114 protein-coding genes and 2 pseudogenes (2 of these 116 only partly in view) are annotated in these 110,109 nt (G+C 63.4%); 46 read left to right on the top strand and 70 right to left on the bottom strand.

Annotation, left to right across the window (positions count from 1 at the left end; all coding sequences use genetic code 11):
* The 4 genes from AC04SF_RS29265 to AC04SF_RS29250 all read right to left on the bottom strand — a co-directional run.
* Window positions 1-250 carry the 5' portion of an ArsR/SmtB family transcription factor gene (locus AC04SF_RS29265; RefSeq protein WP_027047319.1) on the bottom strand. 95 nt of this gene lie to the left of the window's left edge, so only the first 250 of its 345 coding nucleotides appear in the window; the start codon lies at window positions 248-250; its stop codon lies off the left edge, out of view.
* Between the two features lie 155 nt (window positions 251-405).
* A complete protein-coding gene (locus tag AC04SF_RS29260) occupies window positions 406-1,188 on the bottom strand; it encodes a HugZ family pyridoxamine 5'-phosphate oxidase (protein ID WP_488480597.1) in 783 nt (260 codons plus the stop codon).
* A gap of 131 nt (window positions 1,189-1,319) precedes the next feature.
* Window positions 1,320-2,081, bottom strand: coding sequence for a 3-hydroxyacyl-CoA dehydrogenase (locus tag AC04SF_RS29255; protein WP_488480596.1), 762 nt, complete (start codon window positions 2,079-2,081; stop codon window positions 1,320-1,322).
* Between the two features lie 129 nt (window positions 2,082-2,210).
* The gene (locus AC04SF_RS29250; protein WP_488480595.1) at window positions 2,211-2,735 is read right to left on the bottom strand and encodes a GNAT family N-acetyltransferase; all 525 of its coding nucleotides are present in this window, start codon (window positions 2,733-2,735) and stop codon (window positions 2,211-2,213) included.
* A 273-nt stretch (window positions 2,736-3,008) separates the two neighbouring features.
* Between AC04SF_RS29250 and AC04SF_RS29245 the strand changes: the two genes are divergently transcribed.
* Complete coding sequence (locus AC04SF_RS29245) at window positions 3,009-3,992, top strand: glutathione S-transferase family protein (RefSeq protein ID WP_488480594.1); 984 nt, start codon at window positions 3,009-3,011, stop codon at window positions 3,990-3,992.
* A gap of 30 nt (window positions 3,993-4,022) precedes the next feature.
* Here the strand turns inward: AC04SF_RS29245 and AC04SF_RS29240 are convergent, their stop codons facing one another.
* Together AC04SF_RS29240 and AC04SF_RS29235 are read right to left on the bottom strand one after the other, a co-directional pair.
* Complete coding sequence (locus AC04SF_RS29240; protein WP_488480593.1) at window positions 4,023-4,502, bottom strand: ABZJ_00895 family protein; 480 nt, start codon at window positions 4,500-4,502, stop codon at window positions 4,023-4,025.
* 66 nt (window positions 4,503-4,568) lie between these two features.
* Complete coding sequence (locus AC04SF_RS29235) at window positions 4,569-5,066, bottom strand: NUDIX domain-containing protein (protein WP_488480592.1); 498 nt, start codon at window positions 5,064-5,066, stop codon at window positions 4,569-4,571.
* Between the two features lie 71 nt (window positions 5,067-5,137).
* On the opposite strand from AC04SF_RS29235, the gene AC04SF_RS29230 reads away from it, so the two are divergent.
* A complete protein-coding gene (locus tag AC04SF_RS29230; protein ID WP_488480591.1) occupies window positions 5,138-6,067 on the top strand; it encodes a metallophosphoesterase family protein in 930 nt (309 codons plus the stop codon).
* Here the strand turns inward: AC04SF_RS29230 and AC04SF_RS29225 are convergent.
* The 4 genes from AC04SF_RS29225 to leuA form a co-directional block, all read right to left on the bottom strand.
* On the bottom strand, window positions 6,051-6,665 hold the full coding sequence (locus tag AC04SF_RS29225; RefSeq protein ID WP_488480590.1) for a hypothetical protein: 615 nt from the start codon (window positions 6,663-6,665) through the stop codon (window positions 6,051-6,053). The genes AC04SF_RS29230 and AC04SF_RS29225 overlap by 17 nt on opposite strands.
* Window positions 6,666-6,860: 195 nt before the next feature.
* Window positions 6,861-7,664, bottom strand: a complete 804-nt coding sequence (locus AC04SF_RS29220; protein WP_488480589.1) for an alpha/beta fold hydrolase — start codon at window positions 7,662-7,664, stop codon at window positions 6,861-6,863.
* Window positions 7,665-7,903: 239 nt separating this feature from the next.
* The gene (locus AC04SF_RS29215) at window positions 7,904-9,670 is read right to left on the bottom strand and encodes a tetratricopeptide repeat protein (RefSeq protein WP_488480588.1); all 1,767 of its coding nucleotides are present in this window, start codon (window positions 9,668-9,670) and stop codon (window positions 7,904-7,906) included.
* Between the two features lie 254 nt (window positions 9,671-9,924).
* The gene (leuA, locus tag AC04SF_RS29210) at window positions 9,925-11,670 is read right to left on the bottom strand and encodes a 2-isopropylmalate synthase (RefSeq protein WP_488480587.1); all 1,746 of its coding nucleotides are present in this window, start codon (window positions 11,668-11,670) and stop codon (window positions 9,925-9,927) included.
* A gap of 428 nt (window positions 11,671-12,098) precedes the next feature.
* Between leuA and AC04SF_RS29205 the strand changes: the two genes are divergently transcribed.
* The 3 genes from AC04SF_RS29205 to AC04SF_RS29195 are packed head-to-tail and all read left to right on the top strand — an operon-like array spanning window position 12,099 to window position 14,360.
* Window positions 12,099-13,265 (top strand): ATP-grasp domain-containing protein, encoded by a 1,167-nt coding sequence (locus tag AC04SF_RS29205; protein WP_488480586.1) that lies wholly within the window; start codon window positions 12,099-12,101, stop codon window positions 13,263-13,265.
* 4 nt (window positions 13,266-13,269) lie between these two features.
* Window positions 13,270-14,046, top strand: a complete 777-nt coding sequence (locus AC04SF_RS29200) for an esterase family protein (RefSeq protein WP_488480585.1) — start codon at window positions 13,270-13,272, stop codon at window positions 14,044-14,046.
* Window positions 14,046-14,360, top strand: coding sequence for a nuclear transport factor 2 family protein (locus AC04SF_RS29195; protein ID WP_488480584.1), 315 nt, complete (start codon window positions 14,046-14,048; stop codon window positions 14,358-14,360). Before AC04SF_RS29200 ends, AC04SF_RS29195 begins: the two co-directional genes overlap by 1 nt.
* A gap of 10 nt (window positions 14,361-14,370) precedes the next feature.
* Here the strand turns inward: AC04SF_RS29195 and AC04SF_RS29190 are convergent, their stop codons facing one another.
* Window positions 14,371-15,903, bottom strand: a complete 1,533-nt coding sequence (locus AC04SF_RS29190; protein WP_488480583.1) for an MFS transporter — start codon at window positions 15,901-15,903, stop codon at window positions 14,371-14,373.
* 147 nt (window positions 15,904-16,050) lie between these two features.
* On the opposite strand from AC04SF_RS29190, the gene AC04SF_RS29185 reads away from it, so the two are divergent.
* From AC04SF_RS29185 to AC04SF_RS29160, 6 genes are all read left to right on the top strand, one after another.
* On the top strand, window positions 16,051-16,938 hold the full coding sequence (locus AC04SF_RS29185; RefSeq protein ID WP_096449467.1) for a LysR family transcriptional regulator: 888 nt from the start codon (window positions 16,051-16,053) through the stop codon (window positions 16,936-16,938).
* 178 nt (window positions 16,939-17,116) lie between these two features.
* Window positions 17,117-17,530: a MarR family winged helix-turn-helix transcriptional regulator gene (locus tag AC04SF_RS29180; RefSeq protein ID WP_488480582.1), complete on the top strand. Its 414-nt coding sequence runs from the start codon at window positions 17,117-17,119 to the stop codon at window positions 17,528-17,530.
* 54 nt (window positions 17,531-17,584) lie between these two features.
* Window positions 17,585-18,148, top strand: a complete 564-nt coding sequence (locus AC04SF_RS29175) for a cysteine hydrolase family protein (protein WP_488480581.1) — start codon at window positions 17,585-17,587, stop codon at window positions 18,146-18,148.
* Between the two features lies 1 nt (window position 18,149).
* Window positions 18,150-18,479, top strand: a complete 330-nt coding sequence (locus AC04SF_RS29170; protein ID WP_488480580.1) for a hypothetical protein — start codon at window positions 18,150-18,152, stop codon at window positions 18,477-18,479.
* Complete coding sequence (locus AC04SF_RS29165; protein ID WP_488480579.1) at window positions 18,476-19,756, top strand: MFS transporter; 1,281 nt, start codon at window positions 18,476-18,478, stop codon at window positions 19,754-19,756. Before AC04SF_RS29170 ends, AC04SF_RS29165 begins: the two co-directional genes overlap by 4 nt.
* Before the next feature lie 154 nt (window positions 19,757-19,910).
* Window positions 19,911-20,990 (top strand): siderophore-interacting protein, encoded by a 1,080-nt coding sequence (locus AC04SF_RS29160; RefSeq protein WP_488480578.1) that lies wholly within the window; start codon window positions 19,911-19,913, stop codon window positions 20,988-20,990.
* Window positions 20,991-21,013: 23 nt separating this feature from the next.
* Here AC04SF_RS29160 and AC04SF_RS29155 read toward each other — a convergent pair whose 3' ends face one another.
* The 4 genes from AC04SF_RS29155 to AC04SF_RS29140 all read right to left on the bottom strand — a co-directional run bounded on the left by AC04SF_RS29155 (window position 21,014) and on the right by AC04SF_RS29140 (window position 23,840).
* The gene (locus AC04SF_RS29155; RefSeq protein WP_488480577.1) at window positions 21,014-22,117 is read right to left on the bottom strand and encodes an AbrB family transcriptional regulator; all 1,104 of its coding nucleotides are present in this window, start codon (window positions 22,115-22,117) and stop codon (window positions 21,014-21,016) included.
* 67 nt (window positions 22,118-22,184) lie between these two features.
* Window positions 22,185-22,493: a putative quinol monooxygenase gene (locus AC04SF_RS29150; RefSeq protein WP_488480576.1), complete on the bottom strand. Its 309-nt coding sequence runs from the start codon at window positions 22,491-22,493 to the stop codon at window positions 22,185-22,187.
* A gap of 64 nt (window positions 22,494-22,557) precedes the next feature.
* Complete coding sequence (locus AC04SF_RS29145) at window positions 22,558-23,340, bottom strand: SDR family NAD(P)-dependent oxidoreductase (protein ID WP_488480575.1); 783 nt, start codon at window positions 23,338-23,340, stop codon at window positions 22,558-22,560.
* Window positions 23,341-23,402: 62 nt separating this feature from the next.
* On the bottom strand, window positions 23,403-23,840 hold the full coding sequence (locus AC04SF_RS29140; RefSeq protein ID WP_488480574.1) for a DsrE family protein: 438 nt from the start codon (window positions 23,838-23,840) through the stop codon (window positions 23,403-23,405).
* 94 nt (window positions 23,841-23,934) lie between these two features.
* Here AC04SF_RS29140 and AC04SF_RS29135 point away from each other — a divergent pair, with 94 nt between their 5' ends.
* From AC04SF_RS29135 to AC04SF_RS29125, 3 genes are all read left to right on the top strand, one after another.
* Complete coding sequence (locus AC04SF_RS29135) at window positions 23,935-25,038, top strand: hypothetical protein (RefSeq protein ID WP_488480573.1); 1,104 nt, start codon at window positions 23,935-23,937, stop codon at window positions 25,036-25,038.
* A 66-nt stretch (window positions 25,039-25,104) separates the two neighbouring features.
* Window positions 25,105-25,350: an antitoxin gene (locus AC04SF_RS29130; RefSeq protein ID WP_488480623.1), complete on the top strand. Its 246-nt coding sequence runs from the start codon at window positions 25,105-25,107 to the stop codon at window positions 25,348-25,350.
* Complete coding sequence (locus AC04SF_RS29125) at window positions 25,347-25,733, top strand: PIN domain-containing protein (RefSeq protein WP_488480572.1); 387 nt, start codon at window positions 25,347-25,349, stop codon at window positions 25,731-25,733. The genes AC04SF_RS29130 and AC04SF_RS29125 overlap by 4 nt, the downstream gene beginning before the upstream one ends.
* 5 nt (window positions 25,734-25,738) lie before the next feature.
* Here AC04SF_RS29125 and AC04SF_RS29120 read toward each other — a convergent pair whose 3' ends face one another.
* The 3 genes from AC04SF_RS29120 to AC04SF_RS29110 form a co-directional block, all read right to left on the bottom strand.
* A complete protein-coding gene (locus tag AC04SF_RS29120; RefSeq protein ID WP_488480571.1) occupies window positions 25,739-26,686 on the bottom strand; it encodes a cation diffusion facilitator family transporter in 948 nt (315 codons plus the stop codon).
* Between the two features lie 5 nt (window positions 26,687-26,691).
* On the bottom strand, window positions 26,692-28,881 hold the full coding sequence (locus AC04SF_RS29115) for an anthranilate synthase (RefSeq protein ID WP_488480570.1): 2,190 nt from the start codon (window positions 28,879-28,881) through the stop codon (window positions 26,692-26,694).
* Between the two features lie 95 nt (window positions 28,882-28,976).
* Window positions 28,977-29,132, bottom strand: coding sequence for a hypothetical protein (locus AC04SF_RS29110; RefSeq protein WP_488480569.1), 156 nt, complete (start codon window positions 29,130-29,132; stop codon window positions 28,977-28,979).
* A gap of 69 nt (window positions 29,133-29,201) precedes the next feature.
* Here AC04SF_RS29110 and AC04SF_RS29105 point away from each other — a divergent pair, with 69 nt between their 5' ends.
* The gene (locus AC04SF_RS29105; protein WP_488480568.1) at window positions 29,202-29,972 is read left to right on the top strand and encodes an isocitrate lyase/PEP mutase family protein; all 771 of its coding nucleotides are present in this window, start codon (window positions 29,202-29,204) and stop codon (window positions 29,970-29,972) included.
* A 1-nt stretch (window position 29,973) separates the two neighbouring features.
* On the opposite strand, the gene AC04SF_RS29100 is transcribed toward AC04SF_RS29105, so the two are convergent.
* The 4 genes from AC04SF_RS29100 to AC04SF_RS29085 form a co-directional block, all read right to left on the bottom strand.
* Window positions 29,974-31,029 carry a peptidase M14 gene (locus AC04SF_RS29100; protein WP_488480567.1) on the bottom strand — a complete coding sequence of 352 codons (1,056 nt, stop codon included), beginning with the start codon at window positions 31,027-31,029 and terminating at the stop codon, window positions 29,974-29,976.
* Between the two features lie 177 nt (window positions 31,030-31,206).
* Window positions 31,207-32,382, bottom strand: a complete 1,176-nt coding sequence (locus AC04SF_RS29095; protein ID WP_488480566.1) for an MFS transporter — start codon at window positions 32,380-32,382, stop codon at window positions 31,207-31,209.
* Between the two features lie 111 nt (window positions 32,383-32,493).
* Window positions 32,494-33,870, bottom strand: a complete 1,377-nt coding sequence (locus AC04SF_RS29090) for an FAD-containing oxidoreductase (protein ID WP_488480565.1) — start codon at window positions 33,868-33,870, stop codon at window positions 32,494-32,496.
* Window positions 33,867-34,328, bottom strand: coding sequence for a DUF4126 domain-containing protein (locus AC04SF_RS29085; protein WP_488480564.1), 462 nt, complete (start codon window positions 34,326-34,328; stop codon window positions 33,867-33,869). The genes AC04SF_RS29090 and AC04SF_RS29085 overlap by 4 nt, the downstream gene beginning before the upstream one ends.
* Before the next feature lie 140 nt (window positions 34,329-34,468).
* Between AC04SF_RS29085 and AC04SF_RS29080 the strand changes: the two genes are divergently transcribed.
* Window positions 34,469-35,026: a sugar O-acetyltransferase gene (locus AC04SF_RS29080; protein WP_488480563.1), complete on the top strand. Its 558-nt coding sequence runs from the start codon at window positions 34,469-34,471 to the stop codon at window positions 35,024-35,026.
* Between the two features lie 17 nt (window positions 35,027-35,043).
* On the opposite strand, the gene AC04SF_RS29075 is transcribed toward AC04SF_RS29080, so the two are convergent.
* A complete protein-coding gene (locus AC04SF_RS29075; protein WP_488480562.1) occupies window positions 35,044-36,024 on the bottom strand; it encodes a GlxA family transcriptional regulator in 981 nt (326 codons plus the stop codon).
* 128 nt (window positions 36,025-36,152) lie between these two features.
* Here AC04SF_RS29075 and AC04SF_RS29070 point away from each other — a divergent pair, with 128 nt between their 5' ends.
* A complete protein-coding gene (locus AC04SF_RS29070; protein ID WP_488480561.1) occupies window positions 36,153-36,791 on the top strand; it encodes a cysteine hydrolase family protein in 639 nt (212 codons plus the stop codon).
* A gap of 276 nt (window positions 36,792-37,067) precedes the next feature.
* Window positions 37,068-39,221 (top strand): pentapeptide repeat-containing protein, encoded by a 2,154-nt coding sequence (locus AC04SF_RS29065; RefSeq protein WP_488480560.1) that lies wholly within the window; start codon window positions 37,068-37,070, stop codon window positions 39,219-39,221.
* Window positions 39,222-39,242: 21 nt separating this feature from the next.
* Here AC04SF_RS29065 and AC04SF_RS29060 read toward each other — a convergent pair whose 3' ends face one another.
* From AC04SF_RS29060 to AC04SF_RS29025, 8 genes are all read right to left on the bottom strand, one after another.
* A complete protein-coding gene (locus tag AC04SF_RS29060) occupies window positions 39,243-40,922 on the bottom strand; it encodes a formate--tetrahydrofolate ligase (RefSeq protein ID WP_096449418.1) in 1,680 nt (559 codons plus the stop codon).
* Between the two features lie 395 nt (window positions 40,923-41,317).
* Window positions 41,318-42,442 carry a DUF2333 family protein gene (locus tag AC04SF_RS29055; RefSeq protein WP_096449414.1) on the bottom strand — a complete coding sequence of 375 codons (1,125 nt, stop codon included), beginning with the start codon at window positions 42,440-42,442 and terminating at the stop codon, window positions 41,318-41,320.
* Between the two features lie 104 nt (window positions 42,443-42,546).
* Window positions 42,547-43,845, bottom strand: a complete 1,299-nt coding sequence (locus AC04SF_RS29050; RefSeq protein WP_488480559.1) for a DUF6638 family protein — start codon at window positions 43,843-43,845, stop codon at window positions 42,547-42,549.
* Window positions 43,846-44,067: 222 nt separating this feature from the next.
* A complete protein-coding gene (locus AC04SF_RS29045; protein ID WP_488480558.1) occupies window positions 44,068-45,978 on the bottom strand; it encodes an AAA family ATPase in 1,911 nt (636 codons plus the stop codon).
* A 24-nt stretch (window positions 45,979-46,002) separates the two neighbouring features.
* Window positions 46,003-47,148: a hypothetical protein gene (locus tag AC04SF_RS29040; RefSeq protein ID WP_488480557.1), complete on the bottom strand. Its 1,146-nt coding sequence runs from the start codon at window positions 47,146-47,148 to the stop codon at window positions 46,003-46,005.
* A gap of 40 nt (window positions 47,149-47,188) precedes the next feature.
* Entirely contained in the window at window positions 47,189-48,277 is a 1,089-nt protein-coding gene (locus AC04SF_RS29035) for a hypothetical protein (protein ID WP_202352902.1), read from the bottom strand.
* A 309-nt stretch (window positions 48,278-48,586) separates the two neighbouring features.
* Window positions 48,587-48,976 carry a c-type cytochrome gene (locus tag AC04SF_RS29030; RefSeq protein ID WP_488480556.1) on the bottom strand — a complete coding sequence of 130 codons (390 nt, stop codon included), beginning with the start codon at window positions 48,974-48,976 and terminating at the stop codon, window positions 48,587-48,589.
* Window positions 48,977-49,095: 119 nt separating this feature from the next.
* Window positions 49,096-49,953, bottom strand: coding sequence for a LysR substrate-binding domain-containing protein (locus AC04SF_RS29025; RefSeq protein ID WP_488480555.1), 858 nt, complete (start codon window positions 49,951-49,953; stop codon window positions 49,096-49,098).
* A gap of 99 nt (window positions 49,954-50,052) precedes the next feature.
* Here AC04SF_RS29025 and AC04SF_RS29020 point away from each other — a divergent pair, with 99 nt between their 5' ends.
* Complete coding sequence (locus AC04SF_RS29020; RefSeq protein ID WP_488480554.1) at window positions 50,053-50,949, top strand: DMT family transporter; 897 nt, start codon at window positions 50,053-50,055, stop codon at window positions 50,947-50,949.
* Window positions 50,950-50,971: 22 nt separating this feature from the next.
* Here AC04SF_RS29020 and AC04SF_RS29015 read toward each other — a convergent pair whose 3' ends face one another.
* On the bottom strand, window positions 50,972-51,583 hold the full coding sequence (locus AC04SF_RS29015; protein WP_488480553.1) for a thymidine kinase: 612 nt from the start codon (window positions 51,581-51,583) through the stop codon (window positions 50,972-50,974).
* A gap of 257 nt (window positions 51,584-51,840) precedes the next feature.
* Here AC04SF_RS29015 and AC04SF_RS29010 point away from each other — a divergent pair, with 257 nt between their 5' ends.
* The 3 genes from AC04SF_RS29010 to choV all read left to right on the top strand — a co-directional run bounded on the left by AC04SF_RS29010 (window position 51,841) and on the right by choV (window position 54,941).
* Window positions 51,841-52,776 carry a choline ABC transporter substrate-binding protein gene (locus AC04SF_RS29010; protein ID WP_202352906.1) on the top strand — a complete coding sequence of 312 codons (936 nt, stop codon included), beginning with the start codon at window positions 51,841-51,843 and terminating at the stop codon, window positions 52,774-52,776.
* Window positions 52,777-52,908: 132 nt separating this feature from the next.
* Entirely contained in the window at window positions 52,909-53,763 is an 855-nt protein-coding gene (gene choW / locus AC04SF_RS29005) for a choline ABC transporter permease subunit (RefSeq protein ID WP_183462502.1), read from the top strand.
* On the top strand, window positions 53,760-54,941 hold the full coding sequence (gene choV / locus AC04SF_RS29000) for a choline ABC transporter ATP-binding protein (protein WP_096449396.1): 1,182 nt from the start codon (window positions 53,760-53,762) through the stop codon (window positions 54,939-54,941). Before choW ends, choV begins: the two co-directional genes overlap by 4 nt.
* A gap of 36 nt (window positions 54,942-54,977) precedes the next feature.
* Here choV and AC04SF_RS28995 read toward each other — a convergent pair whose 3' ends face one another.
* Entirely contained in the window at window positions 54,978-56,384 is a 1,407-nt protein-coding gene (locus AC04SF_RS28995; RefSeq protein WP_202352909.1) for an ATP-binding protein, read from the bottom strand.
* A complete protein-coding gene (locus AC04SF_RS28990; RefSeq protein WP_096457777.1) occupies window positions 56,381-57,097 on the bottom strand; it encodes a response regulator in 717 nt (238 codons plus the stop codon). Before AC04SF_RS28990 ends, AC04SF_RS28995 begins: the two co-directional genes overlap by 4 nt.
* 344 nt (window positions 57,098-57,441) lie before the next feature.
* On the opposite strand from AC04SF_RS28990, the gene AC04SF_RS28985 reads away from it, so the two are divergent.
* The 4 genes from AC04SF_RS28985 (at window position 57,442) to clpS (ending at window position 58,992) form a co-directional block, all read left to right on the top strand.
* The gene (locus AC04SF_RS28985) at window positions 57,442-57,741 is read left to right on the top strand and encodes a hypothetical protein (RefSeq protein WP_019860700.1); all 300 of its coding nucleotides are present in this window, start codon (window positions 57,442-57,444) and stop codon (window positions 57,739-57,741) included.
* A 39-nt stretch (window positions 57,742-57,780) separates the two neighbouring features.
* A complete protein-coding gene (locus tag AC04SF_RS28980) occupies window positions 57,781-58,071 on the top strand; it encodes a hypothetical protein (protein ID WP_488480552.1) in 291 nt (96 codons plus the stop codon).
* Window positions 58,072-58,232: 161 nt separating this feature from the next.
* Entirely contained in the window at window positions 58,233-58,547 is a 315-nt protein-coding gene (locus tag AC04SF_RS28975) for a hypothetical protein (RefSeq protein WP_488480551.1), read from the top strand.
* A gap of 139 nt (window positions 58,548-58,686) precedes the next feature.
* Entirely contained in the window at window positions 58,687-58,992 is a 306-nt protein-coding gene (gene clpS / locus AC04SF_RS28970) for an ATP-dependent Clp protease adapter ClpS (protein WP_488480550.1), read from the top strand.
* Window positions 58,993-59,168: 176 nt separating this feature from the next.
* Here the strand turns inward: clpS and AC04SF_RS28965 are convergent, their stop codons facing one another.
* Genes AC04SF_RS28965 through AC04SF_RS28950 form a run of 4 tightly spaced genes read right to left on the bottom strand, consistent with a single transcriptional unit; the run spans window position 59,169 to window position 66,008 of the window.
* Entirely contained in the window at window positions 59,169-61,247 is a 2,079-nt protein-coding gene (locus tag AC04SF_RS28965) for a hypothetical protein (RefSeq protein WP_488480549.1), read from the bottom strand.
* Window positions 61,248-61,252: 5 nt separating this feature from the next.
* On the bottom strand, window positions 61,253-64,075 hold the full coding sequence (locus tag AC04SF_RS28960; protein ID WP_488480548.1) for a DUF4159 domain-containing protein: 2,823 nt from the start codon (window positions 64,073-64,075) through the stop codon (window positions 61,253-61,255).
* Window positions 64,072-65,004 carry a DUF58 domain-containing protein gene (locus AC04SF_RS28955; RefSeq protein ID WP_488480547.1) on the bottom strand — a complete coding sequence of 311 codons (933 nt, stop codon included), beginning with the start codon at window positions 65,002-65,004 and terminating at the stop codon, window positions 64,072-64,074. The genes AC04SF_RS28960 and AC04SF_RS28955 overlap by 4 nt, the downstream gene beginning before the upstream one ends.
* Entirely contained in the window at window positions 65,004-66,008 is a 1,005-nt protein-coding gene (locus AC04SF_RS28950; protein ID WP_488480546.1) for an AAA family ATPase, read from the bottom strand. Before AC04SF_RS28950 ends, AC04SF_RS28955 begins: the two co-directional genes overlap by 1 nt.
* Before the next feature lie 141 nt (window positions 66,009-66,149).
* Between AC04SF_RS28950 and AC04SF_RS28945 the strand changes: the two genes are divergently transcribed.
* From AC04SF_RS28945 to AC04SF_RS28935, 3 genes are read left to right on the top strand one after another with little or no spacing between them, the layout of a single operon-like run.
* The gene (locus AC04SF_RS28945) at window positions 66,150-66,779 is read left to right on the top strand and encodes a DUF1285 domain-containing protein (protein ID WP_488480622.1); all 630 of its coding nucleotides are present in this window, start codon (window positions 66,150-66,152) and stop codon (window positions 66,777-66,779) included.
* Window positions 66,779-67,411, top strand: a complete 633-nt coding sequence (locus AC04SF_RS28940; protein WP_488480621.1) for a CoA pyrophosphatase — start codon at window positions 66,779-66,781, stop codon at window positions 67,409-67,411. The genes AC04SF_RS28945 and AC04SF_RS28940 overlap by 1 nt, the downstream gene beginning before the upstream one ends.
* On the top strand, window positions 67,408-68,670 hold the full coding sequence (locus AC04SF_RS28935; RefSeq protein WP_488480545.1) for a CCA tRNA nucleotidyltransferase: 1,263 nt from the start codon (window positions 67,408-67,410) through the stop codon (window positions 68,668-68,670). Before AC04SF_RS28940 ends, AC04SF_RS28935 begins: the two co-directional genes overlap by 4 nt.
* 51 nt (window positions 68,671-68,721) lie before the next feature.
* On the opposite strand, the gene AC04SF_RS28930 is transcribed toward AC04SF_RS28935, so the two are convergent.
* From AC04SF_RS28930 to hemF, 4 genes are all read right to left on the bottom strand, one after another.
* Window positions 68,722-69,699, bottom strand: coding sequence for a S8 family serine peptidase (locus AC04SF_RS28930; protein WP_488480544.1), 978 nt, complete (start codon window positions 69,697-69,699; stop codon window positions 68,722-68,724).
* An 80-nt stretch (window positions 69,700-69,779) separates the two neighbouring features.
* Window positions 69,780-70,358 (bottom strand): hypothetical protein, encoded by a 579-nt coding sequence (locus tag AC04SF_RS28925; RefSeq protein WP_096449372.1) that lies wholly within the window; start codon window positions 70,356-70,358, stop codon window positions 69,780-69,782.
* 300 nt (window positions 70,359-70,658) lie between these two features.
* Window positions 70,659-70,844, bottom strand: coding sequence for a DUF1059 domain-containing protein (locus tag AC04SF_RS28920; RefSeq protein WP_202352913.1), 186 nt, complete (start codon window positions 70,842-70,844; stop codon window positions 70,659-70,661).
* 185 nt (window positions 70,845-71,029) lie between these two features.
* The gene (gene hemF, locus AC04SF_RS28915) at window positions 71,030-71,944 is read right to left on the bottom strand and encodes an oxygen-dependent coproporphyrinogen oxidase (RefSeq protein WP_488480543.1); all 915 of its coding nucleotides are present in this window, start codon (window positions 71,942-71,944) and stop codon (window positions 71,030-71,032) included.
* Window positions 71,945-72,109: 165 nt separating this feature from the next.
* On the opposite strand from hemF, the gene AC04SF_RS28910 reads away from it, so the two are divergent.
* The gene (locus tag AC04SF_RS28910; protein WP_023770299.1) at window positions 72,110-72,367 is read left to right on the top strand and encodes a hypothetical protein; all 258 of its coding nucleotides are present in this window, start codon (window positions 72,110-72,112) and stop codon (window positions 72,365-72,367) included.
* 81 nt (window positions 72,368-72,448) lie between these two features.
* Here the strand turns inward: AC04SF_RS28910 and soxR are convergent.
* Window positions 72,449-72,772, bottom strand: a pseudogene (gene soxR, locus AC04SF_RS28905) (redox-sensitive transcriptional activator SoxR); the annotation flags it as partial.
* Between the two features lie 202 nt (window positions 72,773-72,974).
* Window positions 72,975-73,429 (bottom strand): annotated as a pseudogene (locus AC04SF_RS28900) (tRNA (cytidine(34)-2'-O)-methyltransferase).
* A gap of 443 nt (window positions 73,430-73,872) precedes the next feature.
* Here AC04SF_RS28900 and AC04SF_RS28895 point away from each other — a divergent pair.
* From AC04SF_RS28895 to AC04SF_RS28875, 5 genes are read left to right on the top strand one after another with little or no spacing between them, the layout of a single operon-like run.
* Window positions 73,873-74,268, top strand: a complete 396-nt coding sequence (locus AC04SF_RS28895) for a hypothetical protein (RefSeq protein WP_096457771.1) — start codon at window positions 73,873-73,875, stop codon at window positions 74,266-74,268.
* A 29-nt stretch (window positions 74,269-74,297) separates the two neighbouring features.
* Window positions 74,298-76,199, top strand: a complete 1,902-nt coding sequence (locus AC04SF_RS28890; RefSeq protein ID WP_488480542.1) for an ABC transporter ATP-binding protein — start codon at window positions 74,298-74,300, stop codon at window positions 76,197-76,199.
* 10 nt (window positions 76,200-76,209) lie between these two features.
* Window positions 76,210-78,093 carry an ABC transporter ATP-binding protein gene (locus AC04SF_RS28885; RefSeq protein WP_488480541.1) on the top strand — a complete coding sequence of 628 codons (1,884 nt, stop codon included), beginning with the start codon at window positions 76,210-76,212 and terminating at the stop codon, window positions 78,091-78,093.
* 4 nt (window positions 78,094-78,097) lie between these two features.
* Entirely contained in the window at window positions 78,098-78,565 is a 468-nt protein-coding gene (locus AC04SF_RS28880; RefSeq protein ID WP_488480540.1) for a GNAT family N-acetyltransferase, read from the top strand.
* A gap of 1 nt (window position 78,566) precedes the next feature.
* The gene (locus AC04SF_RS28875; RefSeq protein WP_488480539.1) at window positions 78,567-78,878 is read left to right on the top strand and encodes a DUF6665 family protein; all 312 of its coding nucleotides are present in this window, start codon (window positions 78,567-78,569) and stop codon (window positions 78,876-78,878) included.
* Window positions 78,879-78,881: 3 nt separating this feature from the next.
* On the opposite strand, the gene AC04SF_RS28870 is transcribed toward AC04SF_RS28875, so the two are convergent.
* Window positions 78,882-79,226, bottom strand: a complete 345-nt coding sequence (locus tag AC04SF_RS28870; RefSeq protein WP_095201909.1) for a cupin domain-containing protein — start codon at window positions 79,224-79,226, stop codon at window positions 78,882-78,884.
* Window positions 79,227-79,540: 314 nt separating this feature from the next.
* On the opposite strand from AC04SF_RS28870, the gene petA reads away from it, so the two are divergent.
* From petA to AC04SF_RS28850, 4 genes are all read left to right on the top strand, one after another.
* The gene (gene petA, locus AC04SF_RS28865; RefSeq protein WP_096449354.1) at window positions 79,541-80,101 is read left to right on the top strand and encodes a ubiquinol-cytochrome c reductase iron-sulfur subunit; all 561 of its coding nucleotides are present in this window, start codon (window positions 79,541-79,543) and stop codon (window positions 80,099-80,101) included.
* A 17-nt stretch (window positions 80,102-80,118) separates the two neighbouring features.
* Window positions 80,119-81,420 carry a cytochrome b gene (locus tag AC04SF_RS28860; RefSeq protein WP_488480538.1) on the top strand — a complete coding sequence of 434 codons (1,302 nt, stop codon included), beginning with the start codon at window positions 80,119-80,121 and terminating at the stop codon, window positions 81,418-81,420.
* A 27-nt stretch (window positions 81,421-81,447) separates the two neighbouring features.
* Window positions 81,448-82,314, top strand: a complete 867-nt coding sequence (locus AC04SF_RS28855; RefSeq protein ID WP_096449350.1) for a cytochrome c1 — start codon at window positions 81,448-81,450, stop codon at window positions 82,312-82,314.
* A gap of 133 nt (window positions 82,315-82,447) precedes the next feature.
* The gene (locus tag AC04SF_RS28850) at window positions 82,448-83,143 is read left to right on the top strand and encodes an acid phosphatase (RefSeq protein ID WP_488480537.1); all 696 of its coding nucleotides are present in this window, start codon (window positions 82,448-82,450) and stop codon (window positions 83,141-83,143) included.
* 129 nt (window positions 83,144-83,272) lie between these two features.
* Here AC04SF_RS28850 and AC04SF_RS28845 read toward each other — a convergent pair whose 3' ends face one another.
* Window positions 83,273-83,770 (bottom strand): hypothetical protein, encoded by a 498-nt coding sequence (locus tag AC04SF_RS28845; RefSeq protein WP_488480536.1) that lies wholly within the window; start codon window positions 83,768-83,770, stop codon window positions 83,273-83,275.
* A 104-nt stretch (window positions 83,771-83,874) separates the two neighbouring features.
* Here AC04SF_RS28845 and AC04SF_RS28840 point away from each other — a divergent pair, with 104 nt between their 5' ends.
* Complete coding sequence (locus tag AC04SF_RS28840; RefSeq protein ID WP_488480535.1) at window positions 83,875-84,435, top strand: nuclear transport factor 2 family protein; 561 nt, start codon at window positions 83,875-83,877, stop codon at window positions 84,433-84,435.
* 73 nt (window positions 84,436-84,508) lie between these two features.
* Window positions 84,509-85,054, top strand: coding sequence for an adenine phosphoribosyltransferase (locus AC04SF_RS28835; protein WP_096449344.1), 546 nt, complete (start codon window positions 84,509-84,511; stop codon window positions 85,052-85,054).
* Between the two features lie 175 nt (window positions 85,055-85,229).
* On the opposite strand, the gene AC04SF_RS28830 is transcribed toward AC04SF_RS28835, so the two are convergent.
* From AC04SF_RS28830 to AC04SF_RS28780, 11 genes are all read right to left on the bottom strand, one after another.
* A complete protein-coding gene (locus AC04SF_RS28830; protein WP_488480534.1) occupies window positions 85,230-85,700 on the bottom strand; it encodes a MaoC family dehydratase in 471 nt (156 codons plus the stop codon).
* A complete protein-coding gene (locus AC04SF_RS28825) occupies window positions 85,697-86,167 on the bottom strand; it encodes a MaoC family dehydratase (RefSeq protein ID WP_488480533.1) in 471 nt (156 codons plus the stop codon). Before AC04SF_RS28825 ends, AC04SF_RS28830 begins: the two co-directional genes overlap by 4 nt.
* A gap of 114 nt (window positions 86,168-86,281) precedes the next feature.
* Window positions 86,282-87,256 (bottom strand): magnesium/cobalt transporter CorA, encoded by a 975-nt coding sequence (gene corA / locus AC04SF_RS28820; RefSeq protein ID WP_488480532.1) that lies wholly within the window; start codon window positions 87,254-87,256, stop codon window positions 86,282-86,284.
* A gap of 151 nt (window positions 87,257-87,407) precedes the next feature.
* Complete coding sequence (locus AC04SF_RS28815) at window positions 87,408-88,199, bottom strand: APH(3')-II family aminoglycoside O-phosphotransferase (RefSeq protein ID WP_488480531.1); 792 nt, start codon at window positions 88,197-88,199, stop codon at window positions 87,408-87,410.
* A gap of 18 nt (window positions 88,200-88,217) precedes the next feature.
* Window positions 88,218-89,321, bottom strand: coding sequence for a redox-regulated ATPase YchF (gene ychF / locus AC04SF_RS28810; protein ID WP_096449332.1), 1,104 nt, complete (start codon window positions 89,319-89,321; stop codon window positions 88,218-88,220).
* A 118-nt stretch (window positions 89,322-89,439) separates the two neighbouring features.
* A complete protein-coding gene (locus AC04SF_RS28805) occupies window positions 89,440-90,192 on the bottom strand; it encodes a tetratricopeptide repeat protein (RefSeq protein WP_488480530.1) in 753 nt (250 codons plus the stop codon).
* A gap of 102 nt (window positions 90,193-90,294) precedes the next feature.
* A complete protein-coding gene (locus tag AC04SF_RS28800; RefSeq protein WP_488480529.1) occupies window positions 90,295-90,486 on the bottom strand; it encodes a hypothetical protein in 192 nt (63 codons plus the stop codon).
* A gap of 86 nt (window positions 90,487-90,572) precedes the next feature.
* Window positions 90,573-91,292: an aminoacyl-tRNA hydrolase gene (pth, locus tag AC04SF_RS28795; RefSeq protein WP_488480528.1), complete on the bottom strand. Its 720-nt coding sequence runs from the start codon at window positions 91,290-91,292 to the stop codon at window positions 90,573-90,575.
* A 23-nt stretch (window positions 91,293-91,315) separates the two neighbouring features.
* On the bottom strand, window positions 91,316-91,957 hold the full coding sequence (locus AC04SF_RS28790) for a 50S ribosomal protein L25/general stress protein Ctc (RefSeq protein ID WP_096449327.1): 642 nt from the start codon (window positions 91,955-91,957) through the stop codon (window positions 91,316-91,318).
* Between the two features lie 353 nt (window positions 91,958-92,310).
* Complete coding sequence (locus tag AC04SF_RS28785) at window positions 92,311-93,102, bottom strand: alpha/beta fold hydrolase (protein WP_488480620.1); 792 nt, start codon at window positions 93,100-93,102, stop codon at window positions 92,311-92,313.
* Between the two features lie 257 nt (window positions 93,103-93,359).
* Window positions 93,360-93,788, bottom strand: a complete 429-nt coding sequence (locus tag AC04SF_RS28780) for a MarR family winged helix-turn-helix transcriptional regulator (protein WP_488480527.1) — start codon at window positions 93,786-93,788, stop codon at window positions 93,360-93,362.
* A 147-nt stretch (window positions 93,789-93,935) separates the two neighbouring features.
* Between AC04SF_RS28780 and AC04SF_RS28775 the strand changes: the two genes are divergently transcribed.
* Window positions 93,936-94,793, top strand: a complete 858-nt coding sequence (locus AC04SF_RS28775) for an alpha/beta fold hydrolase (RefSeq protein WP_488480526.1) — start codon at window positions 93,936-93,938, stop codon at window positions 94,791-94,793.
* Window positions 94,794-94,866: 73 nt separating this feature from the next.
* Here AC04SF_RS28775 and AC04SF_RS28770 read toward each other — a convergent pair whose 3' ends face one another.
* Complete coding sequence (locus AC04SF_RS28770) at window positions 94,867-96,105, bottom strand: MFS transporter (protein WP_488480525.1); 1,239 nt, start codon at window positions 96,103-96,105, stop codon at window positions 94,867-94,869.
* 145 nt (window positions 96,106-96,250) lie between these two features.
* Between AC04SF_RS28770 and AC04SF_RS28765 the strand changes: the two genes are divergently transcribed.
* Window positions 96,251-97,135, top strand: a complete 885-nt coding sequence (locus AC04SF_RS28765) for an AraC family transcriptional regulator (protein ID WP_488480524.1) — start codon at window positions 96,251-96,253, stop codon at window positions 97,133-97,135.
* Between the two features lies 1 nt (window position 97,136).
* On the opposite strand, the gene AC04SF_RS28760 is transcribed toward AC04SF_RS28765, so the two are convergent.
* The 8 genes from AC04SF_RS28760 to AC04SF_RS28725 all read right to left on the bottom strand — a co-directional run bounded on the left by AC04SF_RS28760 (window position 97,137) and on the right by AC04SF_RS28725 (window position 103,558).
* Window positions 97,137-98,072: a ribose-phosphate pyrophosphokinase gene (locus AC04SF_RS28760; RefSeq protein ID WP_019860650.1), complete on the bottom strand. Its 936-nt coding sequence runs from the start codon at window positions 98,070-98,072 to the stop codon at window positions 97,137-97,139.
* 154 nt (window positions 98,073-98,226) lie between these two features.
* Window positions 98,227-98,856, bottom strand: a complete 630-nt coding sequence (locus AC04SF_RS28755) for a hypothetical protein (protein WP_488480523.1) — start codon at window positions 98,854-98,856, stop codon at window positions 98,227-98,229.
* 43 nt (window positions 98,857-98,899) lie between these two features.
* Complete coding sequence (locus AC04SF_RS28750; protein WP_096449315.1) at window positions 98,900-100,051, bottom strand: M24 family metallopeptidase; 1,152 nt, start codon at window positions 100,049-100,051, stop codon at window positions 98,900-98,902.
* Window positions 100,051-100,845, bottom strand: a complete 795-nt coding sequence (gene pgeF, locus AC04SF_RS28745) for a peptidoglycan editing factor PgeF (RefSeq protein WP_488480522.1) — start codon at window positions 100,843-100,845, stop codon at window positions 100,051-100,053. Before pgeF ends, AC04SF_RS28750 begins: the two co-directional genes overlap by 1 nt.
* Window positions 100,846-100,960: 115 nt before the next feature.
* Window positions 100,961-102,049, bottom strand: a complete 1,089-nt coding sequence (locus AC04SF_RS28740) for a class I SAM-dependent methyltransferase (protein WP_488480521.1) — start codon at window positions 102,047-102,049, stop codon at window positions 100,961-100,963.
* Window positions 102,046-102,906, bottom strand: a complete 861-nt coding sequence (gene lgt / locus AC04SF_RS28735) for a prolipoprotein diacylglyceryl transferase (protein WP_488480520.1) — start codon at window positions 102,904-102,906, stop codon at window positions 102,046-102,048. The genes AC04SF_RS28740 and lgt overlap by 4 nt, the downstream gene beginning before the upstream one ends.
* A gap of 134 nt (window positions 102,907-103,040) precedes the next feature.
* Window positions 103,041-103,274 (bottom strand): BrnA antitoxin family protein, encoded by a 234-nt coding sequence (locus tag AC04SF_RS28730; RefSeq protein WP_488480519.1) that lies wholly within the window; start codon window positions 103,272-103,274, stop codon window positions 103,041-103,043.
* A gap of 122 nt (window positions 103,275-103,396) precedes the next feature.
* Window positions 103,397-103,558 carry a hypothetical protein gene (locus AC04SF_RS28725; protein WP_488480518.1) on the bottom strand — a complete coding sequence of 54 codons (162 nt, stop codon included), beginning with the start codon at window positions 103,556-103,558 and terminating at the stop codon, window positions 103,397-103,399.
* Window positions 103,559-103,716: 158 nt separating this feature from the next.
* Here AC04SF_RS28725 and AC04SF_RS28720 point away from each other — a divergent pair, with 158 nt between their 5' ends.
* The 3 genes from AC04SF_RS28720 to AC04SF_RS28710 all read left to right on the top strand — a co-directional run bounded on the left by AC04SF_RS28720 (window position 103,717) and on the right by AC04SF_RS28710 (window position 105,207).
* Window positions 103,717-104,019 carry an accessory factor UbiK family protein gene (locus AC04SF_RS28720; protein ID WP_096457761.1) on the top strand — a complete coding sequence of 101 codons (303 nt, stop codon included), beginning with the start codon at window positions 103,717-103,719 and terminating at the stop codon, window positions 104,017-104,019.
* A 317-nt stretch (window positions 104,020-104,336) separates the two neighbouring features.
* Window positions 104,337-104,837: a type III secretion system chaperone family protein gene (locus tag AC04SF_RS28715; RefSeq protein WP_027030631.1), complete on the top strand. Its 501-nt coding sequence runs from the start codon at window positions 104,337-104,339 to the stop codon at window positions 104,835-104,837.
* A gap of 10 nt (window positions 104,838-104,847) precedes the next feature.
* Window positions 104,848-105,207 (top strand): tRNA-binding protein, encoded by a 360-nt coding sequence (locus AC04SF_RS28710; protein WP_488480517.1) that lies wholly within the window; start codon window positions 104,848-104,850, stop codon window positions 105,205-105,207.
* Window positions 105,208-105,328: 121 nt separating this feature from the next.
* Here the strand turns inward: AC04SF_RS28710 and AC04SF_RS28705 are convergent, their stop codons facing one another.
* The 4 genes from AC04SF_RS28705 to AC04SF_RS28690 form a co-directional block, all read right to left on the bottom strand.
* Entirely contained in the window at window positions 105,329-106,216 is an 888-nt protein-coding gene (locus AC04SF_RS28705; RefSeq protein WP_488480516.1) for a hypothetical protein, read from the bottom strand.
* A 286-nt stretch (window positions 106,217-106,502) separates the two neighbouring features.
* Window positions 106,503-107,525 (bottom strand): glycosyltransferase family 4 protein, encoded by a 1,023-nt coding sequence (locus tag AC04SF_RS28700; RefSeq protein ID WP_488480515.1) that lies wholly within the window; start codon window positions 107,523-107,525, stop codon window positions 106,503-106,505.
* Window positions 107,526-107,849: 324 nt separating this feature from the next.
* Window positions 107,850-109,265: an ATP-binding protein gene (locus tag AC04SF_RS28695; protein WP_096449301.1), complete on the bottom strand. Its 1,416-nt coding sequence runs from the start codon at window positions 109,263-109,265 to the stop codon at window positions 107,850-107,852.
* A gap of 148 nt (window positions 109,266-109,413) precedes the next feature.
* Window positions 109,414-110,109, bottom strand: the 3' portion of a protein-coding gene (locus AC04SF_RS28690; RefSeq protein ID WP_096449299.1) for a response regulator. It continues 24 nt past the right edge of the window; only the last 696 of its 720 coding nucleotides appear in the window; its start codon lies beyond the right edge, outside the window — the gene reads right to left on this strand; it ends in the stop codon at window positions 109,414-109,416.

The following is a 110,109-nucleotide window of genomic DNA, read 5'->3' as shown; positions in this document are numbered from 1 at the left end:
CCGCGTCGGATTTGCAGGAATAGTAGATCATCTGACGGTCGCGGCGGGTTTCCACGAGGTCAAGTGCCCGCAGCTTGGCCAGATGCTGGGAGAGCGCGGATTGGCTAAGCATCACCTTGTCGGCGATGGCACCGACCGACATTTCACCGTCGATCAGATAGCTCATAATCAAGAGCCGCTTTTCGTTGCCCATGAGCATCAAAAATTCGGCAGCAGATTCGGCGTTGGCGATTAGCTTTGTCGAGACCATGAATGCCCCATGCTGTTTGCTCATCGAGGCGCCATGGGGGCAATGGTGCCTGAATCCATAAATTCACTCGCGAAAGGCCGCCGACGAGTCAGCGCCTTCTCTGAAGGGTAGAACATTTCTTTCAAATCTCAAGTGTTGCTTTTGATCAAATGCAATTAAGTTTCATTATTTGCCTGCCCGGCCGCCCGGCCGCGCCTGGCCATATCGACCAGGACGGGTCTCAACTCCCGTTCTGAAACCAGGGGTTGTGGAAAGAATACCCGGCAAACATTGTCTCTCGACACCAAATCCATGCCGTCTGCGTCCAAACCGGCGATGCTCCAGCCGTCGCCGTATGCCCCAGCAAAATGATGCGCGTAGACGGCGATCGCGTCAAGATGATCTGCGTTCATGTGTTCGACGGCTGATTGTTCGCTCGCCGCGAGCTCTTCGACGATGGGTCCGCCGGTGACGAAATCGGCGCGATCGAGCAGATAGGCCTTGCCGAAGCCGCCATTGAGGCTGGCGCGTTGCGGCTCGAGGCGAAAGATCGAGAAGTCGCCGAGCCCGGCATAGAGGCTCGCCTTGGGATTGCGGTTGAGATAGCGGCGCTCGGCACGGGCATGCGCGTCCGAGCCTCGCTCGAGCAGCAATGCCTGGCAGATCAGCGTCAGGCGTGGATGCGCCAGCGGGTCGCCCTTGCCCGGTTCGCCAAGCAGCAGGGAACAGCGCGGATCGGCAAGCATGGCAGGCGTGTGCGCCGAGAGCATCGAGACCAGGATCAGCGGCGCGCCGTCGATGTCGGTGGCGACGCCCACCCGGCTTGCCAGCGGCGACCCGGTCCGCGGCTCCAGCACCGCTAGTGCGCCGAAGCGGGCGCTGCGCAGAAGCGTTTTCGCCAACCGGATCGCCTCCGCGTCGGTCTCGCGGATCACGTCCTTATCTGGATCTTGTTGCATCAAAACGCTCGCCACAATTTCTATCGCTTATCGGCGCCGCAGGTCGGATTTGGCAAGGTCGCCTGATCCGCTTCCTTCCTCACCTTGGCCCTGCAGGCGGATCGGTCCTTCCGACAGCAGGTCGGCCAGCGCTATTTCGGCGCCATGCGGATGGCGCCGTCGAGGCGGATGGTTTCGCCGTTCAGCATCTGGTTTTCGACGATGTGCAGGGCAAGTGCGGCATATTCGGATGGCTCGCCGAGGCGGGACGGGAAGGGCACCGCGGCGCCCAGCGAATCCTGTACGTCTTGCGGCATGCCGGCCATCATCGGTGTCTTGAAGATGCCGGGTGCAATGGTGCAGACGCGGATGCCGGAACGGGCAAGATCACGCGCCACCGGCAGCGTCATGCCGACGACGCCGCCCTTGGAGGCGGAATAGGCGGCCTGGCCGATCTGGCCGTCATAGGCGGCGACCGAAGCGGTGTTGACGATGACGCCACGTTCGCCACCCTGCAGCGGCTCGAGCCTGGCGGCGCGGTCGGCGACGAGGCGGATCATGTTGAAGGTGCCGACCAGATTGACCTCGATCACCTTGCGGTATTGATCGAGCGGATGGGGGCCATCCTTGCCGATGGTCTTCACGCCAATGGCGATGCCGGCGCAATTGACCAGGATGCGCGGTTCGCCCAGCTTGCTCGCCGTCTCGGCGACGGCTGCGGCGCCGCTGTCGGCGCTGCTGACGTCGCATTGCACGGCGATGCCGCCGATCTCGGCCGCGACCTTGGCGGCGCGGTCGATGCCGACATCGAAAATGGCGACGCGGGCACCCTTGGCGGCAAGCGCACGCGCCGTTGCCTCGCCAAGGCCGGAGCCGCCGCCGGTGACGATTGCGATCTGGCCGTTCGGGTTCATGGCGTCATCCTCTCCCGGAGCAATTCATTATTTCACGAAAGCGCCGAACCGTTTCACATCTTCCTGGAATTGCTCCAAGAAAATAGGGACGGATCAGGCCCGGATCGGCGGGCAAGGTCAAGCCATGGCCTAGATGTGCTCGGCGACCCTGGCCTGGCTGGCATGGCCGACCTCGCCGGTGAGCCTGGCAACCGCGCCCGTTGTGATCTCGTGCGACAAAAGGCGGTCGAGATCGACAGGGCGCGGCATGGAGATCTGGCCGCGCGGGATCCGCTTGAAGCCGAGCGGTCCGTAATAGGGCTCGTCACCGACCAGTATGACGGCTGGTGCGCCGGCCTTTGCCGCCGCTTCGAGCGCGATCGCCACCAGCCGGCGGCCGATACCCAGGTTCTTGAAGGCCGGCCGCACGGCGAGCGGTCCGAGCATCAGCGCGCGGCCGGCGCCGGCGGCGATGCGCGTCATGCGCACCGAGGCGACGACGATATCGCCGTCGACCGCGACAAAGGACAGCGCCCGCTCGTGGCCGCCGGCTTCGCGGATCTTGTAGGCGGCCAGCACGAAACGGCCAGGCCCGAAGGCCTCGTCGTTGATGGCTTCGATTTCAGGGTCGTGCGCCGGAGTTTCCGGCAGGTATTTCACGTCGGCAAGGCTCATGGTCTTTGCGTTCCGGTAAAGGAGGAAAGGTTTGCTGCAAACGGCAGCATTCGCCAGTCAGCGCTTCATCAAGCGCGGGCGCTCTTTCGTCGTCGGTCAAACCGGATCAAAGCAAAGTCGAACATGCGGAGTGTCCGCTAGCATCAATTTTCGGTCGCTGCAATTGGCCTGATATGTCCGCCGTCTCCGTCAAGTGACGGTCTGTTCAGCACCTGACGTCTTCGGCAGGACAACCTTGCGCCTACATTGGGGTGAGGACGCAAGGAGATTTGCATGGGATTGCTGGTCGAAGGCAGGTGGCAGGATCGCTGGTATGATACGGCGGACAGCGGCGGCAGGTTCGTGAGGACGCAGTCGCAATGGCGCGACTGGATCACCGTTGACGGGGCGCCGGCCGAGGGCCGGACGCGCGGCTTCAAGGCCGAGCCCGGGCGCTATCACCTCTATGTCTCGCTTGCCTGTCCGTGGGCGCACCGAACGCTGATTTTTCGCGCGCTGAAGAAGCTGGAAGACATCATCTCCGTCTCGGTCGTGCACCATTTCATGGGCGCCAATGGCTGGACATTCCTGGCTGAGGACGGCGCCACGGGCGACGCGCTTTATGGCCTCGATTTCCTGCATCAGATCTATGCCAAGGCCGATCCCGCCTATTCCGGTCGGGTGACGGTGCCGGTGCTGTGGGACAAGAAGGAGCAGACGAACGTCTCCAACGAGTCTTCCGAGATCATCCGGATGCTCAATTCGGCGTTCGACGCATGGGGCGATGCTAGCCTCGACTTCTATCCGCAGGACCTGCGCGGTGAGATCGACCGCGTCAATGCGCTGGTCTATCCCGCGGTCAACAACGGCGTCTACCGTGCCGGCTTTGCCACCACGCAGCGTGCCTATGAGGAGGCGTTCGGCGAATTGTTCGCGGCGCTGGACACGCTGGAGGAGCGGCTGTCAAAACAGCGCTATCTCGTCAGTGACCGCATCACCGAGGCCGACTGGCGGCTGTTCACCACGCTGGTGCGCTTCGATCCGGTCTATGTCGGCCATTTCAAATGCAATCTGCGCCGCATCGCCGACTATCCGAACCTGTCGAACTATTTGCGCGACCTCTATCAGGTGCCTGGTGTCGCCGCGACCGTGAACCTGCATCACATCAAGGCGCATTATTACGCCAGCCACGAAACGATCAATCCGACGCGGATCGTGCCGGTAGGCCCGGAACTCGACTATGGCGCGCCGCATGACCGGGCAAGGTTCGCGATCTGAAATCGCCTATGGCTGCAAAACGCCGAGACCTCACTGGAAGGTCTCGGCGTTGATGCGCGCCTGTCTGGCAAGCTCCGCTTTCAAGAAATTCTTGCACATGCGGCTGGAATAGCCCCAGGCGTTGATGCCGAAAACCACAAGCCCGGCAAACAGCAGGATGAAAACCCAGCCGAGAGCAGGGATGGTATCGCTTCCCGGCATGGCTCCGCCCGCAACAGCAAGGCCCAGGAACACCAGTGAAAGCAGGCACGAGGCCAAAGACGAAAAAAGCGTTATCTTCCAATATTCGCTTCGATTGAAAAGCCGAAGGTTCCTCTTGACGAATTTGTAAGAGGCGAAAGAGGTCGATCCGAACGTGATCGCGAAGCCACTTGCATGGCCGAAGCTGTCGGGGAGCGACGGAAACATCATCGCGATGCCGATAAACACGGCGGTCAAGCCGACCATCATAAGACAATAAAAGCCGACATAGGGCCAAACGCTTACCGATTTTACTTGTTCGACGTCCATGGATTCGCCCCTCGTGTATTTTCTTGATCAATACGGCCCGGAACTTTTTTAACAGCTAATGCAAGCTTACCAATAGGGCGACGCGGCTTCGTCCTCAAAAACCTCGGCGATCCGCCGCAGTGTCGCTGGCGTCGTGTCCCTGGGCAAACGATCGAGCGGGAAGAAACCGGCCTCGGCGATCTCGTGGTCCGGCTGCTTCGGCGCTGTCTGGCTGAAATGCTCAATGACGTAGAAGCCGACATGGTCGCGCCGGCTGGAACGGCGGTTGAAATGCATCGATTTCAACAGCGGCGGTGCCGCCAGCGCGATGTTGCCTTCCTCGGCGAGTTCCCGCGCCAGCGCTTCGGCCAGCGTCTCGCCGACTTCGACGCCACCGCCGGGAAGCTGCCAGCCCGGCACATAGGTGTGGCGGATTAGAAAGAGGGAATTGGTCGCCGTGTCGTGGACGAGGCCGCGCACGCCGAGCGTCATCGGCCGCCGCAGCACGAAATAGAGGTGAAACAATCTGGCCCGCAACCCCGGCCAGCCGATCTGGCGGAAAGCGGTTTCGGGATCGTTTGTCATCGTTGGCGAAACCGTGGGTGGAAAGCCAAGCTTTTGTGGCAAGGAGGACGCGCGTCGCCTATGAAAGAAACATGTTCAGGCTCGCGCATATTTCCGATGTCCATCTGGGGCCGCTCCCCGATGTATCCTATCGCGATCTCGCCTCCAAGCGTGTGCTCGGCTACGTCAACTGGCAGCGCAACCGCCGCCGCCACATGCATGACGCCGTCATAGATGCCATCACCGCCGACATCAAGGCGCAGGACCCCGACCATCTCGCCGTCACCGGCGATCTGGTCAATCTGGCGCTCGACGGTGAGATCGAGATGGCCAAGCACTGGCTGGAGACGCTGGGATCGCCGCACGACGTTTCCGTCGTTCCGGGAAACCACGACGCCTATGTGCCAGGCGCCTTCGACAAGGTCTGCCGGTCATGGGCGGCCTGGATGAGCGGCGACGGTGTCAACACGCCGGTCGACCGCAACGCATTTCCCTATCTGCGCGTGCGCGGCAATGTAGCGCTGATCGGCGTCTCGACGGCGCGCGCCACGGCACCCTTCATGGCCAATGGTTTCTTCATGGAGGGGCAGGCGGAGCGGCTTGGCAAGATCCTGCGAGACACCGGCGGGCAAGGCCTGTTTCGCGCGATCATGATCCACCATCCGCCGGTGCGCGGCGCCGTCTCGCAGCACAAGCGGCTGTTCGGCATCTCACGCTTCCACAAGGTCATTCGCAAGAACGGTGCGGAACTCGTCCTGCACGGTCATTCGCATCTGCCGTCGCTGTTCCAGATCGGGCTGCGCGGCACCAAGGTTCCGGTGGTCGGTGTCGCCGCCGCCGGCCAGGCGCCGGGCGGCAAGCATCCGGCGGCACAGTACAATCTGTTCGACATCGATGGCGAAAAGGGCAATTGGCGCATCCGCTTGACGCGGCGCGGCCTGACCGGGCCGGCGATTCCGCCTGCCGACCTGCAGACGCTGGAGATCGGCGCGGAGGCGCCAGCCACTATGGCCGCAGGCTGAGCCCCATCGCCACGATACGGTCCCAGAACAGGGCGGCCGACACCGCCAGGCCGACCAGGGCGCCGGCGGCGATCACGCCAAGGCCCGACAGGAAGGCCGACCAGCCCTTGCTGCGCGCCATCGAGCGCAGCGGCGGTTCGGCTTCCGCTACTTCGGCACGCTTCATGCCGGCGACGGCCGGCTCGACCCCGCCTTCCATCATCCTCTGGCGTTCGACAATGCGCTCGGCGACATAGCGGGTCACGGAATCGGCAATCGGCTTCATCTCGGTCGATTCGGCAAGCACCACGCGGCCGATGCGGGTGTCCTTGAGGAAGCGGTAGGTGCGGCGGTCGCGCCCCATCGCGACATGACTGACGGCATCGATCCACAGGCGTGGCTGCAGCCCAGCGGACACGACGAAGTCGAAATTGTCCATGTCGGCGGGCACGTCGGCAAAGATGGGTGCAAGCTCGGCGGCCAGGAGATCGAGGCGCATGCGATGCGCCTCGCGCATGTCGACGACAACATCGTCGCGGTCGGCGAAGGCATTCTTCACACCACGGATGGCATCGGACAGTTTCCTTGACGGATCGATCTTTTCGCCTGCGTCCTTCATCGGCGTCTGCCTCGCGGGGTTGGTTAACATGGGGTTAACACAGCCGCCGGCAAAATGCACTGGCGAGATAGACGGACCAAGGCGCTGGGTATCGTGCCTGAAGCGCTTCATGCGACGCGCTTCAGGTCTTTGTTTTTATGCATGTCGTTCTCCCAAAACCGAGGTTACTTTTGGGCGACAAGCATTAGAGGGAACTCAGCCGGTCGCGGCGGCGAGTTTCGCGCGAACAGCCCTGGCGCGACGGTTCATATTGCGCTGGATGATGCTGGCCATCAGATCGGGCGCTTCCTCGATCAGCATATGGCCGGCCTCCAGCACGTGATGCACATGAAAGCGTGCGGGCAGGTCATCCGCATGGGTGAAGGGCAGCACCGTGTCATCACTGCCCCACACCACCATCACCGGCATGGTCAGCCTGTCCAGCAGGTCGCGCGGGATGACGCCTTGCCGGTCGTCCCTGGTCATGGCGGCGGCGATCTCGACGAGTTTTTCGACTTGCCCGGGCCGCTTGCGCATTTGGAACAGCACATCGGCGACGCGTGGCGAAGGCGTGCTGGCGGGCCCTGACATCGCGCCAAGGCAGGCACGCACCTCGGCAAGATCCCGTGCCCCGGCATAGCGGCGCAGCAAGGGGCCGTTGATCTCCGGGCCAAAACCGCCAGGCGCCAGCAAGGTCAGCGAAGCCACTCTCTCAGGCTCGGCCAGAGCCATCAAGGTCGCCACCGCTCCGCCCATCGAATGGCCAACGAGATGGATGCGTTTGACCCGGCGGGCCTCAAGGTCGGCAAGAACGGCTCTTGCCGCGACCTTAGCAGGCCCGGCACCGGGAAAGTCGAGCGACATGCCATGTCCCGGCAAGTCGTATGCAAGGGTGCGCGCGGAAGCGGCGAGCGAGGCGGTCACCTCGCGCCAGACATCGGAGCAGCCGCCGAAACCATGCAGCAGAACGATGGTCTTCGAACCAACACCTTGTTCGGCGGCATAGAGCGATGAAATCATGAAAGCGGGGGGCTTATTGCAGGACTGAGAAAAGCGCGGGACCGGGCACCAAATGTGGCTGGATTGCTCTTCGTCCAGCGCCATAGCCAGTAAAATTTTCGCGATTATTCGCGAGCGCAAGCATGGAATTCAACGGATTCGTCTGGCAAAGCCGGCAAATCAGCCCGATTGGTGCTTTGTTCTCCGCGCGCGAACGCCCAACAATTCCATTGGTCCAAATGGTCGGAGGCTGTTGAGCTTCAGCTGGCGTTGCCGAGTCCGGCGGCGCGCAAGGCGCCGACCAGCCGCTCGGTCAGATCGGCCGGGTATTTTCGCTCGACGAAGGTCGCGCGCGGATCGGCGGCAAATTTGGGGAACTTGGTGTTCAGCTCGTCCAGCAGCGTGGTCACCAGTTGGTTCTGTCCGGCGGCCTTGGCGCCGATCAGACGCGCTGCCAGATAATGCGATTTCGTTGCCGTCGTTCGCAATGCCATGCTGGCCGCTATGGCCTTGTTCATGTCGCCCAGCATGAAATCACCGACGAACAGTCCGTAGTCCCACCATGTCGAATGGCCGCTGAAGGTCTCGGCCGCATGGGCAAGGATCGGCGTTCCCTCCGCGTATCGGCCAGCGAAGATCAGCCCATAGCCGTAAGCCGCGGCCATGCCGAGATCATAGGGATTGAGTTCATAGGCCTTGCGCATCCAGCGGATCGCTTCGTCCGTATTGCCGAGGCGCGAGCTGACATAGCCATAGGCGCGATGCGCATAAGGACTGGTCGGTCCCATCTGCACGCCGCGGTGAGCAAACTCGACGGCCTTTTCGATCGTCGCATTGGGCGGGTAGACATAGTGATCGGAGACCGCCTCGACTTGTAGAGAAGCAAGTTCCGAATAGACGAGTGAGGATTTTGCCCCTGAGTTGGCCAACGTCTCGAGGCAGCGATAAGCGGCCTCATGGGTTCTGGCATTCTGGTCGAGATAATATTTGTCGTTGAGCAGCAAACATTGAGTCAGGCCGTTTGGCGTGCCGGTCTGCTCGATATAGTTGTAGATCGTGCCCGAGGCGGGAAGTGCCGAGCTCAGCATGTCGGCAACACGGTCTTCGACAGCAGCAGGGGCGCTGTCGGCCGGCGTGAGATTGCGTGAAAGAAGCACTCGTCCGGACGCCACGCTTTGCAGTTCGATCGTGATATCGCCCGCGTTCGGACCAGGTAGAATGTCGAATATGAAGCTGGTGGCGTCGTTGGCGGGGTCGTGCCTGTCGATGGTGTCGCGACCGATGAAGTCGATCGTATCGAAGCCGCTCAGACCGGCGCGCAGGGACGCGGCGACGCGGCTGGCATCGGCACCGTCGGCCTTGATGTCGATGTAGACGAGCGGCAGGGCTTCTGCCATCGCCGATAGCGCGATGTTGCTGGTCAGGCCGGCGGTCTCGAGTGTGGCCGGCATGTCGCCGCCGGCCAGCAACGCGCCGCCGCCTTGACGCAGGATCAGGACACCGAGCATGGCGATGACCAGCGCGATCGCCATCCAGAAGAACCTGAGGTGGCGCGTTACGGAAGACGACGGCGCGGCCGCCGGCGCCAGCAACGCAGCGGCCGCAATGGCTCCGTCGGCGGACTCGGATGGAGCCGCTGTCGCTTGCGTCTGTTCCGCGGGTTTGGCTGCTTCCGGCAAGCGGATCGCGTTGAGCTCGTAGGCCGGGACGTAGCCGCCGCGTGGAATGGCGATGCGGACAGGCTCGGCGATGCCTTCATTGGCGAAATACTGCTGCAGCAGCTCGCGCAGCCTGCCTGCCTGGACCCGTACCACGGCATCGGTCGACGGATCGAAATCGCCGTCCTTGCCGAAGACGTCCATGGCGATGGAAAAGCCCTTGAGCCTGTCGGCTTCGCCGGCTTGTTCGCGTTCGACGAGATAACGGATGAGTTTGCGCGCGCGCTCGGACCGTCCGAACGTTTCGCTGGCAAGCAGTCGCTCCAGTGTCTCGCGCACTGCGGGGGCGGCAGGCGTGGCATGCTGCAAGTGTCGATCCTCTCGAAGTCGGCACAGGTTGAGATGCGATCATATAGGGCTCGCACCACCAGACAAGTATACACCCACTATGCGATCGCGTACCCAACCGGATAATTTTCCGGTGGTTAATGGCGCGATCGATGTCGGCTACAGAATGAGCACGCCGCCGCCGGTGTCAGCCATTCGAGGCCAAGACCTTGTTTCGGCCTAAAAAAATGAATGGCGCGAGAGTTGTTTCGATCCCTCGCGCCAGTCGGCAAACGCTACCGCGCCTTGCGGCCGACGATACGGTTGGCGGCCGAAGTCACTGCTTCCAGCGAGGCGGCGACGATGTTGGTGTTGATGCCTGCGCCGAACAGCTTGCCACCGGGATATTCCATTTCGACATAGGAAATGGCCGAGGCATTCGAGCCTCGCTGCATCGAGTGCTCGGAATAATCGAGCACCGACATCTCGACGCCGACATGGCGCGACAGCGCGTCGACGAAACCGTCGATCGGGCCCGTGCCGGTGCCTGAGATGGTCACTTCCTTGCCGTTGTCGAGGATGACCGCCTCGACCACGCGCCGGCCCTTGACCACGGTATCGGGATAGGTGTGGTGGTCGAGGAATTTCAGGCGCGCGCCCGGCTGGTCGACATAAGTTTCGAGGAAGCGCTCATAGATGCGCTTGGCCGGCACTTCCTTGCCTTCGGCGTCGGTGATCGCCTGGATCGCCTGGCTGAACTCGATCTGCAGATTGCGCGGCAGATTGAGGCCGTAGTCGGCCTGCAGCACATAGGCGATGCCGCCCTTGCCGGACTGCGAGTTGATGCGGATGATCGCCTCGTAGCTGCGGCCGACGTCGGCTGGGTCGATCGGCAGGTAGGGCACTTCCCACAGGCCGGTGTTGGCCTTTTTCAGCGCCTTCATGCCCTTGTTGATGGCGTCCTGGTGCGAGCCGGAAAAGGCGGTGTAGACGAGCTCGCCGACATAGGGGTGGCGCTCGGGGATCTTCAGCTGGTTCGAGTACTCGTAGACATCCTTCATCCGGTTGATGTCGGAGCAATCGATGCCCGGATCGACGCCTTGCGTGTACATGTTGAGCGCCAGCGTGACGATGTCGACATTGCCGGTGCGTTCGCCATTGCCGAACAGCGTGCCTTCGACACGGTCGGCGCCGGCCATCAGGCCGAGTTCGGTGGTGGCGATGCCGGTGCCGCGGTCATTGTGCGGATGCAGCGAGATGATCAGGTTTTCGCGGTCGTCGAGATTGCGGCACATCCACTCGATGCGATCGGCATAGATGTTGGGCGTCGACATCTCGACCGTCGACGGCAGGTTGATGATCAGCTTGTTGTCCGAAGTCGGCCTGACGATCTCGGTGACGGCGTTGCAGATCTCCAGCGCGACTTCGAGTTCGGTGCCGGTAAAGCTCTCCGGCGAATATTCGAAGCGATAGCCGCCGCCGGCCTTGGCCGCCATGTCGGTGATCATCTTGGCCGCATCGGTGGCGATCCGCTTGATGCCGCCGACATCCTTTTCGAAGACGACGCGGCGCTGCAATTCGCTGGTCGAATTATAGAAATGCACGATCGGGTTGGTGGCGCCCTTCAGCGCCTCGAAGGTGCGAGTGATCAGCTCGGGCCGGCACTGCACCAGCACCTGCAGCGACACGTCGGCGGGGACGTTGCCTTCCTCGATGCACCAGCGGGCGAAGTCGAAATCGGTCTGCGAGGCCGAGGGGAAGCCGATCTCGATCTCCTTGAAGCCCATATCGAGCAGCAGGCCGAACATGCGCGCCTTGCGCTCGTGGCCCATCGGATCGATCAGCGCCTGGTTGCCGTCGCGCAGGTCGACCGAACACCAGATCGGCGCCTTGTCGATGACCTTGTTGGGCCAGGTGCGGTCGGTGAGGCCGACGGTCGGATAGGGTTGGTATTTGCGGGCTGCCTCTCGCATGCCGCGGGTTGGTTCCGCGTCCTTGCCGGGGCCTCCGGCATCAGGGCGGATTTGTTCTCGTGCGTTCATCGTCTTGTTCTCCCGGCGGCCCTCGGATCCGTCTTCACACGGATTGCTGGCGAGTGGCGCCTTTACCAGATTTTCGTTCGCTTGATGTGACTGCCAATTTTGAGACTGGCCAAGGAGCATGCGCTTGCGCGGCGGTTCGACCGCCGGGCGCTCCTTCAGCGAACCCGGCGATCGCCGATAAGGCCGAGAAGAAGCAGGGTCGAGGCAAGCGCACGCACGGTCTCGCCGGCAAAGCCGGTCTGACGAGAAGCGGTGGTGGCGCGCGTGTTCATGCCGGTTCTCATACAGGAGCGGCCTGTGGGAGGCAAGCGGGTGCTGAATCTGTTGAACATTATCCCTGACGCGGAAGCTCTTCCCCGCGCGCCGCAAATGCGCCAGACTTGGATGCCGGTGGGGCTGCGGTGCGCCGCCGCCATGAGGGGGTGTCGATGAATTTCGTGTTCTTCTCGCCGCATTTTCCGACCAACGGCGCTGATTTCTGCGACCGGCTGAAGAAGGCCGGCGCCACCGTGCTCGGCATTGGCGATGCGCCCTATGACGCGCTGAACAGCAAGCTGAAGAGTGCGCTTTCGGAATATTATCGCGTCGCCGACATGGAGGACTACGATCCGGTGTTCCGCGCGATGGGCCATTTCATCCACAAATGGGGCCGCATCGACCGCTTCGAATCGCTCAACGAGCACTGGCTGGAGCTGGAAGCCAACATCCGCACCGACTTCAACATCTACGGCACCAAGCTCGATTTCGTGAAGAATTTGAAGCGCAAGAGCCGCATGCGCGCCTTCTTCCGCAAGAGCGGCGTCGAGACGATCGCGCAGCGCAAATGCTCCGACCGCGCCGGCGCCATGACCTTCATCCGCCGCGTCGGCTATCCCGTGGTGGTGAAGCCGGATTCGGGCTCCGGCGCTTCCAATACCTTCAAAATCTCCAACGCCAAGGAGCTCGACCAGTTTTTCCGGGACAAGCCCGAGGACGTGACCTTCGTGATGGAGCAGTTCATCGAGGGGCTGGTTGTGACCTATGACGGGCTGGTCAACCGCGACGGCGAAGTGGTGCTGGCGGCCAGCCACCGCTACGACCAGAGCGTCATGGAGGTGGTCAACAAGGACCGCCACATGAGCTACACCTGCTTTCCCCATATCCGACCTGCGGTCGAGGAGGCCGGCCGCAAGATCCTGAAGGCGTTCGACGTGCGCGAGCGCTTCTTCCACATCGAGCTGTTCGAGACCAGGGACGACCGGATCATCGCGCTGGAAGTCAATATGCGGCCGCCCGGCGCCTGGATGACCGACGCCATCAATTACACGTTCGACATCGACGTCTACGCGGCGTGGGCCAATATGGTGGTCAAGGACGCCGCCGGCGGACCCTATGAGGGCAAGTATTTCACCGCCTATGCCAGCCGCAAGCGCCACCTCCACTATTTGCACAGCCATGAGGACGTGCTAGCGGCGCACCGCGACAAGATCGTCCACCATCAGCCGATAGAAGAGGTTTTCAGCCGCGCCATGGGAAATTACGCCTACCAGATGCGCTCGAAGGATCAGGCAGCTTTGCGCGAGGCGGTCGCCTATATCCACGCGGAAAAGGCCTGAGGCGATGGACATTTCCTATCACAAGCATTTCTCGGGCAAGCTCGGCCGCGACATGGGATACAAGCGCTACGGCTATGCCGGCCGGCCGGTGGTGGTGTTCCCGACCTCGCAGGGACGGTTCTACCAGTTCGAGGATTCCGGTGGCGTGGGTGCGCTTGGCGAGTTTATCGACACCGGCCGTATCCAGCTGTTCACGGTGGACGGCATCGATTCGGAATCCTTCTTCGACAAGCATGCCGATGCGGCGCATCGCATCGGCCGCCACGAGGCCTATTTCCGCTACGTGCGCGAGGAGGCGCTGCCGGAAATCCTGTCCACCGCATCGGCCGCCAATGGCGGACGTAAACTGAAGCCGCTGTTTTCAGGCTGTTCGATGGGCGGCTACCATTCCTCGAATTTCGTCTTCCGCTTTCCCGAACTCGCCAGCGGCGTCATTGCGCTGTCGGGCGTCTATTCGGCCCGCGATTTCTTCGGCAAGGCGCTGGAGGGCGACATCTTCTACAACTCGCCGCTCGACTATCTGCCCGGCATCGTCGACCCCAAGCTTTTGGCCCGGCTCAAGGCGCTGCGGCTGATCTTCTGCTGCGGGCAGGGCGCCTGGGAAGAGCGCATGCTGGTCGAAACGCGCCAGCTGGAACAGATCCTGCGCGACAAATCCATTCCGGCCTGGGTCGACTATTGGGGCGGCGACGTCAGCCATGACTGGCCGTGGTGGCACAAGCAGCTGGTCTATTTCTTCGGCCGTTGGCTGGATGATGATTTGATGCACCGATTGGACTGATGACGACACCCGAGCCCATCCGCCGCTTCGTCGAGGCCACCAATGAAGGCGACACCGAAGCCTTCCTTGGTACCTTTACCGACGACGCGTTCTTGAGCGACTGGGGACGGGACTTCCATGGCCGCGAGCAGATCGCGCGCTGGAACCAGTCGGACAATATCGGCGTGAAGTCGCATCTCATCATCGTCAGCATCACGCCGGCGGAAGCCACTTATCGCGTCCGCATCGCCGTCGAGGGCAAGGGCTTCAACGGCGAGGGCGACATGACCTTCACGCTGGATGGCGACCGCATAGCGAGCCTCGTCATCACCTGACACCCGTAGCCTATCCTTCCTGGCATACCGGCAGAGAAACGGGCTCGCGTTCCGCCGCCGATCCGCGACGCAGGCCGAGGAAGACGACGAGGGCGGTGACGATGGTGATTGCCGCCAGAACGATCAGCAGCCTGTCGAACGCTGTCTCATAGGCCTGGACCAGAGCGACGGCGCGGGCCGCCGGCAGATGCCGCGCCGTTTCACCGACATTGCCGGTCACCAACAACTGCGCCGCGGCGGCAGCATCCCTGGAAGAGGCTCCTTGGGCCGCGAGCTGTGCCGCGGTGAAACCCGACAGAGTCGCCAGGACGATCGCCACCGCTACGCCCTCGCAGGCGACACGCGTGGTGTTGAAGATGCCGACCGCCATGCCGGCGCGTTCCCGGGGCACGACGCTGACGGCAAGTCCGTCCATCAGCCCCCAGGGCAAAGCGATACCGATACCGATTAGCACCAGCGGCGCCACCAGCGAAATGGCAACCGGCGGTGTCAGGCTCAGCCAGACGAGACCGGCGGCGGCGATGAGCAGGCCGGCGCCGCAGATCGTGGCCGGCGCGATCCAGCGCGCCAGCTGGCCGGCCAGCAGCGGCAGGATCAACAGCGGCCCCGAGAGGCAGATCATCAATTGCCCGGCCTTGATCTCGCTCATCCCTTCGATGCCGATGAAGCGGATCGGCAAGAGCACGAGCAGGACGACGAAGCCATAGGCGGGCGCCGCCGCCAGGAACTGAACGCCGACAAAACGGGGAAAGCGAAACAGTGTGAGGTCGAGCATCGGCCGCCGCACGCGCCGTTCGACGACAACGAAGGCGGCGAAGAAGAGGGCTGCCGCGGCGAGCAAAGCGATGACGACGGGATCGGTCCAACCGCTCTGCGGCGCCTGCAGGACACCATAGGTCAGCGAAGCCAGCGCTGTGGTGAAAGTGCCGGCTCCCGCCCAGTCAAGACCGGTCGCATCCGGGTCGCGCGATTCCTTGAGGGTGCGCAGGCCCAGCACTGCCGAGGCGATCGCCAGCACTGCCACCAGGACAAAGATCGACCGCCAGCCGAATGCGGAGATGAGCAGGCCCGACGCGATCGGGCCGAAGGCGAGACCGATGCCGAAACTGGTGCCGAGGAAGGAGAAGGCGCGCAGCCGCAGCGGTCCCTCGAATTCCTGGGCAAGTGCGGAGGCGCCGCCGGCGAAGGCCAAGGCACTGCCGATGCCTTGCGCGGCCCTGAACATGTCGAACCAAATGCTGCCGGGCGCCAGCATCGCGCCGAGCGACGCCAGGACATAGAGGCAGAGACCGACGAGGAAGATGCGCTTGCGCCCCTGGTTGTCGGCCAGCGCGCCAGCCGCCATCAGGCTGGCGCCGAAGGTCAGCATGAAGGCGTTCGTCACCCAGTTGAGCGCGATCGGGCTGCCGCCGAGATCGGCGGCGATGCGGGAGAGCGCGACGGCCGGGCCGGTGAAAGTCAGAGGCATCGTCATCGCGGCAAGGCATACCGACAAGAGCACGAGCCATCGCTCGGCCGGGCCGGATGGGGTCTTCGAGGTCATGGATTTTCCTATCTGAAGCAGCATCCGCCGGCATGCCACGTGGGTCGTGCGCCGGTCGTAGCGACAAGATAGGTCGACGGCCTTTCAGGAAAAATGGTATTATATCTCCTGATATACCGGACTAAAACGCTCGAATAGAGGACTGCGATGGATCGTCTCAGTGGCTTGTTGGCCTTCGCCCGCACCGCCGAACTCGGCAGTTTCATCGCTGCCGGCCGGGCGCTCGGCATTTCGGCCTCCGCGGTCGGCAAGAGCGTCGCGCGGCTCGAACAGGAGCTCGGCGTGCGGCTCCTGCAGCGCAGCACGCGGCGCATCGGCCTGACGGAGGAGGGCAGGTTGTTCAACGAGCGGGTGCGCCGCATCCTCGACGACATCGACGATGCCGAGGCGATGCTGTCGCGGACGCGGGAAACGCCGCACGGACGGCTGCGCGTCTCGACCCCGATCGTCACCTATCATCTGCTTTTGCCGGTGCTGTCGGAGTTCATGGCTCGCTATCCCGAGATCGAACTCGACATCGATTTCAACGACCGCATCGTCGACATCATCGAGGAAGGCATCGACGTTGCCATCCGCAGCGGCCAGTTGCCGGACTCACGATTGGTGTCGAGACCCGTTGCGCCCTTTCGCATGCTTCTGTGCGCGGCGCCCTCCTATCTCGAGCGCCATGGCACACCCGGCGAGCCGGCGGATCTCATCAGGCATTTCGGCATAAACTTCCGCTTTCTCAACAGCGGCAGGCTGCTGGAGTGGCCATTCATCACCGGAAGTGCTGAACCGCAGATCCGCTCTATGCTGACCTGCAACAACATGGAAGCCCTGAAGGGCGCCACGCTCGCTGGACTGGGTATCGCCTGCATGCCGGATTTCCTGGTTTGCGAGGCGCTGCGCGACGGCAGGCTGCTCAGCGTGCTGGACGATCATGTCGACGGCCGTGGCCAGTTCCGGATGCTGTGGCCCTCCAATCGCCATCTCTCGCCAAAGGTGCGCGTTTTCGTCGATTTCCTTCCTGACCGGCTTGCGGCGCCGCGATAGCCGGCCAGACGGTACGGTCTTTGGCCGGCCAGACGGCACGGCCTTCGGCCGGCCTGAGGTCACGGTCTTGTGATGCCAAGATATGAAGCTAAACTTTGAAGTTTACCTTCATATCTGCTACGAAGCGGCCATGAAAGATCAAGTGTCTCTGCAAGACGACCCGGAGACTGTGCGTGCGATGGCTTTAGCAGCCGAGCTTCGGGTTGTCGCCGGCCGGCTGATCCGGCGCCTGCGCGAACAGGCAGGCGACGGCGATCTGACCTCGTCGCAGAAGTCGGTGGTGCTGCATCTGGATCGAGAGGGTCCGGCGACGGTCACGACGCTGGCGCGCGCTCAGCATATGCGTCCGCAATCGATGGGCGCCATTGTGTCGGCGCTGCAAGTGGCCGGACTGGTGGAAGGCGCGCCGGATCCGGCCGATGGCCGACAGACCCTCCTGTCGCTCACGCCGGCCTGCCGGGACATGATCGCGACCGGGCGGGCGGCAAGGCAGGATTGGCTGTTCCGCGCCATCCAGTCGAAGCTTGGCCACGACGAGCAGGAGCAACTCGCAGGTGTCGTCGAACTGCTCGGGCGTCTCGCCGACTTCTGACCAATCGTCCGGGTCCAGCGCGCCGCTGTTTCAATCATCTGAAGGACAACACGGATGGCAATCACCACGCTTGACCAGAAGACGGCATTCGTCGTCGTCGACCTGCAGAAGGGCATCGTCTCCTTGCCCGCTGCCCATCCGATGGCAGAGGTCGTTCAGCGGGCCAGCACGCTCGCCGAAGCGTTCCGACGCCACGGCCTGCCGGTCGTGCTCGTCAACGTTGCCGGCGCGCCTCCAGGCCGGACGGAGCAGGTGCCTCGCATGCGGGAATTTCCCGCAGACTGGGCTGATCTTATCCCCGAATTGCAGCAGCGGCCGGCGGACCACATCGTGACCAAACGCACGGCGGGCGCCTTCGTCAACACTGATCTCGAAGCCTGGCTGAAGGGCGAGGGCGTCACCCAGGTGGTGATCGTCGGCGTTTCCACCAGCATGGGTGTCGAGGCGACAGCCCGCCATGCCCGCGATCTCGGGTTCAACGTCACGCTGGCGCTGGACGCGATGACCGACATGAGCCTCGATGCCCACGCCAACAGCATCGTGCATATTTTCCCGAGGTTGGGCGAAACCGGCACGACACGGGACATCCTTGATCTGCTCGCGAGGAGGAATGCCTGATATGCAATGGATCGACTGTGTGTCCTATTTCTTCGGTGGCGCCGTGCTGACGAATGCCGTGCCGCATTTCGTCAGCGGCGTGATGGGGCGGCCTTTTCAAAGCCCCTTCGCCAAGCCGCGCGGCCAAGGGCATTCCTCCTCGACCGTCAACGTGCTGTGGGGGGTCCTGAACCTGGCGATCGGTTATCTCCTGGTGGTCCGTGTTGGAGATTTCGACCTGCGATCCACGGCTGACGTCCTCGCGCTGGGGCTGGGCACCCTCCTCATTGGCGTGATGACGGCACGCATGTTCGGCCGCTTCAACGGCGGCAATTCCCCGGTCGACGGATGAGCGCCCCGGCAAAAGGCACGTTCCGTTCGCTGGCTAATTTCAACTACCGGATCTGGGCCGGCGGCGCGATCGTGTCCAATGTGGGAACCTGGATGCAGCGCACCGCCCAGGACTGGCTGGTGCTGACGCAACTGACCCACAACAACGCGACCGCCATGGGCGTTGTGATGGCGCTGCAGTTCGCACCGCAGATCCTGCTGTTGCCATGGACGGGCTTTGCCGCCGATCATCTCGACCTGCGCAAGCTGCTGCTCACCACGCAAGCCGCCATGGGCCTGCTCGCGCTCGGTCTTGGCCTGCTCACCGTCGCCGGGCTGGTTCAATTGTGGCATGTCTATGTATTCGCCTTCCTGCTCGGCTGCACGACGGCGTTCGACGCGCCGGCGCGCCAGACATTCGTATCCGATCTGGTTGGCGAGACAGACCTGTCGAATGCCGTGGCGCTCAACTCCACCTCGTTCAACGTGGCGCGGATGATCGGGCCCGCCGTCGCCGGAAGCTTGATAGCTTCCGTCGGCTCCGGCTGGGTTTTTCTGATCAACGCGGCATCGTTTGCCGCCGTCCTTGCCTCGCTCGGCCTGCTGCGTCTCAGTGAGCTTCACCTGAAGGACAAGGCTCAGCGCAGCCGCGGCGGCCTTGCCCAGGGCTTTGCCTATGTGTGGAAGCGCCCTGACCTCAAAGCCATCCTTCTGATGCTTTTGCTGATCGGCACATTCGGGCTCAACTTTCCGATCTTCATCTCGACCATGTCAGTCTCCGTCTTTCACGCAGGAGCCGGCCAATACGGGCTGTTGACGTCGACCATGGCGATCGGATCGGTCAGCGGCGCATTACTGGCCGCGCGGCGCGAGCATCCCCGCCTGGTGCTTCTTCTGGCGGGTGCCGCTATTTTCGGCATTGGCTTCAGCCTGGCCGCGATCATGCCCAACTACTGGCTGTTCGGGCTCGCGCTCGTTGTCATCGGCGTCTCGGCACAAACGATGACCACCTCGACGATCGGCCTGGTGCAACTCTCGACCGACCCTGCCATGCGGGGGCGCGTGATGGCGATCCTGTTGGCCACAACCTTGGGCGGCACCGCTCTCGGCGCGCCCGTGGTCGGCTGGGTGGCCGATGATGTCGGTCCGCGCTGGGCGCTTGGCGTGGCCGCTGTAGCCGGCTTTGCGGCTGTGATCGTCGGGGTTCGCTATCTCGTGACGTATCGCCACCTGCGCGTGCTGATCGAGGCCGGACGTCTGCGCTTCGACCTCGATGACGGTAAAGCCGAGCCGACATAGGTGAATGAGCCTTCCCCGGCACTTCGATAAAAATATGATTACTTTGGTCAAGTTTTGTCTGGAAACCCTGGCGGTGCTGTGGCATGCCCGACGATGGCGACGAGGCCAGATCTTTCGGCGGCTTCGTTTGAACCGCTATCGAAGGATTTCAGCGATGGACCAGTTGAGCGCGCAGGCCCGCATCAGCGACGAGGCAATCAGGTCGGCGATCGAGCGTCTGCGCGCCGAACACGGTGAATACGAGATCGAAACCGGTGCTGCCGACCGCTGGGAGCTTCGCCTGTATTACGGGTCGTTGAGCGCCACGCTCGAGAATGACGCCATGCTGGTCCGTGTCGCAGCGATCGACGAGACCTGCCTCTCCTACATGAAGATGACGGTTGCCGGCCACGTCGCCCAGCATCTCGGCACCGCCAGCGGATTGCGCTGGCAAGGCGACGGCAGCGATGCCGGCACGCCGGTCTTCTTCCGCGAGATCACCGTGATGTCGTCGACACGGATCTCGCCGCACATGCAGCGCCTGCGCTTCGCCGGCACGAACCTCGGCCGCTTCACCCATGGCGGCCTGCACATGCGGCTGCTGTTGCCGCCGCGTGGCCGGCGGCCGGTCTGGCCCTCGGTAGGCCCTGACGGCCTGCTTGTCTGGCCCGCGGGCGAGGATGCGCTCACCGTGCGGGTTTACACGATCCGGGCGATCGATGCGGCAAGCGGCTGGCTCGATGTCGATTTCGTGCTGCACCCCGGCCAGGACACGCCGGCCGCCGCCTTCGCGCAGAACGCCCAGGCGGGAGACATAATCGGCATGATCGGGCCCGGCGGCGGCGAGGCGCCGGAGGGACGGACCCTGCTTCTCGTCGGCGATGACACCGCGCTGCCCGCCATCGGCAGGATCCTCGAGCACTTGCCGCCGTCAACGCGGGCCGAGGCGCTCATTGAGGTCGATGGTCCCGATGACCGGATCGCGCTGCCGCAAGGGGATAATATCGACATCGCCTGGCTCTACCGGTGGGACCGCGAAGCCGGCGCCGCCGGCCTGCTGCCGGCCGCGCTCAGGGAGCGCAGCCACGCCGCGCTTGTCGACGGCCTCTTCGTATGGGCGGGATGCGAATTCACAGACTTCCGTGAGATCCGCAAGATCGTGCGCAAGGAATGGGGCCTGGCACGCGACCGGCATCTGGTCACCGCCTATTGGCGCCGCGGCGCGCAGGGCGAAAACGGGGACGGCGAAGAATAAGGCGCCGACGGCGCTGAGGCAGGTCAGTCCCGTATGCTTCTGGCCACCACCCGCGCGACGCTCGGGCCGACGAGCAGCACGATCAGGAAGCGCGCCGATTGCAGCGCCATGACGAAGGAGATGTCAACGTTCTGCGCCGCGGCAGCAATGATGGCCACACTGTCCATGCCGCCCGGGCTGGTCGCCAGATAGGCGGTCAGCGGATCGATGCCGAGGAGGTGGCTGATCAGGAAGGCGAGCCCGCCGCAAAAGGCGATCAACGCCACGATCGAGGCGATGATCTGCGGCAGAGCGCGCGTCGCATGGCGCAGGATCGGCCTGGTGAAGTTCAGCCCGATCGACCAGCCGACCATGGCGTAGCTGACCGCCAGAAGCCAGGGCGGCAATTGCATCTCCACGCCAAGGCCGAGATGGATGATGGCGCCGAAGATGAAGGTGCCGAGGAAGAAGGGCGAGGGCAGCCGGCAAAGCTTGCCCGCTAGGCCGCCTATGACTGCGATGCCGATGGTCGCGGCGAAGGCCTGGGCATCGATCGGCGGGAACCAGATGATGGGTGGGATTTCGATACCCGACGTGTCGACCCACATCTTGGCGACGATGGCGGCCGTCATCGAAACGAAAATGACGCGCAGATACTGCATGAAGGCGACAAGCCGCTGGTCGGCGCCAAAAGCGCCGGCCATCAGCACCATGGCGGTGGCAGCTCCAGGTGAGGAACCCCAGACGGCGGTGGTGCCGGGCAGGATGCGCCAGCGGCTGATCAGCCAGCCAAGCAGGCTGGAGGCCGCGACCGTGGCGATCACCACGCCGAGGAACAGCGGCCATTCCTGGTAAAAGACGGGAAAGATATCGGCCGAGATCGACGCGGCGACGAGGCAGCCGACAATGGCCTGGGCGGAGCCGAACAGCAGGCGCGGCACCCGCACCGTGGCGCCATTGGTGCCGGCGACGATCGCCGCCAGCATCGGTCCGATCAGCAGCGCCGCCGGCAAGGCAGCGCGTTCGAGCGCGCCGGCAAACAGGGCCGAGATGGTGAGCAGGACCAGCCATTGCCAAGGCTTGCCCATCCGCGCCATGTGCTCGGTGGCGGGCTGGTCAGGGGATGGCTGCTGCGCCGAGGAGTCCATTTTCTGGTCTTAGACCTGGAGCGGAGTGATGCGAACCCCGCCGTGCTGAAAAAGCTCCTCGCAGGTCTCAGCCCGTCTTGCCGTCAGGCAACCCGAAGCCGCCGACGGGGTGGGTCTCCACCTGGAACTCGAAGCCGGCGATGAAGGGGCGCGCCTTGGCGATGGCCGCCTGGACTTCCGGAAGCTGCAGCGAGGCCTTGTGGCTTGCCTGATCCGTCCACACCTCGGTCACCCAGATCGCGTCGGCATCGGCCGGGTCGGTGGCGATGATGTAGCTCAGGCAGCCAGGCAGGGCGCCGGTGCTGGCGCGCAGGACGTCCATGACAGCGTCGCGCTGGCCGCGCGCCGCCCGCATCTTGCCGATCAGTCCGTACATTCCGTTGTCTCCCCTTCAAAGTCTCCGACAAGAGTGTGCGGGCCTTCAGTATGCAGGCAGCCGGTCACGGCATCAACTGGCCGCCATTCACCTCGATCACCTGGCCGGTGATGTAACCGCTCAGCAGGTCCGACGAGAGGAACAGATAGGCGCCGACGCAGTCTTCAGCCGTGCCGGCACGTCCTTGCGGAATGGTGGCGACCATGCCCCTTATCTGCTCGTCGGTCGAATAGCGCTCATGGAAGGGTGTGAGTATGACGCCCGGCGCCACGGCGTTGACGCGGATGCCGAAGCCGATCAGTTCCTTGGCCATGCCGCGCGTGACATTGGAGACGAACGCCTTGGCCGAACCATACAGCCCGGCGCCGCCGGCGGCGCCGTTGCGGGCGGCGATCGAGGAGGTGTTGACGATGAAGCCGCCCTGTTTCTTCAGCCATGGCATTGCCTTGCGTGAGGCGGTCAGCACCGAGCGCGCATTCAGGTCCATCACCGCATCGTAATGCGCCTCGGTCTGATCAGCATAGGGCACGCGGCCGAGCATGCCGCCGGCATTGTTGACCAGCCCGTCGAGGCGGCCGAAATGCTGGGCGCTATCCTCGACGACGCGCTCGACATCGGTAGGGATGGAGAAATCGCCTTGGACGAGGAACACCTCGCCGCCATTGTCGGTAATCGTCTTGCCGAGCTTCTCGGCGGCGTCGCGGCTCGAATTGTAGTGCAGCGCCACCCTGGATTTCTGCGCGGCATAGGCCAGCGCCAGTGCCGCGCCGATGCCGGTCGAGGCACCGGTGACCAGCACCGCCTTGCCGGCGAGATCGGGGATGCTGAGTGTATTGGTGGCTGGCACTGTCGTTCCTCCGGGATGTTTGCCCGCTCTTCGTAGGCCTTTGCCACCCCGGTGTTCAAGCCTCACGGGCGCAGATACGCATAGCCCTGGCTTTGCAGTTCCGCGAGCTTGACGACGCCGCCCTTGTCGGCGGCGTGGAAACCGGCGAGCAGGTCGGTGAGCGAAATGTCCATGCCCCGCATGGTGTTGCCGCAGGCCTGCGGCTCGAGCCCCTGCTGCACCAGGCCGGCGAAGCGGCCGGAGACCGCGGCCGATATGCCCTTCGACTTGAAGGCGGCCAAGGCCGGGCCATGCACGACCAGCACGATGTCGACATTGCCGCCGGTGCCCTCATAGTGGTTCTTGATGTTGCCCAGCACGAAGTTGACCTTGTCCACATCGCTCAGGTGATAGGCCACTTTCGGCCTGGCAGGCTCCGTGGCAGCGGCCTGCACCGCCCGCAGGCCAAGAAACGTTCCGGTCCCGGCAAGAACCGCGCGGAACATGTCACGTCGGCGCATGGCATCCTCCCTGGATTCACTGCAACTTGCGTGGCTCCGGTCGCAATACTAGCATAAATTGACGTTACGTCCTGTCGGTGCGAGGAGAGGTCACATGACGTTCAGGGCAGGGGAATGGAAGACAGTTGCGGGCGCCGGATTTGCCGTTGCGCTGGTTGGTTTGCTGATCGGCACGGCTGTCGCCGACGACGCGCTTAAACTTAGGGAACTCAGCCCGAACGGGGCGGACGCCTGTTTCGGCCGGGTCTATGACGCGGCGCATCTCAAGGCGCATCCGAAGCAGAAAGTGGCGCGGATCTTCTTCTACTACGGCCATGACCCGGTCAGCCGGCCGAACGAGGAACCGGCCGCGAATTCCGACACCTCCTACAATGGCTTCGTCACCACCACGGTGCGTGGCGCCAAGGCGCCGCAATGGGCGAGCGGCTGGTGCAATCACGAATCCGAGGACGGCACATCAGGCCCGATCCGCTGCGGCATGGATTGCGACCGCACGCTGGCATCGCTGAAGGTCGACGACAAGGGCCGGGTGCTGCTGTCCGACCTGTCGCCCGATATCTACCTCGATCCGGACTCGGAGGAGCAACTCGGCAAGGCGGAGTACGACAGGCAGGCGCTCGGCTCGGAGGACGACAATTTCCGCCTCGACCCGATGCCGGCCGCGACCTGCAAGGCGGAGTTCGCGCGCATCGATCCGATCGATCCGGCACTTGGGGCGCCGCTGCGCGAGCGGCTGAAGCCCGACCAGCCCTTCTGCTATGGCCGCGATTACGATGCGGCGCATATGAGCTCACACCCCAACCAGCTGACGCAGTCGATCCGGGTTTTCCGCGGGCCGGTGGAACTCGCTTCCTACGCCTCTGGCGGTGAGGTCGCCAACTGGCCCGATGGCGCCGACATTGCCGTCTCGGTAACGACGCGGCTGAAGTCGGGCAAGGTCACGCAGACCTATTCCTGCCAGGGCGAAGCCGACCAGTGGCGTTGTGCGGCAAGCTCGAAGATGAGCGATTTTGCCTGCGACATCGCGCAAAAGGAGATCTTCCTCAAGCGCGGCGCCAACGGCATGATGATGCTCGCCAATCCCAACAGCAGCCTGGCGATCGTCGATCTCTGCTCGAAGGCCGCCGACGGCAAGACGAAGTCGGACGACAAGGTCTACCGGCTGGAGCCGATGCCGCAATCGGCCTGCGCACCTTGAGCGGGGACTTGTCCGTGCTAGCGAGAGGGGATATATCTTTGCTATATCTCATTTGAGGGTGGCATGATGGACAAAGCAAAAGTGTTCTGGTCGGGTCGGTCGCAAGCCGTGCGATTGCCTAAGGAGTTTCGTTTCGAAACAGACGAGGTTTCGATCCGCCGCCATGGGCAAACTGTTATATTGGAACCACTTGCGCAGGATTGGGCATGGCTCGACCAGGTGATCGGACCAATTGACAACGATTTCGCCGAGGCAGCGCTGGAACGTCAGGATGGGCAGGATCGCCCTGCCTTGGATGACGTCTTCAAGTGATCTATCTGCTCGACACCAATGCCGTTATCGCAGTCATCAAGGGTGATGACGGTCTGTTGGCTCTCCTCAAACAGCATACGCCGCAGGACTTTGCCCTCTCGGCGATCGTTGTGCACGAACTGTACTATGGTGCTGCGAAGAGCCAGCGAAAAGCCGAGAATTCAGCGCGCGTCAATGCTCTGCAGTTCCCGGTGCTCGAATTCGATCGGGAAGACGCCAGACATGCCGGAGAGATTCGGGCAACGCTTGCGACGTTGGGGACTCCGATTGGCCCCTATGATGCGTTGATTGGCGGGCAGGCGCGTGCTCGGAACCTTGTGCTGATGACTCGTAACGTCCGGGAATTCGAACGGATCAAAGGTCTCGCTATCGAGACGTGGTGAACCGCTCAAGCAAACGGCACCGCCGTCGTGCCTTTGGGCAGTTTCGCCTCATCATCCGGCTCGACATGGATGGTGACGCGCACCGAGGGGATTTCGGCTTTCAGGGCGTCCTCGATGCGGTCGCAGATCACGTGGCTGGCGCCGACCGACATGTCGGCGTCGACGACCAGATGGAACTCGATGAAGGTGGCGCGGCCGGCGATGCGGGTTTTGAGGTCATGCACCTCCAGCGCGCCTTTGCAATTGGCCGAGATGACGTCGCGGATGTGCATATGCTCCTGCGTGTCGACGGCGCGGTCCATCAGGCCGTTCATCGATGAGCCGATGACATGCCAGCCCTGCCACAGGATGTTGAGCGCGACGATGACGGCGAGCGCCGGATCGAGGATCTGCCAGCCGGTCAGGATCGCTCCGACCAGGCCGCCGAAGACGCCGATCGAGGTCACCACGTCGGTCAAGATGTGATTGCCGTCGGCGACCAGCGCCGGCGACTTTTCGGCCCGGCCGGCGCGGATCAGCGTCCAGGCCCAGAAGGCATTGATGACGGTGGCGATACCGTTGACGGCAAGACCGTTCCAGGGCTTTTCCAGCGGCGCCGGCGCTTGCCAGGAGCGCCAGACCTCGTTGAGGATCAACAGCGCGGCGAGCACAATCAGCACGCCTTCCAGCACCGCCGAGAAATACTCGGCCTTGTGGTGGCCAAAGGGGTGATCCTGATCGGCCGGCTTGTAGCTGACCTGGATCGCCCAGAACGCGGCGACAGAAGCGATGACGTTGACGATCGATTCCAACGCATCGGAATAGAGCGCGACCGAGCCGGTGACGTACCAAGCGACGAGCTTCAGGCCGAACACGACAAAGGCGATCACGATCGACCAGAAGGCAAGGTTGGCAACCTTGCGCTTCGCGGCCGCCTTGGCTGCGATCGCCATCGTGCTCTCGGCTTCGGCCATCGCGGTCAGGCTGCCTTTTCCTTGGCCTTGCGCGGCAAATGAGCGACGATGTTCTCGATGATGCGCATGCCGGCATTGTGGCCGAGCGTCATGATCGATTCCGGATGGAACTGCACGGCGGCGATAGGCTCCTTGCGGTGCTCGAAGGCCATGATGATGCCGTCCTCCGTCTCGGCCGTGACGATGAAGTCGTCGGGCAGCCGCACCGGATCGGCGAAGATCGAGTGGTAGCGGCCGACAGTGACTTCCTTGGGCAGGCCGGAGAAGATGATGCCAGGCTTTGAGACGCGGATGCGCGAGGGCTTGCCGTGCATGGGAATGTGCAGCTGGCGCAACTCGCCGCCATAGGCCTCGGCCAGCGCCTGCAGGCCAAGGCAGACGCCGAAGATCGGCAGGTCGCGGGCGCGCGCCTTCTTTATGGTCGCCGCGCAATCGAAATCCTTCGGGGTGCCCGGTCCGGGCGACAGCACGACGAGATCGGGCTTGAGCCGCTCGAACACTTCCTCCGGCACCGGCGTGCGCACTGTCGAGACATTGGCGCCGGTCTGGCGGAAATAGTTGGCCAGCGTGTGGACGAAGGAGTCCTCGTGGTCGACGAGCAGGATGTTGACGCCGTCGCCGACGCGCGCGGTGGTGCGCTCGGTGCTGGCGGAATTGCCCGTCTTGGCGTCGCGGATGGCGGAGAGCATGGCGGATGCCTTCAGTTCGGTTTCGGCTTCTTCTTCCTCAGGGATGCTGTCGAAGAGCAATGTGGCGCCGGCGCGCACCTCGGCGATGCCATCCTTGATGCGGATGGTGCGCAAGGTGAGGCCGGTGTTCATGTCGCCGTTGAAATTGACCATGCCGATCGCCCCGCCATACCAGGCGCGCGGGCTCTTCTCGTTCTGCTCGATGAAGCGCATGGCCCACAGTTTCGGCGCGCCGGTGACGGTGACCGCCCAGGCGTGCGACAGGAAGGCGTCGAAGGCATCCATGCCTTCGCGCAGGCGGCCCTCGATGTGATCCACCGTGTGGATCAGGCGCGAATACATCTCGATCTGGCGGCGGCCGATGACACGCACCGAGCCCGGTTCACACACTCGCGACTTGTCGTTGCGGTCGACGTCCGAGCACATGGTCAACTCGGACTCGTCCTTCTTCGAGTTGAGCAGTTTCAGGATCTGCTCGCTGTCGGAGATGGCGTCGTCGCCGCGCTTGATGGTGCCGGAGATCGGGCACGTCTCGACGCGGCGGCCATTGACGCGCACGAACATTTCCGGCGAGGCACCGATCAGGTATTCGCCTTCGCCGAGATTGATGAAGAACGAATAGGGCGAGGGGTTGATCGACTTCAGCTTGCGCGAAATTTCAGACGGCTGCGTCTCGCAGCGCTCGTAGAACATCTGGCCGGGCACGACCTCGAACAGGTCGCCGCGCTTGAAGCTATCCATCGCCTTGCGCACCAGATTGGCGTATTCGCCCGGCTCATGGTCACCGCGCGGCGGGATGCGGTCGGCGGTCTTGAACGGCTCGGCGATTTCGTCGCGCGACAGGCCTTCGGTCGAAAAACCCTCGCCTGAATAGTCGTAGCGGTCGGTCCACGCCTTGGCCGAATAATGGTCGACGACCAGGATCTCGTCGGGCAGGAACAGCACGAGGTCGCGCTGGCTCGGCTTGCGCTCGAGCTTGTAGTCGACCGGGTCGAACTGGAAGGCGAGGTCGTAACCGAACGCGCCATAGAGGCCGAGATTGGCGTCTTCCTCGGTCTTGAACAGGGCCGTGATGGCGCGCAGCACGGTGAAGACCGAAGGCACGCGGCTGCGTTCCTCCTCGGTGAAGACCCGGCCGGGCTTGGCGACGTCGAGGCGGATCAGCGTCTTCGTCGTCTCGGCGATGGTGATGTCGGCAAGGCCACCCAGCGTCTTGCCGATGACCGGCAGCAGCGCCTCGCCACGACCATTCAGCGCCTCGATGCGCATGGCGCGGCCACGCGCCGAGATGACCAGCGGCGGATCGATGATGGCGGTGTCCCAGCGCGTGTAGCGGCCGGGATATTCGTAATTGGAGGAAAACACCGCGCCGCGGCGCGAATTCAAGCCGTCGACGTAAGCGTCGATCGCGCCTGCATAGGGCCGGTCGTGGCGCTCGCGGGTGATGGTGATGCCACCCGCCGTCACGAAGCTTTCAGCGCCGTTTTCCAGAACCTTCATCGTCATTGCCGTCTCCATTTGGCTTGTTGGGCAACGGACCCGGACTGGCTTGGAAAAAACAAATGGCCGCCCGGACTTTCCGTTGCGGCCACCCTCTCTTTTCACGCACGCGCGTTCGAACAGGCCGCTGTCAGCAGGCCCACCACCAAATGGTCTTGGTCGAACGCATGTTCATGGGCGAAATCCATAGCGGCGAAAAACCGGATGCGCAACTGGTTTGAAAAGTCTGTTCGGTGGCCGCCGCTTCTCAGGCTCATGGCACATCGCCAGAGCCGGCGGCCCCGGCTAGGCTGGGCTTCCAACAAAACCAAGACGGGAAAACACCAATGACCGAACAGGCCGAGCGCGCGCGGACGTTCCATTCCCTTCACGTCAAGGGTAACCCGATCGTCCTCTACAATGCCTGGGACCCGGGCTCGGCCAAGATCATCGAGAAAGCCGGCGCCAAGGCGATCGCGACGGGAAGCTGGCCGGTCGCGGCCGCCTTTGGCTACGCCGATGGCGAGAAGATTCCGCTGGAGCTGGCACTCGACAACATCAAGGGCATCGTGGCAGCGGTCGACCTGCCGGTGACCATGGACCTCGAGGGCGGCTACGGGGTCGATCCGGAATTCGTTGCCCGCACGGTGACGTTGGCGTTGCGTGCCGGTGCCATCGGTTTCAATTTCGAAGACCAGATTGTCGGCGGCAGCGGCCTGCACGACATTGACGTCCAGGTGACACGTATCGAAGCCGCCGCCGCTGCCGTGAAGGCTTCCGGCATCCCGGCGTTTATCAACGCCCGCACTGACATTTTCCTCAAGGCGAAGCCGGATGCGCATGACGACGAGTTGCTCGACCAGGCCATCGAGCGGGCGCGTGCCTATGAAAAGGCCGGAGCGAACGGCTTTTTCGCGCCGGGTCTTGGTGACGAGGGTCTGATCGAGACGCTCTGCAAGGCCACGGCGCTGCCGGTCAACATCATCGCGCTGGCGCATGTGCCGCCGCGCCAGCGGCTGGCCGAACTCGGCGTCGCCCGCATCAGCCACGGCCCGGTGCCGTACCGGCAGATGGCCGAATGGCTTGAGGCCAAGGCGCGGCTGGCGATCTCGGGTTAGGTCAGTCCTCCAGCGTGCCTGACCTGGCATCAGCGCTCTTCCTGTCGCCGACCAGTTTCAAAAGATCCTCGCCGGCGCGGATGATGCGGCGCGAGCGGCGGGTCAGGATGATGCCGTCCTGGGGTGCGAACACTTCGGCGCGGCCATCGGTCTCGCCTGGCGCATGGACGATGGTGGCGAGACGATCGCCCCTGGCGACGCGGTCGCCGGGCTTCACGTCATAGAGGACAGCGCCGGCCCGGGGCGCCGGCATCATGTCGATGTTTTCCAAGGGGGCGACGACGCCCTTGAATGGACCGGGTGCGGGGAGCGCGCTATCGGTGACCACGCCGCGCGCCACCAGCAGGCGGTAGAGGCCTTCGGCGTCGGCGGTGGCCAGCGCGCCATCGACATCGAGGATGCCGCGATATTCGACCGTGGTGGCGACACGGCGGTCGAACTTCGCCACGTCGGCGGGAACGCTCTGATAGGGCATGATAGAGGCACCCTCGAAGGTGCCGTCAGTGTCCTCGCTCCACAGCACGACCGCATCGACGCCCATGGCGGCGGCGCAATCGGCCATGGCCGGCCACAGGCTGGTGTGGACGTAGAGATAGGCAAGGCCTTCGTCGTCGCAGTGCAGGTCGAGCACGATGTCGTGGCCGAGCGACAGTTGCACCAGACGCGACTTCAGCCGCTGGTCGGCGCCGCCAAAGCCGGTGTCGGGCAAAAGCTTGGCGTCGGGCGCGGCAAGCAGCGGAAAGGCGCGGTTGAAATTGGTGCGGGTGCCCAGGTGAAAGCGGCCCTGGTGCTCGCCGAAATGGTATTGCGCGCGGCCGATCGGGTTGGCCCAGGGCACGATGGTGATGTTGCCGTTGATGCGGCCTTCGGCCTCGGCCTTGCTCAGCGCCGGCATCAGCGCGTCGATGGCGACGACGCCCGGCAGTTCGCCGGCATGGAGGGCGGCCTGCAGATAGGCCGAAGGCGCCGCCTTATCGCTGCCTGTGAAGCGGAACACCGGGAATTCGTAGGAAACGCCCTCGCTGTCACCGGCGATGCGTTCGATCGATTTCTGCATGACGTCCTCCCTAAACAGCCACGAGACATGCCCATTTGGGGCTATCGATGTCGATTGGTCCAGCCGGCCGCGCTATGGGCGCAAGAGCAGCCTTTTTTCCGTGCTGCATGTCGTTGTCCCAAAACCGCTGCGCACCCTCGGGTCAAGCCCGTGGGCATGCTTTTGGGCGACACGCAGCTACTCCGCAGCAGCCTGAAGCGGGACCGGCGCGCGCCGGTCCAAGGCTTGCGACAGCACCGCGACGGTGACCGCGAGCAAGGCGAGCACCGCGCCTACCAGCGGCAGATCCGCGTAGGAAACGCCGGCCGAGAGGGCCACGCCGCCGATCCAGGCACCGCTGGCATTGCCGACATTGAAGGCGCCCTGATTCAGCGTGGCGGCAAGGTTCGGCCCTTCCGACGCTGCCTCGACGACGCGGATCTGCAGCGGCGGCACGACGACGAAGATGAGCAGGCCCCAGAGGAAGACGATGCCGATGGCGACACTGGCAATTGCGCCGAACTGCATGAAGCCGACAAACAGCACCGCCATCAACAGCAGCGTGCCGATCACCGTCGGCATCAGCTTCCAGTCGGCCAGCCGGCCGCCGATGATGTTGCCGATGGTCATGCCGGCGCCGAACAGCAGCAGCACCCAGGTGACCGCTGATGTGGACAGGCCGGACACATCGGTCAGATAGGGCTTGATGTAGGTGAAAACGGCAAACAGGCTGGCCGAGGCCAGCGAGGCGATCAGCATCGCCAGCCAGACCTGCAGCTTGCCCAGCACGCGCAGCTCGCCACGCAGGCCGCCGCCGCTCGGTTCAGCGACGTCTGACGGCACCAGCCAGGCGATGGCAGCGACCGAGATCAGGCCGATGCCGACCACGGCGAAGAATGTGGAGCGCCAGCCGAAAGCTTCGCCAAGTGCCGTGCCGGCGGGAACGCCTAGAATGTTGGAAAGCGTCAGGCCGGCAAACATCAGCGCCATGGCGCTGGCGCGCTTGTTGCGCGGCACCAGGCTGGCGGCAACGACCGAGCCGATGCCGAAGAAGGCGCCATGGCCAAAAGCGGTGAAGACACGCGCGGCCATCAGCGTCCAATAATCAGGCGCGATGGCACAGAGCAGATTGCCGACGACGAATGACGCTGTCAGCCCGACCAGCACTGGCTTGCGCGGCAGATGCGCGGTGGCCATGGCGACGATCGGCGCGCCGAAGACGACGCCCAGCGCATAGCCGGTGACCAGCAGGCCGGCCGAAGGGATCGACACGCGAAGGTCGGCGGCGACCTCCGGCAGCAGGCCCATGATGACGAATTCGGTGGTGCCGATGCAGAAGGACGCAATGGCAAGCGCAAGGATCGGCAAAGGCATGGGGCGTCCAGACTGAATCGGTTCAATTTGAAGATTGAACGACGAGCCAAGCCATGCGCAATGCACATTGCTGCAATGCACCAATGCAGAAAGTCCAGAGCTCGAAATGTCTCAGACCAGCGGCCTCAGCTCCTGGGCAATGGTGGGCAGCAGTTCCGAGACAGTGGGGTGGATGTGCATCGCGCGCGCCAGAGTGTCGACGGGTGCCTTGGCATACATCAAATCGAGCACGCAGTGCACCGCTTCGTCGCCACCGGGGCCGAGCACCGAGCAACCGAGAATCTCGCGCGTGTCGGCATCGACGAGTATCTTCATGAAGCCTTGCGTCTCGCCCTTTTCGACGGCGCGGCCGACACGGGTCATCGGCCGCTGGCCGACCAGCGCGCGGCGTCCGGATTTCTTCACCGCCGCCTCGGTCATACCGCAGCGGCCGAGCGGCGGGTCGATGTAGAGCGCATAGGCCTCGATGCGGTCACTGACCTTGCGCGGGTCGTTGTCGAGCAGATTGGCGGCGACGATCTCGTAGTCATTGTAGGAGGTGTGGGTGAAGGCGCCCTTGCCATTGCAGTCGCCCATCGCCCAGATGCCTGGGACGCTGGTACGCAGCTGGTCGTCCACGATAACGGCACCACGCTTGTCGACGGCGACGCCGGCTCTGTCGAGGCCGAGATCGTCGGTGTTGAGTGTTCGGCCGAGCGCCAGCAGCACATGTGAGCCGACCGCCGGTGGCTTGCCGGCCGAGAAGGTCACGGCGATATCGCTGCCCTGTTTGGCGAAGCCGATGTCATCAGCGCCGACATGGACCGCGATGCCTTCATTTTCGAGGATGGACAGGATGGTGGCCGAGACGTCCTCGTCCTCGCGTCCGGTCAGGCGCGGGCTCTTCTCGATGACGGTGACTTCGCTGCCGAATCGGCGGAACATCTGCGCGAATTCGAGCGAGATGTAGCTGCCGCCGACGACGATAAGATGGCGCGGCAAGACGTCGAGATCCATCATCGAGGAGTTGGTCAGGTAGTCGATGTCGTGGATGCCGGGAAGGTCGGGCACAGAGGCGCGGCCGCCAGTGTTGAGGAAGATCTTGCCGGCGGTCAGAAGGTCATCGCCGACGCGCACCGTGTTGGCGGATTCGAAGCGCGCATGGCCACGATAGAGCGTGCATTTGTCCATGCCGGCGATCCAGCTTTCCAGCCCGGTGCGGGAGGCGCCCGAAACCTTGTCCTTGCGCGCCTTGATCGCCTTATAGTCGACGCCGACAGGGCCACTGAGCGTCACGCCATAATCGGCGGCGCGCCGCGCCAGATGCGCGGCATAGGCGCTCGCCACCATCGTCTTGGTCGGGATGCAACCGGTGTTGACGCAGGTGCCGCCGACCAGCTTGCGTTCGATCAGCGCCACGCTCATGCCGGCTGCGTTCAGCCTGCCAGCGAGCGGTGTGCCGGCCTGGCCGGCGCCAATGATGATGGCGTCGAAGGTTTTTGCCGTCATGCCACCGCCGCCACGATCAGCAGGCCGCCGATGATCGCCACCGCGTCCTCGATGAAGGCGGCGGGCGGATCCTTGCCGAAAGCGGCCGCCAGCCGGCCGCGCGCTTCGGCCCCGCCATACGTGCCGATGACCGCGCCGATGGCGCCGGAGATCAGGCCGCCTATGGTGGAACCACCTGTCGCACCGATCACCGCGCCGGTGAAGGCGCCCATGATGATGCGGGCGCCGAACTGCTGCGGCACTTTACGGCTCGGCGTCGACGGCAACTGGTCGGTGACCAGCTCGACGATGGCGAGGATGGTGAAGATGCCGACAGCGGCCCAATGGCTCATGAAGCTCGCCCAGGTGCCGGCAACCGGCAGCCAGCCGAGATATGCGCCCCAGGCGACCGCCGCCGGCGCGGTCATGGCGCGCAGACCGGCAATGACGCCGATCAGAAGTGCAAGAAGATAGAGCATGTTGATCCCCTCGATCACCCGGCCAGAACGGCCTTCAGATGGCAGGCTACCATAGGTCCGATATTTGACCAGTACTTGGATTGGCGCTTTTCTGCTGGACGCAACTATGCTTTGCAACGACGTCAATTGGAGACCCCGTCATGGCTGGAAGCGAGCGCGCGAAAATGGCGGCCGGCGAATGGTACACTTGCCTCGATGACGTGCTGGAAACGCTGCGCGTGACGGCGCGCGACGCGGTCTTCGAGCACAATTCGCTGCCGCCAAGGCAGCGCGGAAATCTCGGACCGGGCCTTAAGGCATTGCTCGGCGGCGTGGGCGAGGGTGCCCGCATCGAGGCGCCGTTCCACTGCGCCTATGGCTTCAACATCGTTCTCGGCGACGGCGCCTTTCTCAATGCCGGCTGCACCATCCTCGACACGGCAAGCGTGCGCATCGGCAAGGGAACGCTGCTTGGCCCCAATGTGCAGATCTACTGCGCCGAGCACCACAAGGAGGCTGCCGGCCGGCAAGCGGGACTGGAGATCGCCAGGCCAGTCGACATCGGTGCCCATGCCTGGATCGGCGGCAGCGCCATCATCCTTGGCGGCGTCAGCATCGGCGAGGGCGCCATCGTCGGCGCCGGCGCGGTGGTGACGCGCGATGTGTCTGCGAACACGACGGTGGTCGGCAATCCGGCACGGGCGGTCAAGCGCGGTTGAGCTCCCGCCGCAAGCGATCAGGCGTGCGCCAGGCCCTGATCGGCCCGCCTGGAAAACTCGCGCCTGTATTGCGCCGGCGATGTCCTCAGCCTTGCGGCGAAATGCTGGCGCAGCGAGGTGGCGCTGCCGAAGCCGGCTTCGAAGGCGACGATGTCCATCGATTTCTCCGTCGCTTCCAGCAGCCGCTGCGCCAGTTCGATGCGCTGGCTGGTCAGCCAGTCGCCAAAACTGGTGCCGATCGATTTCTGGAAGCGGCGGGTGAAGGTGCGTCGGGTCAGGCCGGTGGCTTCGGCGACGCTGTCGAGGCTGTGTGTCTCGCCGAGGGTGGCACGCACGGCGTCGAGCGCCTGGGTAAAGCGGTCGGCATCAGCGCTTTTTGCCACGGGACGTTCGATGAATTGCGCCTGCCCGCCCTGCCGGTGCGGCGACAGCACGACATGCCGGGCGAGCCGCAGTGCGGCATCGGCGCCGTAGCGGGCGCGCACGATATGCAGGCAGCAGTCCAGCCCGGCGGCGACGCCGGCCGAGGTGACGATGTCGCCATCGTCGACATAGAGCACATCGGCATCGACTGAAATGTCGGGGTGCAGGGCGCGCAGTTGGTCCGTGTAGGCCCAGTGCGTGGTTGCCTTCCGGCCTGAAAGCAGGCCGGCGGCGGCAATGGCAAACGTGCCAAGGCACAGGCCGACGATCAGCGCCCCGCGCCGGTGCGCGTGGCCGAGCGCCTCGTAGAGCGACCTGGCCAGAGGGGCTTCGAGATCCTTCCAGCTCGGGATGATGACGATGTCGGCATCGTCGAGCACGGACAGATCGTGCGGGACAAGGATGCTCAGCCCGGCATCCGTCTGGATCATGCCTTGCTCCACTCCGCAGACACGGAAGTCGAAGCGCGGCAGGCCGAGCCTGGTGCGGTCGGCGCCAAACACCAGGCAAGGCACGGCGAGGTGGAACGGGCTGATGCCGTCGAAGGCAAGCACGGCAATGATCGGGGCGGTCATGGGCTGCTTCCAGTAGGGAAAAACGAATTGTCCCAATTCTTTCGAATGATGTCAATCGGGCCACTTTTGATCAACCGCCGACCGGCCTATTTTCGATCCATCGCATTCAAGCCGGAAAGGAAAACACCATGTCTACCAACACCACGCCGCACCGGGCGCTGATCGTCGTCGATGTTCAGAACGACTATGATGGCGGCAACCTCGCCATCCAGCATCCGCCGTTCCGCGACAGCGTCGTCAATGTGGCACGCGCCATGGATGCGGCTGCCGCCGCCGGCATCAAGGTGGTTGTCGTCAAGCAGATGGCGCCTGAGACCTCGCTGATCTTCGCCCGGGGCAGCCATGGCGGCGAATTGCATCCGGAAATCGCCAGGCGTGGCCGCGACCATTATGTCGAGAAGATGCTGCCCTCAGCCTTCACCGGCACCGACCTCGAGGCGTGGCTGCGCGCCAACGCCATCGATACGCTCACGGTGGTCGGCTACATGACGCATAATTGCGACCTGTCGACCATCATCCACGCCGTGCATATGGGCTTTGCCGTCGAGTTCCTGTCGGATGCGGCTGGCTCGGTGCCCTATGCCAACAGCGCCGGCTATGCCTCGGCCGAGGAGATCCACCGCGTGGTGACTGTTATCCTGCAGTCGCGCTTCGCCGCGGTGCTCAAGACCACCGAATGGGCAGAGTGCCTGAAGACCGGCGCCTTGCCGGAGCGCGACACGATCTACACCTCCAACCAGCGGGCGCTGGCGCGCAACGCGGCGTAGGGCGGTCACATGATAGGCGCCACCGCCTGGGCAGAGGCGGTGGTGACACGGGATATGGCGGCGAATACCGCGATGCTGGGCAATCCGGCGAAGGCGATTTCGGCATAGTGGAGTGCAATAAATATAGGCCGAAACATGTCTACTGCTTGATAGCGAGGCTTCATGCTGAAGACTATATGTTTTGGCAATATTCGAGCACATTTTCTGTACTTGTAAAAGTTCATTGTCACGAGGCCCATTGTCCCGTAAGCTTCTCTGCGGGTGAGGGCGGGCGCGATGCTTAGGAGCGTCCGGCGGATCGATCCGCCGAAGGCAGGCGAGCCGGGTGCAGCTGCTACGCTGGCACTCCAGGCAAAAGACGCTGCGGCGGCGAAACGCGCGTTGGATGACGCAACAGGTCTGGCACGTGGCCTCTGGTTCAGCTTCATCTCATTCGGCGCCTATCTGGCGATAGCTGCTGGCTCAGTCACGCATCGCGACCTCTTTCTTGAAAATCCGGTCAAGCTGCCGCTGCTCAATGTCGATCTGCCGCTGATCGCCTTCTTCTGGATCGCGCCAATCCTGCTGCTGGTCTTCCATTCCTACTTGTTACTCAATCTGAAGCTGCTCGGCGACAATGTGCGCGCTTGGGAGAGTCTGGTCGCGACATCGCTCGCGGATAGAAAAGACTGCGAAGCCGTCACCGACAGCCTCAGGATGCAGTTGCCCAATTTCGTCGTGGTGCAGATGCTGGCGGCGCCGCGTATCAACCGGGGCGGCATTGTCGGCTTTGCACTGCTGGTGGCTGTGATCGGCACGATGGTCATCGGGCCGGTGGTGCTGATCTGCGAGATGCTGGTGCAGTTCCTGCCCTATCACAGTCAGCCGGTCACGGCCCTGCATCGGTTCTCGCTGGCGGCAGACATTGTACTGATCTGGTATTTCTGGCGCGGCGTGGTGGGCGCGCATCACTGGACGTTGCGCTGGCCGATATGGGTATCCGGCGTGCTCGTTTCCGCGCTGCTGATGACACTCGCCAATCTGTTCGCGACCTTTCCGGGAGAAGACCAGCACCATGGCATCGTGGTGCAGACAACGGATGCCGCTCTGGTAGGAATTGTTTGCAATGTTGCAAGTCACTTCGATGCTTTCAAAGCCGAAGGGATTCGTTGCGGCGGAAAGACCCACGGCAGAGTGCCATTGACCTTGTCGCAATTCCTCTTTGAGGGCCCGGTCAACGGAGTGACCGGGCATCGCGAGAGCTTGTTCTCCAACTCCATTGTTGTCCCGAACCAGGATTTCATACCCGAATCAGGAAAGGATTTGGCCGAACTCGGATCCACACGCTCTTTCCGCGGGAGGCACCTTGAGGGCGCGGTGCTCAGCGGGTCAGATTTGCGTAAGGTGGACTTCACAGGTGCGGAGCTTGTCGCGGCAGACTTGAGTCGCGCCGATCTTAGGATGGCGAATTTTGCGAACGCCACATTGGACAAGGTTGACCTGACCGATGCTCAACTGCAAGGCGCCCGATTTGAATGCAAAGATCAATTGTCTTTGAGTGGCTGCGCGACACTACGTGGCGCCGATTTGCGCCGTGCAAATCTACAAGGCGCTTCACTCGACGGAGTAGAAGCCCAAGGGGCCGAGTTTGGCGGCTCTCACCTTCAAGGGGCTTCTCTTCGCTATGCTTGGCTTGACGGATCGTCGTTTCCATTCGCTGAAATGCAAGCCGCCTCCCTGCGTAGTGCCAAACTCCAAGGTGCTTGGTTTTACAGTTCGCAGTTGCAGGGAGCTTTACTTGACGGGGCCAAGCTGGATGGAGCGGCGTTTAACGGAGCTTTTTTCTGGCGAGTTCGAGGGTTCTATGCCGATGGTTCCAGGTCGCCATCAAGACCGAATTTCATAACTACTGATGGCATGACTTTTTCGCCAGAATATTTTGACGCCGACCGATCAGCTGGATTCTATGTTGATCTTTCAATTACTAGGAGAGTATTTGATACAATCGCCTATAAAGCATTTTTAAGAATTATCCTAAAGGGCGTTATAGAAGAATCTGAAGTCAATAAAATTAAGTTTCGAATTGCGAGGTTGGATCCGAGCAAAGAAGACCCTCCAGGGACTATGGACAAGGAATACTCAGAAATATTTTGGAGACAAAGGGATATTGGCAGTGAGGTCAAATATCGTATGCAATTCCTTGGGAGATTGGCTTGCAAGGATGAGGCGGTACCTTACGTTGCCAACGGTATTGTTGCCAACAACGACTTAGAGACGAAAGAGGCTGAGAATTTTCTCGCGCTTCTCGTTCTCGAGGGCCTCGATGCCGGCACTTGCCCCGGCGCAATTGGCATCAGCGACGAGACGATGGCGCAGCTTCATGAATGGGCGCCGGAGTGGAAGCCGAAGGCCGAGCGCGACAAGGCAGTCGCGCCGGCCGTCAGCCCCTGAGGCGTCGGGCAGCCTCAGATCTCAGAACAAACCTTCGATCTGGCCGGCCTCGTTGAGGAAGATCTTTTCCGAGGACGGTGCCTTGGGCAGGCCGGGCATGGTCATGACCTCGCCGCAGATGATGACGACGAAGCCGGCACCGGCCGAAAGCCTGACCTCGCGCACCGGCACGGTGTGGCCGGTCGGCGCGCCGCGCAGGTTCGGGTCGGTCGAGAAGGAGTACTGGGTCTTGGCCATGCAGACCGGCAGATGGCCGTAGCCGGCCTGCTCCCAGGCGTGCAACTGGTCGCGCACCGACTTGTCGGCGATCGCTTCCGAGCCGCGATAGATACGCTGGACGATGGTGTTGATCTTCTCGAACAGCGGCATGGCGTCGGGGTAGAGCGGCGCGAATTGCGAGGCGCCGGATTCGGCCAGTGCCACCACCTTGTTGGCGAGCTCCTCGATGCCGGCCGAGCCCTTGGCCCAGTGCTTGCACAGGATCGCCTCTTCGCCCATCGAGGCGACATAGTCCTTCATCGCCTGGATTTCGGCGTCGGTGTCGGAATAGAAGTGGTTGATGGCAACCACCGCCGGTACGCCGAACTGGCGGATGTTTTCGATGTGGCGGCCGAGATTGGCGCAACCCTTCTTCACCGCCTCGATGTTTTCCTTGCCGAGGTCTTCCTTCTTGACGCCGCCATTCATCTTCATGGCGCGCACGGTGGCGACGATGACGGCCGCCGCTGGCTTGAGGCCCGCCTTGCGGCACTTGATGTCGAAGAACTTTTCAGCACCGAGGTCGGCGCCGAAGCCGGCTTCGGTGACGACATAGTCGGCGAGCTTCAGCGCCGTGGTGGTGGCGACGACCGAGTTACAGCCATGGGCGATGTTGGCGAACGGGCCGCCATGGACGAAGGCCGGGTTGTTCTCCAGCGTCTGCACCAGGTTGGGCTGCATGGCATCCTTGAGCAGGACAGCCATGGCGCCGTCGGCCTTGAGGTCGCGGGCGTAGACCGGCGACTTGTCGCGGCGGTAGGCGACGATGATGTCGCCGAGGCGCTTTTCCAGGTCCTTGAGGTCGGTCGACAGGCACAGGATCGCCATCACTTCCGAGGCGACGGTGATGTCGAAACCGGCCTCGCGTGGAAAACCGTTGGCGACGCCGCCGAGCGAGCAGATGATTTCGCGCAGCGCACGGTCGTTCATGTCCATGACGCGGCGCCACACCACGCGGCGGGTGTCGATGCCGAGCTCATTGCCCCAGTAGATGTGGTTGTCGATCAGCGCCGAAAGCAGATTGTGCGCGGTGGTGATGGCGTGGAAGTCGCCGGTGAAGTGGAGGTTCATGTCCTCCATCGGCACGACCTGTGCATAGCCGCCGCCGGCGGCACCGCCCTTGACGCCGAAGTTCGGGCCGAGCGAAGCCTCGCGGATGCAGACGATCGCCTTCTTGCCGATGCGGTTGAGGCCATCGCCAAGGCCGACGGTGGTGGTGGTCTTGCCTTCGCCGGCCGGGGTCGGGTTGATGGCGGTGACCAGGATCAGCCTGCCGTCCTTGTTGCCCTTCACCGATTTGATGAATTCGGCTGAGATCTTGGCCTTGTCGTGGCCATAGGGCAGCAGGTGCTCGGTCGGGATGCCAATCTTCTGGCCGATCTCCTGGATCTGCTTTTTCTTGGCGGCGCGCGCGATCTCGATGTCGGACTTCACTTCGGCCATGACGGCTTTCCTCTGGATTGGACGGTGGAGGGGACGGGGTTGATCTCACTCGCAAGCAGGTTGGAACCGGGCGCGCGGGCATGTTCTAACCCTGTCGCTGCCGTGGCGTCAACTTCCATGCAACTATGTTTCCTATAGAGAAAATTCTTCTGCGGCCGGCCGACCTGTCCTCGGTTCTTTCTGGCTCCGCTTGCCGCGCCGTATAGAAGCCAGAGCAGGGGCGCTTCCGCCGTCTCAAAACAGCCGCACAATGCACGGAATGCGACAGAGGCGACGCCGCAAATTCGCCATCGGCCGGCTAAAGCGCATCGCGCTTTAGCCTTTTGTTCTTATGCATGTCGTTCTCCCAAAACCGGGACCACTTTTGGGCGACATGCATTGCCGGGTAAGCAGCCCTACTGCGTCAGCACGTTGCTGATTTCGACCATGTTGGAGCGCACGCGCAGGATGTAGAAGCCCATCGTCGTCAGATGCGTCGGCAGCAGCCAGCCATCCTCGCGGCCGTTGGCGATGATGAAGGGCTGGATACGCAGCGCCGAAACGAATTGCGCGTCCATCGTGTCCCACAAGCTCTGCAGGTGCTTTTCCTTGATGACGTCCTCGAAGTCGGCCTGGGCACCCTTCATCAGGCCGTAGTAAGCATAGAGCTGGCCGTAGGCGAACCAGTAGCGGTCGTCGGCGCGGGTGTCGAACCAGCCATTGTTGTGGTTTTCCGCGCGCTCCTTGAGGATGGCGGAAGTCGAGCCGATGTCCGATGCGATGCGGTCGATATACTGCTTCAGATTGTCAGCGCGGGCATCGAAAGTGGCCTGGCAAGTGGCAAGGCGGGCATTGAACGAGCGCAGTTTGCGCACCGCGTCGCGATAATAGCTCGGCGTCGGTGTCTTCGGGCCGAACGGACTGACGCCGAAATACCAGGTGTATTCGTCGAACTGCAGATTTCCGCGGGCATCCTGCAGATCGGCATCGATCTGCGAGGTCGTGCGCACGCGGCCGAGATTGTCGGCGAGCTCGGTTGCGGTGCGTCGCACCGCCTGGTTGATGCCGCGCTGGAAAGAGGCCTTGTTGTCCATCCACGGCGTGTTGTCCCAGTCGATTCCGAACAGGCCGAGCTTATAGAGGATCATCGACGAGATCCAGGCGTTCTGGTTGACGTTGAAGTCGGTCAGGTCGGCGGCGATCTGGGCAATGCCGGAGTTGCCGCAGGTTTTCGCGGTGTCGGTGCCCGTTCCGGCGGCCACCTGCTCGCCGGCGGAAACATTGCGCTTCTCGAACGTGTAGGTGTCCGGATAGTTCGGATTGAAATTGTTCCACCACTGGGTGGCGTAGAAGAAGTTGGCATAGAGGCCGATCAGCACCAGCAGGGCGAGGCCGACCACGGCCTTGAGGATCCAGCCGCGCTGCGTGTACCAGCGGCCCGCCCACAGGAACGGCCACAGGATGACGCCGATCAGAAGGCCGATGCCACGGCCGATCCATTGGAAAATCCGGGTGAAGAAGTTCACGATCGGATCGAGCATGGCTGTGTCATCCCCTCAAAGCATGATGCCAAAAAGTTGCAGACTTTTTGGATAAAATCATGCGCCAAACAATAAGTTAGAACGAAATGACGGTTCATTTCGTTCTAGTCAGTCAGGCCGTAGAGGCGTGTGCGAAACGCCACCTTGTCCTTCAAATATGTGGTTTTCAGAACGTCCACAACATGCGATCTCCAGGCGTCGCTGAAGCCGTCATAGTCCTTGTAGAAGCCCTGCTTGTTGAAGATGTAGCGCGAGACGAAATCGCTCGGCACGAAATCCGAGATCAGCCGGTTGGTCAGCCAGGCGTCGGGGTGGTCGGGCTTGGCGCGGATCACCAGGAAACGCTGCTGCGGGAAGACATCGTCGATCTTGAGATGGCCAAGCTGGGCGATCTCGCGCTTGGCGGCGTTGAGGAAAGGGAAGTTGCCGTCCTTGGTGATCAGGTCGGCATGGCTCTGGATCCAGGTCTGCAGCCAGACCTTGTCGACATCGGTCAGATTGCGGTTCGGTTCGGCGTCGCGGATCAGCGCCCGCACGACCATCTCGGCGCGATGCTCGAGATAGCCTGATGCCTCTATCCAGGAAGCTCGCGGCAGCTCGATGCGGCCGGTGCTGGCCAGGAACTTGAACACCTTGTCGGCGTCGTTGATCGAGAGATAGCTGACCTGCCACGGCCGCGAACGGCGAAAGCCCGGGGCGGCTGGATCGCTGATCACCGTCGTCATGCCGGGGTCGACGAACACGTAGAGACCGCCGAAATGGCTGGTCCAGTAGGCATTGTGGCGGAAGATCACCTGGTCCGGCACCAGCGCGTTCTCTCTGATATCGCCGCAGATCTTCGCCAGCTCCACCATGCGGGTCAGCATGGCATTGTCACGCCAGGCATCGGGTTCCTGCTTCAGACGGTCGACGAGCTTGCCGAGTTCGGCGGCCTTGCCCAGCACGTCCTCGGCCGACAGCACCTTGAACTCGACCTGGTTGATCGACAGCAAGTCCTCGATGTCGTTGACCTTGGGAACGGAATCCTCGATCTCGCCGTAGATGACGTCCTTGATGGTCAGCGCGTCGATGGCGCGCTGGTTCTTGGACATGAACTCGAACATCAGCTGCGAGGTGTTGGAGAAGGCGGTGTGCACCACCGGCAGGTCGATCTGCGATGGCGTCAGGATGATGAAGCGGCGATTGACTTCGTTGGGATCGAGATAGTCGGGGTCGCCGCATTCATCAGCGATCTCTGGCGAGAAACCGGTGCGGTCGATCTGGAAGCTTTTCAGCTTGCTCGGAGGCAGGCCGAACGCGGCCAGCGCCTTGTTGTAACGCTGGATGAGATGCGGCTCGTCGACGGTGAGCAACCGGCCGTAGATGAGTTCGTTGTCGCGCAGAAGATCGGGTTTTTTGCTCACCTTTCCTTCTCCCCGTTCACGGGGAGAAGGTGCCCGAAGGGCGGATGAGGGGCGCGCGCCTTCCTTCTCCCCTTGTGGGAGAAGGTGGATCGGCGCGACAGCGCCGAGACGGATGAGGGGTGTTCCAGCGGAGTGAGACGCTGGCGTTCCCTGGAACACCCCTCATCCGTCGCCTTCGGCGACACCTTCTCCCACAAGGGGAGAAGGGAAGGCGGGCTCACCTCACGCATTCCAATTGCCCTTCTTCTTCATCTCCTCCATCTCGCGCGCCGCCCGCTCACGCAGCCGCGCGTCGCGCAAAAGCTTCTCCACCGCGGCGTCGTCGGACTTGTCGGAATAGCGGAACTCCGAGTCGGCGTAGCGGTTGATCTCCTGCATGACCATATCCATCGAGAACGGGCCGCGCAGTTCCTCGATCATCGCTTTCTTGTCGTCATAGGTCTTGTGCATGAAGGCTTCCGGCTTCTCGAACCAGTCGTCGGGAAGCTCGATGTCCATGGCGCGCATCTTGATGGCGTCGGTGACGTTCTTGATGGCGCGGCCGGTGAAGCGCGGCTCGGCATCCTTGATCAGGTGCAGGTAGGTGCCGATGTCGGCCATGGTCTTGGGCGCGCCATTCTCCTTCATGTAGCGCTCATACACCTTCATCAGGCCGTCTTCCTGCGGCTTTTCGTGCTCCTCGTAGGCTTCCTCGACGGCGCGCTGGATTTCCTGCGCGGCGTAGAGCTCGTGCTTGCCCAGAGGGATCTCATGGTTCTTGCCGGCCAGCAGCACGAAGATGTCGATATAGTCGTCGCGGGTCTGCGGGCCGTCGACCAGCCAGCGGGCGCCGGCGCGCTGGCGCAGCGCGTCGTCGACATTTTCGGGATAGTTGGAAAACATGCCGAAGGAGCAATTGCCGCGCACCACGGTTGAGGCGCCGGCAAAGGCATCCATCAGGACGCCGGTGATTTCCTGCTGGCCGGCCGAGGCGCGGTCGTCGGAGCGGCGCGCCGCCACCTGGTCGATGTCGTCGATTGTGCCGAAGCCGATGACGCGCGGGTTCAAGACATTGTTGATGAACTGGCGGCAGTTCTGGCCGGATTTGCCCTGATAGGACGAGATCTGGTCGACGCCGAAATTCTCATAGGCGAAGGGATAGCCGGCGACCTGGCAATAGCCGTTGACCAGGCCGGCAATCATCTGGATCAGCGTCGTCTTGCCGGTGCCGGGCGCGCCGTCGCCGATGAAGGTGAACAGGAAGCCGCCGAGTTCGACGAACGGGTTCAGCTCGCGCTCGAAATCATAGGCCATCAGCATCTTGGCGAGCTTGACCGACTGGTATTTGGCGATGTGGTTGCCGACGACCTCTTCCGGCTTCTTGAAGGTCATCACCAGCGGCTTGGAGCGCTTGCCCGGCGCGACGTCGAAACCGTCGAGGGTGAAATTGTCGGCATCGATGCGGATATGAGCGTTCTCGAACGGACCGATGCCGTCGAAACGCCCTTTTCTGGCCAGCAGCCCGTCGATGGCAACGCGGGCGAAGGCGCGCGCCCTGATCACCAGGTCGGCATCATCCTTCGACCCCGCTATCGCCTTGTCGAGGCCGGCGAGGATCGACTTCACCGCGTCCTGCGGCGTGTCGAACAGAAAGTCCGGCTCTGGCGTGTCGTTGGGCGCCTCGCCGTCACTGTCGATCAACTGGAACAGATAGGAGGCAAGGCTGAAAGCCGAGATGTAGGCCGAAGCCGACAGGAGTTTTTTGAAGGCGGACGCCTCGTCGCCCTCGAGCGGGGCGCGGGCGTTTTTCGCCTGCAGGCTTTCGAGGTCCGAGCCTTCGGCGAAGACATCCGATATAGCGAGCGCAATCGCCGTGCCGCGCCGGGCGCGGAACAGAAGCGTGTGCTGCGGGATGGTCAGCAACTGGTCGTCGGGATGGACGGCGCCGACGGTCTTCGTCAACTCGACCTCGCGGGTGCGGCGCACCGAGCCGACCGAGACCGTGGAGACGAAGCGGCGGTTGGTGCCGGCGAGTGCCGTGCCGGATTCCCGCGACGGGTCCTCCAGCACGACGATGCGCGTGATGAAGCTCTGCGCGGTGGCGCGGTGCTTCTCGATCGACGCTTCCGGGATGGTGGTCAGGCCGGTGTCCATGAAGGATGCTCCGTGGTGTTACGGTCAGACGTCTGAGATGACCTGTCCGTTGGACAGGATGTGGACCTTGTAGCCGCCAAAGATCTTCTGTGCTTCGCCGGCGGCATAGAGCGCCTGATACGCCTCGTGCGGGATCAGCGCGTGGTTCTCGTAGCTCGACACGCCCTGGCGCGCGGCTTCCAGATCATCGGTGTTGATGAAGAATTCCTGCGTCGTCTTCTCGCTCGAAAACAGCCCCTTGCGGCCGGGTTTCTCGCCCTTGGAGTAGACCTCCTGGATGGTCCAGGTCAGCAGCCAGGCGTTTTCGGGCTTGCGCACCTTGTCCAGCACTTCCGTCACCGTCGAATTGTTGTCGGTAATCCCTGCCGAATAAAAGGGGCCAAGCACGACGCGGCGCAATTGCTTGGGGTGCAGCGGCTCGAAATCCTTGTCGAGATTGACCGCAATGGTCGCCGGCGAGAGCGTGTAGGCGGAGTTCTTCTCGGTGAAATCGTCGAAACGATGGGCAAGCTCGGGATTGAGCAGGCCGTCGACCGGCAATGGAATGTCGACCTTGTCGTTGAGCTTGCCGTTCCGGTCGACGAGCTGGCTGACCATATTTTCGGAGGAATCCTCCACCGTCACCATGTAGACCAAAGGCAGGTTGGCGCTGCCGTCGAAGGTTGCCCAATGGACGAGATAGTAGGGCAATGCCGTCTTCGGATTGACCGAGACCTTGGCGGTCTGCGCCAGCGTGAACGACCCAAAAGTCTGCTCGCTCTTGACGTCCTCGAGATAGAGCCGCTCGGCCATCGACTTCTGCAGCGCCTCGGGGAATTCCTTGTGGCGCAGGATGAAGTCGGCCATCTCCTCGCGCAGCTCGCCGGCCAGCGGGATGTTGGCGAGCCGCGCATCGGCCTGGCGGCGGTCGTTTTCCAGTTCGAGCAGGTTCTGGAACACCGGGAAACCGCTTTCGGCCCGCGAAATGCGAAACGTGTCCATGAAGCCCAGCCGGTTGCGCCAGCAGGAGAAGGACTTGTCGAGCCGGGCGATGTATTCGGCAACGATCTTGGCGACGATGCCGTGCCGGTAAAGCGGCGAGCGGTCGTCGCGCATGAACACTTCAAGGCCGCTGAGCGCGGCCGTGATTGCCGAGAAATACCGCGCCGCCGCGTCGTTTTCGGGGGTCATGCTGTCAGCCCTGGGATTGTCGCACCGGTGCGCGCGGCAATTATGACTGCACGTAATTGGCCGAATTGTGCTTCTTCAGCACTTCGTCGAAGCGGCGGGCGAAGGCATCGTCGGCGAGCTTCTTGCGGCGCTGGATATCGGCGCTCGCGACCATGTTCTTCTCGTGCATCTCAAGCAGGTCGCCAATGTGCTTTTGCGAGGCAGCACCGATGCCGGCCATGGTTTCTTCCGCCGTGTTGTCGACCTGGCTGCCCAGCGTGTTGATCTTGTGGGCGACGTCCTGCTGGGCGGCGGTCTTCAAGGAATCTTCCAGCGCCTTGTAGAGCACGATGCGCTGCTCGGTATCGATGGTCAGCTTGTTGATCAGTGTCGACTGCGCGGCGATCTGGTTGTTGAGTGAATCGACGAAGGTCTGGAACATCGAGGTGTAACGCTCGAGCGTCTGGCTTTCGGCCAGCAGTTCCTGCTCCTTGGCCTGCTTCTCGTTGTATTCGGTGGCGAGCTTGGAGCGCTCGCCCTCGAGCTGCGTGCGGTCCTTCTGGCTGGTCGAGGCGGCGATCTTGTTTTCGATGTCGAGCAGCATCGGGTTGAGCTCCTCGATCCGCTTCTGCACGGCTTCGAGGTTGGTCATGGTGACCTTGCGGCGCTCGATCACCTGCGACAGGCTGGCCTCGGAGGTTTTGTAGCGCTGGTCGAGGACCTCTTTCTGCGCTTTGAGGATGCCGACGATGGTGTCGGACTTGGCCAGCAGTTCCTGCAGATTGCCGGCCAGCGACATGTTGCGGACGCGGTCGGTGCGCAGGCGTTGCTTGCGCTGCGCCGAAAAGACGCCGACGAAGTTTTCCCAGCCGGTGTAGTTCTTCATGCTCTCGAACTCGGCGCCGAAGACGTTGGTGGCGTCCTCAAGCCCGATGATCAGGTCGGCAATGTTGCCTTCCATCACCTTCTGCTGCTTCAGCACATCCTCGATGCGGGCGTTCTCGATGTCGAAATTGGCGTCGCCAATCTTCTTGTCCGCGGTGGCGAGCGTGTCGAGCACGGTGCCGGATTGCTCGATCTTGGTGCGCATGTCCTGGACGACCTGCTTGGTCTTGGCAATTTCGGCATCGAAATTCTGCAATGTCGCCATAGGGGCCTCCCGCTTCGGCTTCCGGTCGCTGGTTGCGAACAGCGGCGAATATATGTGGGGCATCCGGGGATTGAAAGATGTGAAGAGAAGGGCGGCGTGAAAACAAAACGATCCGCCAAGGCCTTGAAAGACAATGAAGGTGGGGTCATGTCGTGATTAGCCGGTCAGCCGGAACTAGTTCAACTGTCATTGAACTTTAATGCCGACAAAGCAATCGATCGTCGCCAGCGCGGATATGCTGAATTCGGCAGGGAATTGAATGGGTTGCAGGCAAACATATCGATGCGGCCGTGCCGCACCCGCGCTCGGTCAGGGCTTCGGATCGGCCTTCAGATAGGCGATGACATTGGCGATGTCGTCATCATTGGTCAGGCCGCCAAAAGCCATTTTGTTGCCGGGAACCTTGAGCTTGGGAGCCCTGAGATATTCAGCAAGATTTGCCTCGTCCCAGACAAGACCGGCAGCACCCGCGCCCTTCATTGCCTCGGAATAATGGCCAAGGAAGCTTTCCGCGGTGCCGGCGGTGCGGCCGACGACACCCAGCAGATGCGGCCCGACCTTGTCGCGGTCGCTGGCCGCCTCATGGCAGGCGATGCACCGATTGAAAACGTGCTTGCCTTGCACCGGGTCGCCGCCGGCATGGGCGGCGATCGAGGTGGTGATGAGAAGAAGGCTGGCTGAGGAAATGGCGCGAAGCATGGCTGACCCCGGAGAGTTCTGGCTGACGGCTTGTAAGACCGAGGCCTTAACAAACGCTGCATCATGGCGGATTGGCAAGGGCGGACCTTCGCCCAATTGCCTGAGGCCGGACGAGGATATCAGGCCTGCTGCGCGAGGTCGCGGCGCAGGAAATCATGCAGTCGATCGACCGCCGGCGTCGTCGACAGCGGGTTGCGCAGGACGCCGACTTCGAGATCTGGCAGTGCGGGAAGCCCTTCATTGGCACCGATAATGCGCAGCGACTGGGGCACGCTGCGCTGGGCGAGGCCAGCGACGGCAAGCCCGGCCTGCACGACCGCGATCAGGCCAAGCAGGGAGGCGCTGGAATAGGTGCAGCGGTAGGACCGGTCGGCGTCGCCGAGCGCTTGCAGGACATTCATCCTGGCGGCGCAGCCGGGCTCGAACAGCGCGACCGGCAAGGGATCGGCCTGCCAGGCGACATGGTTGGGCGAGGCGACCCAGACGAAACGCTCCAGCCGGATGACGTCGAGCGGCTGGTCCGGCAAGCGGGTGACGATCGCCAGGTCGAGCTTCCCCTCGGCCAGGGTTTTCACCAGCGCGGTCGACTGTTCGCAGATCAGTTCCACCGTCACCAGCGGGTGGTCCTCGGCAAAGCGCGACAGTACGGGCGGCAGCAGGAAGGCGGCATAATCATCCGGCACGCCAAGGCGCACGCTGCCCGTCTCCTTCGGCCGGGTGACGCTCGCCCAGGCCTCATCCGACAGCTTCAGCAGCCGGCGCGCATAGATGAGAAAGTCCTCACCGATCGCATTGGGGGTGACGGTTCGGGGACCGCGCACCAGGAGCTGGTTTCCCACCAAATACTCCAACCGCTGCATCTGCATGCTGACCGCCGACTGGCTGCGGCCGACCCGCGGCGCCGCATTGGACAGGCTGCCGCTCTCGACGACGGCGACGAAGGTTTTCAGGAGGTTGAGGTCAAGCGGAGCAGCCATAGTGCTATCAGCATATCGAATAGCTATGTCCAAATCTATTCGCTTGTTTGAAAGCTGTCCCGCTGGCCTGATGGGTCTCGTCCGTTTGAGGAGCCTTCGATGAAGGACCTGCCAACCTCCCGTTTTCCGGCCGCGAGCCTGGCCTTTGCAATGACGATCGCCGGCACGGTCGGCGCCTTCGTCACGGAAGCGGGGCTTCATCCCGTGACGATCGTGTTCTGGCGCTGCGTGTTCGGCGCCATGTTCCTCGGCGCATGGTGCCTGCTGCGGGGCTATTTGCGGGACAGGACGCTATCGCCGTCCCGCCTCGCGCTGGCAGCGCTTGCCGGCGCCTGCATGGTGCTGAGCTGGACGGCTTTCTTCGCCGGCTTTGCCATGACGTCGATCGCCACGACGACGATCGTCTATCATGTGCAGCCGTTCTTCGTGGTCATTATCGGCGTGGTCTTTCTCAAGGAGCGCATCGCGCTCGACCAGATTCTGTGGATGCTTGGCGCCTTCCTTGGCGTCGTGCTGGCCAGTGGGCTGATGGTCTCGCATACGCAAGCCAGCGCGGCATGGGCGCTGGGCATCGCACTGACGCTGGTCGCCGCGCTGCTCTATGCGGTGGCGACGATCCTGGCCAAGGGGCTGGGCCAGCAGCGCGCGGAGATCACCGTGCTTTGCCAGACGATCGTCGGGATTGTCATGCTCGCGCCTTTCGCCGGCATCGGCCAGCATGTCCCCGCACATTCATGGGGCTGGCTGGTCAGCATTGGCGTGCTGCACACCGGCATTGCCTATGTGCTGATGAACTCGGCCTTCCCGCGCCTGACGACGCCGGTGATCGGCATCATCACCTTCATCTATCCGGTCGTTGCCATCATCATCGACTGGGCGCTCTATGGGCATCCGCTCGGGCCGGCGCAGGCCGCCGGCATGGTGCTGATCGCCATGGCGACGCTCGGTGTCCGGCTGGGCTGGCGGTTTCCGCTGCGGCGTGTCTCGGTGGCCTGATGCGGATCTCGGGGAAGCATGGTCAGGATTTCATGAAGCCGATGAAATCGTCGGGCGCGGCGCGGCCCATTTCTTCTTCCCAGTGACGGCGGCACAGCGACACGTAGACATCCTTGCCGATCGCCACCTGTTCGCCCTGGCGGGCCACCTTGCCATCGGCGCCGAGGCGCACGACCATCGTTGCCTTGCGGCCGCAGCGGCAGATGGTGCGCACCTCGCGCAGATCGTCGGCGATCGCCAGCAGCGCGCGCGAGCCGGAAAACAGCTTGCCCTGGAAATCGGTACGTAGGCCATAGCACATGACCGGAATGCTCAGCCGGTCGGCGATGCGGGCCAATTGCCAGACCTGTTCCTCCTCGAGGAACTGCGCCTCGTCGACGAAGACGCAATGCACCGTCGTATGGTCGTGATGCTCGGCGACGCGGGCGAACAAATCGTCGCCGTCGCGGAACATCTCGGCCTCGGTCTCCAGCCCGATACGCGACGAGATCAGGCCGCTGTCGCCCTTGCGGTAGTGGCCGGCGACGAACAGCATCGTCGTCATGCCGCGCTCGCGATAATTGTACGACGCCTGCAAGAGCATCGTCGTCTTGCCGGCATTCATCGTCGCGTAGTGGAAATAGAGCTTGGCCATGCGATCTTTTTAAGCTGACTTGCCTCCGCGCGGGGAGGGGCCGCCAACGCATTCCCCCGAAAAAGCAGCCTTGCCCGTGAAAAAGATGCTTGGCGCGACAAAAGCGTCAACCGTGTCGCTGATTGGCCAGTCCGCGCCGTTGATCGTGATTGCCTTAACGCTTGAATCCACACCAGAATGGTGTTTGGCTGACGAAACAAGGCGGGCAGAGAAACCGTAACTACGCTTCGCCAAAGAATCACAATGGGAGACTAACTATGTCGCGTATGAATTCCTTCGCCGCCGGCCTCGGCCTGGCGGCTTTGTTGTCGACGAGCGCCGCCTTCGCCGGCGACGCCGCAAGCTGCAAGACCGTGCGTCTTTCCGATGTCGGCTGGACCGACATCCAGGCGACCACCGGGGTTGCCTCGGTGCTGCTCACCGCGCTCGGCTACGAGCCGAAGGTGATCCAGCTGTCGGTGCCGGTGACCATGGCTTCGCTGAAGAACAAGGATCTCGATGTCTTCCTCGGTAACTGGATGCCGTCGATGACCAACGACATCAAGGATTACACCGCCGATGGCTCGGTCGAGACCATCAGCACGAACCTGACCGGCGCCGGCTATGGCATCGTCGTGCCGACCTATGTCGCGGATGCCGGCGTCAAGTCGCTGACCGACCTTGGCAAGTTCAAGGACAAGTTCAACGGCAAGATCTACGGCATCGAAGCCGGCAATGACGGCAACCGCATCATCCTCGACATGATCAAGAACCCGAAGGACAATCTCGAGGGCTTCGAGCTGGTCGAATCCTCGGAGGCCGGCATGCTGACCCAGGCCGAGCAGTCGATGAAGAACAATGAGTGGATCGCCTTCCTCGGCTGGACGCCGCATCCGGTGATGGGCGCCATGAAGATCACCTATCTCGACGGCATGGGCGACAGCGGCTTCGGCGCCGCTACCGTGTTCACCAATGTGCGCAAGGGCTACACCACCGAGTGCCCGAACGCCGGCAAGTTCATCGCCAATTTGAAGTTCAATCTGGACATGGAAGGCCAGATGATGGACGCGATCCTTAAGGGTGGCGACGCCGCCACGGTGGCGACCGACTGGCTTAAGAAGAACCCGGACGCGGTCAAGCCATGGCTCGCCGGCGTGACCACCTTCGACGGTGGCGATGCCGCGGCAGCGGTCAAGACCGCGCTCGGAAGCTGAGCCGACTGAATTCGGCAAGGCCGAACCAGGAAGGGCAGCCATCTTAGAAAAGGCTGCCCTTTTTCATATCCTGTGACAAGATGACGTTGCGCGAGCCGAGAGCAGGGCGGCTCCTGGACGAAGAGGGGTGAGATGGATCCGATTTCGCAATTCATGGTCGATCACAAGATCCCGATAGGCGCCTGGGGCAAGGCGTTCTTCGGCTTCCTTACCGACAATTTCGATACCATCTTCAGGGCCTTCTCCAATGGCCTCAACTTCATCCTCGACGGGCTGGTCAACGTCCTGCTGCTGGTGCCGCCGGTGCTGCTGGCACTGGTGATCGCGATCATTGCATGGCTGCTGCAGCGCTCGCGGCCGCTCGCCATCGGCGTCTTCCTCGGCCTGATCTTCATCATCAACCAGAACCTGTGGAAGCAGACGGTGCAGACGCTGGTGCTGGTCGTCGCCGCCGCTGCCATGGCCATGGCCATCGGCGTGCCGCTCGGCATCTGGGCGGCGCACAAGCCGAAGGTCTATCGCATCATGCTGCCGGTGCTCGACCTGATGCAGACGCTGCCGACCTTCGTCTACCTGATCCCGGTGCTGACGCTGTTCGGCCTCGGCAACGCGCCCGGCCTCATCGTCACCATCATCTTCGTCATCCCGACCGCGGTCAGGCTCACCCATCTCGGCGTCGTCTCGGTGCCGAAGTCGATCATCGAGGCCGGTGAGGCGTTCGGCGCCACCAAGAGCCAGCTTCTGTGGAAGGTGGAACTGCCTTCGGCGCTACCCACCATCATGGCGGGCCTGACGCAGTCGATCATGCTGTCGCTGTCGATGGTGGTGTTCGCGGCCCTCATCGGCGCCGGTGGGCTGGGTACCGAAATCAACCGCGCGCTCGGCTCTCGCCGCATCGATCTCGGGCTTGAAGCCGGCCTCGCCATCGTGGTGCTTGCCATCGTGCTCGACCGAATGACCCGCATTGGCGTTGGAGGCAAGAAATGACCGTCGCCGTCGATTTCAAGAACGTCGATATCGTCTTCGGCGCCGATCAGGCAGGCTCGCTGGCCATGATCGACAAGGGCGCCACGCGCGCCGAGATCCTCGAGAAGACCGGCAATGTGCTGGGCTGTGCCGGCGCCAGCCTGACCGTGCATGAGGGTGAGATCTCGGTGCTGATGGGCCTGTCGGGCTCCGGCAAGTCGACGCTGCTTCGGGCCGTCAACCGGCTCAACGTGGTGTCGCGCGGCCAGGTTCTGGTCAAGGACGGCGACAAGATTGTCGACGTGGTCACTTGCGACGAGCCGACCTTGCGGCGCCTGCGCCAGAAGCAGGTGGCGATGGTGTTCCAGCAGTTCGGCCTGCTGCCATGGCGCACGGTCGAGGAAAATGTCGGCCTCGGCCTCGAACTTGCCGGCGTGCCGGACGCCGAACGCAAGGAGCGCGTGCACAAGCAGCTCAAGCTGGTCAATCTCGACCAGTGGTCGAAGAAATACGCGCATGAGCTGTCGGGCGGCATGCAGCAGCGCGTCGGCCTGGCGCGGGCCTTCGCCACCGAGGCGCCGATCCTGCTGATGGACGAGCCGTTCTCGGCGCTCGACCCGTTGATCCGCACCAAACTGCAGGACGAATTGCTGCAGCTGCAGGCCGAGCTGAAGAAGACCATCATCTTCGTCAGCCACGATCTGGAAGAGGCGCTGAAGATCGGCAGCCACATCACCATCATGGAGGGCGGGCGCATCGTGCAGACCGGCGCGCCGGAAGACATCGTGCTGCGCCCCGCCAACGACTATGTCCGCGACTTCATCGCCAATGTGAACCCGCTGTCGGTGCTCACCGCCTGGAACGTCATGCGCGACAGCCGCGACCTCGACCACGGCGACAATGGCTGGGTGTGGCTCGACCGCCGCAAGACGACGCGCTTCAAGATCGATGAGCACGGGCTGGTGGCGGCGGCGGAACGCGACGGCAAGCCGGCGGTGTGGGTGTCCTGCGCCGATGTCGAGGCTCAGTCCGAGGAAGCGGCGCAGGTGTTCTGGGCCAATCCCGGCACGTCGCTGAAAACCGTGATGCTGGCCATGCACCGTTCGCAGACGGCACCCGTGGCGCTGTTCGACGACCAGTCCCGTTTCGTCGGCGCCATCGGCATCAGGGATGTGCTGAGCGCGGTGCTGCGGCGGTAAGCGTCTCGCTATCCTTGTTTTGACGTCATTGCTGCGTCAGGCCGCCAGCGGCAGGCGCAGCTCCGTCAGCAATCCGCCGTCCGGGTGGTTGGACAGGCGGATTTCGCCGCCGGCGGCGCGCGCGATGTTGCGGGCGATGGTGAGGCCGAGGCCAAGGCCGCCGGTCTGGCGGTTGCGCGACTGTTCGAGGCGCACGAAGGAGCCGAACACGGCATCGATCTGGGCCTGCGGTATGCCTGGGCCTTCGTCGCGGATGGTGAGCGTGATCGTGCCGTCCGAGCGGTGCAGGCTGAGATGCGCCTTCTTGCCGTAGGTGACGGCGTTCTGCACCAGATTGGTGACGCAGCGCCTGAGCGCCACCGGCCGTGCGATGCAGATCAGGCCGCGCGAACGGGTGTCGTCATTATCGAACGAGACCTCCGGATAGGGGTCGGCGATCGATTCCACGAGCGACCAGAAGTCGATGCGCTCGGTCTTTTCCTCGTTGACCTCGAAAGTGGCGAAGTCGATCACGGAACTGGCGATGCTCTCGACGTCGGCGAGATCATGCGCCAGCGCCTCGCGAACCGCCGACTTGCGCAACAATTCTAGGCGCAGCCGCATGCGCGTTATCGGTGTGCGCAGATCATGCGCGAGTGCGGCGGCAAGATGTTCGCGGTCCTCGACATATTCGCGCAGCCTCTTCTGCATGGCGTTGATTGCCCTGGCTGCAGCCTGCACCTCGCGGCTGCCCGACTCGGCGATCGGCGGGCTCTTCAAATCCTTGCCGATCCGGTTCACGGCGGTTTCCATCATCCGGTAAGGCGCGGTCAGCCGGCGCAGCGACCAGATCGACATGACCACCACCAGGCCGGCGATCAGCGAATAGAGCGGCAGGCTGTCGAAGCTCAGGATCGGGCCGACGGGCGTGATCGGCTCGGTGAAGTTCAGCCACTGGCCGTCGGCGAAGCGCAAAGAGGCCGTCAGCTTGTCGCTCTGGGCGAAGTCGGCGGCCAGCACCAGAAGGTCGCGCTCGACCTGACCGATATCGGGGCCGGATACGGTGCTGGCGTCGTCGGCCTCGCGCGTCGCCGGGTCGCGCCGCACGCGCGCGTCGGTGACGCCGAACTTCGACAGCCGGCCGACCAGGATGTCTTCGAGTTCAGCCAGTTCGTCGTCGCCGGCGATCGAGGAGGTGACGGCGGGCGTGTCCGAGACGGTCAGCGCATAAGTCGAGTTGAACAGTCCCGCCGCGGTGGCCTTGCGCTCCTCGGGCGTGGCGCTGCTCATCAGCTGCACCAGCGAGAAGGCGCGGTCGTTGAGGCGGTAGAGGTCGACCACGTCATTGGCGACGGCGCGGTCGCGCGCCACGATATAGAGGGTCGCGACCTGGCTGATCAAAAGCCCGGCAATGACGATCAGCAGCACCCAGGCAGGCAAGGTCTGCGGCAGGAGACGTCTCATTCGGAGGTCGTCTCGGGCAGGAACTGGTAGCCGCCGCTGCGCACCGTCAGGATCAGCTTGGGCGTCTTGGGGTCATCTTCCATCTTGCGCCGCAGCCGGCTGACCAGGATGTCGATGCTGCGGTCGAAGGAATAGTCGCTGTCGCCGCCGGAGAGTTCGATGAGCTGGTCGCGGGTCAGCACCCGCTGGGCGCTCTTGACGAAGGTCTGCAGCAGGTTGAATTCGGCCATGGTCAGCTCGACCCTGACATCGTCGGGCGCCGTCAGCCGGCGCCGCGAACAGTCCATCGTCCAGCCGGCAAAACGGTAAATCTGCTTGGTGGTGGCGCGTTTCGGCTCGGTGGTGCCGTTGCGCCGCAGCACGGCGCGGATGCGGGCCAGGAGTTCGCGCGGGTCGAAGGGTTTGGGCACATAGTCGTCAGCGCCCATCTCCAGGCCGACCACGCGGTCGGTGGTCTCGGTGACGGCGGTCAGCATGATGATCGGCGTCGTATACTGGGCGCGCAGGTCACGGCACAGTTCCAGCCCGCTCTTGCCGGGCAACATCACGTCGAGCACGATGAGGTCCACCTGCGCACGGCGCAGGATGGCCTCCATCTCGGTGCCGTCGGCGGCTACCGAAGTGTGCAGCCCCCGCTTCTGGAAGAACTCCTGAAGCAGGTCGCGGATGCCCTTGTCGTCGTCGACGATCAGTATGTGTGCGTCGGATTTCACGAGGTGCCCTGTCTCGATTGCCAGCCAAGTCATTCCTGGCAGGTGAGCCACACGATAGAATTCGGGCCATATGTTGGCCAGTGCCTTGGATTTCAAGGGAGAACGAATTCCGCCTTCTCCACATGGAAAGCGATGGCCGTGCTGAAGCTCTTATTTCCACGCGTGTCGTTCTGCCAAAACCGGGACCACTTTCGGCCGACACGCGTCAGCCGGGCCGGCCAGACACAATCCAGAAACAAAATTCTACAATCGGGAAAAACTCCTGAAAAGGTAGGGCGGCATAACGGTGCCGTGGCGGTCAGGTTATCGGCTGCGACGCTAATCTCCGGGTTACGGAAAAACCGATGCCAAGCTTGTCGATCAGTTTGTTGGGTGCGTTGCTGGGCCTTGGCCTGGTCACTGCCGCTGTCGGCCAATCGGACGCAAAGGCGCCGCTCACCCGGAGCGAACGGTGCGCCAATCTCAGCCACCAATTTGATGAAGCCCTCGAAACCCATGCCACGGCAACGCAGGTCACCGCGGCAAAGGCACTTCAGAGAAAGGGCAACCGGTATTGTGCCGCCAAGAAACAGGCACAGGGCATCCGGATGCTCGCCAATGCTTTGAAGCTGCTTGGAGTGACGCCGAACGACCCGGTTCAATGACACTCAAAACCTGACCAGCACAAAAAAGGAAACGAAGCCATGAAAAAGTCCCTCCTGTCCGCCCTCGGCCTCTCCGTCGCTCTCGCCTTCTCGATGCCGGTTCTCGGCAATGCAGCTGCCACCACGACCGCCGCCCCGGCTGCCGCCACCACGACCACCGCTCCGGCTGCTGCCGCGACGACCACCGCTCCGGCCAAGGCTGCTCCGAAGAAGGTCGCCAAGAAGACCGTCTGCAAGCCGACCAAGAAGCACAAGTGCCCGGTCAAGAAAGCCCCCGCGAAGACGGCCCCGATGGCTGCTCCGAAGGCGGCTCCGAAGAAGAAGCCCTGATCGGTTTCGAGGTCAGTTCTATCAAGGCCGTTCCAGCCGCTACTGGCTGGGGCGGCCTTCTGCCAGGCACCCGATCGAGCGGCTGAGCACCGGCGGCTCACAGCCAGCCACCTCGATCTGACTTAACCCGTTTTCAACGCCGGCCATGTAGGACAATCCGCATGAAGAAGCGGCTTTCGTCCATTTTGCGTTCCATGGTGATTGGCGGCCTCGTGGCCACCGGTGTCGCCAGGGCGCTGATTCTGCTCACCGCCAGCCCCGTGCCCGACCCGGCCAGTGGCCGCACCGAACCGTCGCTGTTCGCGCCGATAATTTCCAGCAACTGGGACTACATTACGCCTGTCCAGGCGTGGCTGCTGATCGTGCTCCTTGCCGTGACGCTGGTCTGCGTTGCCGGATGGCCGATCGCGGCGTGGTTGGAACGCCGGGCGGATACCGCCGCGCATCACCGCGTCTTCGGCCGTCAGGGCCGTTGAACCGCGCCCCACAATTCCCCACATGATTGTGAATGACCGGGCTCCCCCGCCGGTGGTCCGCACGCCAATCAAAATGGACGATCGCTGCCGCCCGTGGCAAAATGCGCGGTGAAGCCCGGTCGCGAAACTGTCGGTTCCGATGCCAGAAATCACCACAAAACCGCGTACCAAGGTCAAGCCGCAGACCGAGCGGCCGAAGCTGTACAAGGTCATCCTCATCAATGACGATTTCACGACGCGCGAATTCGTGGTGACGGTGCTGAAGGGCGAGTTCAAGCTCAGCGAGGACCAGGCGCACCGCATCATGATCACCGCGCACCGGCGCGGCGTCTGCGTGGTCGCGGTGTTCACCAGGGATGTCGCCGAAACCAAGGCGACGCGCGCCACCGATGCCGGCAAGGCCAAGGGCTACCCGCTGCTGTTCACGACCGAGCCGGAAGAGTAGAGGAGGGTGCTTTTCCCTTCTCCCCTTGTGGGAGAAGGTGGCCTCGCGAAGCGAGGTCGGATGAGGGGTGTTCCAGGGAACGCCAGCGTCTCACTCCGCTGGAACACCCCTCAACCGTCTCGGCGCTGCGCGCCGATCCACCTTCTCCCACAAGGGGAGAAGGAAGAGGCGTTGCGCTACCGTCCCTCGCGGTACCACATCGAACCCATCGCCAGGAGCAGCAGGCCGAGGCCGAGGAAGCCGCCGAACAGCGGCACGCGCGAGACGGCCTTCAAGACGCTGTCGTCGGTGGTGCGCAGGCCGATCCAGTCGCTGCCCGACGCTTCGCCGGCCGAGCGCACCGGCACGATGGACGGCAGGGTCACGTCGCTGCCCAGGGCCGTCGATGAGGCCAGCCGGCGCACGCTGCCGCCGGTGGCTTCCGCCGGTGCCCTCAGCCGGTTTTCGGTGGAGATGACGTCGGCGAATTCGGGCGCATTGACCGGGCCGACATGGGCGAGCGCGGTGAGATCGCCATTGGCGACCTGGAACAGGCCGATCTCATTGGTCTGGACGCTTCCGAGGAAGACGCCGGGCTCGGACTTGTCGAGCTTGACGGTCACGGTCTTGCCGGATGGCGTGATGATCTGTGCGGGGCCTGGATCGTCGGCCATCGTCTGGCGGCGGATCTCCAGCACCATGCCGCGTCCCTCGGCGGTCAGCCGCTCTTCCTCAAGCTCAGGCTCCTTCATCAGCCAGTGGGCGATGCGCCTATAGAGCTGGACATGCGGGCCGCCGCCCTCGAAGCCGCGCGCCCACAGCCAGCCTTGGTCGGACAGGAGCATGCCGACACGGCCTTCGCCCTTCCGGTCGAGCAGCAGCAGGGGCCGGTTGTCGGCGCCCTTCATCACCACTTCGCCTTGCGGATTCTGCACGCCGATGGTGCGGAACCAGCGGCTCCAGTGCGGCGGCTCGGTGGCCGACCCATCGAGGCCGCGCGTCACCGGATGACGCTGGCCGAGGTCGGTGAGGCGCGGATAGAAGGCCTTTTCGACCACCTCGCCGGTCGGCATGGCCGGCAGGGCCGACATCAGCGGCGTGCGCGCGATCGAAGCCTCGCCGGCATATTCGGGGCCGGCGGCGATCAGCAGCGCGCCGCCCTTTTCGACATATTCGGAGATGTAGTCGTAATAGAGGATCGGCAGCACGTCGCGGTGCTGGTAGCGGTCGAAGATGATGAGGTCGAAATCCTTGATCTTCTCGACGAACAGCTCGCGGGTCGGGAAGGCGATCAGCGACAATTCGTTGATCGGCGTGCCGTCCTGTTTTTCCGGCGGGCGCAGAATGGTGAAGTGGACGAGATCGACCGAGGCGTCGGACTTCAGCAGATTGCGCCAGGTGCGCTCGCCCGCATGCGGCTCGCCCGAAACGAGCAGCACACGCAGATTCTCGCGGATGCCGTCGACCAGCGCGATGGCGCGGTTGTTGGTGTCGGTCAGTTCGCCCGGTTCGCGGTCGATGGCGAGTTCGATGATGTTGCGTCCGGCGCCGGGTATGGTCACCTGTAGCGGCATCGCCTGGCCGACGGTGGCATGCTCGACCGAGACCTGCTCGCCATTGACCGAGACGCGCACATCGACCGGGCCGGTCTCGTTCTCCGTCGAAATGACGCGGTAGGTCATGTCGAGCGGCTTGCCGACGATGCCGAAGCGCGGCGCGTTCTCGAAGCGGATGCGACGATCCTTTTCGTGGTCATTGCCGGTGATCAAAGCGTGCAGCGGCGCGTTGAAGTCGGGCGCGCCGGGAGGCGCGTCATGCACCTCGCCGTCGGTGATCATGATGGCGCCGCCGATGCGGGACGGCGGCACGTCGCGGAAGGCGCCTTCCAGCGCGCCGAACAGCCGCGTTTCCGTACGCTCCTCGGCGGCGTCGGACTTGCCGGCCTCGACGACGCGGACGTCGAACTGCTTGAAGCGGCCAAGACGCTGCTGCAGCCCGGCCACCGCCTCGTCCGTCTGCCTGGTGCGTTCGCCAATGTCCTGGCTCTGGCTGCGGTCGACGATCAGCGCAACGACGCTCTTCAGCGGCTCGCGCTCCTCATTGAGGAACACCGGGTTGAACAGAGCGGCGGCGAGCGCCAGCAGGGCGACGAAGCGCAGCACACCGCCGCGCTGGCGAAACCACAGGCCAACGAGCGCCAGCAGCGCCAACGGCACCAGCACCAAGGCCAGCAATGGCCAGGAGATCAGCGGTTCGAAGGAGATCGACCAGTTCATCGTGCCTACTGCCCCAGCCGTTCGAGCAGAATGGGGACATGCACCTGGTCGGATTTGTAGTTGCCGGTCAGCATGTACATCATGATGTTGACGCCGGCGCGCAGCGCATAGACGCGCTGCATCGGGTCGGCCGGCACGGTCGGCAGCAGCGGGTCGCCATTCTCATCGACCGCCCAGGCGCCGGCGAAATCATTGGCGGTGATCATGATCGGCGAGACGCCGTCGCCGGTGCGCACCGGCCGGTTGTCGGCATTGCTGGCGTCGAGCGAGGCCTCGACCCAGAGTGGGCTGCCGGCGAAGCGGCCGGGAAATTCCGGCAGGATGAAGAAGGACTTGGTCAGCACGTGGTCCGACGGCACCGGCTCCAGCGGCGGCACGTTGAGGTTGCCGAGGATGTCGCGCAGCCGCTCGGTCGCCGGGCTGGTGGAATCGGCGCCGATGCCGTTGGCGAACTGGTCGCGTGTGTCGAACAGCACCGTGCCGCCCTGTTGCATATAGGCGTCGATGCGGGCGATCGCCGCCTGGCTCGGCATGGGCGCCGCCGGATCGATCGGCCAGTAAATCAAGGGATAGAAGGACAGTTCGTCCTTCGCAATGTCGACGCCGGCCGGCGCGCCGGGTTCCAGCGCGGTCTTCTCGATCAGGAAGCGGGTCAGGCCCTCGAGCCCGGCGCGGCTGATCGAATCGTCGCCCGGCACGCCGGTCAGCACGTAGGCGATGCGGGTCTTCGAAATCGCCGTGATGGCGGCCTCGTCGCCCGGCTTGGCATCGTCGGCGCGGGCGAAATCGGCATGGCCGAACAACGCGCCAAGCGCGATCAGGACCGCCGCGGTGGTGGCCGCCGCGCCGGCGCGGCGCGGCCGGCGTGAGAATAGGCCGCCCATCCAGAACACCGCCAGCGTGTCGAGCAGCATCAACACCAGGGCGGCCGTGACCAGCGAGCCCTTCAGGTTGCGCGATTCATCGAAGGCATATTGGATCGTGGTGACCGGCACCGCGATCTGCGGGCGCGCCAGAGGCGCGAACGTGCTAGCGGCATCAAGCAGATTATGGGCGAAGACGCCGGTTTCCGAGCCGTAGAGGCCGGGCGGGTTCTCGAAAGTCACCGGCAGCGCGCCGGCGCCCGGCACCAGCGGCCGCGCATCCGGTGTCGGCGGCACCAGCGAGCCATCGGCCGCGATCATGCGGTAGGGCGCCAGCGACGTGGCGGCGGCTTCGGCGTTGGCGATCGCCGCGCCCTGGTTGCGCGACAGCTGGACGATGCGGCGCAGCATCTCGACGAAGCTGCCCGAGATCGGCAGGTTCGACCAGGTCGCCTCGGGCGTGACGTGGAACAGCACCAGCGTGCCCTTGCCTTTCTTCAGCCCGGTGACCAGCGGCGTGCCGTCGGCGAGAGCGGCCCAGGTGCGCTCGACGATATCGGGTGTCGGCTCGGCCAGCACCTGCCTGCTCACGGTCACCTCGGTGGGCGGCGCCAGATCGGCGAAGGGACCGGCCTTGGGAAATTCGGTGACCGGCTGCGGCGAAGTCCAGGACAGCGCGCCGCCCAGCGAACGTTCGCCGGTGCGCAGGCGAACCGGCAGCAAATCGTCGTCATTGCCGGCGGCGGCCAGCCGCGAGCCGGCAAAACGCACCAGCGTGCCGCCATTGTCGACCCAGTCGACCAGCCTTTGCCGGACCTGCGCGGGAATGGTGCCGATATCGGCCATGATGATCATCGCCGGCTTCTGGTCGAGGATCTGCGGGATGGCGTCGGCGAGATCGGCGCTGGAGGGTTCAACCAGATCGGCGAAAGGCTGCAGCGCGCGCCTGATGTAGTAGAGCGGCGACAGAAGCGGCTGCGCCTGGTCGGCCTCTGCCTGCGACAGCAATCCGACGCGGCGGCGCTTGGAGCTTTCGTCGAGCACGCGCACCGCACCGGCCTGGCGCTCGCCGTCGAGGGCGATCGAGGCGAAGTCGTTGCGCAGCTCGAACGGCACCGCCATCGTGCCGGTGGCGGTGGCTTTGCCAGGCGCGAAGGTCAGCGTCGCATCGGCGATGCGGCGGCCCTTGTCGTCGAAGGCGCCGGCGGTGACCTGCGCCGGCGCCGGATCGCCCGGCGCGCGGATGGCGGTGAGCGCAAAACCGTCGACCTGGTTGTCGGCGCTGGTCAGCCCGGTCAGCGAAAGCCGGTCGGCGGTTGCCCAGACAACCCGGGCGGCATTTTTCGACAAAAGCGCGTTGAAGGCGGCCTCGTCGCCCCTGGCCGCGAGGCCGTCAGCCAGCATGGCAACGCTGGCACCGGGCAAGGTCTCCAGCACACCGGCGACGCGGGCATAGACGGCGGGCCGGTCGGTCGGGATCGGCCGCGGCTTGGCGGCGCGCAGCCGGTCGAGTGCGGCGGCGGCATCGAAGGGGCCGATCTCCGCATTGGCCTTTTCGGCGGTGAAGGCGATGATGACCGGCACGCCATTCGAGCCGGCATCCTTGATCAGCCGCTCGGCGGTGGCGACGCGCTTGTTCCAGTCGGCCGCACTTGCCCAGTCATTGTCGATGACCAGCGCAAGGGCCGCACCTTCGGCCGGCAGTTTTTCGCGCGGATTGAAGACCGGTTCGGCCAATGCGGTGACGATGAGGCCCGCCATCAGCAGCCTGAGCAGCGTCAGCCACCAGGGGCTTTGATGCGGCGTCTCCTCGCGCTTCAAGACGCGCGCCAGGATCTTCAGCGGTGGGAAGATCTCGGTCTGCGGCTTGGGTGGCGTCAGCCTTAGCAGCCACCAGATCACCGGCAGCGCCAGCAGGCCCCACAGCACCATGGGAGCGCCAAAGGAGAGCGGCAGCCAGCTCATGCGACGGCCACCTTTCCGGCGCGACCGCTAGCGGCATAAGAGCCATCGGCGGTCATGGCCATGTGCAGGCGCACCAGCGCGTCGGAAGCCAGCCGATCGGTGTGGTTGACGGTAAAGCTCCAGCCGAGCCGCTTACACCAGCCGGCCAGCTCCTGGCGGCGGGCGGTGTAGAGCAGGCGATATTCGTCGCCGAGCATCTCGGCACGTCCGGCGGTCAGCTTATCGCCGGTCTCGGGGTCGGTGAACTCGGTGCGGCCGGCATAGGGGAAGGTTTCCTCGGCCGGGTCGGCGACCTCGATCAGGTGCGCGCGCACGCCGTGGCGGGCGAGCACGTCGAGCCATTCCATCGTCTCCTCGACCGGATCGAGGAAATCGCTGGCGATGACGATGTCGCAGAAGCGCCTGATGTCCGTGAGGTCAGGCTTTGCCGGCATGTCGCTAGCATGCATCAGCTGGGCAGCGATGCGTTCGGCGCCGTTGCGGGCGGTGAACGGATCGGTCAGGCCCGGCCAGGCGATGCGCTCGCCGCTGCGCGACAACAATTCGGCCATCGCCAGCGCCAGCACCAGCGCGCGCGATTGTTTGGAAACGCTGGCACCGGTCGATTTGTAGAGCATGGACGGCGAGGGATCGGCCCACAGCCACACCGTATGGGCGGCTTCCCACTCGCGGTCGCGCACATAGGTGTGGTCGTCGCGGGCCGAGCGGCGCCAGTCGATGCGCGAGGAATCGCCTTCGACGTAGGGCCGGAACTGCCAGAAGTTCTCGCCGATGCCGCGCTTGCGGCGGCCATGCCAGCCGGCGATCACGGTGTTGACGATGCGGCGCGCCTCGACCAGCAGGTCGGGCACAAGCGAAGCCCGCAACCGGCCACGGGCGAGCGCGTCGCGCGTTGCTGCCGGAGCCTGGACCTCGCCGATACGCGCCATCAAATCCCTTTCACAAGCTTCGCCACCACGTCGCGCACGCTGGTGCCTTCGGCACGGGCGGCGAAGGTCAGCGCCATGCGGTGCTGCAGCACCGGCTCGGCCAGCGCCCGCACATCATCGATCGAAGGTGCCAGCCGGCCGTCATAGAGCGCCCTCGCCCTCGTGCACAGCATCAGCGCCTGGCTGGCACGCGGGCCGGGACCCCAGGCGACATGTTTGTCTGTCTCGGCATTGCCCTGGCCCGGACGCGCCGAGCGCACCAAAGTCAGGATCGCCTCGACCACGCTTTCGGGCACCGGCATGCGACGGATCAGCGTCTGCATTTCCTTCAATCGCGCCGGCTGCAGCACGTTCTGCGCCTTGGCATCCTCGATGCCGGTGGTTTCCAGGAGGATGCGGCGCTCGGCCTCGATTTCGGGATAGAGGATGTCGACCTGCATCAGAAAGCGGTCGAGCTGGGCTTCGGGCAGCGGATAGGTGCCTTCCTGCTCCAGCGGGTTCTGCGTCGCCAGCACATGGAAGGGTGCTGGCAGGTCGTAGCGGGCGCCGGCAATGGTGACGTGGTATTCCTGCATGGCCTGCAGCAGCGCCGACTGGGTGCGCGGCGAGGCGCGGTTGATCTCGTCGGCCATCAACAGCTGGGCGAAGATCGGCCCGGAGATGAAGCGGAAGGAGCGCTTGCCGATCTCGTCCTGCTCCATCACCTCGGAGCCGAGGATGTCGGACGGCATCAGGTCGGGCGTGAACTGGATGCGGCGCGAATCAAGGCCGAGCACGACGCCAAGTGTTTCGACCAGCTTGGTCTTGGCAAGGCCCGGAACACCGACCAGCAGCGCGTGGCCGCCGGCCAGCAGCGCCACCAGCGTGCGCTCGACGACGGCCTCCTGGCCGAAGATCACCCGGCCGACCCCGTCGCGGATCCTGGAAATGTCAGCCAGCGCCTTTTCGGCCTCGGCGATCATGTCCGTTTCGCTGATCGGACTTTCCTTGACCATCACGCTCATTCGGCTCGATCCCTTTGGTTGGAAATACCAGCCTGCACCATATCATAGGTTGCCGCGATTCGGCCTCGCGTAGCGCCTATGGTCGAACTTAAATCACAGACTTAGGCTGACAAGCGGAACAACAGTGACTATTTCGTGACGATGGCGGAACACGACGAACATCGCGAACAAAGCCTTACGCAGGCAACCGAGGCGCGCGGCCTGGAGGCGCTGATCTCGCGCGCAGCGCGGGCCGGCAAGGGCGCGGCGCCCGTCGAGCGCTGGAATCCCGACTTTTGCGGCGATCTCGACATGGAGATCAAGGCAGACGGCACCTGGTTCTATCTCGGCACCCCAATCGGCCGCATGCCGCTGGTGCAGCTTTTCTCCTCCGTGCTGCGCAAGGACGCCGATGGCAGGACCTATCTGGTGACCCCTGTGGAAAAAGTCGGCATCCGCGTCGCCGATGCGCCCTTCATTGCCGTCGAAATGGATGTTTCGGGCAGCGGCGATGAACAGATCATCACCTTCCGCACCAATGTCGGTGATGTCGTCGAAGCCGGGCCGGAACGGCCGCTGCGCTTTGTCGACGAGCACGAGACCGGCGGCCTGAAGCCCTATGTGCTGGTGCGCGGCCGGCTGGAGGCGCTGGTGGGGCGGCCTGTCATGTACGAACTGGTCGGGCATGGCGAGGAGATCGAGATCGGCGGCGAGACGATGTTCGCGGTGCGTTCGAAGGGTGCTGTGTTCCCGATCATGCCGGCGGACCAGTTGCAACGGCTGAGCGCATGATGGACCAACTGTCAGGGGTGCCGTTTTCATCGGCGGATTTTCGCGCGCGCTTCGCCGCGCAGCCGGATGCGCATGCCGGCGACGACTATGGCGACCATCGCTTCAATCCAGGCCATCCGCGGCTTAACCAAAGCAAGCCGCTGCGCAATGCGGCGGTGCTGATCCCGGTGGTCGATCATGACGGCGAGGCGACGGTTTTGCTGACCAAACGGGCCGAAAAGCTGCGCAGCCATTCGGGGCAGGTGGCCTTTCCTGGCGGCACCATCGACCCCACTGATGCGAGCCCGGAAGCGGCGGCGCTGCGCGAAACCTTCGAGGAGATCGGTCTCGGCCAGGACCGCATCGAGATCTTCGGCCGCATGCCCGATTACGTCGCCGGCAGCGGCTATCGCATTGCGCCGGTGCTGGGCATCGTGCAACCCGGTTTCCAACTGACCTTGAACGCCGAGGAGGTTGATGCCGCCTTTGAAGTGCCGCTGCGCTTCCTGATGGACCCGGTGAACCACAAGCGCGACAGCCGCATATGGAACGACCTCGAATGGTTCTTCTACGACATGCCCTATGGCGACCGGCGCATCTGGGGCGTCACCGCCGGCATCATCCGTACGCTCTATGAAAGGCTCTATGCGTGAGTGTTTCGATCGCGGGCAGGGCCGACTGGCTCGCCGACAAGCATCTACAGCGCCTGCTCGCCGCCTTGGCTGAAGGCGGCGAAGAGGCGCGTATCGCCGGCGGCGCCGTGCGCAATACGCTGATGGGCCAGCCGGTCGCCGATATCGACATCGCCACCACCTGTTTGCCCGTCGAAACCATCCGCCGCGCCGAGGCGCAAGGTTTCAAGCCGGTGCCGACCGGTATCGAGCACGGTACCATCACGGTGGTCGCCGGCGGCAAACCCTATGAAATCACCACTCTGCGCGCCGATGTCGAGACCGATGGCCGCCGCGCCAAAGTGTCGTTCGGACGCGACTGGAAGCTGGATGCCGGGCGGCGCGACTTCACCATCAATGCACTCTACGCGGAGGCCGATGGCACTATCGTCGACCTGGTCGGCGGCATCGCCGACATCGAGGCGCGGCGGTTACGCTTCATCGGCGATGCGGAAGCGCGCATCCGTGAGGATTATCTGCGCATCCTGCGCTTCTTCCGCTTCTTCGCCTGGTATGGCGAGGGCCGGCCGGACGCCGAGGGGCTGAAGGCCTGCGCCCGATTGAAGGAGGGCTTGGCCCAACTTTCGGCGGAGCGCGTCTGGTCCGAACTGAAGAAGCTTCTGTCGGCGCCGGACCCGTCGCGGGCGCTGCTGTGGATGCGGCAGGCTGGTGTGCTGACCGCCGCACTGCCGGAAAGCGAGAAATGGGGCATCGATGCCATCCATGGGCTGACCAAGGCCGAGAGGGATCTGGGCTGGACGGCGGATCCGATGCTGCGGCTGGAGGCGATCGTGCCGCCCGATGCCGCGCGCATGAAGACGCTGGCCGAACGGCTCAGGTTGTCGACGGCGGAATCAGACCGGTTGCGCCACTGGGCGCTGGCCACCGCCGTGGAGTCGAAGACGACCGAGGGCGAACTGGCGAAAAGGCTCTATCGCGGCGACCGGCAAGGGTTTGTCGATCGGCTGCGGCTCTCGCTTGCCGCCGCGCGGGTGCGCGCTGTCGAGGACAATTCCGCGATGCTCGAAGCCGGCGGTTTTTCGCGTCTGCTTGCTTTCGCGCTCAAATGGGAAAAGCCGATGTTTCCGCTCAAAGGCGCCGATCTGACGGCGCTTGGCGCGACGCCGGGGCCGAAGCTCGGCGAAATCCTCAAGAACCTCGAGGCGGAATGGATCGAAGCGGGATTTGCGCCGGATCGCGGCGCGCTGCTCGACCGCGCCGCGAAGGCACTGGAAACATAGGCGCGAAGGCCGCTCTGCGCGACCCGGCCAATCGAGCGAAACGCTATCTTCCTACCTGATTGCCACCGGAGCCAGGGCGCGCGAAAGGCTTGCCTCGCCCTTGCCGTAGACGGAGGGGTTGTAGTTGACCAGCGTATCCGTACGAGCCGTATTGAGCAGATCGTTGGTGATCTGGGTCGGCGTCGCCTTGGTGAATTTGCTGCCGATGATCGCCGCATATCCTGAAATGATCGGCGCGGCGAAGGACGTGCCGTAAAGGCCGGTCTTGTCGCCGGTGACACCCACGACGAGGAAATGGCTCTGCACGGCCGTGTTCGAGCCGGCGTAGTTGGAATACCAGGCAAGCTGGGCCTTGTTGGACGTCGTGCCGTTGGTCGACAGCGCACCGACGAAGATCGCCGAGGCTTTGCCGACCAGGGCCAGGTTGAGATAATCCTGCTGGCCGCCGGTGACGCCGCCCACGGCAACCGAGTCGTTGCCAGCTGCCTTCGAGACAATTGCCGACCCTTTGGCGGCGTAGGAAATGATCGAAGCTTCCTCCGGTGCCCAGCCGATCTGGTTTAAGCTGTAGCCCGCCTTGGCGTACATGCCGTAGCTCAGATTGAGCACGTTCAGACCGCTCGCCAGCGGGACGTATGAACCGGTGGTGAAGTCTTTCGACCTGATCGTCGCCAAGGGCGCAACCATGCTGGCTTCCTCGCGGGTCCATTCACCGTGCCGCTGGGTTTGAACTCCGAGGCCGAAATTGCCGGAAAAGCGCGACGTGCTGCTGAAGTCGTCGACCATGGTAATGGTGACGCCCTTGCCCTTGTACCCTGCGGCCCATGCGGCGCCGACGTCGGGGCTCATCCAGTTCTGTACCGTCTGCGCCGGCGCGGCCGGGATCGTCGCGCTCACACATATGGACCCGCCACCGTGGCAGAGCGCAGCCGTCTCCTCGGCGTTGAGGGCCTCCTGCGCCGACGCGAATGGCGCCGAAAGGATGACCAGGGCGGCGGCGAGGCCGAACTTCATGCAAGTACCCGACATGTTCCTACTCCAGTCAGACAGAACCAGGATGAGTGATCGCTTTCGCGCCGATGAATTCCTCATTCGCAGCCTCGCGGCGATCAGAAAGTAACACGGTAGTTCAGCCAGAGATGCTGGCTCTCCGGTTTAGCGTTAACCAGATATTTCAAGGTTTCCTCAGGCGCCATCTGGCTGGCCGCGAGCCGGCAATTGACGCTGTAGGTACCGAAGTCGCCATAGTCGGCTTCGCAGGACTTTTCGGTGAGCTTGCCGCCAAAGGTCGTGGTGAGCGACAGGGAAAGCGTGCTGTTCGGGCTCGGATGCATCTGCGTGAGGAAACCAAGCTTGAGGCTGGGCGCGATCCGATACTTCTCGCCCTCTTCTCCGGTCCCGAAACCCCAAAGGATGCCGGTATCCTCGGTGATCTGGGTCAAAAGGTCGACATGCATGTCGACCCAGCTCGCGCGGTACCATTGGTTGAACGAGACAAAGGTCCCGTTCTGAAGTTCGTAACCGCCATTGCCCAGGCCTCTCGCGCGATCGCTGAGCGGCGAGCCCTGATGGATGTCGACCAACGATGTCGTCATTTCCTGCGCAATGGCGGGGGACGCACCGACCAACGCCCACAGCAGGAGCGCCGCCGTGCGAAAACCCACTCGATTGCCGGATTTTTCGCGCATGCGCGAAACACCTCGCCCCACCGTTCCGGATCAGTGCCTGGTGGCGAAGGGCTTCTCTGGCAGCCCACTGTAGCCGGATTATCCGCGCGACATTGGCATGGGTTCGGTTACCGCAGGGTTTACTTTAGCGGAGGCAAATATGATTTTGACTTGAAAGGGCCTGGCCGGCGCCGCGCCCGCGATGGCGCCGAACGCGAGTCGCGGGCGTCACGGCCGGAGGCTGTTTTTACCCGCTGCACCCAATGGTGAGCGCCGGCGCGGTTCGCTTGCCGCCGCCCACGAAGCAAAGCCGGGCAAAACCTACGCGGCGTCGCGAACCTTCTCGATGCGCGAACGGATCGCCTCGATCATCGTCTCGCGGATAACAGTCTCGCCATGCGTCTCGCGCATATGCTCGACGGCACGGCGCATCACTTCGGCTTCCTCGTCGGCACGGGTATGCCACTCACAGCCGGGCACGAGCGACCCGCAGTGGAATGCCTTCATCGGATTTCTCCTTTTCCTCCGGGGAGCCGATCGAGGCTCCGCCACTTTTTTTGGCTCACGGTGTATTCGGGCTGAATTCCCGGACGTGAGCGGGGGCGAAGACTATAACACGGGAAGGCCGGTCTGGTTGCATCAAAGCATCGTGCGCCGCCCGCTCTGTCAACTCCAGACGGAACTGGCTGATGTTACGGCCAGCGAACCTCCGGCGGCAGGCTGGAGAGGATCGACGCGACATTGCCGCCGGTCTTCAGGCCGAAGATGGTGCCGCGATCATGAAGCAGGTTGAATTCGACGTAGCGGCCGCGGCGGATGAGCTGTTCGTCGCGGTCACCGTCGGTCCAGTTCTCGTTGAAATTGGCGCGCACGAGGTGGCCGTAGACGACGAGGAAGGAGCGTCCGACATCCTGAACGAAGTTGAAGTCGGCATTCCAGCCGCCTTTGTCCTCGCCCGAATGCAGCCAGTCGAAGAAGATGCCGCCAGTGCCGCGCGGCTCGTTGCGGTGCGACAGATAGAAGTACTCGTCGCACCATGTCTTGAATTTCGGATGGTCGGCGACGCCAGGGTTCTTCTCGCAAGCGAACTGCATGGCGCGATGGAAAGCGACGGTGTCGGGATCGTCCTGGGTGCGGCGGCGGTCGAGCACCGGCGTCAGGTCGGCGCCGCCGCCGAACCATTGCCTGGAGGTGACCACCATGCGCGTGTTCATGTGCACGGCCGGAACGTTGGGGTTCCAGGGATGCGCGATCAGCGAAATGCCGGAGGCCCAGAAGCGCGGGTCTTCCTCGGCGCCGGGCATCTGCTTCCTGAATTCGGGCGAGAACTCGCCAAAGACGGTCGAGGTGTGGACGCCGACCTTCTCGAAGACGCGGCCATGCATCATCGACATGGTTCCGCCGCCACCCTTGCCTTGGTTGCGCTCCCACGGCGTCTTTTCGAACCGGCCCGGCGACCACGAGGCCAGGGGGCCCTGGAGATCCTGCTCGATCTGCTCGAAGGCACCGCAGATGCGTTCGCGCAGCGCCTCGAACCACAGACGCGCCTTCATCTTCTTCTCTTCGATGTCGGCGGGCAGGCCAGCCGGTATTTCAGGTCGTTCCAAGTGCCGTCTCCGGTTGCGGGGCGGCCCGCCCCTACAAATGACTCGTCTTTTGCCGGCGCGATCCCTAATCTCTTAAGGGACAGGGTCAAGTCACTTTGGTTTTGCGCATGATCCTTTCCGAAATCCGGTTTCGGGGTCATGCGCTGCGGTGCAAGGAGTTGTTTCGTGCGCACCCCGGCAAGACCGCCGCTGGATGGCCTGAAAAAAAGGCTCGACCAGAGCCGGGCCGAACGCGCGCGCATGCCGCGCGACGGCTTCCTGCGCGAAACCTTCGTGCTGCCGCGCTCCGATGCGCGCCTCAAGGCCAAGGAATGGTTCGAGCGCTTTCCCAAACAGGCCTACTGGACCGAGATCGAAAGCTGGTTCGAGCGGCCGGGCGATTTGATCGAGTTCACCATAAGGCGGCTGCCGGCGGCGGATTAGGATTCTACCAACAGTCGCCTCGCTCCCGTACCCCCCCCTGGCCAGCCGGTCGCCCTTGTTCCTGAGCGGGCATTTGTCGATCGACATGCAGCCGCAACCGATGCAGTCGGTCAGCCCGTCGCGCAGTTTCTTCAGCTGGGCGATCTTGTGGTCGAGCCCGTCGCGCCAGGCGGTCGACAGCAGGTTCCAGTCGTCGCGCGTCGGCGTGCGGCCTTCGGGCAGGGAGGCCAATGCCTGGCCGATTTCCGCGAGCGAGATGCCGACCTCCTGGGCGACCTTGATGATCGCCACCCGCCGCAGCACGTCGCGGCCGTAGCGGCGCTGGTTGCCTGACGTGCGGTGGCTGCGGATCAACCCGCGCGCCTCATAGAAATGCAGTGCCGACACCGCGACGCCGCTGCGCATGGCCACCTGGCCGACTGTCAATTCCGTTACTGGAGCCATTTCCCATTTTTTCCGCTTGACCTCAAGTTAAGTTGAGCTTGTAGCGAAGAAATGTTGGTAGGGCAAATGACAGGAGAGGGCGATGTGCGCCTGGGTGAGAATGGCTGGAGAAACCACTGCCGTCAGCAATGGCAAGGGTGGCGTTGCCGACGGCCGGCGGATTCTATCCGAGCTGCCGGATGGCTTCACCCGCCACCATGGCGACGGAGAGCGCGACATTGATGCTGCGCGCCGCACCTTGCATCGGGATGGTCAGCCGCGCATCCGCCGCCTGATGGACCGCATCCGGCACGCCTGCGGATTCGCGGCCGAACAGCAGGATGTCGCCGTCCGCGAAACTGAAGCTGGTGTAGGGGGTTGTCGCCTTGGTCGACAGAAGCATCAGCCGGCGCCCGTCTTTCTTGCGCCAGTCCTCGAAGGCGTTCCAGTCAATGTGCCGGGTCAGGGCGGCCATTTCGAGGTAGTCCATGCCGGCGCGCTTGAGCGCCTTGTCGGAAAGCGGAAAGCCGGTTCGATGATATCGACGCCAAGGCCGAGGCAAGCGGCGAAGCGCAGGATTGTCCCGGTATTGCCGGCAATGTCCGGCTGGTAGAGCGCGATGCGGAGACGACAGTTCATTTCCGCGTCCTTCTAATAAGTGGCAGATCGGCCACAGGGGCTTCCCGGTTTTGGAAATTCCTGGACCTGCGGGTGGCCATTTTTTGCGAAGTCGGGTATACGGCCAGCATTGTCAACCCGAACCGATGGAGGGGAAACTCATGATGACCATGCACATCCAGCGCCCCTCTCGTGGGCTTGCCTGCCTGCCGGCGGTTTCGGTACGACAATTCTCCTGACTCTCTAAGACTTGATCGCACCGATTCCCGCCGAAACATCTTTTCGGCTCTCGAAGGAATCCTGCGATGTTTTTCAAAAAGTCAAAAGGGCTGAACGCCCGAACTGAGCATGCCTGGACTGACGCTCGCCGTGTCCAGACAGACGCAATCCGCGCCTCCGGCCGAATGCCGGCGGACGACGTTGCTTCGCCTTTCCATCTCTATTTTCATACGGAGGACGGACCGATGTTCGATCCCTACAGAATACCTGGCTCGAGGAGCCTGCATATCCACCGGCTGCCGACCTGGGCGCTGCTGATCGGCGACACCTATTCGTCGGCGGTCCATGCCGAAGTCCGTCGCCGCCCGCATCGCGGCATGCTGCCGGATGTCGATTTTTCGCGCGCGGTGCCCGATCCGAGCCGGCCTTCGCTGGTGCGCCGGATCATCCGGCTGATCCGGCCGGGTGCGAAAATCCGGCTTGTCGACACCGCGCCGTCAGGATCGGCAAGCGAGCCTGTCGGCGAAAAGCCCGCGAACCCCTATATTGCGCGAAGCAGGGCCGACGGTCCGGATGATTCCGGACCGTCGGCCCTCGGCGCCACACGGCCCGGGGACTTCGGACGTCGCCAAGCCGCGTAAGCGGAAAACAGATTTAATGAGCATGACCCATGTTGTTGTTTAACTGGTTTGAAAGAAGGCTCGATCCGTTCCCGGCAGCGGAACCGGTCGAGCCGCCCAAGACGCTGGTCGCCTTCTGCCTGCATTATACGCGCGGCGCCTGGCCCTATATCCTTGTCGACGCGGTGCTGGTGACGGCCATCGCCATCGCGGAAGTGTGGATGTTCGGCTTCCTTGGCCGCATCGTCGACTGGCTGTCGGCACAGAACCGCGAGACCTTCCTGCAGACGGAAGGCTGGAAGCTCGCCGCGATGGCCTTCATCGTGCTGTTCGCGCTGCCGGGCACGGTGTGGCTGCATTCGCTGCTCAACCAGCAGACGCTGATGGGCAACTATCCCATGCGCATCCGCTGGCAGGTGCATCGCTACCTGCTCAAGCAATCGATGAGCTTCTACCAGGACGAGTTCGCCGGCCGCATCGCCACCAAGCTGATGCAGACCGCACTCGCCGTGCGCGAATGCGTCATCAAGGTGATCGACGTGCTCAACTACGTCATCGTCTATTTCCTCGGCATGCTGTTCATCGTCGGTTCGGCCGACTGGCGGCTGGCCGCGCCGCTCGGCGTCTGGCTGGTCGGCTACATCCTGTTGCTGCGCTACTTCATCCCGCGCCTGGGCAAGGTCGGCGAGGAACAGGCCAATGCACGCTCGGTCATGACCGGCCGCGTCGTCGACAGCTATTCCAACATCCAGACGGTCAAGCTGTTCAGTCATGCCAAGCGCGAGGCCACCTTCGCCCGGGAAGGCATGATGGGCTTCCTCGACACGGTCTATCGGTCGATGCGGCTGGTGACGGTGCTTTTCGGTTCGCTCTATATCCTGAACGCGCTGCTGCTGTTCTCGGTGACCGCCATCTCGCTATGGCTGTGGATGGGGCAAGTGGTGACGATCGGCGCGGTCGCCGTGGTCATCGGCCTGGTTCTCAGAATGTGGGGCATGTCGCAGTGGATCATGTGGGAAATGTCGGGCCTGTTCGAGAACATCGGCACGGTGCAGGACGGCATCGCCTCGATCTCGTTGCCGCGGCTGGTCGAGGACAGGCCGGATGCGAAGGAGATCAGCGTATCCAAGGGTGAGATCCGCTTCGAGGATATCCGCTTCCACTACGGCAAGCAGAAAGGCGTGATCGAAAGCCTGTCGCTGGCGGTGAAGCCGGGCGAGAAGGTCGGCATTGTCGGCCGCTCGGGCGCCGGCAAGTCGACACTGGTCAATCTGCTCCTGCGCTTCTATGACCTGGAAGGCGGCCGGATTCTGATCGACGGACAGGAGATCGCCGGCGCGAAGCAGGATTCTCTGCGGTCCCAGATCGGCATGGTCACGCAGGACACCTCGCTGCTGCATCGTTCGGTGCGCGAGAACATCCTCTACGGCCGGCCCGATGCATCAGAAGAGATGCTCGTCGAGGCGGCGCGGCGCGCCGAGGCGCTGGACTTCATTGGCGGCCTCGCGGACCACAAAGGCCGCAAGGGGTTCGACGCTTATGTCGGTGACCGCGGCGTCAAATTGTCCGGCGGCCAGCGGCAACGCATCGCCATTGCTCGCGTTATGTTGAAGGATGCACCGATACTTATCCTTGACGAGGCGACGTCGGCGCTGGATTCCGAAGCCGAAGCGGCCATCCAGGAGAATCTCTACAAGCTCATGCAGGGCAAGACCGTCATCGCCATTGCCCACCGGCTGTCGACCATCGCGGCGATGGACAGGCTCGTGGTGATGGACCAGGGTCGGGTCATCGAGGAAGGTTCGCACGACGAGCTGGTCGCCAAGGGCGGGCTCTATGCGCAGCTCTGGCAGCGCCAGTCGGGCGGGTTCCTGCTCGAGGACATCCCGGCTGATATCGCCAACGATATTGTTGCCAACGACATTGGCGCAAAGGGGCAAGCCGCAGAATGATGGCCGCCGCATGATGACAGCCGTCTATCGCTGGTTCGAGAACTGGGTCTTTCCGTTCAGGGAGCCGGCGAATCTTCGGCCACCGTCCAGCGTCGGCGGGTTTCTCTGGCACTATGTCGGCCAGGCGAAGTTCGCCTTCTTCGCCATGCTTGTCATCGGCGGCATCGCGCCACTGGTCGAAGCAGGCCTGTTCTACTTCGTCGGGCGGCTGGTCGACATCCTCGACCAGCTTCCCGGCGAACGCAGCTGGCATGCGCTGTGGACCGCCGCCGGCCCGGAGCTGGTGTTCATGATCGCGGTGGTGCTGGTTATTCGCACCGTCGTCGTTGGCCTCTCGGCGCTGGTCGACGAACAAACGATCACGCCAGGCTTCTACAATCTGGTGCGCTGGCAAGCGCACCGGCACGTGTCGCGCCAATCCTACGCCTTCTTCCAGAACGATTTCGCCGGCCGCATCGCGACCAAGGTCTGGCAGGCGGGGCAAGCGACCGGCGACCTGATGGAAAGCTTCATCGAGGTCGTCTGGTTCATGATCGTCTATACGGTGACGACGCTGGCGCTGGTCGCCGGGCTCGATCTCAGACTGGCGGCGCTGGTGGTGGTCTGGATCGTGGCTTTTGGCGGGCTGGCCAAGCTCTATGTGCCGGCGATCCGAAAGCACGCCGAAGCGACGGCCGAGGCGGGCTCGATGATCAATGGCCGCATCGTCGATTCCTATTCCAATGTGCAGACGTTGAAACTGTTCTCGGCGGACGGCGACGACCGCTACATCAGGAACGGCTTCGACATCTATCTCGACGCGCTACGCCCCTTCACCCGCCAGCTCACCGGCGTGCGCATGGCGCTGACGACGCTGTCGGGTATCATGATCACGGCGATCGGCTGTTTTGCCGTCTATCTCTGGGTCGAGGGGTCGATCACCGTCGGCGCGGTCGCCTTCACCCTGTCGCTGGTGTTGCGGCTCAACATGCTGCTCGGCCGGCTGATGATGCAGCTCAACGGCATTTTGCGAAATCTCGGCGTGCTGGAAAACTCCAAGGCGCTGATCTCGCAGCCGCTCGGCCTCACCGACGCGCCCGACGCCAGGGAGCTTGTCGTTGCCGGCGGACGTATCGACGTGAAGGGCGTCGAGTTCCACTACGGCAAGGGGTTCGGCGTGCTGAACGGCATCGACCTCGTCGTCAAGCCGGGCGAGAAGGTCGGGTTGGTCGGACCATCGGGCGCGGGCAAGACGACGCTCGCCAATCTGATCCTGCGGCTCTACGACCTGGAAGGCGGGTCGATCACCATCGATGGCCAGAGCGTTGCCCAGGTCACGCAGAATTCACTGCGCGCCAATATCGGCGTCGTCAGCCAGGACACCGCCCTGTTCCACCGGTCGCTGCGCGACAACATCAAGCTCGGCATGCCCGATGCGACCGACGCCGAGGTGATCGTGGCGGCCAAGAAGGCCGAGGCGCACGACTTCATCCTGGGCCTGCGCGACAACAGGGACCGTGCCGGCTACGAGGCGTTTGTCGGCGAGCGCGGCGTGAAACTGTCGGGCGGCCAGCGCCAGCGCGTGGCGATCGCCCGTGTCTTCCTCAAGGACGCGCCGATCCTAATCCTCGACGAGGCGACCTCGGCACTCGATTCCGACATCGAGGCAGCGATCCAGGAGAATCTGACGCGGCTGATGGAGAACAAGACGGTGATCGCCATCGCCCACCGGCTGTCGACGATCGCCGCCCTCGACCGCCTGGTGGTGCTGGACGGCGGGCGAATCGTCGAGCAAGGCACGCATGACGAGCTGGTGGCGCTCGACGGGCTCTATGCGCGGCTGTGGAAGCGGCAGTCGGGCGGCTTCCTGTATCACGAGGAAAGCGTGCTCGAAGAGACGCGGCCGGCGGAGTAGGCGCATGGGTGAGACGCCAGAAGTCGGCTATGTGCTCAAGCGGCTCCGGCCAACCACGCCGGCCTTCGACAGGCTGAAGGATGAGAGCCGGCTGGAAGGCTACTGGATGCTGGTGCGCCTTGCGGACGGCTGGGCGAGCGGCCGCAACAAGTTCCTGAAACGGGGCGAGGCGTTGTTCGGGGCATGGCATGGCCGCGAGCTCGCCGGTGTGTGCGGGCTGAACATCGATCCTTATGCCGAGGACAGGGACCAGGGCCGGGTGCGGCACCTGTTCGTCGGCGCGCCTCACCGCCGCGCCGGCCTTGGCCGCATGCTGGTCGAGACCGTCATCGATCGCGCACGCCGCTATTTCACCGTGTTGAACACCCGTGCGCCGCCGGAAGCCTTCGTTTTCTACGAACGGCTTGGCTTTCAGCCGGTGTTGGGTGAAGAATTCGTCACGCATCGCATGTCGTTCGAAAAAGGGGGCTGAAATGTCCTTGCGTCCGCCATCTCGTCTTGCCGGCTCTTCGGCGGCCGAAGCGGCCTTCGACGCGCTTGGCCACGAAATCCTGGCCGAGAAGGCGGCGGCCCTCGGCCGCGCCGGACAGCGCGTGGAAGAAACGCTGGCCAGGTTGCGCGCCAATGGCGACGAGCAGTTGCGTCCCAAGCTTCTCAAGGAAGCCGCCGAGGCGGTGCACGGCTATTTCATCCAGCGCGAGTTGTGTGGCTTGCGCAAGCACGATGGCGTCATCCGCGAGTATGACATCCCAAGGGCCGTGCTGGTCAGGCTTGGCGCCAAATAGGGATTACTCCAGCCACTTTGTGATGAACGTGCCGTTCTCGTGAATGTCGGTTGTTTCCAGCGGACCCGGGCCGAGATTGGTGAATTTGTGCGGCGTGTGGGGCGGGACGATGACGATCTGGCCGGCGGAAGCCTCGATTTCCTTGTCGCCGACGGTGAACAGCCCGGTGCCCTGGCGGATGATGAAGATCTCTGCGTAAGGGTGGGCGTGCAGCCGCGGGCCGCCGCCTTCATCAGGCAGGTAGTTGAAGATCAGGCAGGAGTTGGAACCGTAGGCGCCGCATTGCAGTTCGCCCTTCCAGTGGTCGGAGCGAACAGCCCATTCCTCACGATCGATGACGTGTGCCATGCCTGGGAAGATAGATCACACCGGCGCCCTCTGTCGAGGCAAGCCGGGGCCTTGGATTTGCGGTTGTTTCCCGGTTGTTTAGCCGCCTTTTACGGCGGTTCGCCGTCCCGCCGGGCAATAGGGGATTTTGTCCCCGCGACAATCTGCCCTTGTGCCTTGACCCGTCTGGACAAAAACGGGCTTCACGCATAAACCGAAGTCCAAATGCCGGAGGAATTCGCTAGCCTGTTCGCCATGCGCTGTCGGGTTGGCGTGATTGAGCGGGGAACAAGGCTCGGCCACCGGCGCGGAAGAGGCGAAAGGATCAGGCACCCGTGAGCGCAACCGACATCCACGATCCCAATCGTCGAGATTTTCTTTATGTCGCCACGGGCATGGCCGCCGTGGTCGGCGCCGGTGCCGTCGCCTGGCCGTTCATCGACCAGATGCGCCCCGATGCCTCGACGCTGGCGCTCGCCTCGGTCGAAGTCGATGTCGCCTCGCTGACGCCGGGCATGTCGCTGATCGTCAAGTGGCGCGGCAAGCCGGTCGTGGTGCGCAACCGCACCGAAAAGGAAATGAAGGACGGCGAGGCCGTCAACCTTTCCGATCTCAAGGATCCGATCGCCCGCAATGCCAATCTGCCGTCCGACGCGCCGGCGACCGACGCCAACCGCACCACGCCCGGCAAGGAAGCCTGGATGGTGATGGTTCAGGTCTGCACGCATCTGGGCTGCATTCCGCTCGGCCAGGAAGGCGATTTCGGCGGCTGGTTCTGCCCGTGCCATGGTTCCCAATACGATACCGCCGGCCGCATCCGCAAAGGCCCGGCGCCCGAGAACATGGCTGTACCGGTATTCAAATTCATTTCCGATACCAAGATCCTTATCGGTTGAGGCAGGGGGATATTTCGATGAGCGAGGGACACTCGACCTACACGCCCAAAACCGGTATCGAACGCTGGTTCGACGCCCGTATGCCGCTGCCCAGGATGGTCTATGACAGCTTCGTCGCCTATCCGGTGCCGCGCAACCTCAACTACATGTGGACCTTCGGCGGCATCCTGTCGATCATGCTGGTGGCGCAGATCCTGACCGGCATCGTGCTGGCCATGCACTATACGGCCGACACCAATCTCGCCTTCGGTTCGGTCGAGAAGATCATGCGCGACGTGAATTCCGGCTGGCTGTTGCGCTACATGCATGCCAACGGCGCGTCGTTCTTCTTCATCGCCGTCTATCTCCATATCTTCCGTGGCCTCTATTACGGCTCCTACAAGGCGCCGCGCGAGCTGCTGTGGATCCTCGGCTGCATCATCTACCTCTTGATGATGGCGACCGGCTTCATGGGCTACGTGCTGCCATGGGGACAGATGAGCTTCTGGGGCGCCACCGTCATCACCGGCTTCTTCAGCGCCATTCCGCTGGTCGGCGAGTGGATCCAGCAGCTGCTGCTCGGCGGTTTTGCCGTCGACAACCCGACGCTGAACCGCTTCTTTTCGCTGCACTATCTCCTGCCGTTCATGATTGCCGGCGTCGTCGTGCTGCACGTCTGGGCGCTGCACGTGACAGGCCAGAGCAACCCGACCGGCATCGAGGTCAAGTCGAAGACCGACACCGTCGCCTTCACCCCTTACGCGACCATCAAGGACGCGTTCGGTATGATCGTGTTCCTGTTCATCTTCGCCTATTTCATCTTCTTCCTGCCGAACTATCTCGGCCATGCCGACAATTACATCGTCGCCAATCCGTTGAAGACTCCGGCCCACATCGTGCCGGAATGGTACTTCCTTCCGTTCTACGCGATCCTGCGCGCCATCACCTTCAACATCGGGCCGATCAACTCCAAGCTCGGCGGCGTGCTGTGCATGTTCGGCGCCATCGTTATGCTGTTCCTGGTGCCGTGGCTCGACACCTCCAAGGTGCGCTCGGCGGTCTACCGGCCCTGGTACAAGCTGTTCTTCTGGCTGTTCGTGGCCGACGCCATCCTGCTAGGCTGGCTGGGTTCGCAGCCGGCGGAAGGCAGCTATGTGTTCATGGCGCAGATGGCGACACTGTTCTATTTCGCCTTCTTCCTGATCGCGCTGCCGGTGCTTGGGCTGATCGAGACGCCGCGCAGGCTGCCGAATTCGATCACCGAGGCAGTGCTCGAAAAGAACAAGGGTGGCAGCGGGCATCCGGCGGGCGCCGCGGCCGCGCCAGAGACCAAGGGCTGAGCGGTAGAGAATCTAAGGGGATTTGGCATGAAAAAGATTCTCACCTCGCTGGCGCTGGTCGGCCTTGTGGCCGCCGGCACCGCCGCCTTCGCGGCCGAAGAGGCGCACAACGCGGCAGCGCCGACGCATTTCCCGATCAACGAGCCGAAGGAGATGAGCTGGAGCTTCACCGGCCCGTTCGGCACCTATGACAAGGGCCAGCTGCAGCGCGGCCTGAAGGTCTACAAGGAAGTCTGCTCGGCTTGCCATTCGATGAATATGGTGGCGTTCCGCACGCTGGAGGGGCCAACGGGCCTTGGCTATTCGGATGCGCAGATCAAGTCGCTGGCGGCCACCTACACCATCCATGACGGCCCCAACGATGCCGGCGAGATGTTCGACCGTCCCGGCAAGCCATCGGACTATTTCCCGGCGCCATTCGCCAATGTAGAGGCCGCCGCGGCCGCCAATGGCGGCGCGGCACCGCCGGACATGTCGCTGCTGGCCAAGGCGCGCGGCGTCGAGCGCGGCTTTCCGCAATTCGTCTTCGACATCTTCACCCAGTATGATGCCGGCGGTCCCGACTATATCCATTCGCTGCTGACCGGCTACGACCAGACGCCGCCGGCCGGCATGGTCATCCCCGAGGGCACGCACTACAACCCGTACTTCATGTCCGGCGTGTCGCTGAAAATGCCCAAGCCGCTCTCCGACGGCCAGGTGACCTATGATGACGGCGCGCCGCAGACGGTCGACCAGTATTCCCGCGACGTGGCTGCCTTCCTGATGTGGGCGGCCGAGCCGCACATGGAGGCCCGCAAGCATACCGGCGTCAACGTGCTGTTTTTCCTCCTGGTGTTCGGTGCGCTGGTCTACCTCGTGAAGCGCAAGGTGTGGGAAGGCGTGGCGCACTAACCGCGACGAGGGCTGCACAGGATTACGAAAGGGCGCCTCAAGGCGCCCTTTTCGCATTTCCGGAGGCGGTGATGTCACATGGCCGTCACGGCAGGCGGCGATCCTGCGTCATTCCCAACGAAGGATCGCACCCATGAAGAAATACGCATCGCTGGCGGCTGGTCTGCTGCTGCTGGTCATCGGCTCGGCCGCCCAGGCCGAAGACGCAAAACCCTTCGTGACCAACAAGGATATCGACCTGACGATGATCCTGCCGCCGCCGCCGGCTAACGATTCGGCGCAGACCAAGGCCGAACTCGGCGAGGTGCTGGCGCTGCAGGTGACGCGCACGCCCGAGATGGTGGCCAGCGCCGTTGCCGATTCCGAGGAGAATGTCTGGCGCTTCGCCAATGTGATGGGTCCGAATTTCACCAAGGAGAGGCTGCCGAAGTTCAGCGCCTTCTTCGATCGCGTGGTCGAGACCGAAGGCGCTGTCGTCGATCCGGCCAAGGATGTCTGGAAGCGCCCGCGTCCGCACCAGCTCAGTGATCTCGTCAAGCCCGCGGTCAAGCTGTCGAGTTCCGGCTCCTGGCCGTCGGGTCATGCCACTGTCGGCACCATGATGGGCATCATCCTGGCCGACATGGTTCCGGAGAAGCGCGCGGAGATCATGGCGCGCGCGGCCGAATACGCCCACAACCGTGAGGTTGGCGGCATCCACTATGCGTCCGACGTGGAGATGGGCAAGATTTCCGGCAGCGTCATTGCCGCTGTCCTGCTCAACCGGGACGACTTCAAGGCCGAGTACGAAGTCGCCAGGGCCGAGCTTCGTTCCGACCTCGGCATGTAAGTCCTAAAGCGCGTCGCGTCGAAGTGGATTCACGCGACGCGCTTTGGGTGCTCGCTGCGCGCCAGCCGGGACGTCGGTTTGTCTTCGTTCTCGCACAGCCGGCTCCAGGAGACTGAAGCCGGCAACAGCTCATTGCGTCGACACTTGCACCGATATTGGAAAGGCAAAGTACAGGTTGCAGGCAAGAAGCTCGATACCTCGTTTACCCCTGCGAGCGAGAGGCTCAGGCGCTTCAGCGCCAACAGTTGCGCTGCCTTTGCCCTTCGTCTGCAGTGCGACGAGAGCATCATAGACTGCGCGACGCTCGCGAACGGATGCCTGCTTCGGATTTTCAGGGTAATAAACGGGAATCGTCAAAATCAGATAGTCCATCCGACAGCGCGGCGCCGAAATCGCGATTGCCTTCTTGCGCAGAGCGATCTCGAACGCGCCGGACCGTTCGTCGAATCCAGTCATCCATTGTCGACGCGTATGCAATTGTCCAAGCGCGTCGCCGACCACGAAATCTGCCGGGCGCAGCACGACCGTCCAACTGGCCCGCTCGGCAGCGGAGACGGCTACCGGCGCCCAGCTCAAGAGCGAGGTTGCCATGATGACGGTCGGCATTTTCCGCAGAAGATGGGTCATGCAGCGACCATGGTTCGACCGGAAGGGATGCTTCAGGCGCCCCTTTTTACCCCTATGCGAGCGTTCGGCAACCCGTCCTTTGGCATAGCGCGGCGCTCAAACAGATGCGGATCGAGATCGGACGGGTTATGAAGCTCATGGGGCTGCAATTCGATCGGACAAGTGCCGCATGCCAATCTCCGGTGCAGGGAGGCGAACGGAAGGAGCGGATCACGGCGAACGGAATGGGTGCGGACGAGGGCGTGATACGGGCCATCATCGACCGGCAGTTTGCCAGCCTTAGCTGGGATGAGACTATCGCCCCAGGGTGGGATGATTTCGCGGGCGATTTCCTGGACGGCGCCAGCCTCTTTCCGGCAGCCCGCCCGGCAAGGCGCACCAGCGTCGCCGATTTCGTCGAGCGGATGCGCGGCCTGTCCGACACCTCGCTGCGGTCGCTTCAGGAGACCGTGCTCGGCACCGACATCTGCGTCTTCGGAAATATCGCCATCGCGGCGGTCGCGGCGGAGATGATCGAGAACAGTGCCGAGACCAGCCGGTCCATGGAAATGCTGTTGCTGGTGAAGAGCGAAGGGCAGTGGAAGATCGTCGCGCAGGCATGGGACAAAGCGAGCGAGGCCAATCCTTTGCCGGATGCGCTTGTCTCGGGCGTCACATCGCGCTAGCCGTTGTCGGTCGCGTCGGGTTTGGTCCCTGCGCCGTTCGCACTTGCCCAGCTGGATCATCCGGAGCCGCCTTATGAAACCTTCGCTCGAAGACACGCTGCTGGCGGCGATCCGCACCATTCCGGACTATCCGAAGCCCGGCATCCTGTTTCGCGACATCACCACGCTGCTCGGCAATGCGCGCGCCTTCCGCCGCGCCATCGACGAGCTGGTGCATCCCTATGCCGGGCAGAAGGTCGACAAGATCGCCGGCATCGAGGCGCGCGGCTTCATCCTTGGCGGCGCCGTCGCTCATCAGCTCTCGGCCGGTTTCGTGCCGATCCGCAAGAAGGGCAAACTGCCCTACGAGACGGTGCGCGTCGCCTACAGCCTGGAATACGGGCTGGACGAGATGGAGATGCACAAGGACGGCGTTGCCCCCGGTGAAAAGGTGATCCTCGTCGACGATCTGATCGCCACCGGCGGCACGGCGGAAGCGGCGGTCAGGCTGCTGCGCCAGATCGGCGCCGATATCCTTGCCGCCTGCTTCGTCATCGACCTCCCGGATCTGGGTGGGCGTGCCAGGCTGGAGGCGCTTGGCGTGCCGGTCAGGACGCTGATCGGGTTTGAGGGGCATTGAGCGCCGCGCCCTCTTCCTTCTCCCCTTGTGGGAGAAGGTGGATCGGCGCGTAGCGCCGAGACGGTTGAGGGGTAGGTGACGGATCGCCGTCCTTGCCAAGCTGGAGCACCCCTCATCCGACCTCGCTTCGCGAGGCCACCTTCTCCCACAAGGGGAGAAGGGAGGGCGAGCCTCCTCACTCCACCTTCACCAGCACGGCGCTGTCGAACTCCAGCACCTTGTCGCCGGTTGAATCGAAAGCTTCGGCGCGCAGCGACAGCATTCGCCAGCCGGGGCGCGAGGCGATGGGGCGGTGGGACAGCGCGGTGCGGCTGAAGGTGACGGTCTCGCCAGCGAAGACCGGCTTCAACCATTTCAGGTTCTTGAAACCAGGCGAGGGGCCGAATTCCGGGACCGGGCCGGGGCCGTTCCAGTTGGCGCCCTCGGCATCCATGCTCGCTTCGAGGTTGAGCTTCATCCAGGTGGCGGCGGTGTGCCAGCCGGAGGCGCAGAGCCCGCCGAGCACGCTCTTCTTCGCGGCTTCCTCGTCAATATGGAAGATCTGCGGGTCGTATTTGCGCGCGAACGCCTTGATCGCCTCGACTTCGAATGTGTGCGAGCCCAGCGTCATCGTGGTGCCGATGCGGAAGAATTCATCCAGGGTCATGCGGCATTCCCCGCGGCATCACGCGTCAGGAACATGACGGAATTCTCGAGCTCGAAAACGCTTTCGCCACGCTGGTTGATCAGCTCGCTGCGCATGGTGACGAAGCCGAGTTGCGGCTTCGATTTCGACGGGCGTTTGGCCAGGACAACCAGCTTGCCTTTCAGCGTATCACCGGCCAGGACCGGTTTCTTCCACCTGACCTGATCGACGCCGGGCGCGCCTTGGCAGGTGGAGTCCAAAAGGAAGGCATCGCACAGCATGCGCATGAACATGGCGCAGGTGTGCCAGCCCGAGGCCGACAGGCCGCCCAGAATGCTGGCCTTGCCGGCTTCCTCGTCGAGATGCATCGGCTGGGCATCGAATTCGCTGGCGAATTCGATGATCTCGGCCGCGCTTACCTGTTTGGTGCCGAGGTCGAACGAGGCACCCTCGACGAAATCCTCATAGGCCCATGTTTTTCCGGTCATGTCGGCAATCCGGTTAAATCCCCAGAGATCGGGCAACCCGGATGCAGGCCGGCAGCGTTTTGGTCAAGTCCTTTCTGGTGAGCCAGCCTGAGGCAGCAGGCGGGGCGGCTGCGCTCAGAGCCAGCCGCGGCGGCGGAAATACCAGAAGGGCAGGATCGCCGACAGGATCATCAGGCCGATGGCGAAGGGATAGCCGAGCTGCCATTTCAGCTCGGGAATGACGTCGAAATTCATGCCGTAGATCGAGGCGACCAGCGTCGGCGGCAGGAAGATGACGGCGGCGACCGAGAAGATCTTGATGATGGCGTTCTGCTCGATCGAGATCATGCCCAGCGTGGCGTCGAGCAGGAAGGAGATCTTCTGCGACAGGAAGGTGGCGTGGTCGGCAAGCGACAGCACATCGCGCGACAAGGTCTTGATGCGGGCGCGGACGTCCTTGCTCATCTTGGTCTGGGTCGCGACATGGGCGAGGAAGCCGGCAAGGCGCTGCAGGGAGATCAGGCTGTCGCGGATCGAGGAGGCGATGTCCTCCTTGCGGCCGATGGCTTTCAGGAGTTCCTGGAAGTCGCGGTTGCGCTTCGACACCTTGGTCGAACGTGCTTCGAAGATATCGCGCGAGATCCCCTCGATGTCGCGGCCGGCGCGTTCGAGTATGTCGGCAAGGCGGTCGACGATCGCTTCCAGGAGGCCGATCAGGATGGTGTCGCCGCTGGTGCAGCCTGTCGCCACCTTCTCGGCGCGCAGCGGGAAGGTCTTGAAGGCCTTGGGTTCATGATAGCGAATGGTGATCAGCCTTTTGCCGGCGAGCGCGAAGGTGACCGGCGACATCAGGGGGTCGTCGACCTCGGTCTGGGCCGGCAAAGTGGCGGTCATGAAGTAGGCGCCGTCCTCGATATAGAGGCGGCTCGAAATCTCGATCTCCTCCATCTCCTCGCGGGTCGGGATGGCGACGCCGAGCCAGCTTTCGATGGTGGCCTCTTCCTCCTTGGTCGGACTGATGAGGTCGGCCCAGACGACCCGATCGCCATCCGCCAGCAGATCGTCGACGACGCGCAGGCGATCATTGTCCACGACAAATGCCTTGATCATCGCCAGATCTCCCCTGCGAAGGTGCGTACGGATTGCGCGTCGTGTCGGATTGCACGGCTCTTCGTCGTGTGCGCGACCGTGTGCCAGCCGCTTAGACCCGTGCCATGACAAAATCAAGACAAGCCCTGGCGGTGGGGCCGACCTTGGTCATTTAGAAAAACTCGTCGAGCAGCCGATACCAGGAAAGCTTCGCCGGCTCGGTTTCCGGCGGCCCGTATCGTTCGAGAAAAGGCTCTATCCACGCCTCGCCGAGATTGTAGCGGATGCTCCAGCAGGCGAGCGCCAGATCCTGATGGCGATCCGCCACGCCCAGCCGGCCGCAATCGATGAAACCGCTGAAGCGGCCTTCGGCCGCCATGACATTCGGCAAGCAGGCGTCGCCATGGGTGACGACAAGGTCCTCGGTTGCCGGTCGGAGCGCCAGAAGCCCGGCGAAGGCCTCGGCGGCGGTCCAGCCCTGCCTCTCGTCATCGAAATCGCTCTCGTCGACCTCGCCGGCTTCCATGCGAGCCCGCGCCGCGGCGATCCGCTGGTCGAGGCGATGGTCGAAGGGACAGGAGGCGATATCGATTGCATGCAGGCCGCGAAGTGCACTGGCCATGACGCCGACGACGTCAGCCGGCTCGATCGCTGCCGACGCCAGATCCTCGCCGGCGACGGCCGACATCAGCAGCCAGTCGTGACCGGCATGGCTTTCCAGGGCGATCACATCAGGGCAGGCAATGCCTTGTCCGGCAAGCCAGCGTAACCGCGCGGCTTCATCGGCGAGTTCGGCAAAGGGGCCGCTGCGCTCGCATTTCAGGAACAGGGCCGGCTTGTCGTCGGCCGCCAGCCGGAACACGCCGGCCTGTGACTGGCCGATGGTCTGCCGGTGCCAGCGATAGCCGGAAACCAACGCACGGAACCCGTCCGGCAGGTCGGCTTCCAGAGGACGGCTGGGCATTGTCTGCCGCTTGAGGCGTCAGGTATTGAACTTGAACAGCATGATGTCGCCGTCCTGGACGACATATTCCTTGCCTTCGTCGCGCGCCTTGCCGGCTTCCTTGGCCGCCACTTCGCCGCCCAGCGTGACGAAGTCGTTGTAGGCGATGGTCTGGGCGCGGATGAAGCCGCGTTCGAAATCCGTGTGGATGACGCCGGCGGCCTGAGGTGCCTTGTCGCCCTTGTGGATGGTCCAGGCGCGCGTCTCCTTCGGCCCGACGGTGAAATAGGTGATGAGATGCAAAAGCTCGTAGCCGGCGCGGATGACCTTGTTCAGGCCCGGTTCGTCGAGGCCGAGCGAGGACAGGAATTCCATCTCTTCCTCGTCGGAGAGCTGGGCGACTTCGGCCTCGATCGCGGCCGAGATCACAACCGTACCGGCGCCTTGCGCGGCGGCCATCTTTTCCACGGCCCTGGTGTGCTCGTTGCCGGTGGCGGCATCGGCCTCCGCGACATTGCAGACATAGAGCACAGGGTGCGAGGTCAGAAGATTCAAGCCCTGCAGGATGCGCAAATCTTCGGCAGAAATACCTTTGAGCAATACACGGGTCGGCTTGCCGGCCTGCAGCAGTTCGAGCGCGGCCTCCATCATCGGCAGCACGGTGGTGGCTTCCTTGTCCTTGCTGCCGGCACGCTTGCGGATCTGGACGATGCGGCGCTCGAGGCTGTCGAGGTCGGCGAGCATCAGCTCGGTCTCGACCGTCTCGGCGTCGGCGACGGGGTCGATGCGACCTTCGACATGGGTGATGTCGTCATCCTCGAAGCAACGCAGCACATGCACGATGGCGTCGACCTCGCGGATGTTGGCGAGGAACTGGTTGCCCAGCCCTTCGCCCTTCGAGGCGCCACGCACCAGGCCGGCAATGTCGACGAAGGAGATGCGGGTCGGGATGATCTCCTTGGACTTGCCGATGGCCGCGATCTTCTGCAGGCGCGGGTCGGGCACCGCGACTTCGCCGGTGTTCGGTTCGATGGTGCAGAACGGATAGTTGGCGGCCTGCGCCGCCGCCGTCCTGGTCAGCGCGTTGAAGAGCGTCGACTTGCCGACGTTGGGCAAGCCAACGATGCCGCATTTGAAACCCATTGTGTCCAGTCCTATCGGGAAAAGCGAAATTTGATGAGGGCTATGGGCGATAGGGGTGATCAACGTCAAGCCCCCAGCGGGATGGGTGGCCCGGCGAAGGCAAACCTATGGCCGGCGTTCAGCCTGCCAATTCTTGCAGTCTGGCGAGCCGGCGGGGTTCCCGGCTGACAAAGGCGGGATCGTCCCCGAGAACGGCCAGGGCGTGCCGCGCGCTCGAGCGCGCGCGGTTCATGTCGCCTAGTCCGGCATGGCACTCAGCCAGTTCCTCATGAATGTAAGGCGCCTGATCGCCAGCGGTTCGTGCCGCGTCGGCCGTCTCCTCGGCAAGCCGCCGGGCCTCATCGAGGCGACCAAGCGCGCGCAGCGTCCTGACGACCGCGTAGCGGGCGATGCGCAGCTCCCGGGCCTGGCCGCGCGACTGCCGCACCTCCACCGCCTGCTCGAAGACAGGCAATGCATCGTCGAACCGGCCGGCATCGAAATAGGACCAGCCGAGATTGTTCAGTAGGGGGCCGCGCCATGGCTCTGCTTGCGGATGTTCGCCGACATAGGCAAGGCCAATCGCGGTCCATTCGACGGCGTCGTCGAGTGTTCCGACGATGGCGATCATGTGGGCCGCATCGGCCGCCAGCACATGCGCCCGTGCCTCTCGTGCCCGCCGCCATGCCTCCTCAAACAGCAGCCGCGCCAGATCCCGCTGTCCGGCGGAATTGTACAGCCGGCCGCGCTCAATGGTGCATGCCGCCCGCCTGGTGGGGTCCTCGCCGGCAAGAACCGTGGCCCGGTCGATCAGCCGATGGGCCGCACCGAAATCGCCCGCCAGGCCCAGCTGCCTGGCCTCCCCGGTCAGATCCGAAACATCATCCGCCATGCCGGTCTCACTGCCACCGATCTTGCCAGTACGCGCCAGTGCTAGCGTGGGACGTCGCCTGCCGGCAAGGCGGGCCGGCGCCGGCCGCCGATCACGCGTTCGTCAATACGGCGTGATGCCGGCGCGGGCTAATTTAGCGATGTCGCGTGACGACAGCTTCACCATAGAGGGAGTTCTGAACGGCAGATGAACAAGGCGCTGAATGATCTCCAGGCCGCGCTCAACCAGCTTTAGGCGGCCTTGCCGGACAAGGGCGGTCCGCGTCAAGGCGATCGCGCTGGTGAAGGATGCCATCGATGAGACGACCAAGGGCATGGCCGTCGGCGCGATGTAGTTCTGCGGGTCGGCGCTGCCTGTATGGTCAGGCGGCGCCGGTCGCTTCAGTCTTTTCCGAACAGCTTCTTCAGCATCGCCGCCATCGGCCCGGTCTCAGGCAGTTTGGCGGGCGCCTGCTGCGAGCGTGCCTGGCGGATGTGGCTCTGCTGCTTGGGCGCCTGTTTCGGCGCCGGCTTGTCCGGCTCGGGTGCGGCCTTGCCCTGGACGGCAAGGGCCGCCTTGTTCATGAAGCCGGATTCGTCGCCCTTGACGATCATGGCGGCGTTGTCGGCGATCGCATCGAGCAAGGGATCGAGCCATTCGCGGTCGGCTTTGTCGAAATCGCCGAGCACATGGTGCTGGACCATTTCCTTGACGCCGGGATGGCCGACGCCGATGCGCACGCGGCGATAGGCGTTGCCGACATGGCCGTCGATCGAGCGGATGCCGTTGTGGCCGCCAGCGCCGCCGCCGGTCTTGATGCGCAGCTTGCCCTCGGCAAGGTCGATCTCGTCATAGAAGACGGTGAGGGCGGAAAGCTCGAGCTTGTAGAAGCGCAGCGCTTCGCCGACCGATTGGCCGGACAGGTTCATGAAGGTCTGTGGCTTGATCAGGACGATCTTCTCGCCGCCGAGCGTGCCTTCCGAAATCAGGCCCTGGAATTTCTTCGACCAGGGCGAAAAGGAATGGCGGCGGGCGATAGCGTCCGCCGCCATGTAACCGACATTGTGCCGGTTGCCAGCGTATTTCGCGCCCGGATTGCCGAGGCCTGCAAAGACAAGCATCGTCTGCTCCGGGCGGGAAAGAGTTACTTCTCTTCGGCGGCAGGAGCCGCTTCAGGTGCAGCCGCTTCGACCGTCTCCTCAGCCTCCGGCTTCATCGCCGACGAACCGGCAATGGTCGCGATGGTGAAGTCGCGATCGGAGATGACCGGCTTGACGCCGGCCGGCAGCTTGACCGCCGAGATGTGGATCGAATCGCCGATGTTGGTGCCGGTGAGATCGATGGTGATGAATTCCGGGATCGCATTGGCCGGGCAGTGGAACTCGACTTCGTGACGCACGATGTTGAGCACGCCGCCGCGCTTGATGCCGGGCGACTTGTCCTCATTGATGAAGTGGACAGGCACGTCGACATTGACTTCGGTGTCCTTGCCGATGCGCAGGAAGTCGACATGGACAGGGAAATCCTTGACCGGGTCGAGCTGGAAGTCCTTCGGCAGGACCTGGATCTTCTTGCCGTCGACATCGATCGTGGCGATCGTGGTCAGGAACCCGCCGCCGTGGATCTTGTAGTAGATGTCCTTGTAGGTGAGAGCGATCGCCAGGGGAGGCTGCTTGTCACCATAGATTACTGCAGGCACTTTACCGTTGCGGCGAACTGCACGGGCGGACCCCTTACCGACCTGTTCGCGCGCTTCGGCCTTGAGCTCGTAAGTATCGTGGCTCATGGCTTTTCCTTTCGCGTGTTATGGAGCGTTTGCGGCAGGCAATGTGCCCAAGCCGTAAACGTCGAAAGCCGCCAGACCTGGATGTCCGAATGAGGGCACCCGCTTTGAGACGGAGCTTTGTTCGGGATCACAAGGGAAGGCAGCCTTCCGCCGCGTTGCCTCCAAGGGTGTCTACGCGGGTGGCGGCTCTATAGCGGAAGGCGGCCGGAGGTGCAAGCCGGAGGCTGGAGGCGCCTGCGGGCACCTCATGCGGCTCAGCATTCCCGGCTGGCCGGTCGGCTTGGGGTTGCAACATTTCAAACGAGCCGGTCGCCGAAGCGGTTGAACTTCATACCGCCCCGGGACCAACCTCGCTAGCTGAGCTGCCCAGCGGCTTCCGAGATGAGCTGGGTGATCTCACGCGGGTGAGAGATCAGCGACAAATGACTTGCCTTCACCTCGATGGTCTTGGCGTTCATGCGTTTGGCCATGAAGCGCTCGAGATCCGGGTTGATGGTGCGGTCCTCGGTCGAGACGGCATACCAGCTCGGCTTTGAGCGCCAGGCCGCCTGGGTTGTCTTTCCGGAGAAAAGCTGATCCGAGATCGGCCCCTGGACGGCATAGAGGATGCGCGCCTTCTCGCGAGGAATACCACCGGCGAAGTCCCGCAGGAAAGCCTCCTCGCTGAGCTTGCCATAGCCCGCCGACCAGACAAGGCCCGCCGAGGCGGGCGGCGGCGCGAACGTCTTGGCGAGCGCCGTGTAGTCTTCGCCGGCATCGGGCGCGCGCGCCGCGACATAGACGAGCGACGACACTTTTGGATCCGCCCCCGCCTCGCTGACGATCATGCCGGCAAAGGAGTGGCCGACAAGTATCGTCGGTCCATCCTGGAGAGCGATCGCACGGCGCGTTGCCTCGACGCCTGCCTCCAGCGTGGTCAGCGGGTGCTGGACGACGGTTGCATTGAAGCCGGCCTGCTGCAGCAGGCCAACCACCTCCGACCAGCACGAGCCATCGGCATAAGCGCCATGGACGAGGACGACGTTGCGGACCCTGGGGCGAATCTTGGAGCTCGTCTGGGCTCGCGCCTTGGCGGAGCCGGCCAGTATGCTCGTCGCCACCCCGGCGACGAGCGCGGTGGAAAAAGTACGCCTATTCAACATGATCGTGGATTCCTTGAGAGGTTGGCAGATCGCGCCGGGATTTCGGCCGGGACGCGCCGCAAGTGCTTTACCGGACGCCTATGTCCAGTCTTCGCAAGCTACCGAGCGTGCGTTACAGCCGTCACCGCTTCGTGATCGCAGGCCTTCGGCCGGGCTGGCGTCTGTCGCGGCCGGTCGATGGCTCCAGGCGCCTTCTCAGAGCGCTTTCCAGGCGTCTGGGGGTTTCGGGAGAAAAGCTAGTTACGGCTGGATCGAAATGGCTAGCGGTCGCCACCCAGCGCATCCCGCAGCGCCTGGATTTGCCGGTTCAGCGCATCAAGTTGCGCCAGCGTCATGCCGGAGCGTTCGATCAAGGTCTCGTTCAGGCAATTGCACTGGACAAGCAGCTCGCGCCCGGCGACTGTGAGGTCGACCTGCACCTGGCGCTCGTCGGTATGGCTGCGCTGGCGGGTCACAAGGCCGGCCTGTTCCATGCGCTTGACCAGTGGCGTGATCGTGCTCGATTCCAAAGCGAGCCGGTGGGCGACCCTGCCGACCGACATGCCGTCGGCCTCGGCAAGCGCGTTGAGCACGAGATATTGCGGATAGGTGATCCCCATCTCGTCCAGCATCGGCTTGTAGGTGCGATTGATCGCCATCGAGGTGGCGTAGAGCGTGAAACAGAGCTGGTTGTCCAACGGGAGAGGCACGACGCGTTCCTTTTGCCGACGCAGGAAATTCGATACCACGAAAAATGATATCGCGATACATATTTTTGTAGACAAGGGTCCAGGGCTGCGCTAGCAATATCGATGTCGCGATATTGTTTACCGCGACAACAATCAAAGGAGATTGAGATGGCTTCGCAGACGAAATCCGGTTCCGGCAGCGGCACGATCACCACCAAGGACGGCACGCAGATTTTCTACAAGGACTGGGGAACCGGTCAGCCCATCGTCTTCCATCATGGCTGGCCGTTGAGCAGCGACGACTGGGATGCCCAGATGTTGTTCTTCCTGGCGCAAGGCTACCGCGTCATTGCCCATGACCGGCGCGGCCATGGCCGCTCGACCCAGACGGATATCGGCAATGAGATGGACACCTATGCGGCGGATGTGGCTGAACTCGCGGCGCATCTCGACCTCAAGAACGCCATACATGTCGGCCATTCGACCGGCGGCGGCGAGGTGGCGCGCTATGTCGCCAAGTACGGCTCGGGCGGCCGCGTCGCCAAGGCGGTGCTGGTCGGCGCTGTGCCGCCGATCATGCTCAAGACCGCAGCCAATCCCGGCGGCCTGCCGATCGAGGTCTTCGACGGTTTCCGCTCCGGTGTCGCAGCCAACCGTGCCCAGCTTTACCGGGATGTCCCGGCTGGCCCGTTCTACGGCTTCAACCGTCCGGGCGCCGAAGTCTCGCAGGGCGTCATCGACAATTGGTGGCGCCAGGGCATGATGGGCGGCACCAAGGCGCACTATGATTGCATCAAGGCTTTCTCGGAAACCGACTTCACCGAGGATTTGAAGGCGATCGACGTGCCGGTGCTGGTCATGCATGGCGACGACGACCAGATCGTTCCGATCGCCGACTCGGCGCTGTTGTCGATCAAGCTGCTCAAGAAGGGCGAGCTCAAGGTCTACAAGGGTTTCCCGCACGGTATGGCGACCACCCATGCGGATGTCATCAACGCCGACCTTTTGAACTTCTTCAAGGCTTGATTTCTCTGAGAATGAAGAAAGGCACCCGCCATTTGGCGGGTGCCTTTCTGCATCAATTCAAGGTTAGCTGAATCTAGGCAGCCTGGGCCTTCCTTGCTTCCTTCATGTTGGGCAGGAACACGGTCAGAAGGCCAAGCAGCGGCAAATACGAGCAGATCTGGAAGACGAAATCGATGCCCTTCATGTCGGCGACGACGCCGAGCACGGCGGCTGCGATACCGCCCATGCCGAAGGCGAAGCCGAAGAAGATGCCGGCGATCATGCCGACGCGGCCCGGCACCAGTTCCTGCGCGAAGACGACGATGTTTGAGAAGGCCGACGACAAGATGAGGCCGATCAGCACGGTCAGCACCATCGTCCATTCCAAATTGGCGTAGGGCAGCGCCAGCGTGAAGGGCAGTACGCCGACGATCGAGAACCAGATCATCGCCTTCTGTCCATAGCGGTCGCCGAACGGGCCACCGAGCAGGATGCCCAGCGCCGAGGCGCCGAGGAACAGGAACAGCATCACCTGGCTCATCTGCACCGACACGCCGAACTTATGGATGGAGTAGAAGGTGTAGTAGCTGGCGAGGCTGGCGATGTAGGCGTTCTTGCTCAGCACCAGCAAGGTCAGCACGATCAATGCGTTCATCACCTTGCGGCGCGGGAAGGGCGAGACGAAGCTCGCCGCCTTGCGGGTGCCTTGCGCTGCGCGCAGCCGGCTGTACCAGCCGCCGACCTGCCACAGAACGACAATGCCGATCAGCGAGCCGACGGCGAACCAGGCGATGCTGGTCTGGCCGAAGGGCACGACGATGAAGGCGGCCAGCAACGGCCCCATCGACTGGCCGAAATTGCCGCCGACCTGGAACAGCGATTGCGCCAAGCCAAACCGGCCGCCGGAAGCAAAGCGCGCGATGCGCGAGGATTCGGGATGGAAGATCGCCGAGCCGATGCCGATCAGCGAGGCGCCGATCAGCAGAAGATAGTAGTGCCCGGCATAGGCCAGCACGACCAGGCCGATGAGTGACGAGGCCATGCCGTAGGGTAGCGAATAGGGCATCGGCCGCTTGTCGGTGACCATGCCGATCACCGGCTGCAGCAGCGATGCCGTCACCTGGAACGTGAAGGTCAGCAGGCCGATCTGCCAGAAATCGAGGCCGTAATTCTGTTTCAGCAAGGGATAAATGGCCGATAGCAGCGACTGCATGATGTCGTTGATGCAATGGCAGAAGCTCACCGCCAGGATGACGGTGAAGGCCGTCGCCTGGGCTGAGGCGTGACTGGCGCTCGCTGGTGGCGCGACGCTGGCGGCTGTCGTATCGGTCAAGGCAGGCTCCGTGGTCTTTTTGGCGGGCGCGCCCGCAGGGCAAGCTGGCGGCCCGGCCGCCTTGGGGACGGTTGCCTTATAAGCCGCTTGCCGCGCGACTTCTTTCGTGGTTTGGTCCAATAGTTTCGCAAGTGGGCCATAGCCGATGCCACATGGCAAGGAAATCTTCCGCGCCGGCAATGCCGATCTCGGCCAATTGCACCGGAGCCGCTGGCAATGGCTGGAGGAGGTTGCCGGGCCGGCGGTGGCGTTGCCGACCGAATATCCCGACGGTTACCACGTGCCGCAGCACCGCCACAGCCGCAGCCAGTTGCTGCACGCGCTGGTCGGCGTCGTGCTGGTGACGACGCGGCACGGGCGCTGGATGGTGCCGCCAGACCACGCGATGTGGATTCCGGCCGGCATCGAGCATTCGGTCGAGATGCTGGGCGATGTCTCGATGCGCTCGGTCTATGTCATGCCGGGCGCGATCCCCGGCCTGCCGGAAGGCTTGCGCGTCGTCGGCGTTACCGAGCTGATGCACAGCCTGATCGTGGAATCGGAGAAACTGCCGCAAGGCGGCGAGCTGGAAGGGCGCGGCGGGTTGATCATGAAGCTGTTGCTGCATGAGATCCCGACCTTGCCGGAACGGCCGCTCGGCCTGCCGTTCCCGTCCGATCCAAGGCTGGCGATGCTGTGCCGGCGCTTCGTCGCGGCACCTTCGCCGCATGCGACGATCGACGAATGGGCTGACGCCGCCGGCATGAGCCGGCGCTCCTTCACGCGCGCCTTCCAGCGCCAGACCGGCCTGTCGCTGTCGACATGGCGCCAGCAGGCCTGCCTGTTCGCGGCGCTGCCGCGGCTCGCCGATGGCGAGCCGATCACCCGGGTGGCGCTCGACTTGGGCTATGACAGTGTGCCGGCCTTCATCACCATGTTCAAGCGCATGCTGGGCTCCTCGCCGCGCGGCTATATGCGCGGCGCGCGCGACAATGGCGAAAGTGTTCGTCGGCCAAACGTGCCGACGCGGCTGGAAGGTCCTGTAGCCTAGACTAATCGAACAGGCTCGACACCGATTCCTCGGTCGCCGTGCGCGAAATCGCTTCGCCCATCAGGTCGGCGATCGAGATGACGCGGATGTTCGGCGCGTCGAGCACGCCTTGCGTCGGCTGGATGGAATCGGTGATCACCAGTTCCTGCAGCTTCGAGCCACTGATGCGGGCCACAGCGCCGCCCGACAGCACGCCATGGGTGATATAGGCGGTGACGCTGGTGGCGCCGTTGGCCAAGAGCGCATCGGCAGCGTTGCACAGCGTGCCGCCGGAATCGACGATGTCGTCGATCAGCAGGCAATCCTTGCCGGCGACCGCGCCGATGATGTTCATGACTTCCGATTCGCCCGGGCGCTCGCGGCGCTTGTCGACGATGGCGAGTTGCGCGTCGAAGCGCTTGGCCAGCGCGCGCGCGCGTACCACGCCGCCAATATCGGGCGACACGACGACGACATTGCCGAGCTGCTTGTATTTGGCCTTCACGTCGCGAGCCATTACCGGCACGGAAAACAGATTGTCGGTCGGGATGTCAAAGAAGCCCTGGATCTGGCCGGCATGCAGGTCGAGCGTCAAAACGCGGTCGACGCCGGCGCGGGTGATCATGTTGGCGACCAGCTTGGCCGAGATCGGCGTGCGGCCCGATGCCCGGCGATCCTGCCTGGCATAGCCGAAATAGGGAATCACCGCTGTGATACGCTTGGCCGAGGAGCGCATGAAGGCGTCGATCATGATGAGCAGTTCCATCAGGTGATCGTTGGTCGGGAATGAGGTCGACTGGAGGATGAAGACATCCTCGCCGCGCACGTTTTCCTGGATTTCGACGAAGATTTCCTGGTCGGCGAAGCGCCTGACACTGGCCTTGCCCAGCGGGATGTTGAGATAGCGGGCGACCGCTTCGGCCAGCACCCTGTTGGAATTGCCCGCGAAGAGTTTCATGCACCGTTCCTGGTGGAGGAAGGAAAGCCCGGACAGACTCTCCCGTACCTTTTAACCGGGCTTTTAGCGGCCCGCGCCGGTATTGCAAGCGCCGAGATCGGGAATCCGCCGGCTAAGTTAGGAAAACTTCGCGCCATCGCTGACCGGCAACACTTCACCCTGCCTTGCCGCCAAGAAATGCAGCGAACTGGTCGATGGTCTGGTCGGCGATTGCCTGCATGGTGGCCGGCGAGACTGCCTTCCAGCTGTCGGCGCCCGCGCCGGCGCCGGAATTGACGGAAGGCGCCTTCATCTGACCGTTGATGCGGTGCAGGCGGTTACCCGAGGGATCGTAGACGTCCCAGACATAGATGACGGTGGTGTCCTTGCCCTCGGAAATCGCCGAGAAATAGCCTTTCAGCACATGGGTTGCGGTCTGGTCGGCGCTGCCGGCAAGCGTAATTCCACGCTGCTTGGCGCGCGTCTGCAGTTCCGCGGTCAGCGGAGTGGCGGCTTCCACCGAGGCGCCGACGATCGGTGCGATCTGCAGCCGGGTCTTCGACAGGATGGCAGCGCTTTGGGCCGAGGTCAGCGGTGCCGTGGTGGTTGCGGCTCCGGCCGTTGTGGTGGCAGGCGCAGTTGGTGACGTCGCGGGAACTGTGGCCGCCGTGCTGCCCTGCGCGGGCTGTGCGGAGGCCGCCGGCGGGGTGATGGCGGAGGGTTCGAGAACGTCCTTTGCGTTGGTGCAGGCAGCCAGAGCCAATGCCACAAGCAATGACACGGTCGTCACATGCGATCGTCTCATTTGCCTTCTAACTCCTTGGCGAAGAACGCCTCCCATTATGGATTCACTGTACGATCAAGTCGAGATCATGGCGGGAAAGCGGCTTCGGCTGGGATTCGGTGGTCAGGTAGGTGCGGCCAAGCGTCATTGCCGTCTCGGTCTCGGAATCCATGATGATCATGTGGGCGAACAGCGTCATGTGCGGCGCGATCGGCTCGGGGTTGCCCTGGTAGAACATCGGCATGTCCATCCAGGACGGCGTGAAACGGGCGCCGACGGAGTAGCCGCAGGCGTTGAGCCGGTGCTTGGTCAAGCCGTGCGCCTCCATGGTGCGGGCGTGCGCGTCGAACACGTCGCCGAATGTATTGCCCGGCGTCATCGCCTTTTCCACCGCCAGAAGGGCGGCGCGCGCGGCGTCGAACAGTTCCTGATGGCGCTTCGACACCTTGCCGGTCAGCACAGTGCGCATCATCGGCGCATGGTAGTGATGGAAGACGCCGGCCCATTCAAGCGTCAGCTGGTCGTTCTTGGTGAGCTTGCGGCGGCCGGCCTTGTAGCGGCACAGCAGCGCATCGACACCCGAACCGATGATGAACTCGTTGGCCGGATAGTCGCCGCCGCCGGCAAAGACCGCGCCCTGCATGGCGGCCAGGATCAGCGCCTCGTCGCCGCCCTGCTTGATCAGCGGCAGTGCTGCGTCCAGTGCGTCGTCGGAGAGATTGGCGGCCTTCTCGGCCTTGGTGATCTCGGCCGGGCTCTTGAACAGGCGCAGCCGGCCGACAATGCCGGAGGCATCGGCAATCTGGCCGAAGGTCTGCAACTGCTCGTCCAGCCGGCGGCCATTATAGGCGGTCAGGCCATGGGTGTCGTATTCGACGCCGATGCGGGCGCCAAGCAGGTCGAGGTCGTTAAGCAGATTGCGCAGGTCGACCGCCGGGTTGGCGCCGTTGCGGTCGGTCCACAGCACGATGTTGTCGATGATCGAGGTGTGACGCGCCTGGCGCAGGTCGGCCGAACGGGTCAAAAGCACCATCGAGCCGTCGGCCTTCACCACCAGGCACTGGAAGAAGCAGAAGCCGAACGTGTCGTAGCCGGTCAGCCAGTACATGCTTTCCTGCGCGAACAGCAGGATGGCGTCGAGCTTCTTCTCGGCCATCTCGATCATCAGCCGGTCGCGCCTCGCGTCAAATTCCGATCGTTCAAAATGCAGCGCCATTATTCATTCTCCAAAACGATGGCCGAAACCTGCCGGCCGTAATCGGCTTCCTTGCGGTGCGTGGTGCGCCGGTAGGAGTAAAACAAATCTTCCTCGGCGTAGGTGCAGCGGCCGAGGCCCTCGGCGATCACGCCAGCCCTGGCAAGCCGATCGACCGTGTAGCGGTTGAGGTCGAACATGGCATGGCCTGATGTGACGGAGGGCGCGAAGTAGCCGATGTTTTCGGCGTCGGCCTCGACGAAGCGGGCGACGAATTCCGGCCCGACCTCGTAATTGTCGGGGCCGATCGAGGGGCCGAGCACGGCGACGATGTTTTCGCGCCGGGCGCCCAGGCTCTCCATGGCGGCGATGGTGTTTTCCAGCACGCCGGTAAAGGCGCCTTTCCAGCCGGCATGCGCCGCGCCGATGATGCGCGCCCCGGCGTCGGCAAACAGCACCGGGCCGCAGTCGGCGGTCGAGGCGCCGATGGCGATGCCCGGCCGGTCGGTGACGATGGCATCGGCCTTGGGGCGTTCGCCGGCAAAGGGTTCCCGGGCGACGACGACGTCGGGGGAATGGATCTGCCAGGCGGTCAACAGATGGCTCGTCGGCACGCCCATCCAGGCAGCGACGCGGGCGCGGTTTTCGGCCACCAGCGCCTTGTCGTCGTCCGACCCGGTGCCGATGTTGAGGCCTTGGTAGATGCCGGTCGAGACACCGCCTCTACGGGTGAAATAGCCGTGGCGGATGCCTTGTGCCTGCGCCTTGTCCAGCAGCGGCGACCGAACGGGATCCGGTTTGGTCTGAGTGAGCATGCGGGCGTTGTTGTCCGTGTGGGCGGTTTCGTCAAGAAAAAGTCCGGAAGCAAGCGGCCGGCGGTTCGACCGCTCTTTTACCGGACGGGAGATTGGGAGGGGCAGCGGTGAAAAGTCAATCCGCCGTGGCAAACGGCCGAATGGTCACACCGCGCGGCAGCACGGCAAGCACCTTGAACAGATCGCCCATGGCCTGCGGTCCGGCAAGACGCTCGACATCACCGGTGATCTTGTCGCGGCCAGCCTGGCCAGCATCGGCGCCAAGCCGGCCGGCGCGCTCGAGAATGCCCATGCCGAGCAGGAAATTGCCTTGCGTCGACAGATGGACGTCGAGACCATATGCGCGCGCGACCGCGGCCAGGGCGGCGAAATCGACATGCGAGGTGAGGTCGGCTTCGCCGGGATTGGCCAGCACATCTTCGTGATTGTGCTTGCGCAAGGCCTGCAGCGTGTCGCCGACACCCGGCCGGAGATGGCCATAGTCGAGAAACAGCCCGGCGCCACTGTTTCGGGCTATGCGCTCGGCAATGGCCGCCATCAGGGCGGTGCGGGCCGGCGCCACCTCGACGATCGCGCCTTGCGGCGCTTCAGCCGCATCGACGGGCAGCAGCGTCGGGTCGACCGAGCCGGCGCCGGCGAAGAAGCAAAGGACATTCTGGTCGTCGAGGCCGACCATGCGCTCGCGCCAGCTGGCGCCGGCGCGGACGAACTGACGAATCGGCACGGCGTCGAACAATTCGTTGCCGACGATGAGCAAAGGCTGATCGGGCAAGGTCTCGATGGTCTCGTGCCAGCGAACCGCGAAGGGCGTCGCGCCGAGCGTCTGTTTCTGGGTCTCGGCCAGGCGCGGGCTGGTCTCGATCATGGCGAATGCAGCGCCATTGGCCAGATCAGGATCGAGTCGCGACAGGGTGCGCAGCATGTCCTTCATCAGCGTGCCGCGACCAGGGCCGATCTCGGCGATGGTGACCGGCATCGGCCGGCCAATCGCTGCCCAAGCCTGGTAAAGCCAGACGGCGACGAGTTCGCCGAACATCTGGCTGATCTCCGGCGCGGTCACGAAGTCGCCGGCGGCGCCGAACGGCTCGCGCGTCGTGTAGTAGCCGTCCGCGGGGTCGAACAGGCACAGCGCCATGTACTCGTTGACGGGAAGGGGGCCGAGCGCCTCGATCAGGTCGACGATGCGGGTCTTGAGCCGCGTCATGTCGCCTGCGGCTGTCCTTGCGTCACCGGCTTGGCTGTAGCCATCGCCCAGATGCCGGCCAGCACCATCGGCGTCGACAGGATCATGCCCATGGTCAGCCAGTTGGTGTCGAGGAGATAGCCGAGCTGCTGGTCGGGTTCGCGGAAGAATTCGACGAAGATGCGCGACAGGCCGTAGCCGCAGATGAAGGCGCCGCCGACAAAACGCGGCGTCTTCAGCTTGAGGCGCGAATGGGTGAGGATGCGCAGCACGACAAACAGCACAAGGCCTTCGAGCAGGGCTTCGTAGAGCTGGCTCGGATGGCGGGTAAAGGGGCCGCCATTCGGGAATTCTATTGCCCAGGGCACGTCGGTCGGCCGGCCCCAAAGCTCGGAATTGATGAAGTTGGCGACGCGCACGAGGCCGAGCCCAACCGGCACGCCGGCGGCCACGACATCGAACAGCGACCAGGTGCGGATGCCGCGCTTGATGGAAAACAGCGTCATGGCGAGGATGACACCGAGCAGGCCGCCATGAAACGACATGCCGCCTTGCCAGACCGCGAAGATGTCGAGTGGATGCGCTATGTAGCGCGCCAGGTCGTAGAACAGCACGTAGCCGGTGCGGCCGCCAAGCACGACGCCGATCGCTGCCCAGACGATGAAATCATCGAGGTCCTCCGGCTTCATCGGCAGGATGCCGTCGGGCCATAGCTTCGGGTTGGCGGCAAGCCGCTTGGCGTACCACCAGGCAAAAAGGATGCCGACGATATAGCCGACGCCGTACCAATGCACCGCCAGAGGCCCGATCTGGATGAGGATCGGGTTGATGTTGGGGAAGGGCAGCGAGGCCAGCGGCAGCAGGAAATATTCGTTCAACGGGGAGCTCTCGGTTGCGGTCGCATTCGGGCGCGAACCATGCGGTAGGGTTTTGGCAGGGTCAAGGCAAGCCGGTCGCCGTCAAGTGCCGCGACCGATCACCATTGCGAGCCATCGCGCCTTGGGTGGCGAACTCAGCCCTTGGCGGCCACAAACTGCCGCAACGCGTCGTTGATCCTGTCCTGCCAGCCGGGGCCGTCTTCCTGGAAATGATCGAGCACGGCCCGGTCGATCCGGATCGAGACAAGCTCGCGGACATTCGGGGCGGATGAGGGTTCGCGAATGGGCGCTGCCGGTTTCTTGACCGGCTTGAAGGCCGCTTCGGCGGCTGCGAACGGATTTGTCGGTCGGCGCGGGGGCGTTGCCATTGGGTGATCCTGATTGGAGACGATTCGTGCCTAACGCAAGTCGCGATGAAAACGCCACAATAGGCGACTTGACGCCATCCCGTAAGAAGGAGCCGCTGAAAAGTCCTCGCAGGCGCAAGTGCCTACTTCGCCGCTTTCGCCGCCAATGCCTGGTGCTTTGCTTCCAGGCGATCAAGCACGTCTTTCGCCGGTTTGACCCGCCCCGCGTCGGCATCCCTGACGCCTTGGGCAAGCGCTGCGTCGAGTGCGGCAAGGCGTCGGTCCAAATCCGCGTTGGTAGCCACATAGGCCTCCGTTTAGATGCTCTTGCCCTGATTGTACCAGCTATTGGCCTGTCGGTTCAGGGCCAAATCGCATCCGACTTGATGCCGCACCAGCCCTCAACGTTCTTGCATTCGGCGCTCAGCGCCACTACGTCATTTCGAGCAAGCGAGGATTTGCCATGTCGACCGGACCGAACCGCATTCTCGATGAATTCGCCAAGCTGATGACCGATGCCGCGGGTGCCGCGCAGGGCGTCCGGCGTGAGGTGGAGACTGCCTTCAAGGGGCAGGCGGAGCGCATCCTCAATTCGATGGATGTGGTGCAGCGCGAGGAATTCGAGGCCGCGCGCGAGATGGCCGCCAAGGCCCGTGACGAGAACAGCAGGCTTGCCGCCCGCATCGAGGCGCTCGAAGCGAAGCTTGCAGAACTCGCGGGTGAGGCCGCACCAGCGGCGGCGGCGAAGCCTCGCGCAAAAAAATAATCGTTAAACTTTTCCACATAGTGCGATCTTGAAAAGCGCTTTGCCGTGAATCGCTTAACGGCATTGCATGAATCTTTGTGATAGCGCCTTTCCACATGCGAATGACGCAGTGCGAAAAATTGGGCTGTTCACGCGACTCCCGATCAATAGACTGAATTTGTTGCATGATTCGAAGCAGGGTCATGCGGCCGGGCGGTGGGGTCCGGTCTGGGGTCTTTGCGTCGAGAAGTCCTGGCCGTCCGAGTTCTAGATCAGATTGTTCGTCGTGTGTGCCCCGCGGAGCGTGAGGCGCTCCCCCTGAACACAGGAAGCATTCCATGGAACTTCTCGAACTCGAATACTCCCGCGAAATCCATCCGGTGGATGTTATCGAGCAGGTGGCCCACAACAACGACTGGTCCTTCGAACGGGCCGGCGATGATGAAATTTCGATCTCGGTCGCCGGCAGTTGGACCGACTATCACGTCTCCTTCTCCTGGATGGAGGATTTCGAGGCGCTGCATCTGGCCTGCGCCTTCGACATCAAGGTGCCGGAAACCCGCGCGCTGGAAGTGATGCGGCTGCTGTCGCTGATCAACGAACAGATGCTGTTCGGCCATTTCGACCTCTGGGAGCAGGAGGGCGCGATCATGTTCCGCCAGTCGCTGCTTCTGGCCGGCGGGGTCGAGCCGTCGAGCCAGCAGGTCGAGGTGCTTTTGTCCTCGGCGCTTGAGGCCTGCGAGTGCTATTTCCAGGCTTTCCAGTTCGTCGTCTGGTCGGGAACCTCGGCCAAGGACGCGCTGGCCGGCGTGCTGTTCGAGACCTACGGCAACGCCTGAGCGGACGCGAATGAGTGCAAGCGGCGAGCGTAAGCCTGAGATTAGTTTTGCCGATTTCGATCGTGTCGACATCCGCGCCGGCACGATCGTCGAGGCCGAGCCATTTCCGGAAGCGCGCAAGCCTGCCTTCAGGCTGAAGATCGATTTCGGACCCGACATCGGCATCAAGAAGTCGTCGGCGCAGATCACCAAATATTATACGCCCGAGACGCTGGTCGGCCGGCAGGTGTTCGCCGTGGTCAACTTCCCGCCACGCCAGATCGGGCCGTTCATGTCGGAAGTGCTGACGCTCGGTTTCCCCGACGAGGAGGGCGCCGTCGTTCTGGGCGCCATCGAGCGCAAGGTGCCGGACGGCGGGCGGCTGTTCTAGAATTTCGAGCGGGGTGTCGTCATCGTCATCTGTCTGCATCCCTGCCAGCAGGTTGATCAAACTCGACCACAAAAGAACCTCGCCGAGCGCAGCGCCGCCCAGTAAGCCGCGGCAGGCGCCATCACGGCGCCGCAGCCGGCCGGATTGCAGCGATAGCAGGGGGCCGGAACGCGCCGAGAATGGTTCCGACCGTTGCGGCTGAGAGCACGAGGCGCAGGACGTCGAACGGCCAGGCGAGTGCGAAATGCATCAGCATCGGGGTCAAGAAGGAGGACGACGCGGCATCCGCGGGAAGTAGCATCAAGCCTATAGCCAGGATCAGCCCATATTTGAGTATGGCAACGATTGCGAGAACGATGAACATTATGGCGACGAAACGCAGATGATTGCCGTTGAGCGCGCGCCAGCACCCGATAGGATCAAACGATCCTGTCCAGAAAAAATCGCCGACAAAGAGATATGTCCAGACAAGGACGAGACCGCCCGCGAACACGTTGAAGGATCCCATCGCCGACGCCCAAGGCACGACGTCTTCAGGGCTGAGCGGCAGGTCATGTGTGGCGAGCAGGCCGGCAACAAGCAGTCTGTGCTCGCCGGCGACCGCAAAACCGCAAAGAAGCTGGATGACGGCGAGAAGCAACGCAGCCAGAAGAATCCGCTGTCCAAGCTCAAAGCGCATGCCCGGGATAGCGAAGTGTTTGACGCTTTCGATGCCGCGCCGAACAACGACACGGCCAGGCTCGGGCGCGTTTGCCATGCGGTCGAGAACGAACGCAAAGACCATCGCCGAGAACGGCGCGGCAACAATCGCGGAAAGCCAGGTCCTGGGATCAAAGCCTCGCGATAAAGGCCAGGTGGGCGCCTGTCCCGGATCGGCAAACAGAATAAGAGCAAGCATCGTCAGGCAGAGCGTCGTCAGAAAGCAGGGAAACCAGGCGGCCACGAAGAGTGGCCAGGCATTCGCACGGCAATAGCCCAGCACCCTCGCAACGGTCTTGCTGATGCGCAAGACGCGACGCTTCGGCGATACGGCAGGCGCTTCGTCCAGCGTTGAAATCGGCGTCAATCCCGCAGGAACTACACGTCGAATAATGCACCGCAGGCAACCGTCGCGCAAGCTCTCGCAAGGAGCGCGCTCGCGGCGTCAAAGCTTGCCGGCGCAAGATCTCCCGGTACATCTCAACAATTTCATGCGGAAGACTTGTCCAAAGGCATTGGCAAGTTGTCGAAGTTCCGGATTTCCTGTAGGAAATGCAGGGGTGGCCGCACTGAAGAAGCCAACACAACTGTAATCGTCAGGCGGCAAGCCTCCGCGGCATCCCCAGTGCTTCCTCGACCGTGTCGAGGAACATTTCCGCACAAGCCTTCCAGCTGTAGCGCATGGCGCGTTCTCTGGCCTCGGCGCGGTCGACCTTGAAGGCGGCAAGTGACGCCTCGCGCAGATCGTTGGAGACCGCGCCGCCAAAGCCATCGCCGACAATGTCGATCGGCCCGGTCACCGGATAGGCGGCGACCGGCGTGCCGCTGGCCAGCGCCTCGATGATGACGTTGCCGAACGTGTCCGTGCGGCTGGGGAAGACGAAGACATCGGCCGAGGCGTAGATCTCGGCCAGTTCGTCATTGGGGCGGTGACCGAGGAAATGCGCCTTGGGATATTTTGCCCTGAGCTTGGCAAGCTCAGGGCCTTCGCCGACGATCACCTTGCTGCCGGGCAGGTCGAGGTCGAGGAAGGCGGAGAGGTTTTTCTCGATGGCGACGCGGCCGACGCAGAGGAAGACCGGGCCGGGGAAGCCGAGGTCTTTCCTCTTGTCCGGCCGGAAATGGTCGGTGTCGACGCCGCGCGTCCACGGCCGCAGCTTGTTGAAGCCGCGCGCCGAAAGGTCGTCGGCAAGCGACTGGGTGGCGACCAGCGTGCCCTGGCCGGAATTATGGAAATCGCGCAGCCAGCGATAGGCCCAGCTTTCCGGCACCGGCAAGCGGGCGCTGAGATATTCGGGAAAGCGTGTGTGATAGCTGGTGGTGAACGGCCGGCCAGCATTGCGGCAATAGCGCCGCGCCATGATACCGAGCGGCCCTTCGGTGACGATGTGGATGTGATCCGCCTTGTAGGCATCGATCAGGCGCGCGACATGGCCTGGTGTGGTCAGCGCCAGCCGGATGTCAGGGTAGGTCGGCAGGGGCAGCGTGCGAAAGATGTTGGGTGTCAGGAAATCCACCGCGACGTCGAAGGATTTCAGCGTTTCGGTGAGCCGCTCCAGCGTATGGACGACGCCGTTGACCTGCGGGCGCCAGGCGTCGGTGACCATCAATATGCGCATGGCGGCCCTTTGCTGGAAAGGTCGACGGTTGCCATGAGGCGATGCCGGAACGGCGACCAGCCGACCGCCCTCGCTTCGCTCCAGCGCACCCGGGCGGGTACGGCGTCGAAGTGAGGCGGCCGGGCCGAATCAACTGCAGTCGCGCGTTTCATGCGCGCTCTTCACCATGATTTCATGACGAGCGGATGAAGCTTGATATCTGGCTTGATATTTGAGCTGCCTAAAGCGCGTCGCGTTGAAACGGATTCATGCGACGCGCTTTAGGTTTTTTGTTTTTATGCATGTCGTTCTCCCAAAACCGAGGTCACTTTTGGGCGACATGCATCAGGCCGGAACCTTGATCACCGCGCGCAGGCCGCCGAGCGGACTGTCGTCGAGGGTGATGTCACCGCCATGGCTGCGGGCGATGTCGCGGGCAATCGACAGGCCGAGCCCGGTGCCGCTGGCATCGAGGTTGCGGGCCTCGTCGAGCCGCACGAAGGGCTTGAACACGTCCTCGCGCCTGTCAACAGGAATGCCCGGGCCGTTGTCGTCGACGGTGACCACCAGCGAGCCGCGGCCGTGATTGGCACTGACCTCCACCGTCTTGGCATAGCGGAAAGCATTGCCGATGACGTTGGACAACAGCCGGGCGAAGGCATTCGGCCTGACATGCACGGTCGGATCGCCGGAAAGCGTCGTCGACAGCTTGCATTTGCGCAAGGCGGCTTCGTCGCTGAGCTTTTGGAAATAGGCTTCGAGATCGAAACGTCCCGGATCCTCAGAGGCCTCGCCACGGGCAAAGGCGAGATAACCCTCCAACATCGACTGCATGTCGTCGATGTCCTGGTTGAGCGCCGCCTTGGTCTCGGTCTTGCCGCCGGCCAGTGCCAACTGCAGCTTGAAGCGGGTGAGGATGGTTCTCAGATCATGGCTGACGCCAGTCAGCATGGCGGTGCGTTGGTCGATCTGGCGCTCGATGCGCTCGCGCATCTGGATGAAGGCAAAGCCGGCGCGGCGAACCTCCTCGGCGCCGCGCGGGCGAAAATCGCGCGGCATCGGCCGGCCCTTGCCGAAGCTTTCGGCGGCCTCGGCGAGCGTCAGGATCGGCCGGATCTGATTGCGCAGGAAGGGGATGGCGATCATCAGCAGCACCAGCGAGGTGCCGACCATCCAGATCAGGAAGATGTGGGTGTTGGAGGCATAGGCCTGGCTGCGGCGCACGAAGACGCGCAGCACCTTGTTCTCGAGCTGGACGCGCACCTCGACGATGTTGGAATTGCCGACCGTGTCGATCCAGAACGGCCGGTTGATCTGGCGCGTGATCTCTGAGGAGAGAACGTCGTCGAGGATAGAGAAGAACGGTTTTGGACCGGGCGGCGGCAAGGGATCCGGCGGCAGCAGATCGACCTTCAGCTGCATGCGGTCCTGGGCGATGCGGATGATGTTGGCGTAGTCGGCGTCGTGCGGATAGGTCTCGATCAGGTCGATTATGGCGGCGATGTCGCGCACGGTGGCCTGCGACAGGCGCTGCGTCACCGTTGCCCAGTGGCGCTCCATGAAGACGAAGGCGACCACCGATTGCAAAAGGATCATCGGCGCGATGACGATGATCAGCGAGCGCGCATAAAGGCGCTTGGGCATGTAAAGCGAAACGAGGCGCCAGAACCGGTTCCAGATGCGCGGCACCGCCTTGAGCGTTCGCGTGGCGCGTGCGCTCAAGCCGTCAGATCCCGGCCCTTCCAGTTCCGTCGTCGCCATCGGCTCTTTTTCATTTCGCCTGCGGCACTCGATCAGGATGACGTTCGGTTGGATCGTCTTCCTGATCTAACTCTTTGTTGGAGCATGATCTTTTCCGAAAACCGGTTCCCACTTTTCGGGATCATGCCCTAGCGCCGCGGCCGGTATTCTATTCCACGCTGAGCCGATACCCAATACCGCGCACGGTCTGCAGCCAGACCGGGTTGGACGGATCGCGCTCGATCTTGCGGCGCAGCCGGTTGATCTGCACATCGATGGTGCGCTCGCCGACTTCCGAATCGTCACCTACCAGTTCGTGGCGCGGGATGGTTTCGCCGGCGCGTGCGGCAAAGATCGCCAGGATCTCCTGCTCGCGGTCGGTCAGCTTCAGCGCCTCGCCGCCGCGCTTCAGCTCGCGCCTGGCGATCTGGAAGGTGTAGGGGCCGAAGACCAGCTGTTCGACCTTGGGCGTCGTCGCCGGGCCGCCGCGGCGCAGGATGTTGTTGATGCGCAGGATCAGCTCGCGGGGGTCGAAGGGTTTGGGCAGGTAGTCATCCGCGCCGGCTTCGAGCCCTAGGATGCGGCTGTCGGTTTCCGACAGTGCGGTCAGCATCAGGATCGGGACGTTCTTTTCGGCCCGCAGCGATTTGGTAAGGTCGACGCCGCTTTCGCCGGGCATCATGACATCGAGCACAAGCAGGTCGAAGTCGAGGCCGGTGAGTTTGCGCCTGGCTTCGCCGGCATTGCCGGCGACGGTCACGCGGAAGCCGTTTTCGGTCAGATACTGTTTGAGAAGATTGCGGATGCGGGTGTCGTCGTCGACCACAAGCAGATGCGGCGCGTCGTCGTCCGGTGCGGCCGCCTG

It is taken from the genome of Mesorhizobium sp. CNPSo 4671, assembly GCF_057784245.1.
This window is presented reverse-complemented; position numbering and strand designations above follow the sequence as displayed.

What these genes read in the sequence shown, in the direction of transcription:
- AC04SF_RS29260 (WP_488480597.1), bottom strand. Translation starts at nt 1,188, where the DNA reads ATGCAACAAGATCCAGATAAGGACGTGATCCGCGAGACCGACGCGGAG.
- AC04SF_RS29255 (WP_488480596.1), bottom strand. Translation starts at nt 2,081, where the DNA reads ATGAACCCGAACGGCCAGATCGCAATCGTCACCGGCGGCGGCTCCGGC.
- AC04SF_RS29250 (WP_488480595.1), bottom strand. Translation starts at nt 2,735, where the DNA reads ATGAGCCTTGCCGACGTGAAATACCTGCCGGAAACTCCGGCGCACGAC.
- AC04SF_RS29245 (WP_488480594.1), top strand. Translation starts at nt 3,009, where the DNA reads ATGGGATTGCTGGTCGAAGGCAGGTGGCAGGATCGCTGGTATGATACG.
- AC04SF_RS29240 (WP_488480593.1), bottom strand. Translation starts at nt 4,502, where the DNA reads ATGGACGTCGAACAAGTAAAATCGGTAAGCGTTTGGCCCTATGTCGGC.
- AC04SF_RS29235 (WP_488480592.1), bottom strand. Translation starts at nt 5,066, where the DNA reads ATGACAAACGATCCCGAAACCGCTTTCCGCCAGATCGGCTGGCCGGGG.
- AC04SF_RS29230 (WP_488480591.1), top strand. Translation starts at nt 5,138, where the DNA reads ATGTTCAGGCTCGCGCATATTTCCGATGTCCATCTGGGGCCGCTCCCC.
- AC04SF_RS29225 (WP_488480590.1), bottom strand. Translation starts at nt 6,665, where the DNA reads ATGAAGGACGCAGGCGAAAAGATCGATCCGTCAAGGAAACTGTCCGAT.
- AC04SF_RS29220 (WP_488480589.1), bottom strand. Translation starts at nt 7,664, where the DNA reads ATGATTTCATCGCTCTATGCCGCCGAACAAGGTGTTGGTTCGAAGACC.
- leuA (WP_488480587.1), bottom strand. Translation starts at nt 11,670, where the DNA reads ATGAACGCACGAGAACAAATCCGCCCTGATGCCGGAGGCCCCGGCAAG.
- AC04SF_RS29205 (WP_488480586.1), top strand. Translation starts at nt 12,099, where the DNA reads ATGAATTTCGTGTTCTTCTCGCCGCATTTTCCGACCAACGGCGCTGAT.
- AC04SF_RS29200 (WP_488480585.1), top strand. Translation starts at nt 13,270, where the DNA reads ATGGACATTTCCTATCACAAGCATTTCTCGGGCAAGCTCGGCCGCGAC.
- AC04SF_RS29195 (WP_488480584.1), top strand. Translation starts at nt 14,046, where the DNA reads ATGACGACACCCGAGCCCATCCGCCGCTTCGTCGAGGCCACCAATGAA.
- AC04SF_RS29190 (WP_488480583.1), bottom strand. Translation starts at nt 15,903, where the DNA reads ATGACCTCGAAGACCCCATCCGGCCCGGCCGAGCGATGGCTCGTGCTC.
- AC04SF_RS29185 (WP_096449467.1), top strand. Translation starts at nt 16,051, where the DNA reads ATGGATCGTCTCAGTGGCTTGTTGGCCTTCGCCCGCACCGCCGAACTC.
- AC04SF_RS29180 (WP_488480582.1), top strand. Translation starts at nt 17,117, where the DNA reads ATGGCTTTAGCAGCCGAGCTTCGGGTTGTCGCCGGCCGGCTGATCCGG.
- AC04SF_RS29175 (WP_488480581.1), top strand. Translation starts at nt 17,585, where the DNA reads ATGGCAATCACCACGCTTGACCAGAAGACGGCATTCGTCGTCGTCGAC.
- AC04SF_RS29170 (WP_488480580.1), top strand. Translation starts at nt 18,150, where the DNA reads ATGCAATGGATCGACTGTGTGTCCTATTTCTTCGGTGGCGCCGTGCTG.
- AC04SF_RS29165 (WP_488480579.1), top strand. Translation starts at nt 18,476, where the DNA reads ATGAGCGCCCCGGCAAAAGGCACGTTCCGTTCGCTGGCTAATTTCAAC.
- AC04SF_RS29160 (WP_488480578.1), top strand. Translation starts at nt 19,911, where the DNA reads ATGGACCAGTTGAGCGCGCAGGCCCGCATCAGCGACGAGGCAATCAGG.
- AC04SF_RS29155 (WP_488480577.1), bottom strand. Translation starts at nt 22,117, where the DNA reads ATGGACTCCTCGGCGCAGCAGCCATCCCCTGACCAGCCCGCCACCGAG.
- AC04SF_RS29150 (WP_488480576.1), bottom strand. Translation starts at nt 22,493, where the DNA reads ATGTACGGACTGATCGGCAAGATGCGGGCGGCGCGCGGCCAGCGCGAC.
- AC04SF_RS29140 (WP_488480574.1), bottom strand. Translation starts at nt 23,840, where the DNA reads ATGCGCCGACGTGACATGTTCCGCGCGGTTCTTGCCGGGACCGGAACG.
- AC04SF_RS29135 (WP_488480573.1), top strand. Translation starts at nt 23,935, where the DNA reads ATGACGTTCAGGGCAGGGGAATGGAAGACAGTTGCGGGCGCCGGATTT.
- AC04SF_RS29130 (WP_488480623.1), top strand. Translation starts at nt 25,105, where the DNA reads ATGGACAAAGCAAAAGTGTTCTGGTCGGGTCGGTCGCAAGCCGTGCGA.
- AC04SF_RS29120 (WP_488480571.1), bottom strand. Translation starts at nt 26,686, where the DNA reads ATGGCCGAAGCCGAGAGCACGATGGCGATCGCAGCCAAGGCGGCCGCG.
- AC04SF_RS29115 (WP_488480570.1), bottom strand. Translation starts at nt 28,881, where the DNA reads ATGACGATGAAGGTTCTGGAAAACGGCGCTGAAAGCTTCGTGACGGCG.
- AC04SF_RS29110 (WP_488480569.1), bottom strand. Translation starts at nt 29,132, where the DNA reads ATGAGCCTGAGAAGCGGCGGCCACCGAACAGACTTTTCAAACCAGTTG.
- AC04SF_RS29105 (WP_488480568.1), top strand. Translation starts at nt 29,202, where the DNA reads ATGACCGAACAGGCCGAGCGCGCGCGGACGTTCCATTCCCTTCACGTC.
- AC04SF_RS29100 (WP_488480567.1), bottom strand. Translation starts at nt 31,029, where the DNA reads ATGCAGAAATCGATCGAACGCATCGCCGGTGACAGCGAGGGCGTTTCC.
- AC04SF_RS29095 (WP_488480566.1), bottom strand. Translation starts at nt 32,382, where the DNA reads ATGCCTTTGCCGATCCTTGCGCTTGCCATTGCGTCCTTCTGCATCGGC.
- AC04SF_RS29090 (WP_488480565.1), bottom strand. Translation starts at nt 33,870, where the DNA reads ATGACGGCAAAAACCTTCGACGCCATCATCATTGGCGCCGGCCAGGCC.
- AC04SF_RS29085 (WP_488480564.1), bottom strand. Translation starts at nt 34,328, where the DNA reads ATGCTCTATCTTCTTGCACTTCTGATCGGCGTCATTGCCGGTCTGCGC.
- AC04SF_RS29080 (WP_488480563.1), top strand. Translation starts at nt 34,469, where the DNA reads ATGGCTGGAAGCGAGCGCGCGAAAATGGCGGCCGGCGAATGGTACACT.
- AC04SF_RS29075 (WP_488480562.1), bottom strand. Translation starts at nt 36,024, where the DNA reads ATGACCGCCCCGATCATTGCCGTGCTTGCCTTCGACGGCATCAGCCCG.
- AC04SF_RS29070 (WP_488480561.1), top strand. Translation starts at nt 36,153, where the DNA reads ATGTCTACCAACACCACGCCGCACCGGGCGCTGATCGTCGTCGATGTT.
- AC04SF_RS29065 (WP_488480560.1), top strand. Translation starts at nt 37,068, where the DNA reads ATGCTTAGGAGCGTCCGGCGGATCGATCCGCCGAAGGCAGGCGAGCCG.
- AC04SF_RS29060 (WP_096449418.1), bottom strand. Translation starts at nt 40,922, where the DNA reads ATGGCCGAAGTGAAGTCCGACATCGAGATCGCGCGCGCCGCCAAGAAA.
- AC04SF_RS29055 (WP_096449414.1), bottom strand. Translation starts at nt 42,442, where the DNA reads ATGCTCGATCCGATCGTGAACTTCTTCACCCGGATTTTCCAATGGATC.
- AC04SF_RS29045 (WP_488480558.1), bottom strand. Translation starts at nt 45,978, where the DNA reads ATGGACACCGGCCTGACCACCATCCCGGAAGCGTCGATCGAGAAGCAC.
- AC04SF_RS29040 (WP_488480557.1), bottom strand. Translation starts at nt 47,148, where the DNA reads ATGACCCCCGAAAACGACGCGGCGGCGCGGTATTTCTCGGCAATCACG.
- AC04SF_RS29035 (WP_202352902.1), bottom strand. Translation starts at nt 48,277, where the DNA reads ATGGCGACATTGCAGAATTTCGATGCCGAAATTGCCAAGACCAAGCAG.
- AC04SF_RS29030 (WP_488480556.1), bottom strand. Translation starts at nt 48,976, where the DNA reads ATGCTTCGCGCCATTTCCTCAGCCAGCCTTCTTCTCATCACCACCTCG.
- AC04SF_RS29025 (WP_488480555.1), bottom strand. Translation starts at nt 49,953, where the DNA reads ATGGCTGCTCCGCTTGACCTCAACCTCCTGAAAACCTTCGTCGCCGTC.
- AC04SF_RS29020 (WP_488480554.1), top strand. Translation starts at nt 50,053, where the DNA reads ATGAAGGACCTGCCAACCTCCCGTTTTCCGGCCGCGAGCCTGGCCTTT.
- AC04SF_RS29015 (WP_488480553.1), bottom strand. Translation starts at nt 51,583, where the DNA reads ATGGCCAAGCTCTATTTCCACTACGCGACGATGAATGCCGGCAAGACG.
- AC04SF_RS29010 (WP_202352906.1), top strand. Translation starts at nt 51,841, where the DNA reads ATGTCGCGTATGAATTCCTTCGCCGCCGGCCTCGGCCTGGCGGCTTTG.
- choW (WP_183462502.1), top strand. Translation starts at nt 52,909, where the DNA reads ATGGATCCGATTTCGCAATTCATGGTCGATCACAAGATCCCGATAGGC.
- choV (WP_096449396.1), top strand. Translation starts at nt 53,760, where the DNA reads ATGACCGTCGCCGTCGATTTCAAGAACGTCGATATCGTCTTCGGCGCC.
- AC04SF_RS28995 (WP_202352909.1), bottom strand. Translation starts at nt 56,384, where the DNA reads ATGAGACGTCTCCTGCCGCAGACCTTGCCTGCCTGGGTGCTGCTGATC.
- AC04SF_RS28985 (WP_019860700.1), top strand. Translation starts at nt 57,442, where the DNA reads ATGCCAAGCTTGTCGATCAGTTTGTTGGGTGCGTTGCTGGGCCTTGGC.
- AC04SF_RS28980 (WP_488480552.1), top strand. Translation starts at nt 57,781, where the DNA reads ATGAAAAAGTCCCTCCTGTCCGCCCTCGGCCTCTCCGTCGCTCTCGCC.
- AC04SF_RS28975 (WP_488480551.1), top strand. Translation starts at nt 58,233, where the DNA reads ATGAAGAAGCGGCTTTCGTCCATTTTGCGTTCCATGGTGATTGGCGGC.
- clpS (WP_488480550.1), top strand. Translation starts at nt 58,687, where the DNA reads ATGCCAGAAATCACCACAAAACCGCGTACCAAGGTCAAGCCGCAGACC.
- AC04SF_RS28965 (WP_488480549.1), bottom strand. Translation starts at nt 61,247, where the DNA reads ATGAACTGGTCGATCTCCTTCGAACCGCTGATCTCCTGGCCATTGCTG.
- AC04SF_RS28960 (WP_488480548.1), bottom strand. Translation starts at nt 64,075, where the DNA reads ATGAGCTGGCTGCCGCTCTCCTTTGGCGCTCCCATGGTGCTGTGGGGC.
- AC04SF_RS28955 (WP_488480547.1), bottom strand. Translation starts at nt 65,004, where the DNA reads ATGGCGCGTATCGGCGAGGTCCAGGCTCCGGCAGCAACGCGCGACGCG.
- AC04SF_RS28950 (WP_488480546.1), bottom strand. Translation starts at nt 66,008, where the DNA reads ATGAGCGTGATGGTCAAGGAAAGTCCGATCAGCGAAACGGACATGATC.
- AC04SF_RS28945 (WP_488480622.1), top strand. Translation starts at nt 66,150, where the DNA reads ATGGCGGAACACGACGAACATCGCGAACAAAGCCTTACGCAGGCAACC.
- AC04SF_RS28940 (WP_488480621.1), top strand. Translation starts at nt 66,779, where the DNA reads ATGGACCAACTGTCAGGGGTGCCGTTTTCATCGGCGGATTTTCGCGCG.
- AC04SF_RS28930 (WP_488480544.1), bottom strand. Translation starts at nt 69,699, where the DNA reads ATGTCGGGTACTTGCATGAAGTTCGGCCTCGCCGCCGCCCTGGTCATC.
- AC04SF_RS28925 (WP_096449372.1), bottom strand. Translation starts at nt 70,358, where the DNA reads ATGCGCGAAAAATCCGGCAATCGAGTGGGTTTTCGCACGGCGGCGCTC.
- AC04SF_RS28920 (WP_202352913.1), bottom strand. Translation starts at nt 70,844, where the DNA reads ATGAAGGCATTCCACTGCGGGTCGCTCGTGCCCGGCTGTGAGTGGCAT.
- AC04SF_RS28895 (WP_096457771.1), top strand. Translation starts at nt 73,873, where the DNA reads ATGTTCGATCCCTACAGAATACCTGGCTCGAGGAGCCTGCATATCCAC.
- AC04SF_RS28890 (WP_488480542.1), top strand. Translation starts at nt 74,298, where the DNA reads ATGTTGTTGTTTAACTGGTTTGAAAGAAGGCTCGATCCGTTCCCGGCA.
- AC04SF_RS28885 (WP_488480541.1), top strand. Translation starts at nt 76,210, where the DNA reads ATGATGACAGCCGTCTATCGCTGGTTCGAGAACTGGGTCTTTCCGTTC.
- AC04SF_RS28880 (WP_488480540.1), top strand. Translation starts at nt 78,098, where the DNA reads ATGGGTGAGACGCCAGAAGTCGGCTATGTGCTCAAGCGGCTCCGGCCA.
- AC04SF_RS28875 (WP_488480539.1), top strand. Translation starts at nt 78,567, where the DNA reads ATGTCCTTGCGTCCGCCATCTCGTCTTGCCGGCTCTTCGGCGGCCGAA.
- AC04SF_RS28870 (WP_095201909.1), bottom strand. Translation starts at nt 79,226, where the DNA reads ATGGCACACGTCATCGATCGTGAGGAATGGGCTGTTCGCTCCGACCAC.
- AC04SF_RS28860 (WP_488480538.1), top strand. Translation starts at nt 80,119, where the DNA reads ATGAGCGAGGGACACTCGACCTACACGCCCAAAACCGGTATCGAACGC.
- AC04SF_RS28855 (WP_096449350.1), top strand. Translation starts at nt 81,448, where the DNA reads ATGAAAAAGATTCTCACCTCGCTGGCGCTGGTCGGCCTTGTGGCCGCC.
- AC04SF_RS28850 (WP_488480537.1), top strand. Translation starts at nt 82,448, where the DNA reads ATGAAGAAATACGCATCGCTGGCGGCTGGTCTGCTGCTGCTGGTCATC.
- AC04SF_RS28845 (WP_488480536.1), bottom strand. Translation starts at nt 83,770, where the DNA reads ATGACCCATCTTCTGCGGAAAATGCCGACCGTCATCATGGCAACCTCG.
- AC04SF_RS28840 (WP_488480535.1), top strand. Translation starts at nt 83,875, where the DNA reads ATGCGGATCGAGATCGGACGGGTTATGAAGCTCATGGGGCTGCAATTC.
- AC04SF_RS28835 (WP_096449344.1), top strand. Translation starts at nt 84,509, where the DNA reads ATGAAACCTTCGCTCGAAGACACGCTGCTGGCGGCGATCCGCACCATT.
- AC04SF_RS28830 (WP_488480534.1), bottom strand. Translation starts at nt 85,700, where the DNA reads ATGACCCTGGATGAATTCTTCCGCATCGGCACCACGATGACGCTGGGC.
- AC04SF_RS28825 (WP_488480533.1), bottom strand. Translation starts at nt 86,167, where the DNA reads ATGACCGGAAAAACATGGGCCTATGAGGATTTCGTCGAGGGTGCCTCG.
- corA (WP_488480532.1), bottom strand. Translation starts at nt 87,256, where the DNA reads ATGATCAAGGCATTTGTCGTGGACAATGATCGCCTGCGCGTCGTCGAC.
- AC04SF_RS28815 (WP_488480531.1), bottom strand. Translation starts at nt 88,199, where the DNA reads ATGCCCAGCCGTCCTCTGGAAGCCGACCTGCCGGACGGGTTCCGTGCG.
- ychF (WP_096449332.1), bottom strand. Translation starts at nt 89,321, where the DNA reads ATGGGTTTCAAATGCGGCATCGTTGGCTTGCCCAACGTCGGCAAGTCG.
- AC04SF_RS28805 (WP_488480530.1), bottom strand. Translation starts at nt 90,192, where the DNA reads ATGGCGGATGATGTTTCGGATCTGACCGGGGAGGCCAGGCAGCTGGGC.
- AC04SF_RS28800 (WP_488480529.1), bottom strand. Translation starts at nt 90,486, where the DNA reads ATGGCATCCTTCACCAGCGCGATCGCCTTGACGCGGACCGCCCTTGTC.
- pth (WP_488480528.1), bottom strand. Translation starts at nt 91,292, where the DNA reads ATGCTTGTCTTTGCAGGCCTCGGCAATCCGGGCGCGAAATACGCTGGC.
- AC04SF_RS28790 (WP_096449327.1), bottom strand. Translation starts at nt 91,957, where the DNA reads ATGAGCCACGATACTTACGAGCTCAAGGCCGAAGCGCGCGAACAGGTC.
- AC04SF_RS28775 (WP_488480526.1), top strand. Translation starts at nt 93,936, where the DNA reads ATGGCTTCGCAGACGAAATCCGGTTCCGGCAGCGGCACGATCACCACC.
- AC04SF_RS28765 (WP_488480524.1), top strand. Translation starts at nt 96,251, where the DNA reads ATGCCACATGGCAAGGAAATCTTCCGCGCCGGCAATGCCGATCTCGGC.
- AC04SF_RS28760 (WP_019860650.1), bottom strand. Translation starts at nt 98,072, where the DNA reads ATGAAACTCTTCGCGGGCAATTCCAACAGGGTGCTGGCCGAAGCGGTC.
- AC04SF_RS28755 (WP_488480523.1), bottom strand. Translation starts at nt 98,856, where the DNA reads ATGAGACGATCGCATGTGACGACCGTGTCATTGCTTGTGGCATTGGCT.
- AC04SF_RS28750 (WP_096449315.1), bottom strand. Translation starts at nt 100,051, where the DNA reads ATGGCGCTGCATTTTGAACGATCGGAATTTGACGCGAGGCGCGACCGG.
- pgeF (WP_488480522.1), bottom strand. Translation starts at nt 100,845, where the DNA reads ATGCTCACTCAGACCAAACCGGATCCCGTTCGGTCGCCGCTGCTGGAC.
- AC04SF_RS28740 (WP_488480521.1), bottom strand. Translation starts at nt 102,049, where the DNA reads ATGACGCGGCTCAAGACCCGCATCGTCGACCTGATCGAGGCGCTCGGC.
- AC04SF_RS28730 (WP_488480519.1), bottom strand. Translation starts at nt 103,274, where the DNA reads ATGGCAACGCCCCCGCGCCGACCGACAAATCCGTTCGCAGCCGCCGAA.
- AC04SF_RS28720 (WP_096457761.1), top strand. Translation starts at nt 103,717, where the DNA reads ATGTCGACCGGACCGAACCGCATTCTCGATGAATTCGCCAAGCTGATG.
- AC04SF_RS28715 (WP_027030631.1), top strand. Translation starts at nt 104,337, where the DNA reads ATGGAACTTCTCGAACTCGAATACTCCCGCGAAATCCATCCGGTGGAT.
- AC04SF_RS28710 (WP_488480517.1), top strand. Translation starts at nt 104,848, where the DNA reads ATGAGTGCAAGCGGCGAGCGTAAGCCTGAGATTAGTTTTGCCGATTTC.
- AC04SF_RS28700 (WP_488480515.1), bottom strand. Translation starts at nt 107,525, where the DNA reads ATGCGCATATTGATGGTCACCGACGCCTGGCGCCCGCAGGTCAACGGC.
- AC04SF_RS28695 (WP_096449301.1), bottom strand. Translation starts at nt 109,265, where the DNA reads ATGGCGACGACGGAACTGGAAGGGCCGGGATCTGACGGCTTGAGCGCA.